Origin of the sequence: Chitinimonas lacunae (genome assembly GCF_042650885.1) — a bacterium.
Lineage (GTDB): Bacteria > Pseudomonadota > Gammaproteobacteria > Burkholderiales > Chitinimonadaceae > Chitinimonas_A > Chitinimonas_A lacunae.
Genome location: NZ_JBHSBU010000001.1, coordinates 2987501 through 3102843 on the forward strand (window position 1 = coordinate 2987501; position 115343 = coordinate 3102843).

Below are 115343 nucleotides of genomic sequence, written 5' to 3' on the forward strand. Positions count from 1 at the left end.
CGTCAACACTTCCCCACACACTTTTTCGCACGAATTACATAAGTCTTTGATTTTCATGGGCAGTGGAATTGTAAATTCTTCAGCGCTCCTGCCTCGCAACGACCCCTACTGCATTGTGCTACTCACTTTCTTCTATCCCCGCAGCGCGTGCCGCCTTGATCAGTCGATCAAGTTGACCCGATAGCGCTTCGATTTCGGCCAGAGACAGACCAAGCATCGCGACCAAGGTGGGCGGGATGGAGCGTGCCTTGTTCCGCAGCTCGCTTCCGGCCTCGCTCAATTTCACCCGGACTTCCCGTTCGTTGTCAGCCCGGCGCTCGCGCGTCACCAGTCCGCTTTGTTCCAGTCGTTTCAGCAGGGGGGTCAGGGTACCCGAGTCGAGCGCCAAGCGTTCGCCGATGGCCTTGACCGTCAGATCATCGCCTTCCCATAGGACCAGCATGACCAGGTATTGCGGATAGGTCAGACCCAGGTCGGCCAGCAGCGGCTGATAGCAGCGGGTGAAGGCACGGGACGCGGTATAGAGGCGGAAACAGAGCTGACGATCCAACGTCAGCCAATCGACATCATTTGGAGGGACTGGGTTCATGGCGATAGATCTAATAGAAAAGCAAAAGGCGGCCCGCAGGCCGCCCGATTCTACGTCAGCGCCGATACTCAAGCGATGTTGAGTTCGACATCGATATTGCCTCGCGTAGCGTGGGAGTACGGGCAGATGTCGCGGTGAGCCGTCTCGGCCAGTTCCTGGGCCTGGGCACGTTCGAGTTCCGGCAGGGACACGGTTAGTGCAACTGTCAGGCCAAAGCCGCCGGCGGCACGCGGGCCGACGCCGACCCGGGCGGTGACGCTGGCCTGTTTGACCGCAATGCCGCGCGAACGGGCGACGAAGCGGATGGCCGATTCGAAGCAGGCGGCGTAGCCCGCAGCAAACAGTTGTTCGGGGTTGGTGGCTGCACCGCCCGGACCGCCCAGAGCCTTGGGCAGAGCCAGTTTGAGGTCGAGGATACCGTCGTCGCTGCGGATATGGCCTTCACGACCGCCTTCGGCGGTGGCTTGAGCGGTGTACAGAACCTGAGTGGTCATGATGGTTTTCTCGTTGATTACCGCATTGTGCGGCGATAGAGGAATACTAGCTCGCATTTTAATTGCACACAATCTTTTTGATAAAAATTTTATGGCGCAATCACAGAACCTCCACCTCCACCTCCACCTCCACCTCCACCTCCACCTCCAGAAACGATCAAACCAGTCCAACCGTGTTGAGTAGAGATGAGCAGACCAGGCGAGCCTTTTTATAGACGGGGTTGAAAGCAACTCCACAGCATCCGTACTGCCCCGACCGTCCCCGCCTTCCGACCGACGCTTTTCTCTCCTGCCGCTGAAAAAGGAAAAGGGCCGCGATGGCCCTTTTCCTTTCTATATATATGGTCTGTCGATGGGACCACTGGTTTTGCAGACTTATTGGTTTTCTGCCTGCTCACCCGGCTTGATGCGGCGGTTGGAGCCTTCGACCATCTTGAACTCGAACAAGCGGCATTCGAGGGCGCCGTTGAACAGGACGGTGCGTTTGCTGGCGGAGAGGCGGATCAGCTTGGCCATCCGCAGATCGCCGGTGAGGAAGTAAGCGCGCCAGCCTTTGAAGCTGCGTTTGAGGGCGTCGCCCAGTTGTGGGTAGAAGGCCGCGAGTTGTTCCTGCTCATCGAGGCGGATGCCGTAGGGCGGATTGCTGACGATGACGCCTTCGGGTGCCGGAGCGGAGCGAGACAGGAAGTCGGTCCGTTCCAGCGTGACGCAATCGGCAAGGCCAAAGCGGTCGAGGTTGGCGTAGGTGGCGTCGAGCATGGCCTGGTCGTAGTCGCTGCCGAAGATGGCGAGCGGACGGGGTGGCTGGCAGCGGGCGTGAGCCTCGTCGCACAGTTTGGCCCAGGCATCGGCAGAGAAATTGCGCAGACCTTCGAACGCGAAGCTGCGGTCGAGGCCCGGCGCCATATCGAGCGCCATCATGGCGGCTTCGACCAGAAAGGTACCGCTGCCGCACATTGGATCGAGCAGGGGTTGCTCGGGCGTCCAGCCAGCCAGTTGCAGGATGCCGGCGGCGAGGTTCTCGCGTAGCGGTGCCGCGCCGGTCGCCACCCGATAGCCGCGCTTGAACAGGGCTTCGCCGCTGGTATCGAGATAGAGGCTGGCTTCGCGTTCGGTCAGATAGACATGGATGCGCAGATCAGGGTCAGCGGTATCGACACTGGGGCGCTCGCCCAGTTTGGCGCGGAAGCGGTCGCAAACGGCGTCCTTCACTTTGAGCGCGGCGAAATCGAGACTGCGTAGCGGCGAGCCTTGGGCGGTCATCACCACCTTGATGGTGCGCGAGACATCGAACAGTTCGGGCCAATCGAAGCCCCGAGCCAACTGATAGAGGTCTTCCTCGTTGCGGTAGGGCTTGACCGCCAGGCGCCACAGGATGCGGCTGGCCAGGCGCGAATGCAGATTGGCCCGCATCAGCAGCAGCCAGTCGCCGGCGAAGGACACGCCGCCGTCGGTAGGTTTGACTTCGGCGGCGCCCAGGCCGTTCAGCTCCTGGGCCAGCAGGGCTTCGAGTCCGCGCGGACAGGGGGCGAAATAGTGGAAACGTTGCTTCATCGTTGCTCCTTGCCCGGCCGGAATCGACCAGGAAAATTATTTGCCAAAGCACTGCAATGCACAGTGCGGCAAATAGATGATTTAGAAATTTTCTTTCAAAATCGCTTGAATAAGACCACAAGCCAGCCCGCAACCGAGCCGCCACTCAGTGTCCGACCCGAGGCCACAAGCCAGCTTCTCAATGCTGAGGCGGATCGATGCCGGAGCATTTCCAGCCGATTTGGCGTCAGCGTGTCCGGCCCTGCGCTAGCGCACCACCTCGGTACGTCGGCGCGTCTGGGTAATCAGCGGCGCCCAGCGCTCGCCCGGTCGTTTCTTATAAGTGCACAGCGTCAGCTCGCTGGGCGCGAAAGCGTTGATATTGTGGGTCAGCGGCATCGTCACCAGATACTGGGCCTGAGTGGCCTTGAGGAAGGCGCCGACCTTATCGATATTGAGCACGTCCAGATGGGCAAACGGCTCATCGATAAATACAAAGCCCGACGGGTTGGCCTCGTCCATCATCAGACCGATCAGCAGGATCAGCGACTTCATCACCTGCTGGCCGCCCGAGGCTTCGCCATCGTTGAGGCCCATCATGCCTTTCTGATCGAAATCGAAACGCACGGTCAGGCCAGCCTGCGCCAGCACCGCATCATCGTTATCGAGATGAGGCGGCTCCACCTCGACAGCGATGCCGGCGACTTCACCCAGACGGCGGACGTTATGGGCATAGCCACGAATGGTCGCCCGCAGCTTATTTATATAGGCGCCGCGTGCGTCGTCGGTCAGACCATGGGCACGCTCGACTTCCCGGGCGCGGCTGGCCGTCTCGCCATGGAGCGCATCGAAATCGCGCAGCAGCTTATCGCGCAGCTCGAGCACTGCCGGGTCGGTTTCCCAATCGCCGTGTTCGAGCCGTTCCTGCTGGCGTTGCCATTCGCGCCGCACGGCAGCTTCGCTGTCCCACTCGGCCTTGAGGCTGGCAAGCGTTGCCCGGTCAAGCGCGGGCAGATCGGCGCGCAGGCGGCGGATGGTATCGATCTGGCGCTGCCAGTCGTGCCGGCGCGCCTCGACCTGGGCGTCAAATTCCTTTAATTGGGCCAGCACCTGATCGCGTCCGATCTCGCCGCGCTGGCGTGCCAGCTTGGCCTCGACCGCCCGCTCACGTGCCGCTTCGAGGGCCGCCTGGGCGTCGGCCAGCTCGCGGCCGAGCTGCTGCGCCTCACGGCGCAATTCGGGCAAGGCCGCTTCGGCGGCGGCGAATTCATCCTGGCGCGCCGCGAGCTGCTGAAGCGCGTCCTGTCCCTGCAACTGCAATTGCAGCGCCGCAATCTGCCGCCCCAGCTCCACCGCTTCGGCCTCCTGGTCGAGAATCTGCTGGTTCAGATCGCGCAACTGACGACCGACCTCATCGAGCCGGGCACGGCGGGCCGCTTCGCCGAAACGGTGGTCGTCGGCCTCGACGCCGATATGACGCGCCCCGCGCCGCTCTCTATAGAAGCCATCACGGGTAATCCAATCGCCGTCAATTCTGGCGCCGGCCTCGACCGATTTGGCGCGCTGGACCTGATTGAGCTGGCGCACCAGCCAGCCCGGCGCGTCGGCCAGCAGGGAGACGATTTCGAGAATCGACCCGGGCGTCGCCACCGGCGCCGCTTCGCGCTCAGTCACGATGAAATGGCGGTACCGCAACTGCTGGCCGATTTTCCAGGCCGCTTCACGATCGGATTCGCGGTCCAGCAGCACCAGATGGCGATAAGGCGCGAGCAGCGCTTCGACGGCTGCCTGCCAGCTGTCGTCGCGCACTTCGACAATCTCGGTCAAGAGCTTATGGGCGATCCCGGCCTCATCGAGCGCTGCCCGCATCTGCCGCACAAACGGTTCGGCCGGCTGGCGGCCGGTCTGTAACGCCGCCTGGAGTTCGGACAGACGCTGCCGTTCTTCCCGCGCCAGCCGGATACGCGCCTGCCGCTCGCCGTGTTCGGCGCGCAGCAGGCCGAGCCGATCGGCCGCCTCGACCGCGTCGGCACCGGCCTCGGCTTCGGCCAGTGCCTGGAGGCGGCTGCGTTGCTGCAAGACCTTCTCGGCATCGCGGGTCTGGTCGCCCACGGCGCGGAAGGATTCGAACAATCGCTTATAGGCGGCATCGCAGGCCAACTCGGCCGCCCGTGCCGCGTCCAGGGTATCGGCCGCACCACGCCAGTCGCCATCAAAACCCGCCAGCTCACGCCGTTTGGCCCACTGGGCGCGACGGGCGCCACGCCAGGATTCGCGCAGGGTCAGCAATTGCGACTCGGCATCAGCGAGCCGGATCGCCGGCAGCACTTCGCACTCCAGCCGCGCCGTCTCGGCTTGCAGCGTCTGCCATGCCTCGTAACGGTTGGCCCGACCGCGCATCTGCTCGACCTTGTTGCCCAGACCGTCGAGCTGACGTTCCAGCTCGGCCAGCTCATTCTCGGCTTCCTTCTGTTCGGCGCGCGCTTCCTGGTAGTTGTCGAGCACCTGCTTATCGCCAAATACCTGGAAAACCAGATCGAGCAGGGCCTTGGGACTGTATTCGCACAGCTTGTCGGTATCGCCCTGCTCCAGCGCCAGCACTTCGGCGATGGCGCGGGTCAGACCAGCCTGCTCCAGCGCCAGTTTGTACTCGTTGACGCCGAGCCATTTGAGCTGCGACTCGCGCGCCGGATCGAGTTCGACCTCGCCGTCGGCGATGGCGTATTGGCGGGTCCAGTCGCCACCCTGGCGGCGGATGCGGCAGAACAGGGTGACGCGCGGACTGGTCAGCGGAAAGAAGGGATAGGGAAACAGCCCGCTGCCTTCGCGGCGCGGATTATCGACCACACCGCGCAGCCAGGCGGTGGCCTCGGTGCTGTTGCGCACATAGCGCTTATAGTCGCGCCGGCCCGAACAGCGCAGCGCCAGCAAGGTACGCAGCGCATCGAGCAGCGTGGTCTTGCCCGAGCCGTTGGGGCCGACAATCGTGACGATCTGGGCATCGAGCGGGATTTCGATATTGCGCCAGAAATCCCAATGCAGCATTTGCAGCTTGCGCAGCTGGAACATCAGTCGGCCTCCCCGAGCAGATCGCTGCGCCGTTGCAGCACTTCAGCCAGTGCGCCCTCGACGATCCGTGGTGCCAGCCGCGAATAGTCGAAGATCAGGTCAAGCAGCGGACCTTCGCAGATCACCCGGTTGCGTCGCACGATAAAGCCGAGTCGGGCCAACTGGCCCAGATTGATGGTCATCTTGGCCTTGCCGCCCAGCTTGTCGCGGAAGTCGGCAAACAAGGCATCCTCGGGCACGCCGACCGACACCTCATCACCATGCGGCAAAGGTTTCTCGGCGCCGAACATATCGGCCTGGCCGGCGGCGTCCTTGTCGGTGCGCGCAATCTGGCGTTCGCGCTTGGGCAGGATGATCAGCGCCCACAGCACCACCAGCAGCGCCACCGCATCACGCGGCAGTCCCATATTGTTGGACAGCCAGGCGTCGCCCGTGCCGAACACAAAGGCTTCGGCTTCATGCTGCAAGGCCACGGCAACATATTCGGCGTAGGGGTGTTCGAGCAGGACGAGTCCGACGCCCGCCAGACGCAGGTCGAGCGCACGACGGAAATCCTCGTCGATCAGGGCACGCCGCACCAGCGGGTCGGCGCGTTCGATAAAACGGTGCGCAATCAGACGGGCGCACAGGATGGACAGGGCATTTTCCATTTATCGGGTGTTTCCCTCGACACGGCCCCGGCTGATCGAGGCGACTTCGGGATGGTCGAGCAGGTCAACGGCAGCTTCGATTCGCAGCGACAGCGGGAGTTTGACGATCTCGGCCACCACGCTGGCCTCGGCCGCAGCTTCGGCGTCGCCCAGCAGCGACAGCAGGGACAGCCGATAGGCCGTTTCCGGATAGCTTGCCGCCAGCACGGCCTGATGCAGCGGCACGGGACCGGACAGCGCCGTCAGCTCTTCAAACAGTCGCTCGGCCTGATACAGCCGCTCGGCTTCGGGCGCCGCCACCTCGGGCGCGCGGTCGATCTGCGGCAAGGCTGCCTCGGCCGGCGGCGGCCGGTCGCGCTCGAGCAGCTCGTGTTCGGCGATATCGAGCAGCTCCGCGCCGGTGGCAAACGCCGGCTGCGGCAGGAAATGGAGCATCCCGGCCGCCAGCCCGGCCAATTGCTTTTGCGGCACGGCACGCAGCCATTCGCCGATATCGCTCGAGGTCAGACCCGACTGGCCCAGATGGACCCGCTGCGCCTGCAATTGATTGAGTCGGCGCTGGAAACTGCCGGTCAGCCGCAATACCCGCGACTGGGCCAGGGCGATTGCCTGGGCCTGATCGAGGGCGCGGCGGTCGAGTTCGGGGTCGTCGAGCAGCCTGTGCATCACCTCGGTGCCCTGCTCGACCCAGCGCCAGACTGCTTCGAGCCGGGCCTGGGCCTTGCGGATCTGGTGTTCGGACTGCGATTCCAGCGCATCGGCAAAATAGCGGTACAGCTCATTGAGCCGGCCCAGCAGATGCTGCAAGGCTTCATGCGATACCCGGCCCAATTGCTGCTGCCCGGCGACCTGAGCGGTCAGATAGCCCAGCTCCGCGTCGGCCTCGCTGAAATTCAGCAAGGCGGCCAATGCCGCCAGCGCCACCCGGCCAGGTTCGGACAGCCGATAGCCGCCGTCTTCGCCTTCCCAGCACAACAGGCCGTTTTCGCGCAGACGCTTGAGGACCGTGTCGAGCTTCACCGGGTTGAGATAGACGAAATGGGCTTGCAGCGCCTGCGGGGTCCAGAACGGCACCTCGCCATGGCGACCGATCTCGCGCAGCACCAGCAGACGCGCCAACACTTCCTCATCGCCGCCCCGGAACAGGGTGATAAAGGCATCGAGCAGCGTGCGGGCACGCAGCAGTTCGGTCAACGGCGGCAGATCGGCGGGATTGAAGCCTGGAGAAAAGAAATCTGCAAAATTATCGCTAGATGTAGTCACTTTTATATTAAAAACATCTAATTTTGCGACAGATAGCCGTTTACTTGGCGCGACGCAGATAAGGCGGTACCCGGGCTTCGAGCAGCTTGATCAGCGCCGGGTCCATCAAGGGGTATTTGTCAGGAATATCGAGGCAGATCAGCGGCGTCTTGCCCAGGGCCGTGCCAAAGCGTCTTTGCAAACGCTCGCGCTGCGACTTTTCCATCACGAAGATCAGTTCGGCCCAGCGCACCAGTTCCTCATCGAGCGCCACCTCGGCGTCGTTGGCCAGACCCGCCGAGGCGGTCTCGACACCTGGAAAGGTGGCGAATACCGTCTCGGCCGTCGGACTGCGCCAGCGGTTGCGACCGCAGACGAAAAGCACGCGCATTCAGGACTTGGTCGGATCGTAGGGTTCGTAGGCGGCGGCTTCGACCGGCTCGGTCGATTCGCTGCGTGGCCGCACGGCGTCGAGGTAGTCCATGATGGCCCAGCACAATTGCTGGCAGCCTTCGCCGGTCAGGCCAGAGATTTCAAAGATACGCGGCAGGGTCGGATCAAACGGGGCATAGGGGTCGATTTCCACCCGAGGCCAGCCAAAGGCGTCGAGGAAGGCATCGATCCGGGCACGGCGCTCGGTCTCGTCGAGCATATCGAGCTTGTTGAGCACCAGCCAACGCGGCTTGTGATACAGCTCCTCGTCGTATTTGCGCAGTTCTTCGACGATGGCCTGGGCTTCGCGCACCGGATCGGCTTCCTCGCTGAACGGGGCCAGATCGACCACATGGAGCAGCAGGCCGGTACGGCTCAGATGCTTGAGGAAGCGGTGGCCGAGCCCGGCCCCCTCGGCAGCGCCCTCGATCAGCCCGGGAATATCGGCGATCACGAAGCTGCGGTTATGGTCGATCCGTACCACGCCCAGATTGGGGTGCAAGGTGGTGAACGGATAATCGGCCACCTTGGGACGGGCGGCCGAGACCGCGCGGATAAAAGTCGATTTGCCGGCATTGGGCATGCCGAGCAGGCCGACATCGGCGAGTACGCGCAGTTCGAGCTTGAGCTCGCGGTATTCGCCATCCTCGCCATAGGTGAACTTGCGCGGTGCACGGTTGGTCGAGGTCTTGAAATGGATATTGCCAAGGCCGCCTTTGCCGCCCTTGGCCAACAGCACCTTCTGACCGTCGTGGGCCAGATCGGCGATCTGCTCGCCGCTGTTGAGATCGGTGATCACGGTGCCGACCGGCATGCGCAGCACGATATCGTCGGCGCCCTTGCCGTAGCAGTCGGCGCCCCGGCCGTTCTCGCCGTGCTTGGCGCGGTACTGCTTGACGAAACGGTAATCGACCAGGGTATTGATATCCTTGTCGGCCACCGCCCAGATACTGCCGCCACGGCCGCCATCGCCACCGTCGGGGCCGCCGCGCGGCACGAACTTCTCGCGGCGCATACTGGCGGAACCGTTGCCGCCCTTGCCGCCCATCACTTCGATACGGGCTTCGTCGATGAATTTCATAGCTTGGATAAGGTCTCGAATCGGCGCGTCCGCCTTACGGACGCGGAACAACCGGCATAGCCGGTCAGATTGGGTGCCGGATCGAAGCTGAGGGACCAAAGCCCGACGCGCAAGGCACGGGAGATCGACACGGCAACGGCAACAAAAAAAGCCCTATCGCTGGATAGGGCTTTCGATTCTAAGCGAAAACCGACAGGTTTAGGCTTCGGCTTCCGCGCCGGTGTAGGGCAGAACCGTCACGGTCTTGCGCTGTTGAGCGCCCTTGACCGAGAACTGGACATAGCCGTCAACCTTGGCGAACAGGGTATGGTCCTTACCCATGCCGACGTTGTCGCCAGCGTGAAACACGGTGCCGCGCTGACGAATGATGATCGAACCAGCGGGAATCAGTTCACCGCCGTAGACCTTGGTACCGAGACGTTTCGAGTGGGAGTCGCGACCGTTGCGGGAACTACCACCAGCTTTTTTGTGTGCCATGTTGCGACTCCTTGCTTACTTGACGATGGCGTCGATGCGAATTTCGGTGAAATTCTGGCGGTGGCCTTGACGCTTCTGGTAGTGCTTGCGGCGACGCATCTTGAAGATACGGACCTTTTCGCCACGACCGTGCGCCACAACCGTGGCCTTGATCGAAGCGCCGGCGACCAGAGGGGCGCCGATCTGGACCGCTTCACCGTCAACCACCATCAGTACCTGATCCAGTACGATTTGGCTGTCGATGTCGGCGGCAATCTGTTCTACTTTCAATTTTTCGCCGACGGCAACTTTGTATTGCTTGCCACCGGTTTTTACGACCGCGTACATGACTATGCTCCTGAAGTGAATTCGGTCTGCTCCCGCCAAGACGGGAAAACCAAAACCCCCGCCTATTGCGGGGAGCGCGACAATATACGCAAGTGGCTGAATTAGGTCAAGTTTTTAGCGCGGGGCGTGGTCGAGGCCCCGATCCGGTATAATCCGCGCGCGCCCGCTCGGCGGGACACCCCATCCACGCATCGACGCCTTGCGCGTCCCCAGGAGAAAAACCCATGTTCCGTCGCATCGTGATTGGCCTGTCGCTCGTCGCTTGCTGTGCCCTGCCCGTCCAGGCGGCCGAGCTGCCGGCCGACAAGAAAGCTGCCATCAAAGAACTGCTCGATACCATGAACCTCAAGGCCATGGTGCCGCAGATGGTGATGATGGTGCAGATGCAGATGGGCCAGATGCTGCCTGCCGTGATGATGCAGCGCATCGATGCCGACAAGAAGCTGTCGGCCGAGGAAAAAGCCAAGCGCAAGGCCAAGCTCCAGGCCGATCTGCCCAAGATGGGCGCCGAGCTGCGCGAAGAGATGGGCAAGATCGATCTGGGCGGCATTATCGAAGACAGTATCTATACCATTTACGGCAAGCATTTCGAGGCCAAGGAAATCCGCGACGTCACCGCCTTCTACCGTTCGCCCACTGGTCAGAAGATGCTCAAGCTGACCCCGCAGATCACGGCCGAATCGATGCAGCTCACCAGCGAAAAGATCATGCCCAAGCTGCTCGAACGCGCCGACGCCGTGGCTGAACGCCTCAACGCCAAAAAATAATCCACTTTCCGCGCCTGTCCGCCCCAAGGAGTCGATGTGAGTATCGAGTTCGTCAAATCCGTCATCGCCGCCGATATGCAGGCGGTCGACCAACTGATCCGCGAGCGGCTGTATTCCGAAGTCGCCCTGGTACGGCAGGTGGCGGAATATATCGTCTCATCGGGCGGCAAGCGGCTGCGGCCGGTGCTGGTGCTGCTGTCGGCCGGCGCGCTGGGTTATCAGGGCCGCCATCATCACGAGCTGGCAGCGGTGGTCGAATTCATTCATACCGCCACCTTGCTGCACGACGATGTGGTGGACGAATCGTCGCTGCGGCGCGGCCGCGATACCGCCAATGCCCTGTTTGGCAACGCGGCCTCGGTGCTGGTCGGCGATTTCCTCTATTCGCGGGCCTTCCAGATGATGGTGGGCTGCGACGACATGCGGGTGATGCGGGTACTGGCCGACGCCACCAATGTGATCGCCGAGGGCGAGGTGCTTCAGCTGATGAATATCGGCGATGCCGACCTCGATGAAGCGGGCTATCTCAAGGTGATCCGCTACAAGACCGCCAAGCTGTTTGAAGCCGCCGCCCGCCTGGGCGCGCTGCTGGCCGGCAGCGACAGCGCCACCGAAGCGGCCATGGCCCGCTTCGGCATGCATCTGGGCACCGCTTTCCAGATCGTTGACGATGTACTCGATTACTCGGGCGACAGCGGCGAGATCGGCAAGAATCTCGGCGACGACCTGGCCGAAGGCAAATGCACGCTGCCACTGATCTATACCATGCGCGACGGCTCGCCCGAGGCGGCTGCCACCGTGCGCCATGCGGTGGTCAACGGCCGCCGCGATGCGTTTGAAACGGTACTCGAGGCGGTACGCGGCAGCGGTGCGCTCGATGCGGCGCTCAAGGCCGCCCGGGCCGAAGCCCGACTGGCCGAGTCGGCCTTGCTCGAATTGGGCCTGCCGCCGTCCGATCCGCAACGGGCGCTGTTGGCGCTGGCGCATTTTGCGGTCGAGCGCAGCAGCTGATAGACCGGTTTTAAATTTTTCCGGCAAAAGACTTTACGAATCGCAATTCACTCTCTATAATGCGGTCTTTCTTCGGGGTGTAGCTTAGCCTGGTAGAGCGCTACGTTCGGGACGTAGAGGCCGGTGGTTCGAATCCACTCACCCCGACCAGATTTAAAAGCCAGATCATGCAATTGCTGATCTGGCTTTTTGCTATTCCAACGCGCTCCTGCCGCTACATTCTGCCCCACCATTCGAGCCCATTGCTCGGACACCTCAACAGCTCATTCCTGTCGTTAGCACCCTCAGGATTTGCACTGTCGTCTTGCTACCCACCGCGACATCCTCACCTTCCCGCCCACCGGGCTGCCACGGCCACATCGAGCCAAAGAAACTCTTTTATTTATTTTTCTATAAGAGTGGCTACCTATCTTGCAGTCTACATACATAAATATTTAATAAACAAGGGAGGCCGGCCCTGGCAGCCAAGGTGCTCCTTATTGACGTTTCCGATTCAAATAAGGTCAGCAAAAATATCGCTCGGCTTTATCGGACAGCTTGTTGTGTCTTTGGCCAGACAGATCGAGCAGCGCTTATTCACTCGCCAATATCTCGCCGGCAGGTCCGACTATTGGTCGGTTTAATTAGCCAGCACTGCGGACAAAGCAATAAAGGCATTATGTGAAAATTCACCTCATGCCTCTGGGCTAATTAATTGAGGGGGGAGAAAGAGACGGTCCGGCGGAAAAGAGATGGCAGCTATCTCGATGATTGATATGGAGATTTCAGGAGAAAAGCGGGGGATGAATAAGCCAGGTGGAACAAATCGCCGAGGCCGATTGCTATCGATAGCAGCAATTTCAATAGGCAAAAAAAATCCCGCCGGCTCGCGCCAATAGCGGGAAGAGGAGGAGGAAATGTTTCGTACTCAACAACAGTACGATTAACGTGATACTAGCGTCAAATATTCAGTCCCGCAAGACAAATGTACTTAATCTCGAGATAGTCCTCGATACCGTGGCGGGAGCCTTCCCGACCCAGTCCCGATTGCTTGACGCCACCAAATGGCGCGACCTCGGTCGAGATCAGACCGGAATTCACCCCGACCATCCCGTATTCGAGTGCTTCGGCCACCCGGAAGGCCCGGCCCAGGTCACGGCTGAAGAAATAGGCCGCCAGACCATATTCGGTATCGTTGGCCTGTTCGATCACTTCCTGTTCGCTGTCGAAACGGAACAGCGGCGCCAGCGGACCGAAGGTTTCCTCGCGGGCCACCTTCATTTCGCAGGTGACGCCGGTCACGATGGTCGGCTCGAAGAAGCTGTGGCCCAGGGCATGGCGCCGGCCGCCGGCGATCACCTGACCGCCCTTGGCCACGGCGTCGGCGATATGTTCCTCGACCTTTTCCACCGCCTTCATATCGATCATCGGACCTTGCGTGACGCCTGGCTCCAGGCCGTTGCCGATCTTGAGCTTGGCGACTGCGGTAGCGAGCTTGTCGGCAAAGGCGTCGTAGACGCCCGACTGGACGTAGATCCGGTTGGCGCAGACGCAGGTCTGCCCGGCATTGCGATACTTCGACACGATGGCGCCTTCGACCGCAGCATCGAGATCGGCGTCGTCGAACACGATAAACGGCGCATTGCCGCCAAGTTCGAGCGATACCTTCTTGATGTCCTTGGCACAGGCGGCCATCAGCTCACGGCCAATCTCGGTCGAACCGGTGAACGACAGCTTGCGCACGATGGGGTTGGCACACAGCTCGGCGCCGATTTCCTTGGCCGAGCCGGTCACGACGCTGAATACCCCGGCCGGCACTCCGGCACGGGCGGCCAGTTCGGCCAAGGCCAGTGCCGACAGCGGCGTCTGGCTGGCGGGCTTGAGCACCATCGGACAGCCGGCGGCCAGGGCCGGGCCGACCTTGCGGGTGATCATGGCATTGGGGAAATTCCACGGCGTCACCGCCGCCGCCACCCCGATCGGCTGTCGGATCGCCAACAGCCGCCGATCAGGCCAGGGCGAGGGAATCGTCTCGCCATAGATGCGCTTGCCTTCTTCGGCAAACCACTCGAAGAACGACGCACCGTAAACCACTTCACCGCGCGACTCGGCCAGCGGCTTGCCTTGCTCGGCCGTCAGCAGCACGGCCAGATCGTCCTGGTTTTCCAGGATCAGTTCGTACCACTTGCGCAGCACCGTCGCCCGTTCCTTGGCGGTCTTGGCGCGCCAGGCCGGCCAGGCACGCTCGGCGGCTTCGATGGCACGACGGGTCTCGGCCTCACCCATCCGCGGCACCCGGGCCAGGGTCTCGCCCGTGGCCGGATTCGTCACCTCGAAGGTCGCGCCGGAATCGGCGGCCACCCACTGTCCATCGATATAACACTGCTGCTTGAGCAGACTCGGGTCTTTCAGGTTCAGCATCACATCCTCCTCGGTACCAGATTGATGGCACGCCGCAGCCGGCATGACCACGACGGCACGACGCCGGGCTTCACCGACCCGGCGCCGCACTATAGACAATGAAGCGGGCTCAGGCCTTGAGTGCCGCTTCGAGAATTCCGAGCGCCTCGTCGAACACCAGGTCTTCCACGGTGAGCGGCGCCAGGAAACGGATCACATTGGCGTGTACGCCGCAGGTCAGCAGAATCAGCCCGCGCTTGAGCGCCTCGACCTGGACCTTCTTGGCGAAATCGGCATCGGGCTCCTTGCTGCCGGGCCGGTTGAACTCGACCGCCACCATAAAGCCCAGACCCCGTACATCGGCGATCTGCGGCACGGCACCCTTGAGCGATTCGAGCTTTTCCTTCAGCGCGGCACCCAGACGGTTGGCACGCTCATTGAGCTGTTCCGCTTCGAGCACATCGAGCACCGCCAGCGCCGCCGTCACCGCCAGCGGGTTGCCGGCGTAGGTGCCGCCCAGGCCGCCCGGTGCCGGTGCATCCATCAGCTCGGCCCGGCCGGTGACGGCCGACAGCGGGAAACCACCGGCCAGGCTCTTGGCCATGGTCATCAGATCGGGCACCACGCCGTAGTGCTCCATCGCAAAGGTCTTGCCGGTACGGGCAAAGCCGGTCTGGATCTCGTCGGCGATCAGCAGGATGCCGTGCTCGTCGCAGATCCGCCGCAGCGCCTGGACGAACTCGGGCGGGGCCACATAGAAACCGCCTTCGCCCTGGACCGGCTCGAAGATGATGGCCGCGACGCGCTTGGGGTCGATATCGGCCTTGAACAAATAATTGAGCGCCTTGAGCGAATCCTCGACCGTGATGCCATGGAACGGCACCGGGAACGGGGCGTGATAGATATCGCTCGGGAAGGGACCGAAGCCGAGCTTGTAGGGGGCGACCTTGCCGGTCAGCGCCATGCCCATCAGCGTGCGGCCATGGAAGGCGCCCGAGAAAGCGATGACGCCCGGGCGGCCGGTGGCCGCGCGGGCGATCTTGACGGCGTTTTCGACGGCTTCGGCACCGGTCGAGAAAAAGGCGGTCTTCTTGGCGTGATCGCCCGGGGTCAGCCGGTTGAGCCGTTCGGCCAGGGCCACATAGGACTCGTAGGGCACCACCTGATAGCAGGTATGGGAGAAATCATTGAGCTGGGCCTTGACCGCCGCCGTGATCTGCGGATGGCTATGGCCGGTATTGAGCACCGCGATGCCGGCAGCAAAGTCGATGAAGCGGCGGCCTTCGATATCCCATAGCTCAGCGTTCTTGGCACTTTTGATAAAGAAGTCGGCGAGCACGCCGACGCCGCGCGGGGTGGCCGCGAGACGGCGGGCATGGAGTTCGGCATTGTGCGACATGGTATGTCCTTCCGTGGAGGCGAAGCGGGCGCAAACCCGGTCAATCGGGGAAATCCGGCCGATTAAAACACAGGCGTTGAGAAAATTCACCACTCCTGTCTAATTTATTAATCGATGCCGCAATGCAACATAACCGATTGATTGCAAAGGCCGATAAGCTCCTGCAGCGACCCGACTGGCTGTCAAGAATCCTCGACAGGCCGGCATGGCCTTCCCCCACAGCATGCTATAGACAATAAATATTTATTTATTGTTAAAAACAGCCTCAGATCTTGCATTTATTTTGCAAATTATTTTAATTTTACTTGGCTCTGCCGCTGACGCAGGTCTGTTTGCATCAGCGTTGCCCAGTCTGAGCGCGGGTGACAAGCCTGCGCTTTGCGGTCCGGCCATGCTGACGGCAGAGGGTCCGGCAATGCGCCACAAGTCGGCGTCAGTGGGTCCGGGCCCGAAGGCCAGAGGTGGGGGTCCGACGAGTCTGAACATGGGTTCCGATTCAAGCGGAAAGGCGCTAACGGAGCGTATAGACATGGGCAGGTTTGATCAGCCAGGTCAGCCGCGCCTGCATCGCCCGGTCGAGATAGACCGAACCGTCGGCCGTCACCAGCATCGCCGCCACGCCAAACCGCTCGGCCATCGCCCGGGCACCGTTCAGGCCGCCGATAAACAGCGGCTTGGTCGCCACATCGGAGACGGTTCCGGCGCGCGGTCCCTTGGGGGCGAGCACCGTGGCGGCCTGGATGCCCGGTGCCGGCCGGCCGTTGCGCGGGTCGATCAGATGGTGGTAGCGGCGGCCGTCGAGTTCGAAATAACGCTGATAGTCGCCCGACGTGCCGATGGCCTCGCCGTCATTGAGGCTCAGGCTGGCGATGGCCCCGGCGGCGCGAGGATGCTGCAGGCCGACCCGCCAGGGCTGGTCGCCCTTGCGGCCCATGGCCAGGACATTGCCGCCGATATTGATCAGGGCGTTGTCGATCCGGTGCCGCCGCAGATAGCTGGCCGCCCGATCGAGCGCCCAGCCCTTGGCAAAGCCGCCCAGGTCGAGCTTCACGGCCGGGTTGCGGCTCGATACGGCGGTCTCGCCCACGTCCAGGTCGGCCAGCCGTGGCTGTGCCGCCACTTCGGCCGCCAGCGCCACCGGATCGGGCAGTCGCGCCACGAACTGATCGTCGTGAAAGCCCCATAGCCGCACCACTTCGCCGATGGCAGGCGAGAACAGTCCATCCGACAGCGCTTCATAGGCGCGCGCCTCGACCAGCAATTCGCGCAGTTCCAGATCGATGGCCGCCGGACTGCTGGCGGCGAAGGCCCGGTTGAGCCGGGTCAGTTCAGACGGCTGCCAGGGATGGAGTTTGCGTTGCAGTCGGTCGAAATCGGCCAGCACCGCCTCGATATGGGGAGCGGCCACCGCTTCGGCCGGACCCCAGACGGAGATCTCGACCCGGGTGCCGAATACATGGCTCTCACGCCGGGTCAGCTCGGGACCGCCGCAGCCGGTCAGCCACAGCAGGCACAGCGCCAGCAGCAGACGGGCCATGTCAGACTGGCTCCAGTTGAGCCGCTACCAGCTGGCCCAGCCGGCTGACGGCGGCACTGACCTGCTCGCTCCACGGCAGGCCGCAGTTGATCCGGACAAAGCCGCGGTAGCGGCCAAGGCAGGAGAACATCGAGCCCGGCATGATCGCAATGCCCTCGGCCAATGCCTGTTCGGCCAGCTGGTCGCCGTCGGCACCGGCTGGCAATTCCACCCACAGCAGCAAGCCGCCCTCGGGTCGCGTCACCCGAGGTGCCCGGCGGGAAAGCCGCTTCAATCGCATCGGCCATCCGGCCGACCTGACGGCGGAAACGGTCGCGCAGCCGGCGCAGATGGGCTTCGTAGTCGCCGCTGGCCAGATAGTCGGCCAATACGGCCTGCGGCAGCAGCGGCGTGGCGATATTGCGCTGGCTCTTGAGCCGCAGCGCCGCTTCGCGCTCGGGACGCGCCTGTAGCAGCCAGCCGATCCGCAATCCAGGCGCCAGGGTCTTGGAAAAGCTCGAACAGGTGACCACCCGATTGCTGTCGTCCCAGGCCTTGAGCGGCACCGGCCGCAGTTGGGCATGCGACAGCTCGGCGTAGACATCGTCTTCGATCAACAGAAAATCCCGCTCGGCCGCCAGCCGCACCAGGGCTGCCTTGCGCTCGGACGGCATCATGGCCCCGGTCGGATTGCTGAAGTTGGGGTTGAGCACCACACAGCGCACCGCGCCCGGGCGGCGGGTGGCTTCGGCCAGTGCCTCGATGGAAATCCCCTCGCGCGGGTCGGAAGGCACTTCGAGCACCATCAGGCCCAGTCCTTCGAGGGTTTGCAGAAAACCGTAATAGGCAGGCGACTCGACGGCCACCGTGTCACCGGGCTGGGTCAGCGAGCCCAGTGCCAGTTGCAGCGCTTCAGTGGCGCCATGGGTGATGATGAAATCGTCGGCGCCGACATTGCAGCCCAGACGCTGGTAGCGCTCGGCCAGCCAGAAGCGCAGCGCAGCCACGCCGACGGCATCGTGGGTATATTCGCCCAGCAGTTCGGGATGCCGGCGCAGCACCCGGGCATAGGCACGCTTGAGGGCCTGGGCCGGATACAGTTCGGGGCTGGGATAGGCGGCGCCAAGCGGCACCAGATCGGGGCGGTCGACGCAGGCGAGGGTGCGCAGCGTCTGGGCGGTGACGGCGATCCGGCCCGGCGCCTGGCGCTGCGGCCGCGGGGTGCGGCCGCAGACAAAGAAACCCGATTTGGAGCGGCCGTCGATCAGGCCATCGCTTTCCAGTTCGCGGTAGGCCAACACGGCCGTATTGGTGCTGACGCCATGGGCCCGGGCAAAGGCTCGCAGCGAGGGCAGCTTCTCGCCGGCCTGCCAGGTGCCGGCATCGATGCTGGCACGCAGTTGCTCGGAAAGCTGTAGATAAGTCCAGGGACGCTCCTGTCGCATGGCGGCCTCGGCGCGGAACAAGAATGGTGGTTCCTTATATCGTCGTGATCTGTACCCGTCAAACTTGTCTCGATCTGTATCTTTATTTGCCAGGACGGGGCGAACATAATGCCCCGCAACAGAACCGCCAAGGCGGTAGCCGCAAAGGACGAGACAGTTCTTGCGCACACGAAAAAAGAGGAGGAGGTCCTCGCGCCTGACGCCGTATCGGTCGGGCCGGTCGGTTCCGCCGGGCTTCGCATCGCGACCGGCAGCATTCCGACCTTCGTCATTCGCCTTGCGGACGACGACATGCCGCAGTGTCCATCACTGCGGCATTTGCATTGGGGCCGGCCATCAGGGCCGGCCCTGCCGTTACGGTGCCGGGTCTAGCGCTGTCGATTCACTTTCCCACGCACCCATGGTCGTCCGGCGACCCGGAGGAGCCATGTTCGATTCCCTGCCAGCCCAGCAATCCGACCTCGATGCGGTGGCCAACTGGGAGCAGGTCTACCGCAGCAATCTCAAACCCTCGCTCTGGGGCAGCACCGCCGTGCCGTTCATGCGCCATATTGCGCGCCGCTACTGCCGGCCCGACAGCCAGGTGCTGGTCCTGCCGTGCGGCGAAGGCCGCAATACCCTGCCGCTGCTGGAATACTGCGACGAACTGGTCGCCGCCGATGCCTCACCGAGCGCGCTGCGTATCGCCAGCGCCAGACTTGGCGCCAGCCAGCAGCGCAACTGGCGCACCGTGCTGTGCGAAGCGGGCGAGAGCGGCTTTGCGGCCGATCAGTTCGATCTGACGCTGTGCTGGGATCTGCTGGGCCATCTGCGCGACCCGGCCCGGGTGGTGAGCGAGCTGCTGCGCGTCACCCGGCCCGGCGGTCTGGTGATCGGCAGCCTGATCTCCACCGAATGCTCGACCCGTGGCCTTGATATGGATGCCACCGACGATGGCGCTTTTCTCTACGATGGCCGCTATTACTTCCGTTTCTACGACCGTGCCGCCGCCCATGCCCTGCTGGTCCGCAGCGGGGCCGAGCTGCTCGAACTCGATCGGGTGGCCTGGGTCGATCCGCCACACGATGGCTACCGGCCCTATCCGCATCTTCATGTGAGCTGGTCGTTCATCCTGCGCAAGCCAGGCCGCCGCTGAGTCCTGTTCGATGTGCGCCGTCGGTCGCTCCCGCCCTGTTTTCGGCACTGGCGTGCTATACCGGTCCTTAACCGCTAGCCGCTTATTCCTATTTTCTCTGCCCCGTGCCTGCCCCGCCCTTGTCGCGGTTGCGGGCTTATGCCGTGTGGCAGACCGGGACAGCGGACCGACCGCCGGCGCGCCCTGGTTTTCCTCTATCTAGAAAGCAGACCATGTACCTGCCTGCCGAACTCGATCTCCGTACCACCGCCCATCTGCCGAGCAAAGTCCATCCGTTTGGCATCGGCTACACCATGCATGGCTGGGATTACGGCCGGCTTGAGGTGGAGGCAGCCATCAACGCCGGCCGCATGCTCAACCCGGCGGCCGAGCTGGCTTCCAATGTCTGTGCCCTCAATTGCTTCTTCTGCTACACCGAAGACCCGGCCAACCAGGACGGCCTCAAGCAGAAGCTGTCGGGCGAGATGAACCTGCAACGCAAGCTCGAGCTGATCGATGAATTCGCCGCGCTGGGCGCGCGCTCAGTCAATATCGTGGGCGCGGGCGAGCCGCTGATCGATCCGGATTTCTGGCGCTGGACCAGCCATATCGCCGAGTCCGGCATGGTGCCGCTGGTCTATACCGAGGGCACGGCCGCCGGCAACTACCGCAAGGGGCTGCATAACCCCGAAGTGGCACAGCGGCTCTATGAACTGGGCGCCACCGTGGTGCTCAAGGTCAACAGCCTCGCCGACCACGACTACCAGAACCGCATCGTGATGAGCGGCGACCGCGCCCGCAAGAAGCCGCTCAGGCTCGACTATTTCGCCCTGCGCCAGCAGGCGCTCGCCACCTTGATCGCTACCGGTTTCACCCGCCACGACCCGACCCGGCTCGGTTTCGATACCATCGTCTGTCGCGAGAACTACGCCGAGATCCTCGACATTCATCGCTACGCCCGCGACAACAATATCTTCGTGCTGTTCGTCAATTATCTGCCGTCGGGCCGCAGCACCACCCCGCTACAGAACGCCATCAGCCGCGACGAGGAATACGCGCTGTTCCAGGCCATCGCCGAATACGATGCGCGCCAGCATCAACTGGTGCACGACGCCCATTATCCCTACGCCGGCGGCGTACCGTGCACCATCCGGGGTACCGGGGTGCTGGTACGTATCCAGGGCAGCGTATGGGATTGCCCCGGCATGTCGGAACATCTGGGCGAACTGAGCCAGGCGCCGCTGGCCCAGCTCTACGGCGACTGGATCAGGCGCCGCCAGACCTTCGACGGCGGCTGTCCGCCGCGCGATATGGCAATGGGGGCTTATCACAAGGTCCAGGTGATCCGCCGCATCGAACGCAGCGGCCGGCAGGAGCCGGTGCTGCTCTGAGGGGCCGGAGTGGCCAGACAGTAAAATAGAAAATATTACGCAAACCAAGTACAAGATCTGTAGCGGTGATTTTCGATAAATGAATATTTTTTTGCATACCCTGCTTCTCCCCTTCGAAAACGCTGCGGACACACCCCCTTGTGCCGCCCAGGCTGGACGCTGAACCGGCACGCTTGGCCCAGCCACTGCCGATACCGCACAATGCGCCCATGCTAGGAAAACGTTCGACCACCGCCCACGCCGCATGAGCTTCGACCCGCTTACGCTGCCGCTCGACGGCGTCAATCTGATCGAGGCCAGCGCCGGCACCGGCAAGACCTGGACCATCGCCGCGCTGTATGCCCGGCTGGTGCTGGAACAGAAGCTGGCGCCCGACGCCATTCTGGTCGTCACCTATACCCGCGCGGCCACCGCCGAGCTGCGTGGCCGCATCCGCGCCCGGCTGGCCGAGATTGCCCATGCGCTGGCCGACCCCGACCCAACCCTGAGTGCCCATGACGACTTCTGCCGCGACCTGGTCCGCGGCTATCCCGAAGCCGAGCGGCCGGCCCTGGCGCTGCGGCTCAAAGCTGCGGTATCGGGCTTCGATCTGGCGGCGGTCTATACCATCCACGGCTTCTGCCAGCGCGCCCTGTCCGAACAGGCGCTGGCGGCCGGCCTCGAACTGGGGCGGGCCTTTATCGCCGACGAGACCGAGCTGCTCCAGGCCGCCGTAGACGCCGCCTGGCGGCGCGAGACCGATACGGCGGACGACGACTGGGCAGCGTTTCTGGTGGCGGCCGACCAGTCGCCCGACCGCTGGCAGCAGGAATTGCGGCCGCATCTGAGCAAGCCCTATCTGCGCATCGAAGCCCCGAGCGCACCCGATACCGCCGCCACCACGGCCGAGCTGGCCCGGCGCCGGGCAGCGCTGCTGGCGCGCTGGGACAGCGAAGCACCGGACCTGGGCCGGCTGCTCCATGCGCATCCCAAGCTCAACAAGAAGCAGTATTCCCCCCCCCAGATCGATCAAGCCCTGCAAGGCTGGGCCGACTGGCTGCGACACGGCGGCATCCCCGACACAGCGGGCCTCAAGCTGCTGGCCAAGCTCACCCCGGCCAATCTCGACAAATACACCAACAAGGGCGGCGAGCCGCCCCGCCATCCGCTGCTCGACGGCTGCGCCGAGCTGCTCGAACTCGCCAGCGGGCTCGAAGCGGCCTATCAGGACCGTCTGGCAGCACGCAAGGCGGCCTTGCTGCGCGAAGTCGAGGCGGAACTGGCGCGGCTCAAGCACGAGCATTCGGCGATGGGTTTCAACGATCTGCTGGTCGAATTGGCGCGCGCGCTCGACAGTCCGGCCGGTCCGGGCCTGGCCGAGGCGATCCGCCTGCGTTATCGGGCGGCGCTGATCGATGAGTTCCAGGACACCGACCCGCTGCAATTCCGCATCTTCGACCGCCTGTTCGGCCCCGAAGCGGGCGATGACCGGCCGCTGTTTCTGGTGGGCGACCCGAAACAGGCGATCTATATGTTTCGCGGTGCCGATCTCAATGCCTATCTGACCGCCAGACGCCAGGCCACACGTCAGTACACCCTGGCCGTCAACCGGCGCAGCCGGCCGCCGCTGGTGCAGGCTATCGAGGCTCTGTTCAGCCGCGCCAGCTCGCCGTTTCTGCTCGAAGAACTCGACTACCCGAGTGTCGCTGCGCTCGACGACAAACCGCCACTGACCGAGGACGGTGAGGAGCGGCCGGCACTGAGCTGGCAATGGCTGGGTGACGCCGCACTCAATAAGGAAAACGCCCGCGAGCAGGCCGTCACGGTCTGCGCCGATACCATCGTCGCCCTGCTTGAGCGGGCGCGGGCCGGCCGGGTGAAGCTCGGGGAGCGGCCGCTCAACGAAGGGGATATTGCGGTGCTGGCCGACAAGCATGACCGGCTGCTGGCCGTGCAGCGCGCCCTGGCCGAGCGCGGCGTGGCCAGCGTGCGGGTCAGCCGGCAGAGCGTATTCGATAGTGAAGAGGCGATAGAGCTGCTCCAGGTGCTGGCCGCCATCGCCGAGCCGGGCGACGCCAGCGCCCGGGCCGCGCTGGCCACCCTGCTGATGGGCGGTGACGCCGCCCAGCTCGATCTGCTGTGCCACGACGAAAACGCCTGGGAGCGTCAGATCGGCCGTTTCCGGCGCTGGTACCAGCTCTGGCTCAACCGTGGTCCGCTCACCGCCTTGACCGCCTGGTTGCACGAAGCGGGTGTCCCGACCCGTCTATTGCAACTGCGCGATGGCGAACGGCGGCTGACCAATCTGCTGCATCTGTTTGAACTGATCGAAGTCGAGCATCGCGCCCGTCCGGGCTTTACCCCGCTGATCGCCTGGTTCCGCGCCGAACTCACGCTGTCGGGCAGCGAAAGCGACAGCGAAGGCAATGCCCGCCTGATGCGGCTGGAAAGCGATGCGGCCCGGGTGCGGCTGGTGACGGTGCACGCGGCCAAGGGACTGGAATATCCGGTGGTGTTCTGTCCGTTTCTGTGGGACAGCAGTCAGTCGCGCAAGACCGCTGCCGCGCTCTGTCACGAGGACGGCGAAGCGGTGCTCGACTTCGGTTCCAGCCGGCTGGCCGAGCGGCGCGATGCGGCGGAACGGGAAATCCTGGCCGAAAAATTGCGCCTGCTCTATGTGGCGCTGACCCGGCCCAAATCGGCCTGTTTCCTGACCTGGGGCGAAGTCAACGGCATCGAGGACACGGCACTGGCCTGGCTGTTGGCCGGTGGCGAGCAACGGGCACGCGATCGCAAGGAAAAGGAGGATGGCAGCCGTCGCAAGGCCGAGCTGACTGCGCTCGTCGCCGCCTCCAACGGCACCATGGCCCTCGAAGCCCCGCCGCCGCCGGGCCGCCTGAGCCGGCGCGAGGTCGATGCCACGGCCCGGCCGCAACTGCGCCATATCCGCCGCCGACTCAGCTGGCGCTGGAAGATGGCCAGCTTCTCCTCGCTGACGGCCGGCCGCCATGACGAGCGGCCCGACCACGATATCGCCGTGACGCTGCACGAGATACCCAGAGAGCCCGATCGACCGTTCTCGGTCGAGGAATTCCCGGCCGGTGCCCGGGCCGGGGTCGCGCTGCATACCTTGTTCGAGCGCTGCGATTTCGCCGCCGGCCATGCCGAGCTGGTCGAGCTGGCTCATGAGGTGCTGCCCGCCAACGGTTTCTCCCCCGACTGGGCCCGCGCCGCCGCCGTCCTGGTCGAACGGACCCTCAAGGCACCGCTGACGCCCGACGGCGCGCGGCTATGCGATCTGACGCCACGGCAGCGACTGGTTGAACTCGAATTCACCTACTGTCTCGCTCCACTGGCCTGGAGCCGGCTGGCCGATCTGCTGAGCAGCCATGGCCTGCCGGCCTCGTTCGTCACTGCCGCCCGTGCGCTCGACGCCGAGGTCGGCGGCGGTTTTCTCAAGGGCTATATCGACCTGACCTGCGAGCTGGACGGGCGCTATTACATCCTCGACTACAAATCGAACCGGCTGGGTTTTGGCGCGGCCGACTACGAGCCGTCGCGGCTCGAAGCCGTGATGGCCAGCGAACACTACTATCTGCAAGCCCTGCTCTATTGCGTGGCGCTTCATCGCTTTCTGCGCTGGCGCCGCCCCGGCTACGAATTCGAGCGCCATTTCGGCGGGGCGATCTATCTGTTTCTGCGCGGCATCGATCCGGCCCAGCCGGGCCGGGGCGTCTGGTCCTACCGACCCGACGCCGCCTTGCTCGAAGGCTTGCAGACCCTGTTTTGTGGAGACGGCGCATGAGCCGTCCTGCCTGGCTGCCGCAGACCCGCCCGCTGACCCGCCAATTGATCGGCTGGCTGGCCAGTTGTCGTCCCTGCGCCGAGACCAGTCTCGCGGCAGCGGCACTGGCGCTGGAAGCGAGCCTCGATGGTCATGTCTGTCTGCGGCTCGACCAATACGCCGGCCGACGTGTCCTCGGTCTGACGCTGCCGCCGCTGGCGACCTGGCGGGCAGACCTGCTCGCGGACGGCGTCTGCCGTGGCGTGGGGACCGACGAAGATGCCTATACCCCACTGGTCCTCGATGGCGACCGGCTCTATCTGACCCGACTGTGGTGGGATGAGACCCGGCTGGTGCGCGAACTGCGCGAGCGGGCCGGTCCCAGCAACATCGCCCCGCAGAAACTCAAACCGGTGCTCGACCGGCTGTTTCCGGGCCGGCCCGACCATGACGGCCAGCGCGTGGCGGCGGCCACTGCGCTGCTTAACCGGATAGCGGTGATCTCGGGCGGCCCCGGCACCGGCAAGACCAGCACGGTGGCCCGGGTGCTGGCCGCCCTGCTCGAACTCGAACCCGACAGCCGGATCGGCCTCGCCGCTCCCACCGGCAAGGCCGCCGCCCGGATGGTCGAGGCGCTGCGCGGCGCCCGCGCCGGGCTGGCGCTCGATCTGGTGACGGCCGCCGCCATGCCCGACAGCGCCACCACCTTGCACCGGCTGCTCGGTTTCCGGCCCGATTCGGCCACGCCGCGCCATCATCGCGAACAGCCGCTGGCGCTCGACGCGCTGGTGGTCGACGAAGCCTCGATGGTCGATCTGGCCATGTTCGCCCATCTGCTCGACGCCTTACCGAGCAAGTCCCGCCTAATCCTGCTGGGCGACCGCGACCAGCTCGCCTCGGTCGAGCCCGGCGCCGTGTTCGCCGAACTGAGCGAACTGGCCGGCCACAGCCCAACCGGTGCCCGCCGGCTCAGCCGGGTATGCACCATCGAGACCGGACCAGCCGCCTGCTCCCCGCTGTCCGACGGCGTGGCGCTGCTGCGCGACAGCTACCGTTTCCATGCCGACAGCGGCGTCGGCGCCCTGGCGCGCCATGCCAACAGCGGCGACGCGGCCGCGGCGCTCGCGCTGCTGCAAGGCGGTCATCCCGATCTGGCCTTGCAGGCCGGCGATGCGGCCAGTTGGTGGCATGCGCTGCTGGCCCGGCTGCGGCCGGCGTTCGAGACCTATCGCGCTGCGGTTGCCACCACCGATCCGGCCAGCGCCTTTGCCGCCTTCCAGCGTTTGCGGGTCTTGTGTGCGCTGCGTGACGGGCCGACCGGCGTGGCGGCGATCAACCGGCTGTTTGCCGCCCGGCTGATGGGCCACGATGGCCGGCGGCCGCACTACCCGGGCGAGGCGCTGATCATCCGCCGCAACGATCCAACCCTGGGGCTATGGAATGGTGATATCGGCCTGACACTGGCCGACGGTGAAGGCGGGCTGCGGGTCTGGTTCGAGCGCGACGGCGGCTTCCGTGCGCTGTCGCCCTATCGCCTGCCGCAATACGAGCCGGCCTATGCGATGACGGTGCATCAGTCGCAGGGCTCGGAATTCGACGAGGTACTGCTGATCCTGCCCGATGAGGACAGCCCGGTCCTGACCCGCAGCCTGATCTACACCGCGATCACCCGTGCCCGCCGGCGCGCCGAGATCTGGGGCCGGCCTGACGTGCTGGCGCGTGGCATCGAGCGCGGCACCCGTCGGGTCTCGGGACTGGGTGAGCGGCTGAGTTTTGACCCGGCCACCTATTCATCAAATTAAATGCAAATGCCGCCCAATACATGGGGCGGCATTTAAATGAAATATAAAATAAAGCGTTTTCAGACAGCCTGATCAGCCAGCAGTGCGAAAACGCCGTTTGGTCAGGGCGTAGGCGTCGCGCAGCTTGAGGTACTTCATGCTGGCAGGTTCGAGCGCCCGTACCCGTTCCAGGTAGTGGTTGGCCAGATGCATATACTCGTCGTGCCAGCCCTTGCGGGTGACGTAGGCCAGCAAGGCGTTGACCGCGTTGAGCATCACCTGGACGTTGGACGGCATCTCGTCGACGGCATGGATGAACAGCTCGACCGCGCCTTCCAGATCGCCGGCCTGGGCTTTGCGCACCGCCTGGTTGTTGACCTCCACGATGGCACGGGCGTTGTCTTCGATCAGTTGCTGGCCCAGATCCGACAGGCCGACGTTATCGTAGACCGCCGCCACCCGTTCGAGCACGGCCGGGTCCTCGTGGTGGTTCTTCAGTACCTTCTGCACCAGCTCGCCACCTTCTGCCTCGTCGCCGACCCGGAAACAGGCTTCGGCCAGTTCCAGCACATATTGATCGGGGAAGCTCGCGCCCGCGCTCTGGAAAGACTGCTTGGCCTTGCCGAGCAGTTGCTGCGCCCGCTCGTTGTTGCCTTGCTTGATGGCGATCTGGCACTCCATCAGATTGGCCAGCATCTCGGCCTTCTGGTCGGCACGGAACTCACGTCTGACCTCGGCGGCGGTCTTGGCGGCTTCCATCACCTCACCTGAGCCGAGCAGTGCCTTGCTCAGGCTCATATAGTCGCCGGCGTCGCGCCAGAACGAGTATTTGGCAATCTGGATGGTCTGCATGAAGGCCTGCTTGGCGGTGTCGAAGTCGCCATTCTTCATCGCCACTTCGCCCAGCTTCTTCTGCCGCTGCACGATGGCCGGTGACAACTCGACCGCGCGCGACAGCACGCCCTGGGCATCCTGGTAGTGATGTTCGGCCTGGTGGATCTTGGCCAGCCAGTCGTAGGCTTCCATGATGCGGTCGTTCTCGGCCAGCAGGCTTTCGAAGATCCGCTTCGATTCGGGGTATTCCTTCAGATGGAACAGCGCCTTGGCCAGGCCCATGCGCGCCCAGGGAATATCGCGCGCGGCCAGCACCGCTTCGAAGGTCTGCCGTGCCAGCGCATAGTCGCCGATCATCAGGGCGATGCGGCCCTTCATGCGCAGAAAGTCGACCACGAACGGGTCTTTCTGCTCGATGCGGTCGTTGCACTCGGCCAGGGCCTTGAAGTAGTCCTGGTTCAGCATGGCGGCGTCGAGCACTTCGAACGACGACTTCTTGCGATAGATGCGGTCGAGCCGCTGTTTGAGCTCTTCGCCGGTGAAGGGCTTGAGGAGATAGTCGTCCGGCGCCATTTCGGCGGCCGAGATTACCATGCGCGAGCGGCGCTCGCCGGTGACGATCATGAAGATGGCCGAGGGTTTGACCAGGTTGTGCAGACGGATTTCTTCGAGCAGATGCAGGCCGTCGTAGCCACGGCCCAGGTCGAAGTCACACAGGATGATGTCGTAATTGCTGCGTTTGATCATGCCCACCGCTTCGGTGGCTCGATGGGCATACTCGATTTTGGTGACGCCGAACGAAGACAGCGTGTTGTTCATGGCCGCCCGCATCTCTTGCAGGGCGTCGATAATCAGAAAACGTTTCTTGCTGTAGTCGACTTCGACCATCGGACCGAGAAAGGTGCGCGACATGCCATCAGGATTGTCTTCTCCTACGGCACGGGAGGCACGCGCAGCGAATAACGCCGAATTGCCGGCCAGTTCTGCCATTTCCCTACTCCCGCTGTACCGGTTTTCCACCGTGGCGTCGTTGCCGGCACAGATGTGTTGCGGTGCCCTGCCAGATCGCAAAAAATTAAATCGCCACAGTACGAATGCACCATCAATTCAACAGTGTAAGTCGCGACTGCGCCAAAGCAAGCCATTTCACCCCTTGTACGCCGAAGTTCACCTGGACATTGACGTTATTGCCGTGGCCATCGAACGCCACCACCACGCCACCGCCGAATTTGGGGTGTTCGACCTGCTGACCGATTCGCAAGCCATGTTCCTGTTCGGCGTTGGAACGCAAAGTTGAGGCCGGCTTGGCCGCAGGCGCGTAGCCACGGTTGAGCCACTTGAGCAGCGCCGCTGGAATCTCGTCGAGAAAGCGCGAGGCAACCGACAGCCGGGTCTGGCCGTGCAGCATGCGGCTCTGCGCCAGGCTCAGATAGAGCCGGCGCCGCGCCCGGGTCAGCGCCACATAGGCGAGCCGGCGCTCCTCTTCCAGCCCCTTGGGGTCGTCGCGGCTGTTGTCGTGCGGAAATAGCCCTTCTTCCAACCCGGTCAGGAAGACCGCATGGAATTCGAGCCCCTTGGCCGCATGGACTGTCATCAGCTGCAAGGCATCCTCGCCGGGCCGGGCCTCGTGCTCACCGGCTTCGAGGCTCGCATGGGCCAGGAAAGCCGTCAGATCGTCCTGGTTCTCCTGCACGAAGGTGGCCGCTGCCGAGATCAGCTGATCGAGGTTCTCCAGCCGCTCCTGCCCTTCCTTCTCGGCCCGGTAATGGTCGAGCAGACCGGCGCGTTCCAGCACCAGCAGGACCTTTTCCGGCAGACGCAGCCCCTCGGCTTCGTGGCGCATCGACTCGATCAGCTGGATAAAGCGCCCCACCGCCGCCGCGCTACGGCCCGCTCCACCCGAACAGGCCGCCAGCCACAGGCTGGTGCCGGTCCCGCGCGCCGTCTCCTGCAACAGCTCCAAGGTACGGTTGCCGATGCCGCGCGCCGGAAAATTGATCACCCGCAATAGCGCATTGTCGTCCTCGGGATTGGCCAGCAGACGCAGATAGGCAAGCGCATGCTTGATTTCCTGCCGCTCGAAAAAGCGCAGGCCGCCATAGACGCGGTAAGGGATGGCCGCCTGGAACAGGGCGTGTTCGAGCACGCGCGACTGGGCGTTGGAGCGGTACAGCACGGCAATATCGGCCAGGCTCTGGCCATCGCGCCGCATCTGCTTGACCTCGTCGACCACAAAACCCGCCTCTTCGAAGTCCGACGCCGCCTCATAGACCCGCAGCGGTTCGCCGGGCGGGGCCTCGGTCCAGAGATTCTTGCCGAGCCGGCTGCGGTTATGCGCAATCAGCGCGTTGGCGGCATCGAGAATATTGCCGTGCGAGCGGTAGTTCTGTTCCAGCCGGATCACCGTCTCCACCCGGAAGTCGCGCTGGAAGTCATGCATATTGCCGACATTGGCACCGCGGAAGGCATAGATCGACTGATCGTCGTCACCCACGGCAAACACCGCCGCGCTCTGGCCCTCGGCTGCCGCCGAGCCTTCGGGTTCCTTGCCCGCCAGCAGCTTGAGCCATTGGTATTGCAGCCGGTTGGTGTCCTGGAACTCGTCGATCAGGATATGGCGGAAACGCGCCTGATAATGGCCACGCAGCGCCGCGTTGTCGCGCAGCAGCTCATAGCTGCGCAGCAGCAGCTCGGCGAAATCGACCACCCCTTCGCGGCGGCACTGCCGTTCGTACTCCTCGTAGAGCTGGCGCTGCATCCGGCTGTAATCGTCGTGCGCGGCCACGGCGTCGGGCCGCAGTCCTTCTTCCTTGTTGCCATTGATGTAATAGGTCAGTTCGCGCGGCGGGTATTTCTCGTCGTCGACATTGAGCGCCTTGAGCAGCCGCTTGACCGCGGCCTGCTGGTCGGCCGAATCCATGATCTGGAACGCCTCGGGCAGGCCGGCATCGCGCCAGTGCAGGCGCAGAAAGCGGTTGCACAGGCCATGGAAGGTACCGATCCACAAGGTGCGTGCATTGATCGGCAGCTGGGCGCTGAGCCGGGTCAGCATTTCCTTGGCCGCCTTATTGGTAAAGGTGACGGCCAGCACTCCATGCGGCCCGATCTGACCGGTGGACAGCAACCAGGCGATCCGGGTGGTCAGCACCCGGGTCTTGCCGGACCCGGCCCCCGCCAGAATCAGCGCCGACACAGGCGGCAAGGTGACGGCAGCAAGTTGCTCAGGATTGAGACCTTCTAGCAGCGTGGCGGACATGGCGGGCTCGGCGGGGCAAAATGGGCATTTTAACAAGGTCCCCGCTGCTGCCGGAGCACCAGGACACGCAAATGGTGCGTAAGAGCGCGAGTCCGGGTGGAAAACCGCTGATAGCCATTCCGCCGACCGCTTTATGACAATATAATTTCCAGCTCAGCACCACGTTGATAACTGTGGATACCTATTGCATGCCCATTGACTTACGATGCGTCAACGACTTATGAATGCTGCTATACCGACGATCACCAGGCTGCCACCGCCAGCCACCAGCGACGATAAACATGGCTTCAGCCTGATTGAGCTGTTCTTTATCGTGTTGATGTTTCTGATTGCCACTGTGGGGCAGGATCGGATCGAAAACTATCTGTCCCGCCAGTACGGCGTACCGGTCAGCATGATGCAGAGCGATCTGCGCCAACTGATCCAGCTCAAAGCCAGTCTGTTTCTCTGTGCCCTGCTGGTCCTGGCCCGGCCGGTGCGTCAGCAGCTCTATAAGCTAACCCAGCTATGGAGCCGTCGTGCCCTGATACAGTCGGCGCTGATCATGCTGATCCTGTACCTTTTGAGTAGCCATATCCTGCCCCTCAATCTGGGCTTTGCCTACCAGCATGTCTCCATCGATCCATTCAACCAGCCCACCAACTGGCTCTACCGTCGGCTCCTGAACCCCACGCTGGCCTACTACCTACATCTCGATGGCATGCTGTTCCCGATCTATACGGCGGGGCTAAGCTGGCTATCGATCGCTCTGGTGATCAGCACACTGGATCGCCTATTGCCGGGCAAGATTAGCTTTCTGGAAAAGCTCGCGCTCGCCACTTGTGCGTTTGTGATCTATCAGTTCCAGATTCCTGGCTATCCGGACACCCTGGTCCTCTTGCTTGGGCTGATGTTATGGCAGGGTGACCTAAGTGCCAGGGCACAGCGCTTGCTCATCGTATTGCTGCTACTGACCCATGAGGCCCTCGGGCTAGTGGTGGTGCTGTCGCTGCTGCCACGCCTGCAAAAACCCGTTTGGATCATAACCATTCTGGCTGCCTATGGCGCCTGTATGGCCTTGAATTTCGGCTTCGACATCGAGGCGCTGCTGCGTAAACAATCGGTACTGCGCGACCCGACCAACCTCTATCCGCTCGAGGCGTTCAAATCGTCTCAGCAACATCCCGAACGCTTGCTGGCGGCTCTGTTGATCGCCTACAAACTGGCGTGGGTGAGCATAGGTCGTGGCGCCATGCTGGCGTGGCAGGCCGGACAGAAACAGGATGTATGGCTTATCGTGGCGCCTATCGCTCTGGCGGGAGCCCAGATGATTATCGCTAGCGATATCAGCCGGCTGGGCGGGATGGGCTTTATCGGGGTACTGCTGAGTTATGCCTGGTTCGCCTCACGCACCTCACCCTCGATAAGACGCTGGTGGGCCCTTGGTCAACTGGCCATCCCCTCGTTCTATATCGCTTCTGATGTGGGGATGGTTCATTTCCCCGGGCTGTATGGTCGAATGATCGTGCTGTTTACCGGTGGACAGTCACTGATTTAGTGCGTCAAACAGTTGAAACCGTGGGGAAATCCGGCGCGACTTGGCTTCGGGGCTTCGTTATAATTCGTTTCTTGCCTAATAGCGGTTCCCCATGAACGTATTCTACGAAGAAGACGGCGGCTTCAAGGTCGGCGCCATCATGAGCGAGTCTGAAGCCTCGCTCCAGGTCGAAGCGGCGAGCGGCAAACGCTCCAAGATCAAGGCGGCTGCCGTGCTGCTGCGCTTTGACAAGATCGGCCTCAACGATTTCCTGCCGCAGGCGCAGACCGTGGCCGACGGCCTCGACCTCGATTTCCTGTGGGAATGCAGCGGCGGCGAGGAATTCGGCTTTATGGACCTCGCCCGTGAATACTACGGCGCTGCGCCAAGCCCGACCGAGGCGGCTGCGATGGCGATCCGCCTCCATTCGGCGCCGATGTATTTCTATCGCAAGGGCAAAGGCCGCTACAAGGCTGCTCCCGAAGACAATCTCAAGGCCGCCAAGGCCGGCCAGGAACGCAAACAGCGCGAAACCGCCCAGATCGAACAATGGTCGCAGGCCCTGCTTGCCGGCGAACTGCCCGAGCCGATCCGTGCCCAGCAGCGCATGCTGCTGCACCGTCCCGACAAGAACACCATCGAATGGAAAGCCGTCGCCCTGGCGGCCGAAAACGCCCAGTTGTCGCCGCTGCGTCTCCTGGCCCGCTGCGGCGCCATTCCCGATATCGAAGCCTATTTCCTCGATGGCTTCCTGACCGAATATTTCCCCAAGGGCACCGGTTTCCCGGCCATCGAACTGCCGCCGCCACCGAGCGGCCTGCTCAATGCAGACGTGGTCGCCTTCTCGATCGACGACTCGGCCACCACCGAGATCGACGACGCCTTCTCGGTGGTCCGGCTCGACAACGGCAATTGGCGCGTCGGCGTGCATATCGCCGCCCCGACCCTGGGCGTGGAAGCCGGCTCGGCGCTTGAGCAGGTGGTGCTGCAAAGGCTCTCCACCGTCTATATGCCGGGCAACAAGATCACCATGCTGCCCGACGCCGTGGTCGAAGCCTTTACCCTCGCCGAGGGCCGCGACTGCGCGGCCTTGAGCCTCTACCTCGAAGTCAGCCCTGAATTCGAACCGCTGGGCCATCACAGCCGGGTGGAGCGAGTGCATATCGGCGCCAATCTGCGCCATGACGCGATCGAGCCGTTCTTCAACGAACAATCGGTCAAGGAACCTGAATCCGGTCCCGACTATCCCTACAAGCAGGAACTGCTGCTGCTATGGCGCCTTGCCAACCGGCTCGAGGAAAAACGCGGCAAGGCCGACCCGAACCGGGTCGAGCGGCTCGACTACAGCTTCCGCATCGACACTGATGCCACGGGCCAGCGCCACGTGGCGATCGAGCCGCGCCGGCGTGGCAGTCCGATGGACAAGCTGGTGGCCGAGCTGATGATCTATGTCAACAGCGAGTGGGGCAAACTGCTGGCCGAGCAGGGGGTGGCAGCGATCTATCGTGCCCAGAACGCCGGCCGGGTCCGGATGACCACCCAGCCGGCTCCGCACGTCGGACTCGGAGTCGCCCAATACGCCTGGGCCAGTTCGCCCCTGCGCCGCGCCGTCGACTTTATCAACCAGCAGCAGCTGGTGGCCCTGCTCGACGCCGAAACACCGCGCTATGCCCGCAACGATCCGATGCTGTTTGCGGCGATGCGCGATTTCGACCAGACCTACAACGCCTACGCCGATTTCCAGGCCAAGATGGAACGTTACTGGTGCCTGCGCTGGCTTGAGCAGGAAAACATCAGCGAACCGACCGCCACCGTGCTCAAGGAAAACCTGGTGCGGTTCGACGGTCTGCCGCTGGTGGCCCGGATCGCCGGTCTGCCCGAGCTGCCGCGTGGCACCCCGGTGCGGTTGCAGCGGGTCGGCATCGACTACCTCGACCTGGCGCTCGAGTGCCGCCTGCTGTCGGCCGGCGAGCCGGTGGCGCTGCTGCCTGACGAAGAGGAAGAACTGAGCGCCAACGAAGAGGCAGAAGCCGCCGCCGAGGCCGCTGAAACCGAACTCGCCTCGGCCGCGACCGATACGCCGCCTGAGGCTGCCTGATCCGAAACGGGCGGGCTGCGGCTCGCCTGTTTCTTCTGGTCATTTATATGACTAAAACGCGCAAGACATGTAGCGCGATATAAAGAAAAATAAAAATAACCAACACCCGCGTTGTCCATGCTTCACCTTACGGGTTATGTACCATGCAAGCCAGCCGTCTCGATAGTTTCCTCCCTGTGCGTTTTCGCAATGGCACGGTGATCAAGCAGTTCTCCAAGCCTTGCGTGCACTGCGGTGCCATGCTGCACGCCCGCCATATGCATGGCGTGGCCCGGCTGATCGACGACCGGCTGGCGCTGGCGGCCACGGCCGACTGCCCCGAATGCCATCGCCGCTTTGGCGTCGCCTGCGTGATCGACCACGATAAGCGGGTGCGGCGGGTCACCGTACCGGCCTGGCTGTTCAGCGGCTATCTGCGCCTGTTGCCGGAACAACCGGGGGAGAAGGCGGCGCGCGATATGGCGCTACAGACCGTCCGTGAGGAAAGCCCGCCGACGCCAGCACCAGCCGTCGACTATCCACGCGCCGACACCTATGTCGGCCGTTACCGCGATCTGCCGATCCCGGCCTATATCGTGGTGGACGGTCGTCAGGTGCCGTTCGATCGGGTCGAGCCGCAGGGTCGGATCGGCCAGGGGGAATTCCTGCTCGACGGCTGCTTCGTCTATAAGCCGGCGCCTTAGACGCGCCTTTCCACGCTCCACCACGAGGACACAACATGCCCCAACGCACCGCTCTGTTCGACGCCCACCTCGCCGCCGGCGGCAAGATGGTCGATTTCGCCGGCTGGGAAATGCCGATCAACTACGGCTCGCAGATCAAGGAACACGAAGCCGTGCGCGGCGATGCCGGAATGTTCGATGTCTCCCATATGACTGCCGTCGATATCAGCGGCAGTGATGCCACCACCTTCATGCGTCGGCTGATCGCCAACGATGTGGCCAAGCTGGGTTTCGAAGGCAAGGCGCTCTACTCAGGCATGCTGAACCATGAGGGTGGGGTGGTGGATGATCTGATCGTCTACCGCACCCAGTGGGGCTATCGGGTGGTGATCAACGCCGGCACCACCGACAAGGATCTGGCCTGGATGGGCCGTCAGGCCGAAGGTTTCTCGGTCAGCCTGACGCCCCGGCGCGATCTGGGCATCGTGGCGGTACAGGGTCCGAATGCCCTGATGCGTGTCAAGTCGGCCAAGCCTGAAGCGGCTGCGCTGATCGAGTCGCTCCAGCCCTTCGTCGGCCAGCCGCTGGGCGACTGGTTTATCGCCCGCACCGGCTATACCGGCGAAGATGGGCTGGAAATCATGGTGCCGGTCGGCGAAATCACCGGCTTCTGGAATGCCCTGCTCGCCGCCGGGGTGGTGCCGGCCGGTCTTGGCGCACGCGATACGCTGCGGCTGGAAGCGGGAATGAACCTGTACGGCAACGAGATGGACGACAGCGTGTCGCCGCTCAAGGCCGGCATGGGCTGGACCGTGGCCTGGGAGCCGGCCGAGCGCGACTTCATCGGCCGTGAAGCGATCGCGGCGGAAAAGGCAGCGGGCCTGAGCCAGAAACAGGTCGGCCTGGTGTTCGAAGGCAAGGGTGTACTGCGTTCGCATATGCGCGTGGTCACTCCGTCCGGCGACGGCGAAATCACCTCGGGCACCTTCTCGCCCACACTGAAGATCTCGATCGCCATGGCCCGGGTGCCGGCAGCGGTCAAGGTCGGCGATACGATCGAAGTCGATGTACGCGGCAAGCTCGAACCGGCACGGGTGGTGAAGATGCCGTTTGTGCGCAATGGCAAGAAGGTGTACGAGTAAGTCTTCCAAAGGTCCGCGAGTCAATGGCAGGACAGACTCGCGGATCCTTGCCGGCCACCGCACTTTCTCTGCCTGGCCGCCAACAAACCCTTCCCTCGTTTCTCGTGACCGTCAGCCTGTCCTACGCTATCGACAGCCACTGCCGGTAACATCGGACCTCGTTTGCCTCAATCTGGTCAACCAGCCCAGCACGGATTGCCAGCCCGTATCCCGCTTATGACCAGCCCTTGTACGGTTCACTCGGCGCGCTCGAGATCGGCTTGGCAACGATACGCACCGAATGTCGCCGCTTCGATGCCTGGTTACAGCGACTCTAAGCATTGTCTAACTGAGCATCGACGGCTCCCTCACGCAGAAAAAATGAGCGAAAACAGGAGATTCCTGCGCTGGCCCACCTGTTTTTCCGGGGGATCTAGCGAAAACGCTAGATTTTCCCGACGCTCGACGGCTGCCGCCCCAGCACCCGCTGAAGACGCGGTGTATAGTTGGACACGGCGCCCCTGCCGCGCCTTTCCCAACCACCTACCCCGCCTGCCATGCAAGCCAACGATATCGCTGCCTACCTACAGCAGAACCCGCAATTCTTCGAAGACTACGCCGACCTGATCGCCGAGATTTTCATTCCGCATCCGCACGGTGGACGGGCGATTCCGCTGGCCGAGCGGCAGATTCTGACGCTGCGCGAGAAGAACAAGCTGCTTGAGACCAAGCTGGCCGAGCTGCTGCAATTCGGCGAGGAAAACGACCAGATCGGCGACAAGGTCCACAAGCTGTCGCTGGCGCTGCTGCAAGCGCGTGATCTGGCCGCTGTGCTGGGCACCTTGCAATACCATTTGCAGGAACATTTCCGCATTCCCCAGCTGGCGGTCCGGCTGTGGGGTGGCGAGCGCGACGAGACGCTGACGGAATTCAGCCCGGTCAGCCCCGATGTGCCGACCCTCGCCAACAGCCTGCCCACGCCTTACTGCGGCCCGTATGTCACCGATGAGGTGCTGTCCTGGTTTGGCGATGCCGCAGGTCATGCCAAATCGTTTGCCCAGGTGGCGCTACGGGTCGACCGGCCGTTCGGGCTGATGGTGCTGGCCTCACCCGATCCGCAGCGCTTCTATCCCGAAATGGGCACGCTGTATCTGGCCCGTATCGGCGAACTGGCCTCGGCGGCGCTGGCCCGTTGTCTCGATTGATCCGGCCATGACCCCCTACCAGCGACTCGAACGCTTTCTCGACGGCGAACACGGCAAAAGCCGCGCCACCCGCGATGCCTACCTGGCCGATGCCCGTCTGCTGCTTGAACTGGCCGCCGGCCGGCCGCTCGACAGCCTGACCAGCGAAGATATCCGCGGCTTTGTGCGCAATCTGCGCAGCCGTGGCCAGGAACCGCGTTCGATCGCGCGTCGCCTGTCGGCCTGGCGTGGCTGGTTCCGGTTGCTACAGCGTGAGATGGGCTATCCGACCAATCCGGCCCAGGGCGTTCGGGCGCCCAAGATGGCCAAGAAGCTGCCGCGCCCGCTTGGCACCGATGAAACCGCCGGTTTTCTCGATGCCCTGCCCGAAGACGAACCGCTGGGCCTGCGCGACAAGGCGATGTTCGAGCTGGCCTATTCCTCGGGTCTGCGCGTGTCAGAATTGGTCGGGGTCGATATGACCGATTTCGAAGAGAACGGCAGCATGCTGCGGGTACGCGGCAAAGGCGACCGTGAACGCCGCGTGCCGGTCGGCGTGCGGGCGCGCCAAGCCGTTGCCGCCTGGTGCGCCCAGCGCCAGACCCTGGTCGACCGCGACCAGCAGGCGCTGTTCGTCAGCCGACGCGGCCGGCGCATCGGCGTCGGAGCCGTACAGAAGCGGCTGGCTGACTGGGCCATCAAGCTCGGCATCCATGATCGCCTCCATCCGCACCGACTGCGTCATGCCTGTGCCAGCCATTTCCTCCAGTCAAGCGGCGATCTGCGCGCTACCCAGGAGTTGCTGGGCCATCAGAGCCTTGCCAGCACCCAGGTCTATACCCATCTCGACTTTCAGCATCTGGCCCGGGTCTACGACGCCACGCATCCGCGAGCCAAAGAGAAGAAAGAGGAGCAGTAGACGGAAAGAATATATAATTAAAATTTTCTGCAAAATCACTGCAAGCAAAGTTGGCAAATATGTTTGATTTATAAAAAATCATCCCTAATACCAACTATCAGACCCTCTCTCCGCGTCCACGCTGCTTGCCACAGTCATGGCAACGGATACCCAGCATCCAGCGTCACCACTCCCCTCGCAAGCCAGCACCTCAACGCACCCAGTCCGCGTGACACTCTGCGCCTATCCCTCTAGATCGGTGTCACCAGCAACGTTGGTTGATCGGTCTGGATCTGACGCGCTGTGTTCGGCCCCTCTGACCCCAGGTTTTCCGGAACTGCACCAGCAGCCAATTCGGCGTCGCGTGTCCAGACCTCAAAGCGCAGGCATACAGCGCTCCACCAGGTCTGGCGCCGCCGATTTCAATGGAAATGCCCTAAGGACACAGCAGCGCTTGCTGTCTCCTCAGCCAGCACGGCGGAAGGTCAGGTTGATCCGGCAGTCACCGGTCAATGGATGCCTGCCGGGCTTGAGCGGCAGCACGCCGTGGTAGCGCAGCCTGGCCGGGCCGCCCCATACCACGACGTCACCATGCTGCAGCGGCAACCGGGCAGTCTGCTCGTCGCGGCGGTTGCCACCGAACAGGAACACGGCCGGCAGCCCCAGCGATACCGAGACGATGGGCTGGCTGAAATCGCGTTCGTCGCGGTCCTGGTGCAGGGACAGCCGGGTGCCGGCGCGGTAGCAGTTGATCAGGCAGGCGTCGGGGGCAAAGTCGGGATAGCCCGCCGCCACTGCCGCAGCCCGGGCCAGCCTGTCGAACACGGCCGGCAGCGGCGGCCAGGGCTGGCCGCTGTGCGGGTCGAGCCGGTCATAGCGGTAGCCGCGCCGGTCGGCCACCCAGCCGTAGTCGCCGCAATTGCTCATCGCCACCGACATACGCAAGCCGCCCGGGATTTCCATATGGCGCCAGGGCGCGGCGGCTGTGATCGATTCGATGGCGGCCACCAGCACCGGGGCATCGACGAGCGCAAAGCCGCGCAACAGCCAGGCGCCTGGCGCCAGCAATTCGGCGCCGTCGCTCTCGGCAAACAGATCGAGCGTCATGACTGGGCCTCACGTTCCAACAGCGCACGCTTGCGCTCCACCCCCCAGCGGTAGCCCGACAGGCTGCCGTCCTGGCGCAGCACGCGGTGGCAGGGGATGGCCACCGCCAAGGCATTGGCGGCGCAAGCCTGGGCCACGGCCCGTACCGCCCTAGGTGCGCCGATACGCTCGGCGATCTCGCTGTAGCTGGCCGTTTCGCCCGGTGGAATCTTGCATAGCGCCTGCCATACCCGTTGCTGGAAGGCCGTCCCACGGACATCGAGCGGCAGCGCAAGCCCCAGTGCCGGCGCTTCGACAAAGCCCACCACCTGGGCCACCAGCTGTTCGAACGCCGCATCGCCACCAAGCAGTTCAGCGTGCGGAAAGCGGTCTTGCAGATCGCGCAGCAGCCGGTCCGGATCGTCACCCAGCAAGATCGCACACAGCCCTCGTTCACTCTGCGCGACCAGGATGGCTCCGAGCGAGCATTGGCCGACGGCGAAGCGGATCGCCACCTGCACGCCGCCTGCCCGGTAGGTGGTGGGCTTCATGCCTAATACCTGGTCGGTTGCCGCATAGAAACGGGCGTTGGACTGATAGCCGGCGTCGAACGCGGCGGCGGTCACGCTGCTGGCCTCGCCCAACCGTTCACGCAACCTTGCCGCGCGCTGGGCAGCGGCGTACTGGCGCGGGGTGAGGCCAGTGTTGGCCTTGAACAGACGGTGGAAGTGATAGCGGCTGAGGCCAGCCTGCTGGGCCAGGGTATCGAGACTGGGCATCTCCTCGGCCGTCTCGATCAAACGACAGGCCGCCGTCACCACCGCCGCGTGCTGCGCCGTCAGCGGGGGCTGGTCGGGACGGCAGCGCTTGCAAGGTCGGAAGCCGGCACGCTCGGCCTCTTCGCGACTGCCATGGAAAGTGACATGGCCCGGACGGGCCTGACGGGCCGGGCAGGATGGCCGGCAATACACCCCCGTGGTAGCGACCGAGTAATAGAACAGGCCATCGCAGGCAGCATCGCGTGCCTTGACCGCCGCCCAGCGCGGATCACGCTCGGTGGCGGCGGCCTGGATGGCATATTTGCTGGCGGCATTCATCGTGACTTCCCTTCTTACTGGCGATGAAACGCACTCTATCGACGGCGTGAACAGCCCGCACTCCGCTGCTTGCTTTCAAATTCGACCGTGTGAACACCTGAGTTGGTCTATCAATCGATCGGGCAGCCCACTGCCCGACAAACGGCCAAGCGCTTGCTAGACTGAACCGATTTTCCCGCCACAAGAGGAGACAATATGAGCTGGCCCACCCATCAAGTAAGCAATCAATCGCCCCCGCTGGTCGATTACAACCTGTTCGACACCGATCCGGCCCTGCGCGAGGGACTGAGCCGCGAAGGCGCTGCCTGGGCCGCCCCGGCGTTGGCGACGCTGGGCGCCGAACTGGGCCGGGCCGATCGGCTCGATCTCGGGCGACTGGCCAATCATTATCCGCCTGAATTGCGCGCCTTCGACCAGAAGGGTTTCCGGATCGATCAGGTGGAATTCCACCCGGCCTGGCATGCCTTGATGCAGGGTATCGTTGAAAACGGTTTTCACAGCAGCCCCTGGGCCGAACCCCGGCCAGGTGCCCATGTGGCGCGCGCAGCCGGCTATCTGATGCAGGCCCAGGTCGAATCGGGGTCGCTGTGTCCGACCACCATGACCTACGGCTCGATTCCGGCGCTGGCCAAACATCCGCAACTGGCGCGCGACTGGCTTTCCATTTTGTATTCGCGCCATTACGACCCGCGCGATCTGCCGCTCCAGCGCAAGCATGGCGGGCTGATCGGGATGGGCATGACCGAAAAACAGGGCGGTTCCGATGTGCGCAGCAATGCCACGGTGGCGGTCGCCGACGGCGAAGGCTGGCGTCTGACCGGCCATAAATGGTTTTTCTCGGCGCCGCAGTGCGATGCCCACCTTGTGCTGGCCCAGACCGAGGCCGGGCTCTCCTGCTTCGTCGTGCCGCGCTGGCAGCCCGATGACAGCCGTAATCCCGTGCTGATCCAGCGGCTCAAGGACAAGGTCGGCAACCGCTCCAACGCCTCCAGCGAAGTCGAGTTCGCAGGCGCCTGGGGCTGGCTGCTGGGCGAGGCAGGACGCGGCGTTGCCACCATTATCGAGATGGCCACCTATACCCGGCTCGACTGCGTGCTCGGCAGCACCGGCCTGATGCGCCAAGCGCTGGCGCAGGCCGTCCATCACTGCCGCCACCGGCGCGCTTTCGGTGCCCTGCTGATCGAGCAGCCGCTGATGCGCAGCCTGCTCGCCGATCTGGCGCTCGAAGTCGAAGCCTCGATCGCGCTGGCGTTGCGGATGGGGCGGGCTTTCGACAAGCAGGACGACCCCGGCTCCCAGGTCTATCGCCGCGTGGTCACGCCGGTCGCCAAATATTGGGTATGTAAACGGGCCATCACCTTCGCGGCCGAAGCGATGGAAGTGCTGGGCGGCAATGGTTATGTCGAGGATGGCGCTCTGGGCCGACTCTACCGCGAGGCGCCGGTCAATTCGATCTGGGAAGGGTCGGGCAATGTGATGTGTCTCGATCTGATGCGGGCGCTGGCAAAGGAGCCGGAGGCGGTGGATATCCTGGCTGCCGAGCTGGAGCGGCCGCGCGGCCGCCAGGCCGAATACGACCGCCATCTGACCACGCTGCTGACGGCCCTGCGCCGCCCCGACCCGGCCACGGCACGCTGGCTGACCGAGCAACTGGCGCTGGCGCTCCAGGCGGGCCTGCTGATCGAACATGCGCCCGAACCGATCGCTGTGGCTTTCTGCCGCGCCCGCCTTGCCACGCCCGGCTTGCAGTTCGGCGCCCTGGCCGAGCCCGCTGCGGTCGATCTGCTGCTTAACCGGGTGCTGGCAGGGTTCTGAGTAGGCGGAAAGGGTTTCCACCTTGCCCTATGCCAGGATCAGCTCCACCCGCTCGCCGATCGCCTCGAAGCCGAGGCGGCGGTAAAGCGCGTTACTGGTGGGATTGGCCAGATCGGCATCGAGATGGATCTGGCTGACCCCCTGACTTTGCAGATGGCGGCATAGCGCTGCCATCAGCGCCTCGGCATAGCCGCGCCGGCGCCGCTCGGGTGGCGTATAGACGGTGCCGATCCGGGCACAGTCGCCTATCGCGGTGGCCGACGCGACCGCCACGGGCTGGCCGCCCGCTTCCCATATCCAATAGAACGGCTGTGCCCTGGCCAGACGGTCGGCCACATCGGCAGGCAGCCGGGTAGGATCGTCAGCCAGACGGCAATCGTTGATGAAACCCGTTATCCAGCGGCACAGCAGCGCATGATCGGCTGCCGTGCCGGGGCGCATCTGTCCGGGGCCACCCGGCACCTGTGGCGGCCGCTGGAGAACGTATTGGATCAAGGTAAAGCGGCTGCGAAACGGGCGCTTCAGCGCTGCCGCAAAGCCCTGGGCTGCCGATGCCTCAGCGAGCACGCCGCTTGGCACCACGGCCGATTCGCGCAAGGCCGCCGCCAGCGGCGTCAGCGCCTCGACGGGCCACGGCTGGGACAGCAGCACTGTCCGATAAGGCAGTGGTGAATGGATGATGGCGACACCGGCTGGTACCTGGCTCTGATACAGCACCGCAAGCCAGCTTGCCCGAATTGATAAGTTCGCCTCATTCATTCGCTCGATGGCCAGATAGAGCGAGTTATTGGCGGTATGACGTGGCAGCAGCCATTTCAGGCTGGCTGCGCGAAAAGCCGCGAGGTCCTTGAAACAGACAATCTGATAAGTCATTTTGATCGGCCAATAGCTCAGCAATATCAAAACAAAAAGGAAGCCTTAGAGCTTCCTTTTTATTTTTTGCCTACTAGGGTAATCCCTAGTCGACGGGGAATTATCTCAAAGATGGCGTTTTAGATACGCAGATCTTCGAGTTGGCCGCCTTTGGCCAGGTAATCATTGACCCACTGCGGTTTGCGACCACGACCGGTCCAGGTCTGGTTGGCATCAGCCGGGTTCTTGAATTGCGCAGCAACTGGGCCACGCTTGCCGCCGGCACGTTTGCCGCTTTCGGCGCCACCAACCAGTTCGCCCAAGCTAAAACCGCGTTCGGCGGCCAGCTTTTGCAGATCGGACAGCGTGCGTTGACGCTCTTCGACCTTACGATGACTAATCTCGCGATCGAGATCCTTTTGCAATTGATAAAGCTGAGGCAACGTCAGGCCGGACAAATCAACCATTTTAATTACTCCCGGAAGTGCAAAATAGTAGGTTTTTCGATTATGCGGCGAATCATCTGATAATTCAAGTCCGGCTTTTTCGTAACAAAAACAAAACGCCGCATTAAGCGGCGTTTTATCGGTGTGGTGAAGGCTAATCAGATCAGGCTGCACGCACTATTTCGCCACGTTGCATCTCGGCATTCAGTGCATCGTAAGCCCGCTTCAAGTGGCTTTCCAGTTCGCCTAATTGATGCTTGATTGCCGCATCGATCTCATCGAGTTCGTGGATGCGATCTTCCAGCGTATCGGTGGCCTTATGGATACGTTTGACGCTTTCCAGACGACGCCGCAACTGCATTTGATGCTCGCGCACCTGGGTTTCCATCGGTGCCATCACCGCCTTGAGCCAGTTTTCCACATCGCGATTGGCGACTTCATAAACATAGACGACGCGGCTGGCGATGGTTTCGAAAAATTTCCGGGTAAGCTTGCTTTGCGAGGTGGTCAGAATCGCGCCCAGGGTATTGAAATGCTCCTGGAAGCTCTTTTCCAGCCGGGCGATTTCCTTGTGGTACTTCAAGGTGGAAAACGGCGGCGGCGTTACCGTGCCCAGACCGTGCTCCTCGCTGAATTTCTTGTACATCCCTGCCATCATTGCCTGGATTTCAGCGATCTGTTCGGCCGAACGCGAGATATTGGCATTCACGTCCTTGAAGAAACGCTGCATGGCGGCGGTCAATCCCGACGAGAAAGTCGAGCTTTCCATTTCCATACGGATCTTGGTGATCTTGTTCTTCAGTCCATCCATGCCCAGATAGGAAAACAGCACATTGGTCTGCTGGGAAAAAACACTGCGCAGCGCCTGGAAACGCTGCATACCGCGTTCGAAATGGGCTTTTTCCTCCTGGATCTTGTCCAGCATATGTTCGATCACATCGCGGTTCTTGCCGCGCAGTGCGCTCAATTCCTGCAACTGCTCGGCCACCCCGTCACGCCGGGCGGCAAGAATACCGCGCGTGGCCAATACCAGATCTTCGATTTCGGTCTGGGTATTGTCACGAACGATTTCCTGTTTCGACGGAATCAGTTCCTCGGACAAAGCACGTTCGAGATGGATCAGGCGGGTACGGGCAAGCAGCGGCTCATCGTCGTTGATCTTGGCCACCAGACCTTTTTGCGCCGACACCGGAAATACCTGACCCGGTTTGATCCCCAGCAATTGAGCGCTGGTTGCCACCTGCTTGTCGATTTCGGCGTTGATATCGGTTTCGGTTTTGAGGCTGTCCCACAGACCGTCGATCTTGTTCAACACCACAATCCGGCCACGCTGACCACCCTGAGCCTTATTGATATGGTTGCGCCAGACGTCGATATCGGTCTTGGTGACCCCGGTGTCGGCCGCCAGGATAAACAGGATGGCATGGGCATTGGGCAGCAGGTTCAACGTCAGTTCGGGTTCGGTACCGATGGCGTTAAGACCCGGCGTATCGAGAATCACCAGCCCCTGTTTCAGCAAGGGATGGGGGAAATTGATAATGGCATGGCGCCAGCAGGGAATTTCGATCGTGCCATCCTTGGCCGCCAGCCGGTGATCGGGATCCTGCTCGTCATAGAGGCCGTATTTCTTTGCTTCCTCGACACTGACGCGGCGGGTCTGGCCGACCTGCTGGAAGGCCGTCAGCATTGCCTCGCCCGATTCAACGTCGAGCGGGATGGTGGTCCATTCCTCGGGGTAGCGTTTGTATTCGGACGTGGTGGTATCGGTGGAGCGCGTCTCGATCGGCAGCAGCTGGATGGCGTTGGGGCGATCGGGATCGTATTGGAGTTCGGTCGGACACATGGTGGTCCGGCCAGCCGACGAGGGCAGGATGCGCTGCTTATACTCGGCGAAGAAGATGGCATTGATCAGTTCGGACTTGCCGCGCGAGAACTCGGCCACGAAGGCAATATTGAGCTTGTCGTCGCGCAGCTTGTCGAGCAGGTGCTGGATGCGCATATTGGTCTGCGCATCGTTGAGATCCTGCTCCGACAACCAGCGCTGTAGGTCGCCGATCTGCCGGATCAAATTGCCCCGCCACTGGCTGTACGCCTCGAAATCAGCCACCAGATTATCGTGTGCCATGCCGAATTCCCTTTCGCCGGCGCAGGGCCGGGCAGGATACAAATTAATAAGCAATCGACGTTAATTTATCACACTGGCATAGCCATACAAGCACGGCTATCGGCGATTGGGGTCCGCTCTTCCGTTTCATACCCATCAGGCTGTGACCCGCCCCGGTCCCCTGGAACGGCAGACCTAGATCATTGATTTGTCAAAACGGAAGAATTTTTTATTATTCTAATATATATGGCCACTAGTCTTGCAAGCGTTTGTCATCTTATTTTCTAGACAACTGCGGCTGGCAATAGGGGCACCAATAGGTGGAACGTTGTCCCAAGCGAGTCTGGCTGATTGCTTGACCACAACGGTGACAAGGCAGTCCAGCCCGGTCGTAAACGAAATAATGCTGCTGGAAATAACCGGGCTGACCGCTTGAATCGACAAAATCGCGCAGTGTGCTGCCACCGGCGGCAATCGATTCGGTGAGGGTGAGGCGGATGGCGTCAGCCAGTTGCCCGCATTCGGCACGGCTCAACTCCCCCGCCTCGCGCTGCGGTGCAATACCGCAGCGGAACAGGGCTTCGTTGGCGTAAATATTTCCCACCCCGACCACCACCCGGGCGTCCATGATGGCTAGCTTGATAGCCGTACGTCGGCCGGCCAGCGCCTGTTCCAGATAAGCGCCGTCAAAGCCTGCCTCGAGTGGCTCAGGACCGAGGTCTCGCAACAAAGGATGCAGTTCGGCGGGGCCGGGCTGCCACAGGATGGCACCGAAACGGCGCGGATCACGGTAGCGCAGCAAGGCGCTGTCGCTCAGCAGCAGATCGACATGCTCATGCTTTACGGCTGGCGGCGCCTCATGCAGAAAACGCAGGCTGCCCGACATGCCAAGGTGCAGGATCAAATGACCAGTGCCGAGGTCAAACAGCAGATATTTGGCCCGTCGGCCCACCGCCTCGACCGTGCGTCCCGCCACCAGTGCCGCGAGATCGGGCGGTACCGGCCAGCGCAGGCGAGACTCGCGCACCGTGGCGCCGGCAAGGCTTTTGCCAAGCAGGGAAGGCGCGATGCCACGCCGCGTGGTTTCGACTTCGGGAAGTTCTGGCATCGTCTCGGACGGCCGGCTTGTACAGAAAGGAGCGCGGACTATACCATGTCTTCAGGAACATTCTTTTTTACCCCCCTTATCATGCCGATCGCTCCGTTTCGCCGCGCCATGCTGACCTTGTCAGTACTGGCTGCCCTGGCCGGTTGTGCCACCGTGCCGGCGGCACCGGCGGCAAAGCCCTCTGCCCCTGCCCCCGCAGCCCAAGCGGCGCCGCAGCCGGAGGAAGCGGTCGAAGAAACCGCCGATTCCGCACCGGCCCCCACTGCCGAGGCAGAACCCGCCAACAACTATCCCAAACAGCCGCTGACGCCAGAGTTGCTCTACAAGATTCTGGTCGGCGACCTGGCCCACCAGCGCGGCCAAGGTGGCCTGGCCGTCCAGGCCTGGCTCGAAGTCGCCAAGCAGAGCGGCGACCCGCGCGCCGCTCGACGGGCCATGGAAGTGGCCTATGGCGCCGGTCAGATGGAACTGGCCATCGAAGCCGCCAAGCTCTGGCGCGATACCGACCAGGCCGCCGGCCTGTTGCCGCGTCAGACCATGCTGACCCTGCTGCTGCGCGCCAAACGCACCGACGAGGCCGTGGCCGAATTGCTGGCCGTGCTCAACGCCAAGCCCGATGACACCCCGTCGCTGCTGCTCCAGCTTCATACCCTGTGGAACAACCATGTCGATGCCAAGGAAGCGCTGCGGCTGACCCAATTGGTGGCAGGCCATTACCCGCAGCACCCCGAGTCGCAGCTCGCCATTGCCCTGAGCGCCCAGAGTGCCGGCCAGAACGAGGTGGCCCTGGCCGCCGTCGACCGGGCACTGGCGATGAAGCCCGACTGGGAATCGGCCATCGTCTACCGTGCCCGTCTGCTCGACAGCAAAACCGGCACCGCCGCACTCGATTATCTTCGGGCAACCAGCAAGAGCCAGCCCGGCTTGAAGGAAGTCCGCACCGCCCTGGCGCGCGAACTGGTCGAAGCCAAGCAATACATCGAAGCACGCGATGTTTTCGCGGCGCTGGGCCGCACTGATCCGACCGAGATCGAATACGCCGTGGGCGAAGCGCTTGCCGCGATGCAGGGCCGCGACTACCCCGGTGCCGAGCGGGCCTTTCAGCGTGCCCTGACCCTCAATCCCAAGCAGCCGGCCGTCCTGCACTACTACCTCGGCATCGCCGCCGAGGAACAGTGGCGGATGGAAGACGCCATCAAGTATTACGCCCAGGTCGAAGACGGCGAATACGCGGCCCAGGCCAATACCCGGCTGGCCCGCGCCTATGCCAAGCTCGGCCGGCGCGATGAGGCGTTCGCCACCAGTGCCCAGTTGCCGGTCCATACCGAGGCCGACCAGATCGCCAAGGTCCAGGTCGAAGCCCAGGTCTTCCGCGAACTGCGCGAGCTCGACCGGGCGCGCGCCACGCTGGACGAAGGGCTTACCCGTTTTGCCGACAACCCCGAGCTGCTGTACGACCGTTCGCTGATCCTTGAGATGCAAGGTCGGATCGAAGAAGCCGAGCGTGATCTGCGCCGCTATATCGAGCGCAATCCCGACAATGCGCTGGGCCTCAATGCGCTGGGCTATACCCTGGCCAACCGCACCCAACGCTTTGACGAGGCGGAGAAGCTGATCCGTCAGGCGCTTGAGCGCGAGCCGGAGAATCCGGTCATCCTCGACAGCATGGGCTGGCTGGAATTCCGCCGTGGCAATATCAATGAAGCGATCAAATGGCTGGGTCGCGCCTTTGCCGCGATGCCGGACCCCGAGATCGCCGCCCACTACGGCGAGGCGCTATGGCACGCCAACCGGCGCAGCGAAGCGCGCAAGATCTGGGCAGCCGGCAGCAAGCTCGACCCGCGCCATGAGGTATTGGCCGAAACCATGCAGCGGCTGACCAAGCAGTGAGTCCGCGCCATTCCCTGCTCGTCGCGGCCGCCGCCTTATGGCTGGCGGCCTGCGCCACCTTGGAGCGTCCCGCTCCCCCTCCACCGTCCGCCTTGCCCGAACGTTATGCCGTCTCGGGCCGGATCGCCGTCAAAGCCCAGGGCAAAGGCTACAGCGCCCACTTTGGCTGGCGCCATGACAGCACCCGCGATACGGTCGATGTGCGCAACCCCTTAGGACAGGTGGTGGCCCGGCTGGAACTCGGGCCGGACGGGGCAAGGTGGACCGATGCCGATGGCTTGGTGCGCGACGCCGACGATATCGAAAGCCTGACCGAACGCGAACTGGGCTGGCGTCTGCCGGCACGGGGTCTGCGTTTCTGGCTGTTGGGCCTGGCCGACCCGGAGCGGCCGTCGCAATGGGGCGAAGACAACGGCAACCGCCTGCTTGAACAGGACGGCTGGCGCATCAGTTTCCCACCGGCCAATAGCGCCGCGCCCAACCGACTCACCCTGGCCCGTCCCGATCTCGAAGTGCGCATCGCCCTCTACGACTGGCAGCTCGATTCCCTTCCCTGAATAGCGTATGGATTTCCAAGACTTCTTCGCGCCAGCCAAGATCAATCTGTTTCTTCATGTCACCGGCCGCCGCGCCGATGGCTACCATCTGCTACAGACGGCATTCCGCCTGCTCGACTATGGCGACACCGTCTCGATTGCGGTCACCGATGATGGCGAGATCAGCCTGGAAACCCCGCTGCCCGGTGTGCCGGCCGAACAGGATCTGACGGTCAGGGCTGCACGACTGCTACAGCATCACAGCCATAGTCAGCAGGGCTGCCGGCTGCGGCTGACCAAGCGTCTGCCGCTCGGCGGCGGCCTCGGTGGTGGCAGTTCGGATGCCGCGACCGTGCTGATGGCACTCAATCATCTATGGCGGCTTGGTCTGTCGCGGGTCCAATTGCAGCAACTGGGCTTGCAGCTCGGCGCCGACGTCCCTTTCTTTATTTTTGGCCGCGACGCCTTTGCCGAAGGCATAGGCGAGCAATTACAGGCACTTACGCTCGCACCGAAATGGTATGTGGTGCTGATTCCGCCCGTGAATGTGCCTACGATCGAAATTTTTCGCGATGAACGCTTGACACGTGATTCGGTGCCGATAATAATGGCGGCCTTTCCGACAGCAACCAAACGCAACGACTTGCAAGCGGTTGCATGTAGGAAATACCCGATCATCGCCGAATACCTCGACTGGTTAAATCAGTACGGCAAAGCGATGATGACCGGATCGGGCGCCTGTGTATTCGCTGCATTCGATACCCAGGCCGAAGCAGAGAGAGTTATTTCCGAGCTTCCTCCCGATTGGCGTGGTTTCTCAGCGCCAAGTTTGATGCAGCACCGTTTATCGAATTTGTTCGACTGATTCAGTCGGACGAGTTCTAGGGGAGTCGCCAAGTTGGTTAAGGCATCGGATTTTGATTCCGACATTCGAGGGTTCGAATCCTTCCTCCCCTGCCAAATCTCCAGGGCCGCTTTCTATGCCGCCCGTAGCTAAGAAGCAAAAAAAGAAAGCGTGTAATCCCGATTACACGCTTTCTTTTTTTATCAGGGATCAAAACATGGCTTTTGACAGCTTGATGGTCTTCACCGGCAACGCCAACCCCCAACTGGCCGAAGCCGTCGTCAAAAATCTCGATATTTCCCTAGGCCGTGCCAGTGTCGGCCGCTTCAGTGACGGCGAAGTCACCGTCGAGTTGCTCGAAAACGTCCGCGGTCGCGATGTCTTCGTCTTGCAATCGACCTGTGTTCCCACCAACGACAATCTGATGGAAGTGCTGCTGATGGTCGACGCGCTCAAACGCGCCTCGGCTGGCCGCATCACCGCCGCCCTGCCCTATTTCGGCTATGCCCGCCAGGACCGTCGACCGCGTTCGGCCCGGGTGCCGATCTCGGCCAAGGTGGTCGCCAATATGCTGACTGCCGCCGGCGTCGACCGTCTGCTGACGGTCGATCTGCATGCCGACCAGATCCAGGGCTTCTTCGACAACCCGGTGGACAATATCTACGCCACCCCGGTCCTGCTCGACGATGTCCGCACCAAGAACTACGAAGACCTGATGGTGGTCTCGCCTGACGTGGGCGGCGTGCTGCGTGCCCGCGCCATGGCCAAGCAGCTCAATACCGAGCTGGCCATCATCGACAAGCGCCGTCCCAAGGCCAATGTGGCCGAAGTGATGCATATCATCGGCGATGTATCGGGCCGCACCTGCCTGATCATGGACGATATGGTCGATACCGCCAACACGCTGTGCAAGGCCGCCGCGGCGCTCAAGGCCAACGGTGCCAAGCGCGTGCTGGCCTACGCTACCCACCCGGTGCTGTCGGGTGCGGCCGTTGAACGTATCCAGCAAAGCGATCTCGACGAGCTGGTCGTCACCGACACCATTCCGCTCAGCGAAGCTGCCCGCCGTTGCGAGCGCATCCGCATGGTCAGCATCGCCCCGCTGCTGGCGGAAACCCTGCGCCGCATCAACAACGAGGAATCGGTCTCCTCGCTGTTCGTCGATTAAGCGCTGGCTGAGGTTTCAATAAGCCGTTAGAATACAAGGCTTTTGCGGCGCGACCCCGGTCGCGCCGCATTGTCGTCGGTCGCCTGGTCGCGGGCGATCTCAACCCTTAGGAGCAACCCCATGTCGCACGAAATCACTGCCGTCAACCGCGTCGAACAGGGCACCGGAGCGAGCCGCCGCCTGCGTCGCGCCGGCAAAGTCCCGGGCATCGTCTATGGCGCCGGCAAGGCCCCGCAAGCGATCGAACTGGACCATAACAACCTGTACCACGCCCTGCAAAACGAATCGTTCCACGCTTCGATCCTGAAGCTGTCGATCGATGGCGCCGCTGAGCAAGTGCTGCTGCGTGACACCCAGTACCACCCCTGGAAGCAGCAAGTTCTGCATATCGACTTCCAGCGCGTCAACCCGAACGAAAAGATCCATATCAAGGTGCCGCTGCACTTCATCAACGCCGAAATCGCCCCGGGCGTTAAGCTCTCCGGCGGTACCGTGTCGCACATCACGACCGAAGTTGAAGTGAGCTGCCTGCCGGCCCAACTGCCGGAATTCATCGAGGTCGATCTGAAAGACCTCAACGCCGGCCAGTCGCTGCACCTGTCCGATCTGGCCGCTCCGGCCGGTGTCGAGTTCGTGGCCCTGAAGGCTGGCGAAAACGTCACCCTGGCCAGCGTGATCGGTGCCAAGGGTGGCAAGAGCGACGAGTAATCGCCTCTGCCTCATCCTGAAACGGCTCGCCTCGGCGGGCCGTTTTCGTTACGCTCGACGCTTGTCCATGCCGTCTTTTCCCCGTCATGTCTGAACCGCAACGCCCCATCCGCCTGATCGTCGGCCTTGGCAATCCCGGCCCGGAATACGCCGATACCCGCCACAACGCCGGCTTTATGTGGATCGACTCGCTGGCCCATGATCTGGGCGTCTCGCTGAAGGTCGAGAGCAAATTCTTCGGCCTGGCCGCGCGTGCCCAGCTCGACGGCCACGAGTTCTGGCTGCTCGAGCCGCAGACCTATATGAATGTCTCGGGCAAGTCGGTGGCGGCGCTGGCGCGCTTCTACAAGATCCTGCCCGACGAAGTCCTGGTCGTGCACGACGAACTCGACCTCCTGCCCGGCGAGGCCAAGCTCAAGCAAGGTGGTGGCCACGCTGGCCATAACGGTCTCAAAGATATCCAGGCCATGCTGGGCACGCCCAACTACTGGCGCCTGCGCCTTGGGGTCGGTCATCCGCGCACCCTCGGGCTTAACCAGCCGGTGGCCGATTTCGTGCTGCACCGGCCACGGCAGGACGAGGAAAAGCTGCTGTTCGACAGCATCGACCGCTCGCTCGCTGCCCTCAAATGGCTGCTGCGCGGCGATTTCCCGCGCGCCACCATGGCGGTCAATACCAAGCCCAAGCCGCCCAAGGCTGCGGCCAAGGCGCCGGAATGAACGCCGAGCGCGTGCTGCTGCATGGACTGGGCCGCAGCGGCTGGTCGATGCTGTGGCTGGCGCGCTGGCTGGCCCGCGCCGGCTATGAAACCCAGGCGCCCAGTTATCCGTCGCGCCGCCTGGGCATCGCCGCCCTGGGTGACCACTGGCTGGGACCACGACTCGACACCCTGTGCCAGGACCAGAGTCGGCCGCTCCATATCGTCACCCATTCGCTGGGCGGACTGGTGGCATGACGGGCCCTGGCCACGCCGCGGCTGCCGCCGGGCAGCCGTCTGGTGATGCTGGGTCCGCCCAATCAAGGCAGCGAAGTCAGCGATCTGGTCGGCCGCTGGCCCGTGCTGGGCTGGCTGGTCAGGCCGTCGCTGGCCGAGCTGGGTACCGGCCCTGACGCGATGGCACGGCAGCAGGCGCCCATCGACGCCGAAATCGGTATCATCGCCGCCACGCGCAGTATCGATCCCTGTTCGGCCATCTGTTAGATGGACCGCACGACGGCAAAGTGGCCGTGGCCCGGACCCGCCTGGCCGAGTCGCATGATTTCGCCACTGTGGCCAGCAACCATACTTTTGTGATGAATCATCCGGAAACCTGCCGGCTGATCCTGAATTTCCTGCGAAGCGGCCGCTTCGCCGAGCACTAGAAAGGAATCTCCATGAGCCTCAAATGCGGCATCGTCGGCTTGCCCAACGTCGGCAAGTCCACCCTGTTCAATGCGCTGACCAAGGCTGGCATCGCGGCCGAAAATTACCCTTTCTGCACCATCGAGCCTAATGTCGGTATCGTCGAGGTGCCCGATGCGCGCCTGGCCGAGCTGGCCCGGATCGTCAACCCGCAGCGGATCCAGCCCGCCATCGTCGAATTCGTCGATATCGCCGGCCTGGTGGCCGGTGCGAGCAAGGGCGAGGGTCTGGGCAACCAGTTCCTGGCCAATATCCGCGAGACCGACGCCATCGTGAACGTGGTGCGCTGCTTTGATGACCCCAATGTGGTCCACGTTGCCGGTCAGGTCGATCCGATCGCCGATATCGAAGTGATCGTCACCGAACTCGCGCTCGCTGACCTCGGTGCGGTGGAAAAAGCGATCCAGCGCGAAGGCAAGAAAGCCAAGTCGGGCGACAAGGATGCGCAAAAGCTGGTGGCACTGTGCGAGAAGCTGCTGCCGCACCTGAACCAGGGTCAGCCGGCCCGCACCATGAAGTTCTCCGACGACGAGCTGGTGATGCTGAAGCCGCTGTGCCTGCTGACCATCAAGCCCGCCATGTACGTCGGCAACGTGCTCGAAGACGGTTTCGAGAACAACCCGCACCTGGAGCGCCTCAAGGAACACGCCGCTCGCGAAGGCGCCCCGGTGGTCGCACTGTGCGCCAAGATCGAAGCCGAACTGGCCGACCTCGACGACGACGACAAGGCCGCCTTCCTGGCCGACCTCGGCCTCGAAGAGCCGGGTCTCAACCGGCTGATCCGTGCCGGCTACAAGCTGCTGGGTCTGCAAACCTACTTCACGGCCGGCGTGAAGGAAGTCCGCGCTTGGACCATTCACGTGGGCGACACCGCCCCGCAGGCCGCCGGCGTGATCCACACCGACTTCGAACGCGGCTTTATCCGCGCCCAGACCATCGCCTTCGACGACTTCATCGCCTACAAGGGCGAACAAGGCGCCAAGGAAGCCGGCAAGATGCGTTCCGAAGGTAAGGAATATGTGGTGAAGGATGGCGACGTGATGAACTTCCTGTTCAACGTCTAAATATCTCCGCCAGCAGTCAGGATTCCTCCTGACCAGTAGCCACAACAGAAACCCGGCCTGTGCCGGGTTTCTGCATTGGCGCTTGCAGTTTCGCAGCGTAAATCGTTACTTCAGCCTCTCGGCACCCCTCTGTCCCACTCACCATCCCATCCCGCATAATCCTCTCCCACCCAGCGCCGGACAGCCCATCGGCGTCGTCTCCCTCAATCAAAGATTGGTGACCCATGGCTCTACCGTCCGCCAGCTCCAGGCTCCTGCTGCCGCTCAGCGGCATTCTGATTGTGCTGCTCGTGCTGTCGGGCTGGCAGCCTTATGACCGGCTGACTTGGCTGCTGGAAGTGTTTCCGGTGCTGATTGCGCTGCCCCTCCTATGGTTTACCCGGCATAGTTTTCCGCTGACTTCGCTGCTCTATCTATGCATCTTCCTGCACGCCTCGGTGTTGATACTGGGCGGGGCCTATACCTATGCCCGGGTGCCGCTGGGCTTTTGGATGGCGGATTGGTTCGAGTTGAGCCGCAATCCGTATGACAAGATCGGACATTTTGCCCAGGGGTTCATTCCGGTGCTGGTGGCGCGGGAAATCCTGCTGCGGGGCCGCTATGTGCAGGGGCGCAGGATGTTGGTGTTTCTGCTGCTGTGCATCGTGCTGGCGATCAGTGCGACCTATGAGTTGATCGAGTGGGGGGCCGCCGTCGCACTCGGGCAAGGGGCCGATGAATTTCTCGGCACGCAGGGCGACCCCTGGGATACCCAATCCGATATGGGCTTTGCCCTGCTCGGCGCTGCGATTTCCCTGCTGACACTGTCGCGCTGGCACGACCGCCAGCTTGCCCGCCTCACGACCGCTGCGGTCCCGTCCTCAGCATCGGCACCCTAGACTTCCTCCCGCCTCAACCCGACAGGACAATTCGGGACAACACCTATCTGCCGCAATGCCACATTCCAAGCGGCATTCAAACAGGAGAAGGACCGATTGGGACATTCTTTTACTCAGTGCCGCATAGCAGCATGAGCCTTGAGTAAAACCCTGAGCGACACGCGCAAGTGCCAGGCAATCGTTCGCTCCTCGCTATGACCGGACTTAAAAGCGTCCAAACCATTCGGTTACGCTTATGAACGCCTCAATTCAACCCACGCCCCGGTTCTTCAAAGAAAACCTACTGGCGCCGAACGTAATATTCACGCTGTCTCAATAAGGCAAAAAAGGGATGGACACCAATATGTCCATCCCTTTTCCTATTTGGCATTGCGGATAGCGGATTTCCGATCGAGGTTATTATTCCGACGTCTTTTGATTCAGCGTCGAGTGGAACCATTCCGTATCCGTCACTTTGCCAGCCCAGCCGGGAATTTCCCCTGGAGAGCCGATCCGGCGGCTCCCTTGCCCCGGCTTGGGCGACCCTGCTTCAGTGTGAATCGGTCGATTTCACGCCGGCATCTTTGGTTGCTTGTACAAAGTCCTTGATCTCCTTGTTTTCGCTGGCGATCGGCGCGTCTTGAGCCGCTGGGGCCGCCGGAACGGCCGGTGCAGCCGTTTGTGGCGGGGTTGGCTTCTCCACCGGATCATCGCCCGCCACCACAGTTTTGCCCGCTGCAACCGCCACCGCTATCCCGGCCAGTACCACGGCCAGCATCATCATATTGAGCTGGGACTGCTTGGCTCCGCATTTGGGACAGACGACCGCTTTTTTACTGATGTGGCCGCCGCATTCTTTGCATTTTATTAACATCTCCATCCTCCCCGCTATTAAGCACTGCTTATCGGAAAAAGCGTTTCGATTCTAGCAGGATCGTCCCGACAAAAGTCTTCTGCTTTTTTCCTTACTTGTTGACCAGATGTCTTATTTATTCTTTCGACATATAACCCGGAATACATTATTCGACCGACCGGAACGACGAAAGAGAATTAATCGTCACAGCAGCGCGCTATCGACCGATGGTCATTTCCATGGCGTTTTTTTTATCTTTTCCAGCAGGAAGCGCCAAGCTCGCGCTTTCTCGGGATGTCCGGAGCCGGGTCCGAACACCAAGGGAACCTCATTGACGGCTCGGATCGACGAGGACAGGACAGTTCAGGCCAATGCCGATCTGTCCGTATGCCTCGGCTGGTGCAGCAGCACCCGGGCTAAGCCGGGACAGATCGGGCCATTACGGCTCCCACGGGGCATGGGCAAAGCGCTGCACCAGAAAATCGAGCAAGGCGCGCACCGCTGGCGACAGATGGCGTCGTGAGGGATAGAGCGCATACACCGTCATCTGCGGCAATCGCCAGTCGGTCAGCACGGCGTGCAGACGGCCGGCAGCGATCAGCGGATTGGCCAGATAGGTCGGCTGGATGGCGATCCCGGCGCCCGCCAGCACTGCTTGCAGCAGCACCGTGGCCTCATTGGCGGTAAAGCGGGTGGGCACGGCGACCGTCTGCCACAGGCCATCGCGGCACAGTCGCCATTCGCTGCGGCCGAAATTGGCGTAGCCAAGGCAGCGGTGGAGGCTCAGCTCAGCCGGCTCATGCGGTGTGCCATGGCTGGCCAGATAGGCCGGGGCAGCCACCAGTACCGACTCACAGACGGCAAGCGGACGGCCGATCAGGGCCGGGTCCGGCCCGGCGCTGATGCGCACCGCCAGATCGACCCGCTCGGCCACCAGATCGACGGCACGGTCGCTCAGGTCCAGATCGATGCGCAGCTGCGGATGGAGGGCGAGGAAGTCCCCCACCGCCGCCGCCAGATGGCCGTAACCGAAGGACATGCTGCAAGTCAGCCTGAGCTGGCCGCGCAGCATGCCGTCAGCCGGGACGATCTCGGCCTCGGTCTCCTCGATCAGGCCGAGAATCTGCTGACAGCGCCGCAGACACTGTTCGCCGGCATCGGTAAGGCCAACCCGTCGGGTAGTCCGCTGCAACAGCCGCGCCCCGAGCCACTGTTCCAGCTCGGCCACATAGCGCGTCACCATCGCCCGCGACATCTCCAGCCGCTCGGCGGCGGCACTGAAGCCGCCGTGCTGTACCACTTCGACAAATACCCGCATGGCGGTAAATCGGTCCATTTGCTCGATCCAGGCAACAAATATGGCCAGTTTAGCGGCTATATCCGGCCGGATCAGGCAACTATAGTGGCGCCCATCACCACCCAAACAGGACCGCCATCATGTTCCGCACCCTAGTACTCGCCTCCACCCTGACCCTGGCCGCCGCCCAGGCCGCGCCGCTGCAACTCAAGGTGTACAACGCCGACGTCAACAGCTTCCATGCCACCTCGACCCTGATCAGCGGACCGAGCGAAGCGGTAGTGGTCGATGCCGGCTTCACCCGGGCTGATGCCTACCGGATCGCCGCCAATGTGCTCGACAGCGGCAAGACGCTCAAGGCCATCGTGGTCAGCAATGCCGACCCCGATTACTACTTTGGCGTCGAAGTGCTGAAGTCGCTGTTCCCGCAAGCCGAAGTGCTGGCCCCGCCGGCCGTGCTGGACAAGATTCGCGCCAAGCTGCCGGCCAAGGTGGCGTTCTGGGGACCGAAGATGGGCGCCAATGCCCCGGTCAGGCCGGTGCTGCCGCAGCCGCTGCCAGGCAACAGCCTGACCGTGGACGGCGAGAGGCTCGAAGTGCGCGGCACCAGCGGTGAACTGGCACATCGGCCGTATATCTGGGTGCCCTCGCTCAAGGCCATCGTCGGCAATGTGGCGGTCTATGGCGATCTGCATGTGTGGACCGCCGACACCCAGAAACCGAGCGAGCGGGCAGCCTGGCTCGCCCAGCTCGACGAGATGAGCGCGCTCAAGCCGGCCATCGTGGTGCCGGGCCATATGCAGGCCGGCACGCCGCTCGATGGCAGCAGCATCGGCTTTACCCGCGACTATCTGCACCGCTTCGAGCGCAGCGTCACGGAACAGCGCCACAGCGCCGGCCTGATTGCCGTGATGAAGGCCGCCTATCCGCAAGCGGGTCTGGAGCTGGCGCTCGATATCGGCGCCAAGGTGGCGACCGGCGAGATGAAGTGGTAAGTCGTGAGACACCGGGCGGGTATCGGACCAGCCCGGTTTTTGCGTCCTGGTTTTTCTGTCTAATATCAAGCAGCGCCCTGTGCCGCACCGCAATACCGCCCACCAGAAGTGCGGCCGCCGGACCGGTAGACAGGCCCTGCTTGCTTAGCCGCCGGAGGAAAACCATGGCCAACTGGAGCACCCTCGTCCCCGAACTGGTCGTGTTCGACTTCGACGCCTCGCTGCGTTTCTACCGCGACGTGATCGGCTTCACCGTGCGCTACCGGCGCGAAGCGCCACGGTTTGCCTATCTTGAGCTCGATGCGGCCGAATTGATGCTGCACGAGTACCACGGCTCGCCGATCTACGGCGAGCTCGAACCCGGTCAGGTCGGCCGGGGTTTCCATCTACAGATCGAGGTCGATTCGATCATGCCGCTCCTGGCCCGCTGCGCCGCCCACGGTATCGCGCTGCGGCGCGAGCCCAGCGATGCCTGGTATCGCGGTGAAGGCGTCGAATACGGCAATCGCGAATTCTTCGTTGCCGACCCCGATGGCTTTCTGCTGCGTTTCTTCGAAGATCTGGGTGAGCGGCCGGTCAGCCAGCCCTGAGAGCGCTGGTGACGCAGCGGGAGTACAATGGGCGGCTTCGCCGTATGCTACGGCGCCCTTTTCCCGTATCGAACGAGGACAACCGCGATGAGCAGAATGGTTCACTGCGTCAAGCTCGGCCGCGAAGCCGAGGCGCTCGATTTCCCGCCCATGCCCGGCGAAATCGGCAAACGCATCTTCGAAAAAGTCTCGAAGGAGGCCTGGCAGGGCTGGATCAAGCACCAGACCATGCTGATCAACGAAAACCGTCTCAACCTGGCCGACAGCCGCGCCCGCCAATATCTGCAACAGCAGATGGAGAATTACTTCTTCGGCAGCGGTGCCGATATGCCGCAAGGCTATGTGCCGCCTGCGGCCTGAGTCCAGCCTGAAGCCGCCTTCCGGCGGCTTTTTTCATGGCAGCGTCAGCGCTTGGCCAGAGCGTCTCGGACAAAATATTCCTTTTTATTTATCTAGCCGCCGTGTGGCGCACCGTATTTTCATAAAAATTTAATTTTCTCTGCTGACCCTACTGGCGGCACGATCGAGCTGGCCTTTGGCGCCAATTAGCGCTAAGTTGGCATCCTATCCATCGTTCCACCCCGCGCCCCATGACTGCCGGTAATCCCGCTGCGCCGACCGAACTATTCCTTAATCGCGAGCTTGGCCTGCTCGAATTCAATCGCCGGGTCCTGGCTCAGGCTGAAGACAGCGATAATCCGCTGCTTGAGCGGCTCAAATTCCTCTGTATCGTTTCGTCCAATCTCGATGAGTTTTTCGAGGTGCGGGTAGCCTGGGTCAAAGAGAATATCCGCATGAATAACGCCCGACCGGCCCCCGATGGGCTGTCGGCGCAATCGGCTTTCCAGCGCATTGCCCACGACACCCACCAGATCGTCGAGCGTCAATACAAGATTCTGCGTGAAGTGGTGCTGCCGGCGCTGGAGCAGGAAGGCATCGTCTTTTTGCGCCGCACGATCTGGAACGAGGCCCAGCGTGCCTGGGTGCGCGATTATTTCTTCCGTGAATTGATGCCGGTGCTCACGCCGATCGGTCTCGATTCAGCCCATCCGTTTCCGCGCCTGCTCAATAAAAGCCTGAATTTTGCCATCGAACTCGAAGGCCGCGATGCCTTCGGGCGCGAATCGGGAATTGCCATCGTGCAGGCGCCGCGTATCTTCCCGCGCTTTATCCGGCTGCCTGACGAGATTTCCGGTCATCCCTACGGTTTTGTGTTTCTGTCGTCGATTCTGCATGCCCATGTGGACGAGCTGTTTCCCGGCATGACTATGAAGGGCTGTTATCAATTCCGGGTGACGCGTGATTCCGACCTGTCGGTCGACGATGAAGACGTCAAGGATTTGCGCGCCGCGCTGCAGGGCGAATTGTCGGAGCGCCAATTCGGCGATGCGGTACGGCTGGAAGTGGCCGATAACTGTCCGCGCCATATCTCGGATTTCCTGCTCGAACAATTCGGCATGGAAAGCGACGACCTCTACCGGGTCGACGGTCCGGTCAATCTGGTGCGGCTGATGAATGTGCCCGATCAGGTCGATCGGCCCGATCTGAAATTCGCCCCGTTCATGCCCGGTACGCCCAAGGAGCTGCGCAAGCATTCCGATATGTTCGCGGCAATTCGCCATGGCGATATCGTGCTCCATCACCCGTTCCAGAGCTTTACCCCGGTGATCGACCTGTTGCAGCAGGCAGCGCGCGACCCGCATGTGGTGGCGGTCAAGATGACGGTCTATCGCACCAGCTCCGACTCGGCGCTGATGGAGGCCTTGATCGAGGCAGCCCGCGCCGGCAAGGAAGTCACGGCGGTGGTCGAGCTGATGGCCCGTTTCGACGAGGAGGCCAATATCAACTGGGCCGCCAAGCTGGAGCGGGTCGGCGCCCATGTGGTGTACGGGGTGTATGGCTACAAGACCCACGCCAAGATGCTGCTGATCGTGCGGCGCGAGGAAGGCCGGCTCAAGCGTTACTGCCATCTGGGCACGGGCAACTACCATCCGCGTACCGCCAAGCTGTATACCGACTTCGGCCTGTTTTCCTGCAACGAGGAAAAATGCGCCGATGTGAACAATATCTTCATGCAGCTCACCGGCATGGGGAATCCGGGTCAGCTCAAGCATCTGTGGCAGTCGCCCTTCACCATGCACAGCTCGATGGTGGCGGCGATCCAGCGCGAAGCGGCGATCGCCCGCGCCGGCCGGCGCGCGGTGATCATCGCCAAGATGAATTCGCTGCTCGAGCCCGTCATCATCCAGACGCTCTACGACGCCTCCAACGCCGGCGTCACCATCCATCTGATCGTGCGCGGCGTCTGCACGCTGCGGCCGGGGATTCCGGGGCTGTCGGAGAATATCCGGGTCCGCTCGATCATCGGCCGCTTCCTTGAGCACACCCGGGTGTTCTACTTCTTCAATGACGGCGCCGAAGACCTCTATCTCGGCTCGGCCGACTGGATGGGCCGCAATTTCTTCCGCCGGGTCGAGGTGGCCTTCCCGATCTTCGACCGCAATACCAAGCGCCGCATTATCCGCGAAGGCCTGCGCCCCTATCTGGTTGACAATGCCCAGGCCTGGGAAATGCAACCCGACGGCCGCTACAAGCGCAAACAGTCACGCAACGGCAAACCACGCCATGCCCAGGCCATGTTGTTGTCGGAGTTGGCGGCCAAGGAACGAGATTAGTCCTGTTTTAATATAAAACGGATAAATCTCTCTATGTGCCTTGCACATGATTTTCATATTATTTTCCATTAATAGACTATTCCCAGTGGCTCCCCTTCTGCGGCACGGCGCTTGCCGGCCGCATGGCAGGGCCGGGGGCGGCCGCTGACGAGGAGACGGAAATGGATCTGATCTTGTGGCGCCATGCCGAAGCCGAGGATGGCGCCGACGATATGGCACGGGCCCTGACCGGACGGGGCCGCAAGCAGGCGGCCGCGATGGCCGGCTGGCTCAGGTCGCATCTGCCGCCGGGCTATCGGGTCGTGGCCAGCGAAGCCGTGCGTGCCCGCCAGACCGCCGAAGCGCTCGACCCGGACCATCGGGTCGATCCGCGCCTCAATCCCGATCTCGGCGTGACCTCCTACCTCGACGCGATAGGCTGGCCCGATCAGCTGCCCGAAGTGCTGCTGATCGTCGCCCACCAACCGACGCTGGGCCAGCTCGCCGCCCGTCTATTGGGCGGACAGAACCAGGAATGGAGCGTGCGCAAGGGGGCGATCTGGTGGTTCCAGGGTCGCCAACGCGGCGGGCAGGCGCAGATGGTGTTACGCACCGTCCTGGCGCCGGAGCAGATCGATTGAGAAAGACAGCCGCCGGCAACGCAAGAGACGGTGCGCCTGATTGAGATCGTCCGCGCTGACTGCAGCGATGCCACCGCGGACAAGCAGACAGCCTGGCCTTCAACACAGCGTCCAATCACTCTGTCGGACCGGAGGGGAGAGGCCGGAGCCCCTCACCCATCCTGGCGTTGACCAGCGGATCCGAGCAGGAAGTCGCCACGGTACCTCACCCCGGCTGGCGGCTGAGGCACCGTCCGGCTTCACTCGCCTGGACACCTAGTCAAGGCAAATGATCAGCGCACCGTTACCGTCTGGTTCAGCAGCGGCGGCAGCGAGCCGACCGGGAAGCCGCTGAGATCGGCACCGGCCTTCATCAGCAGGCCGTAGAAGGTGAACTGGCCCTTGATGCCGGTCAGATCGAGTCCCTTGAAGACCTCGACCCGGTTCTGGGCGCGACCCAGGCTGGTACGGAACGGTCCCGGCTGGGCGCTGAAGGCCGGGAAGCCGCCGAAGGTACGCAGGAACATGAAGCTGTTGTCGGGCAGCAGCATACCGACCCACAGATCGACCGAGCTGGCATTGGCGCGGGCCAGTTCGTCCCAGTTGAGCGCGAACGCCAGATCGAAGCGGTCGCTGCCGCCGACATAGGTCGATTTCAGACCATCGAAGCACAGAGCCTGGCTGCAAGCGCTCGGCGTGGTGCTGTCGTTGTCGGCGAGGTTGACGCTCACGCTGCTGGTCTTGCCAAGCACGGCACCCTTGGCTTCGCTCAGCTCGACGAACAGGCGCTCGCTGTTTTCCACCGACTTGTCATCGATCAGTTTGAGTTCCACCGTCTTGGCCGTGCTCTCGCCATCCTTCCACTCGAGCTGGCTGTCGATGGCCATGTAGTCCTCGCCGGCGCGGGCGCTGTCATCACGGCTCTTGACCCGCACGCTGGCCACGCCCGTGCTGCCGCCCACCCGCTCCACCGTCAGTCGCAGCGTGCCGTCGCCTTCCTTGGCGTCAAGGCTGCCGATCGAGAAGCTCAGATTGCCGTTGGCGACCACCTTGTCGTCGTCAGCGATGGTCACGGTGCTGCGCACCCGCTCGCCCAGCTTGGCGCCGCTGGCGTCGAACAGTTCGACCTGGAAGGTTTCGCTGGACTCGACCGTCTTGTCGTCCTTGATCGCCACTTCGATGGCCTTGGGCGCTTCGTCGCCGTCGGCCCAGTTGAGGGTGCCGCTTGCTTCGCTGTAATCCTCACCGGCCTTGGCGCTGCCGGCCAGCAGCCGCCACTTGACCGACGCCGCGCCGCTCTTGCCGCCGCTGCGACCGACCTGAAGCGTGACCTTGGCGCCGTCCTCGCGCACGCTGGCCTGCTCGGCCAGGAAAGCGAGGCTGGCGCTGCTGCCGCCGTCGGCGCTCGGCATGAAGGCCGCCACATAGGGAGCGGTATTGGTCAGGGACAGCGAGTTGTTGGCGCCGTTCTTCTCGTCCTTCTCGCTGATGCCGCAGACCTTGTCCTTGCAGGTCTGGTTCGGATTGGAGAAGCGACCGATGCGCGGGCGCAGATAGCTCATGATGGTGCCAAACTCGCCCGAGATGCCGTAGCCGTAGGAATAGCTGAAGGCGCCCTGGGCACCGGCGTTGGCGCGGTCATGGGCGCTGCCCATGTTGTGGCCGAGTTCATGGGTGAAGGTGTAGGTACTGCAAGAGGAGCCATTGTCGTTGCCGACATTGACCACCGAAAAGCCGGAACCGGCGTAGCGCGAGATCGGCTTGCCGCCGCTGCCGCCGACCCAGGCCACGCCGCAGCTGCCCACGCCGCTCTTGTAGCCGCGCACCATGGTCACCAGATCGGCGCCGTATTGCTTGCGCCAACCGGCCACGTCCTTGAAGACGCCCTCGCCATTGGTCAGCTGACCCAGCACGGCATTGTTGCTGCCGCCGCTCTCGCCGTCGGCCAGCTCGACCTTGCGGCTGTGCACCAGACGCAGCTTGATCGGGACCTGGCTGTCGCGATAGGCCTGGTTGGACATGGCCACCAGACTGTTGAGGAAGGTCTCGACGCCGTCCTTGCTGTAGGCGCTGGCCAAGCCCGGCGAGTACAGCACCATCAGATCGATTTCGTGTTCGGTGGCGGCAAAGCGCTGTCCGGTCGGCTGCATCGGTTCACTCAGCAGATGCTCATGCGGCACCAGATCATCCTGGTGGTAGCCCGGCGACTGCACGATGCCGGCGGCCTTGAGATCGACCAGCATCGGGCCGGCAGCACCGACCTGGCTCTCGACCTGGAAGTCGCCCTCAGGCGTCAGCAACTGGCCGAAGGCACCACCGCGGCCGACGGTGATCAGCACCCGGTATTCGGAACCGAAGGCCGGCAGATGGCCGATCCAGGTCCGGTCGCCGTTGGGATGGAGTTCGGCACGCTCGTAGACTGCCGTCACCGGGGCCCGGCCGGGCAGTTCGATACGGAATTCGGTGCCGAACGGCTGGTTGAAGGCGCTGCCGGCATCAAAGCGCAGGGCGTGGATCCCGGGCCGGTCGGCGGCAAACGCCTGACGGTCCACCTGCCATAGATCGACCTGGGCCAGCGCAGGCGCCGACAGGGCGCAGGCCAGGGCCAGAACGAAGGGCTTGCGGACGAATGGAAGCAAATCTCGCTGTTTCATGCTGTAAGTCCCCTTTGCGACAGGTGCGATGCACCATGTCCATGTCGTTACGTCGTTGTCGATTTCTTTTTTCGCCTCATACCATCAGCATGGCTGACTGGGCGGAGCGAGCGGTGGCAACAAGCGTGCCATGAAGTGAACGACGGTCATTACAAGCTGAGCAATTGCTTTAATGATCAGCCAGATACGGGTTTACCACAATGCCATCGGTCGCCGGCCGACCCAGGGCGGCCAAGCCGAAAATTGTCACATTTGTTCAATTAATGGCAAATGGATAATTGGGGATTTGCTATCAATACCACTGTCAAGATAGGAAGGTTTTCTATTTTCTCCATGAGTGCCAGCTGGTCTGGCACACTTTCGTCCTGAATTTTTCTCATGGTGTCGGCATCGCCAGGCCAGACCAGGCATCGCTGCCGCGCAGCGGCTACACGGCAGCTAGGCGAGACGATGGGCTAGGCTATAAGCTATAACCACATGATCCTTTCCACTGAGCTGTTATGGATATCCAACCCTATGCCCTGTGGCTGATCGCAGCGCTGGCACTGGCCGGGGTCGAGATGCTGATCGGCACCTTCTACCTATTGGTGTGGGGCATCGGCTGCGCGGCCGCCGGCGTGGCGGCCTACTTCGGGGCCGATCTGCCGCTCCAGCTCGTGCTGGGCTCGGCCATCGGCCTGGCCGGTACCTTCTGGCTGCGCCGCCACCCGCTCACCCGCCGCCCGCGCGGTGAGGCCGATTCACTGGAAATCGGCCAGCCGGTCACGGTCGAGCATTGGCAATCGGCCCAGCGCGCCCGGGTCCGCTACCGTGGCGCCGGCTGGGATGCCGAACTCACCGGCGAGACCGATGTCCAGCCACAGCAGCTCTATATCGTTGGTCAGCGCGGCAATGTGCTGCTGGTCGCTCCCCATCCCCCCACCCCACACACCTGATCCAGGAGAATCGACCCATGCCGTATATCGCCATCGCGCTCGGTATCGTGGTGCTGATCTTTATTGCCAAGACCTTCCGGGTCGTTCCGCAGCAACACGCCTACGTTATCGAACGGCTGGGCCGCTATCACGGCACGCTCAATCCCGGCCTCAATATCGTGATTCCATTCATCGACCGGCTGGCCTATCGGCACGATCTGCGGGAAATCCCGCTCGATGTGCCAAGCCAGATCTGTATCACTAAGGACAATACCCAGCTCCAGGTCGACGGCATCCTGTATTTCCAGATCACCGATGCCAAACTGGCCTCCTACGGTTCGAGCAACTATGTGATGGCAATCACCCAGCTGGCCCAGACCACGCTGCGCTCGGTGATCGGCCGGATGGAACTCGACCGCACCTTCGAGGAACGTGACGAGATCAACCGCACCGTGGTGTCGGCGCTCGATGAAGCGGCGTCGAGCTGGGGGGTCAAGGTGCTGCGCTACGAGATCAAGGATCTGACCCCGCCCAAGGAGATCCTGCATGCCATGCAGCAGCAGATCACCGCCGAGCGGGAAAAACGCGCGCTGATTGCCGCCTCGGAAGGCCGCAAACAGGAACAGATCAATATCGCTACCGGCGAGCGTGAATCCTCGATCAAACGTTCGGAGGGCGAGAAACAGGCGGCGATCAACGAGTCCGAGGGCGCCAAGCAGGCCGCCATCAACAATGCCGAAGGCGAGGCCGAGGCGATCCGGCTGGTGGCGCGGGCCACGGCCGAGGCCGTGCATATGGTGGCGCAGACCGTGCGCCAGCAAGGTGGCCTCGAAGCTGCCAACCTCAAGCTCGCCGAGCAATATATCGCCGCCTTCGCCGAGCTGGCCAAGAAGGGCAACACCATGATTCTGCCGACCAATGCCGCCGATGTGGCCGGCATGGTCGCCACAGCCATGCAGGCGGTCAGACAGCAGCCGCCTTCACATTGACCCCGCCAGGAGTCCGACTATGTCCGAGCCGAAGTACCGCCTTATCACCCGCAGCGATTTCGACGGCCTGGTATGCGCCGTGCTGCTGCGCGAACTCGATCTGATCGGGGATATCCTGTTCGTGCATCCGAAGGACATGCAGGACGGCAAGGTGCCGGTCAGCGACCGCGATATCAGTACCAATCTGCCTTATGTGCCAGGCATCCATCTGGCCTTCGACCACCATCACTCCGAGACGCTGCGCAGCGAGGGCCAGCCGGCCAACCATATCATCATGCCCGACGCGCCCTCGGCTGCCCGGGTGGTCTATGACCATTACGGCGGCCGCAGCACTTTTCCGCGCATCAGCGATGAATTGATGGAAGCCGTCGACAAGGCCGACTCGGCCGATTTCACCAGCGACGAAATCCTCAGCCCCGAAGGCTGGGTGCTGCTCAACTTCCTGATGGACGCCCGCACCGGGCTTGGCCGCTTCCGCGAATTCCGGGTCAGCAACTACCAGCTGATGATGGATCTGATTCAATACTGCCGCGACCACGGCATCGAGGAAATCCTGGCGCTTGACGATGTGCGCGAGCGGGTCGAGCTGTACTTCGACCATGAGCCGCACGCCAAGGAGCAGATCCTGCGCTGCACCAAGGTCTACGGCAATCTGGCGGTGCTCGATCTGCGCAATGAAGATACGATCTACGCCACCAACCGCTTTATGATCTATGCGCTGTTCCCCGAGGTGAATATCTCGATCCACCTGCTGTGGGGCCGTGAACGGCTCAACACGGTATTTGCCACCGGCAAATCGATTCTCGACCGCTCCAGCCGTACCGATGTGGGTGCGCTGATGCTGCAATACGGCGGCGGCGGCCACCAGGCAGCCGGCACTTGCCAGATTGCCAACGACCAGGCGGAAGCCGTGTTGCAGCAACTGATCACCAAAATCAACGCCGATGGCTGAAGTCCGCCCCAGCTCCCTGCTCCGTCTGCTGCTGGCCCTGGGCTGCGCCGCCCTGGCCACCGCAGCCGAGCGGATCGCCGTCTGTGCCGAGGACGATTTCTATCCCTACTCGGCCCTGCGCGGCGATAAGCCGGTCGGGATGACGGTCGATCTGGTGCGAGCGGCCTTTCGCCGTGCCGATATCGAGGTCGAATTCCAACCGAGCGCCTATAACCGCTGCCTGACCCTGGTCAAGCGCGGCCAGACCGTGGCCACCTTCGATACCGCCCGCACCAGCGAGCGTGAGCAGGACTATCTGTGGCCCAGCGAACCACTGACCACGGTCAGCGTGCAGATCTGGGGCCGTGCCGGCATGAACTACGGTCGGATCGGCTATCAGGAGCTGCACGGTCGCAGCGTGGGCGTGGTGACGGGCTATGAGTATCCGCCGCAGCTCTGGCAGGAAAAGGAAATCAGCAAGGTCGAAAGCCGCAGCGAGCTGGTCAATCTGAAGAATGTGGCCATCGGCCGGCTCGACTTCACCCCGGTCGATGCCAAGGTGGCCGCCGCGCTGATGGCCGCCAACGGCTTGCAGGACAAGCTCGAAAGCTACGGCACGCTGACCGAGTTCGACCTCTATATGGTGTTCTCGCGCCGCCACCCCGATGCCACCCGGCTGATGGAACGGTTCGAGACCGGCTTCAAGCGATTGCGCGAGAGCGGCGAATACCGCCGGATCCACGACGCCTGGCCACCCAAGCGACGCTGAGTCATTCATCAAATAAAATGCAAAAGCCATGGTAGACACCATGGCTTTTTGATTTTAAAGATACTGTAATTTGCCTATTTGTCTTGGGGACAGTAATCGGCGAAGCGGCGGGTGCGTTCGTGGGTATCGGGATGGGTGGAGAACCAGGCCGGAATATCGCTCTGGTCGGACTCGGGCTTGGCGCCGCTTTCCTGGCTGTCGCCGCTGCTCTCCCGGCGCGGCCTGTCGGGCCGGTTCTTGCCCGAGCCTTCGTGTTCCCGGTCGTCTTCCCTATCGCGCCGCTTCATTTCGGCTTCGATCCGGTGCATCACGGTGGAGAAGGCGCACGGCGATACCGACTGTTCCGGTAGACGGCGCAGGGCGAAATCGTCGGCCTCGCGTTCGAAATCGCGGCTATAGCGTAGATCGGCCAGCATGACCGGCAGCGCGGCCATGGTGGTGCCGACCGAGGTGGCATCGCCCAGCACCACGCTGACCGCCACCGCCAGCCCGCTTGAGCGCAGCAGGCCCCGCACGCCGTGGCGCAGCTCCACATGACCGATCTCGTGCGCCAGTACCGCCAGCAGCTCGTCGTCGCTGCTGGCCAGTTCGACCAACTGATCGGTCATCACCACCGTGCCACCAGGCAGGGCAAAGGCATTGGGGCCGATATCCTCGGCGTTGCGGAATTCGAGCCGGTATTGGTAATCGGGATTGCCGCCCTTGGCCAGGGCGGCAAAGCGCTGGCGCAGGGCTTCCTGGCGGGCGCGCGGCAGTTTGCTGTCCGCAAGACCATAGCGGTCGAGCATGGCCAGCGTCTCGCTGGCGAGCTTCTGCTCGGCCGCGACCGGCACTATCTCGGCTCCCCGGTCAGCCAGCCAGGGCAAGCCCCACTGGTAGGCGGCGAATACCGTACCGACCAGCAAGGGCACCGCCAGCACCGCGAGCTTCCAACTGCGCTCAAGCCGACCGGCCAGGTCATGGCGATGACCGAGCTGGCGCGCCAGCAACGCCGCGTTGTTGACCTCGAGCGCCCCGCCGTCGGGCAGGTCGAAGCGCCAGGGCATCGCGCCGATCGGCGCTGTGCTGCGTACCTGCCCGGCCGAATAGCTGACGGCCACCTCCGGCCCGTCGAGCCGTAGCGAGCCTTGCTCGCACCGGACCTCGACGGTTTTTGCCCCGGCCGAGCGGCCGTCGAAATAGCGACCCTGCCAGACGTTCATATGCCGATATCCACCTGGAACATATCGGCGATCTCTTCCCCGATGGCATTGGTCTGCTGCTGCTCGCCGGCCACAAACATCGACAGGTCGAACGGTGCCAGCACATCGGTGGTCTCGGCCATATAACGGGCCAGACGCACCCGGGCCCACGGATAAGCCAGACCGAGCGAGAACACGATGGCCAGGGTATTGAGGGCGTAGAGCTTGAACAGCGGCATCACCCGCATATTGCTCTTGAAGCGGACCTCACCGAGCCGGCTGTTGTCGAGCACCAGCTTATTGAGCCAGGCACGCAGCATCTGGCCCGACACCACATAGACCAGCAGGAAGGCACCGTAGCCGACCACGCCTGCGGTAATCGCCAGACCACCGCTCAAGGTCTTGCTCCAGTCGCTGTCGCCCGACAGAAACAGCGCGCCGATCAAGCCCATCACGATCGCCCCCAGCACCATCAGCGCGATCACCATGCCGGTGATGCCGACCAGCAGATACAGATAGGCCACATACCAGTCACCCACCACCGAGCGCATCTGGAAACGGGTGGCACCAAAGCGCGAATGATCGACCACGAAGCGCCGCACCTCGTGCTGCACATAGGGCGTGGCCAGACCCATGCTCAGCAGCGACAGGATGGGCATCAGCAGAAAATACAGATAGCCCTGGCCGACGCTGCCATCGAAACCGAAGCGGATATTGCGGTAACTCACCATGCGCAGCCGGAAACGCAGCGAACGGATCACCAGATAGGGCGCCACCAGCATCACCAGCAGCAGCAGGCCGAAGGCGATGCCGGGGTGGCTGTTGGACAGCAGCGAAACAGGCACGAACATCCCGAAAGCGATGGCCCGGCCGATCAGGATCGAGATAGGAGTGGCGTGATAATCGAAGCGGGCGCCGGCCAGCTCGGTCGAGCCGTGGAAGTAGCGCATGGTGCGCACCTTGGCCCAGGCGGAATAAATGCCGAGGGTGAGCACCGACAGCAGCAGATTGACGATCCAGATCTTGAAGTATTCGCCGGCCTGGCCATGGAAGCGCAGCGAGACCGGTTCGAAGCGGCCCATCGCCAACGAGGGCAAGCGGGCCGGGATAATGCCTTGATAAGGCGCAGTTGCGTGCATAGACCCCCCTGGTAAGCGACGCATATGGATTCATGCCGATGTCGTTGACCGACGCCAAACCAGCACGATAGGGGGACGCCACGTTTTCGGCAAGCCACCTATAATCGTTCGTTTTGACAAACGGATAGACGATGGACTGGGTTCTCTGGCTACAAGCGGTATTGATGGGCTTGGTCGAAGGATTAACGGAATTCCTGCCAATTTCCAGTACCGGCCATCTGATTCTTACAGGAAGCCTGCTGGGCTTTCTCAGCCGTGAGAAGCGTGATGTATTCGAGATTTTCATCCAGCTCGGGGCGATCCTGGCGGTGCTCTGGTTCTACCGGGCCAAGTTTATCGATGTGACGCTGCGCGCCGGCAGCAGCCCCGAGGCACGGCGCTTTCTGGGCAATCTGCTGCTGGCTTTCCTGCCGATCGCCATCGTGGGCTTGCTGTTCAACCGGCAGATCAAGGCCGTGCTGTTCCATCCGGTACCGGTGGCGACGGCGTTTATCGTGGGGGGCCTGATCATCCTGTGGGCCGAGCGGCGGGTGCATGCGGCCCGGATCGTGCGGGTCGACGATCTGCGCTGGACCGATGCGCTCAAGATCGGCTTGGTGCAATGTCTGGGACTGCTGCCCGGCACATCGCGCTCGGGGGCGACCATCATCGGCAGCCTGTTCTTTGGCCTGTCGCGCCAGACCGCGACCGAGTTCTCGTTTTTCCTGGCCATCCCGACCCTGGGCTCGGCCTCGCTCTACAGCCTGTGGAAGGCGCGCGATCTGCTGTCCTGGGACGACGCCTATATCTTCGCCATCGGTTGCGCGGCGGCCTTTGTCTCGGCGCTGCTGACCATCAAGGTGCTGCTGCGCTTCGTCGCCAGCCACAGCTTCGAGGTATTCGCCTGGTACCGGATCGGCTTTGGCATTCTGGTGCTGATCACCGCCTATTCGGGCTGGGTCGACTGGTCACACTGAAAAAAGATATAAAAATATCGCCATCGACCATTGACAGCTCAAGCCACCTTCTCCATAATTTGCATCTCTCTGACGCGGGATGGAGCAGTTGGCAGCTCGTCGGGCTCATAACCCGAAGGTCGCAGGTTCGAGTCCTGCTCCCGCAACCAGCGAATTCATGCAAAAAGCCCAGTTCAATCGAACTGGGCTTTTTGCATTGGTCCGCTCGCGCTAACCATCGTCCCCCTTCACCTCAAGCAGTAGCCGATCAGCAGGCCACCTCGCCATCGAGCATGGCCTACCGCGCTTCACTTCTCTCCAGGCTGACCCTTATCGTCCAACAGCCAGCCAAACACCCAGCTGGCGGCTAGCGCTCCCAACAACTGCGCCACCACAAAACCCGGCACATCAATCGGTCGAATGCCAGCGAAGGTATCCGATGCCGCCCGCGCCAACGTCACGGCAGGGTTGGCAAACGAGGTCGATGCAGTAAACCAGTAGGCGCTGACGATATAGAGCGCGACGGCAAAGGGCACAAACTTGGGCTGATTCCTTGCGCAGCCGAAGATCACGGCCAGCAGCCCGAAGGTGGCAACCCACTCGCTCCACCATTGGGCCGGTCCGCTGCGTAGATGCTGCGAAGCGAAAAACAGCGCTTCGCCGAACATCATGTGGGCAGCCGCCACCCCACAGAAGGCGCCGACGATCTGGACCGTGATATAGAGCGCCGCTTCCCTGGCCGACAATTCCCGCCGCCATGTCAGTGCCAGCGTGACGGCCGGGTTGAAGTGGGCGCCCGAAATCCCGCCGAACGTCAGAATCAGCGCGACCAGCCCGGCACCCGTAGCAATTGCATTGGCCAGCAGGGCAATCGCCACATTGCCTGCGGCGAGCCGCTCGGCCATGATCCCTGAACCCACCACGATCGCCAGCAGAAACGCCGTACCCAGCCATTCCGCCAACAGGCGGCGTTGCAAACTCGGCTTCATTGCCCACCCAATCTGCGCAATTCGGTCAGCAGCGCCTGATGGTCGAGCTTCTCGATCGGGAGGCTGGTGAATAGGCGCAGTCGCGTCGCAATCAACTGCGCGGTATGGGCAAAGGCTGCCAGCTTGGCTTCATCGTCCCCTTCGGTCGCCGACGGGTCGGCAAAGCCCCAGTGCGCCGTCATCGGATGTCCCGGCCAGACCGGGCACACCTCCCCGGCTGCGCTGTCGCATACGGTAAAGATGAAATCCATCGGGGGCACCTCAACAGCGGCGAACTCGTCCCAGCTTTTACTGCGCAGGCTGCCCGTGTCGCATCCCAGCCTGTCCAGTGTCCGCAGCGCATACGGATTGACCCGGCCGGACGGGAAACTGCCCGCGCTGTAGGCCTTGAAACGGCCGGCTCCCATCTGATTCAGCAATCCCTCGGCCAGGATGCTGCGGGCCGAGTTATGCGTGCACAGAAAGAGCACGTTATAGGTTTTTTCGCTCATGGGAGCCTCCATCAAGGTCAGATTCAGCAGCAGCGCTGCGGACGGCTGGCCGACTGTTCGGTCGGGTTGCAGCAACCGCTCTTCATTTCGGTTTGGCCGCTATAGGTCGGTATCTCGCCGACCGTATGAAAAGCCTCCCACAGAATGCCTTGCGGGTCGGCCACCCACTGCTTGTCCGACTGGGCATAGCAGCAATTGGCCCCTTCCTCGGGCATGGTGACGAGACCTGCCGAGATGGCGCGTTGGGCCAGTTCCGTCAGTTCGGCATTGCTGTCGACCTGAATGCCCAGATGGCTGAGGCCGGTGGTCTCGGAGCGGGTCGAGATGGCAAAGTTGACCAGCGGATCGTCGAGCATCCATTTGGCGTAGTCGTCCTTGTGGACAGTCGGCTCGGCCGCGAACAGGCCGCGATAGAAACGGACGCTTTCTTCCAGATTCTTGACGGCAACATGCACATGCAGGCGTTTCATTTCAATTCCTTCCATATTTACCTGCAATCACTGTCGCAGGCAGGTGGTGGGACGGCGCAGTTCGAGCCTGCGCAGCAGTTCTCGGTCAGAAAGGCGAGCAGACTGCTGATTGCCGCGTAATTGGCCGAGTAGAAGACAAAGCGCCCTTCCTGACGCGATTGCACCAGCCCCGCGTGACTGAGTTCCTTGAGGTGGAACGACAGGGTCGCGGCAGGAATGCCCATATGCTCGCCGATCTTGCCGGCGGCCAGGCCGTCCGGGCCCTGTTCGACCAGCAGACGGAACACCGCCAGACGGGATTCCTGCGCCAGGGCAGTCAGAAGAGAGACAGCAGCTTTGTTATCCATGATTCCACCATAATGGAAATATCGAAAGGTTGTCGAGAAATTTCTACAGTTATCGAAGTATAAGGCGACGGATGGTAAGCTCGCAGCCTCCACGCCGCAGGAACCCACCATGTCCCTACTGATCCGTCCCATGCTGCCCAGCGACTGGGCCGAAGTCCGCCGTATCTATCTCGAAGGGATCGCCAGCGGCAATGCCACCTTCCAGACCGAAGCGCCCAGTTGGGAGAGTTGGGATGCCAATCATCTGCCGGTCTGCCGTTTCGTCGCAGAAGCTGACGGCGTGATGCTGGGCTGGGCCGTGCTGGCCGCCATATCGAGCCGACCGGTCTATGGCGGCGTGGCCGAAGTCAGCGTCTATGTCGGTCAGGCGGCCCGCCGGCAAGGCGTCGGTAGCGCCTTGATGGCCCACTTGGTCGATAGCGCAGAGCAACAGGGATTCTGGACTTTGCAGGCCGGCATCTTCCCCGAGAACCACGGCAGCCTCGCACTGCATCGCCGAGCCGGTTTCCGGGAAGTCGGGCGGCGCGAGAAGATGGGGCAGCTGGCCGGGGTGTGGCGTGATGTGGTGCTGGTGGAGCGACGCAGCAAGATAAATGGCTAGGACAGAAAAGGCGTTGATGCAGACTCTAAGTCTGCATGTCTTTTTATATTTAATTCAACTCTGTAATATCAATGTTACTTGCAGATATTTGGCATAAATATTTATTTAGAGTAAATACCGCAATCTTGTCGTGACAAATCCCCCGACCCGGCGCCGGCGTTTCTTATCTTGTGCACAGCAAAAGCCCAGTTTTTCCGACTGGGCTTTTGTTTGGATTTTCTTGCACGATCAGTCAATCAGACCGTAAAGGCCGGGGAATTTGTAGGCAAACCGTGCAGTCATCACAGATAATGCGCTGCAACATGGCATTATCCAGTTGGAGACCATGCATTAGGCATCCATTTTCCTCTATCACCCCACAGGATATGACGTTATCCTATGTCGATCCATCTGTGTACGTTGGGGTTGGAGGAACCTCGCCGGGTGCCTGATTCCAGATCCATTTCCTTATCTTCAGGCAAATCGAGACCGGCTTGACGCTGGCGATAGCAACACTATTGATTCAACAGAAAAATCAAAGGGCTTCGTATGATAGAGGATATTCGTTACCTGATCGTTTTTGCCAAAGTGGCTGAGGTGGGTTCTTTCTCCCGCGCCGCCGAAGCGCTGGAATTGTCGAACGCCACCATCAGCATGCATCTGGCAAAGCTGGAAAAGAATCTGGGCGTTGCGCTGCTTTATCGCAATACCCGCAAACTTTCCCTGACCCACGACGGGCTCAATCTGCTCGAGACCGCCAAGTCAATGCTGGAACTGTACGAGAAGGGGATCATCGAGTTCAAACAGCGCTCCATCTCCACCACCAATAATCTCAGGATCTCGATTCCGGCGGTATTCATCAACAGTGCCGCGTTCATGACCCAGATCGGGAATTTCATCAAGCACCATCCCGGTATCAACCTCGATATTCTGTGCAGCGACAACCGCAACGACATCATCAGTGAAAGCATCGATGTGGCGTTCCGGATTGGCGATCTGCCCGACAGTTCGCTCAAGGCCAAACACGTCTTCGAATTCTCCCGCACTGTGGTAGGCAGCCGGGAATTGCTCGACCAATATCCCTTGATCAAACATCCACGTGATTTGTCGGCCATTCCATGGATTGGATTGACCATGCGTCCCAATTACCGTCTGTTTACTCATGTCAATGGCGACCAATATGAAGTGAAATATGTGCCGCAGATCCGTCTTGACAATGTCGAGGCCGTTTATCAATTGGCCAAACAAGGGATAGGACTGGCCGCACCGCCGGAATTCCTGACCCCCGACGATATTGCACGCGGCACCATCGAAAAGGTGCTGCCGGAATGGTCATTGAGCCCGATGAAGGTGTATGCCGTCTGGCCGCCCAATATATCCCCCAGCAGCATCGCCTATACCCTGATCAATTCGATCTACGACGCTCTGGACTGATCACGGCACATGGCGGATCAGCTGCATATAGACCAGGTACAGCGCCGAAGCGATCAGCATCCCGCCCATGGTCATATTGAACAGACGGATGCGCAGATTGCTGCTCAGCACCACCGACACCCGATCACCCAGCACGGCCCAGGCGGCCAGCGACAGATAGCAGATCAGGAAATAGACGGTGATAAAGGCAATCAGCGTGGTGTGGGTCTTGGGATCGGAAAACAGCGCAGCGCCCGAGGCACAGGCGATCCACGCCTTGGGGTTGAGCCATTGCAGCAGAAAACCCTGCATAAAGGTGGGAACGCTGCGCTTTTCCAGCGTGATTTCGGGCGAGGCCGTGGCGATCTTATAGCCGACGTAGATGATAAAGGCCGAGCCGATCAATTCGAGTATCTGCATCACTGCCGGATAGCTGCTGACGAATTGCAGCAGCGAGAAACCGACAAAGATCAGCAACAGGGTAAAACCGATGGTGGCCCCCGAAACGAAGGGGATGGTGCGGCGGAAACCATAATTGGCGCCCGAGGAAACGATCACCATATTGACCGGTCCGGGGGAAATGGACATGGTCAGTGAAAATACGCACATGGCGAGCAGCAGCGAAAGCATGATTTTCTCCTTGAATTTTTATCGCGGCATTTTTTATTGAACAGCCAGACAGGGTTCGAGCAGCTCGTCCAGTGACCGGAAATGGTCGTTTATTTTTGGACGCTCGACCGGTGCTGACTGATTGGCCGGATTGGTCGATCGCCCCAATCCGAGAAAACCGGTAATCACCGTGTCGGCATCGAAACCCAATCCTTCACGCACTGCCGGATTGTAGGCCCATTCGCCGGTCTTCCAGAAACAATGAAAACCCAGCGACTCGGCTGCGACAATCATATTTTGAATCGAGGCGCCTGCGGAAAGAATCTGTTCGATTTCCGGCACCGCGCCGCTGCGATTGATTTTCAGCAGGCAGATCACGATATGCGGAGCAAAATTGAGCTTGCGTTCCAATTGCTCGATATACGCCTGACGCACGATTTCCGAATCAAACGGCTTGGCGGCCAACAGCACTTCCTTCAAGGCGGCCTTATGCTGGCCATGGCACACCACGAATTGCCACGGTCGCAGCCGTTTATGGTCGGGCGCAGTCAGGGCGCAGCGGAAAATTGCCTCGAGGGTCGCCCCATCGATTTCCCCTTCGATCACTTTCTGCGACCGCCGGGCCAGTATCGTTTCAATCGTCTTCATCTTTTCCCCCCGTTCAGTCAGCTCAATAAGAAACAATCACATGGGCATCGCTCGCCAATTGCGACGAGCAAGACAGCACATAGCCACCATCGATGATGTGTTTGTCGGGTTGCAGCTCGCCGCTGGCCAGCTCGACCCGGCATGAGCCGCACAGCCCGCGCCAGCAGGAACTGCGGATCGGCAGGTTCATCGCCTCGATATTTTCCAGCAGCGAACGGTCGGTCTCGGCGACGCCCAGATGATCGACGCCGTTGAAAGTGACGCGCAGCGCCACGGTTTGGGGTTCAGGCTTCAATTCGTTCATGTTCTTGGCTCAGTTGCACTTGGAAACAGGCGACATGGCGCTGTGGCGCCCGCTGCATCGCCGGTCGCTGCTGCCGGCACTGCTCGGCGGCCTGCGGGCAACGCGGCAGGAAACCACAGCCCAGGCCACTGCCGCCGCCCATGGTCAGCTCACCCTTGATCACCTGACGCTGGCCGCATTGCCGGCTGCCCAGGGCACTGGCCACCAGGGCCTGGGTATACGGGTGGCCTGGCGTATCGATCACCGACGCGACCGAGCCGTACTCGACCAGGCGGCCGGCATACAGCACGGCCACCTCGTCGGCGATATGGCGCACCACGGCCAGATCGTGCGAGATGAACAGATAGGTCAGGCCAAGCCGCTGTTGCAGCTCCAGCAACAGATTGAGGATTTGCGCCTGGATCGACACATCGAGCGCCGACAGGGGCTCGTCGAGCACCAGGATTTCCGGCTCGGCCGCCAAGGCGCGAGCAATGCAGACCCGCTGCCGCTGACCGCCGCTGAGTGCATTGGGAAAGACATCGAGATACTGGGCACCGAGGCCGACCTGTTCCATCTGGCGCAGGGCAATCTTTCGCAGCGTGTCGCGGTCGTAGTGGCCCAGATTGGCCAGGGCGGCGGTAATGATCTGCCAGACGCGCTTGCGCGGATTGATCGAGGCATAGGGGTCCTGGAACACCATCTGCACCCGGCGGTAGTAGTCCACCGGCGTGATGGTGGCGATATCGACCTCCTGGCCGTCCCGATCCATCCGGATCGCGCCGCCGCTTGGGGTATCGAGCTTCATCAGCAGCCGGGCCAGCGTGCTTTTGCCGCTGCCCGACTCGCCGACCAGGGCCAGAATCCGGCCACGCAGCAATGGCAGCGATACATCGTCGAGCGCTTGGATGCGCTCGCGCGACAGCAGGGATTTGCGGACCATGAACGACTTGGACAGACCGTCGATCCGGGCAATAGGGGTAGTCATGGCGATGGTCTCAGAGATGGCAGCGGACCCAGCTGTCGGCCGTGCGCCGGGCAACCGGCGGCCGGTCCTGGCACTGGGCTTCGGCACGGTCGCAGCGCGAGGCGAAGCGGCAGCCTTCGATTGCCAGCTCGATCGGCGGCACCATGCCGCGGATCGTGACCAGCGGCGTCTTGGGCCGCGCCCCAACCCGGCCGGGCAGCGACTGCAATAAGGCTCGGGTATAGGGATGGGACGGCGTCTGCGTCACCTGCCCGATCGGGCCGGTCTCGACGATCTCGCCCGAGTACATCACCTGGATACGGTCGGCGTACTGCTGCACCACGCCGATATCGTGCGAGACCAGAATCACCGACATCCCGTTGTCACGGCGCAGCCGGTCGAGCAGATCGAGAATCTGCGCCTGGATGGTGACGTCGAGCGCCGTGGTCGGCTCGTCGGCGATCAGCAGCGCCGGCCGGCTTGCCAGGGCCATCGCGATCATCGCCCGCTGCGCCATGCCGCCCGACAGCTCATGTGGATAGCTCTTGAGACGCAGGGCAGCGGCGCCTATCCCCACCTGTTCGAGCAGCTCGATCGCCCGCGCTTCGCGCTGCCGCCGGCCAAGTGCCGGGTCGGCCTTGCGTACCGACTCGATCAACTGGGTGCCGATGGTCAGCGAGGGATTGAGCGCGCTCATCGGGTTCTGGAAGATCATCGCCACTTTGCTGCCGCGCACCGTGGGCCAGTCGCGCCGGCCCACAGCCAGCAGATCCTGACCGCACAGCGCAAAGCGATCTGCCGTGACCTGAGCCCCCGGCGGCAACAAGCCCAGCACCGCCAGATTGGTGATGCTCTTGCCACAGCCCGATTCACCGACCACGCCAAGAATCTCGCCCGGTGCCACCTGGAAGCTCACACCCCGCACCACCGGGCGCAGTTCACGACCGAACGGGAAACGGATGGTCAGATTGTCAACGTCGAGTATCATCGGCCGCCCCTCGCTTTCGGATCGAGCAAGTCCTGCAAGGCATCGCCCAGCAGATTGAAACCCAGCACAGTCAACATGATGCAGCCGCCGGGCAGGATCACCAGATACGGCGCCGACTCGATAAACGGGCGGGCATCGGCCAGCATCATGCCCCACTCGGCCACCGGCGCGCGGGCACCCAGACCAAGGAAACCGAGTGCTGCAATCTCCAGAATCGCGTCGCTGAAACCGAGCGATGCCTGGACGATCACCGGACTCCAGCAATTGGGTAGCACTTCCGACCACAGGATCTTGAAGCGCGAGGCACCGCAGGAACGGGCAGCCAGCACGTACTGCTTCTTCATTTCGAGCGCCGCGACCGAACGCACGATGCGGATAAAGCGTGGAATGGCCACCAGCGTGACCGCCAGCACCGCGTTGAACAGGCCCGGTCCCAATACCGCCACGATCACGATGGCCAGCAGTATGCTGGGCAGGGTCATGATGGCGTCGGTCAGCCGCATGATCGCCGCGTCGATCCAGCCGCCATACACCCCGGCCAGCAGGCCCAGCGTCGTTCCGATCAGGACCGATACCGAGACCACCGCCAGGCCGACGCTGAGCGAACTGCGCGCGCCGTAGACCAGTCGGGCCAACATATCGCGGCCCAGATCATCGGTGCCAAGCAGCGGACCGGTTCCGCCGGTCCACTGCGGCGGCAGCAGCCGCTCGCTGCCCAGGCCATACGGATCGAGACTGAACAGTTGTGGCCCCAGATAGCCCAGCGCCAGCAGCAACAGCACACAGCCCAGGCCGAACCAGCCCGATCTGCTGAGCGGTGGCCAGGAAGGTCTTTGCAGAAACTTGACCATATCAGGCTCGCATTCTCGGATTGGCGGCGCGGTAGAGCAGGTCCACGGCCGCATTGATCAGCACCACCAACAGCCCGATCATCAGCACGCTGCCCTGGATCACCGGGTAGTCGCGGGCATAGACGCTGGTCACGATATAGCTGCCGATACCGGGCCAGCCGAAGATGCTCTCGGTCAGGATGGCGCCGGCCACGGCGGCGCTGACAAAGAACAGTCCACCCACCGTGATGATCGGCAGCAGGGCATTGCGCAGCGCATGGAGCCAGATCACCCGCGACTCGGCCAGCCCCTTGGCACGGGCGGTACGGATATAGTCCTCCGACAGCACATCGACCATGCTGGCCCGGGTCATGCGGGCAAACACCGCGATCGGCACCGCTGCCATGGTCAGTGCCGGCAGCACCAGGTGGTGCAAGGCACTGATAAAGGCTTCGAGACCATATTCGCGCCGCACGGCCGGAAGCAGGGTGTCCACCATCATAAAGCCGGTGACCGGGGCCACCTCGTACAGGATGTCGAGCCGGCCCGACACCGGGGTCAGCCCCAGTGCCAGTGAGAAAGTCAGGATCAGCAGCAATCCGAGCCAGAAGATCGGCATCGAGTAGCCGGCCAGCGAACCGGCCGTTACCAGATAGTCGAACACCCCGTTACGGTTGATCGCCGCCAGCACCCCGACCGGAATTCCCACCAGCAGTGCCAGCAGAATCGCCGCCACGCCAAGCTCGATACTGGCCGGCCAGCGCGCCAGCAACTCGGTGCCGACCGGCCGGCCCGTGACGATCGAATTGCCCAGATCGCCCTGGCTCGCCCGGCTGACGAAACCGGCGTACTGGGCAGCCAGCGGCTGATCGAGTCCCAGGCGGCTCACGGCCTGGCGGTACTGCTGCGGATCGGCACCACGTTCACCGATCATCAGCAGCACCGGATCGCCCGGCGCCGCCCTGACCACGAAAAAGGCGATCAGGGTGATGCCCAACAGGGTGCAGAGCAGTCCGCCCAGTTTGGTCAAGCTATCCATGGCAAGGCGGCTCTCAGCGGTCTTTCAGACCCAGGGCGGAGAAGTAATCCATATCGAACGGATTCATCTTGTAACCCACCACCCGCGAACTCAGCGCCCGGAACACCTTCGAATGGGCGATCGGCACGATGGGCACATCCTCGCTCAGCACGGCCAGTGCCTTGCGGTACATCTCGGTCCGTGCCGCCAGATCGTCGGTGGTGCGGGCCTTGCTGATCAGGGCATTGAAATCACCCTTGCAGTAGCGCGAGTTGTTCGAGCCGCGCGTCACCGAATCACAGCTCAGCAGGGTGTAGAGGAAGTTGTCCGGGTCGCCGTTATCGCCAGTCCAGCCAAGCTGCACCATTTCATGCTCGCCGCGCTTGACCTTGTCGAGGTAGGTGCCCCAGTCGTAGCTGGTCAGCTCGACCTTGATCCCGACCTTGGCCAGATCGGCCTGCATCATCTCGCCCATCTTGCGGCCATTGGGGTTGTAGGGACGACTGACCGGCAGGGTCCACAAGGTGGTGCGGAAACCATCCTTGAAGCCCGCCTGTGCCAGCAGTGCCTTGGCCTTGGCCGGGTCGTAGGAATAGGTGCGCACCTGGTCGTTGTAGGCCCACATGGTGGACGGATAGGGATTGATCGCCTGACGCGCATTGCCCAGATAGATCGCGTCGATATAGGACTGCTTGTTGAGCGCATGGGCGATGGCGCGCCGCACCAGCGGGTTGTTGAACGGCGGCTTTTCCACGTTCATCGCCAGATAACCGATGTTCATGCCATCCTGCTCGGCCAGCACCAGCCGCTGGTCCTGCTTGATCAGCGGCAGATCGGCCGGCGCGGGCGACACGGCGATCTGGCATTCGCCCTTGCGCAGCTTTTGCAGCCGGACGCTCGCATCCGGCGTGATGGCAAACACCAGGTTCTGCACCTGCGGCTTGCCGCGCCAGTGCTGCGGGTGGGCAACATAGCGGATGGTGCTGTCTTGCTGATAGCTCTTGAAGGCATAGGGGCCGGTGCCGATCGCCTGCATATCGATATCCGCCGCACGGCCGGCCTGTTGCAGCTGGGCACCGTACTCGGCCGACAGGATCGACATGAACGGCATGGCCAGATTGGCCAGGAACGGCGCTTCGGGCTTGTTGAGCACGATGCGGATCTTGTAGTCGTCAACGCGGCTGATCGAGACGATCAGCTTGTCCATCCCCATGCCCTGGAAGTACTGGTAGTTGCCGCCGCCAACCATATGGAAGGGATGGTCGGTCTTGAGCTGACGGTTGAACGAGAACAGCACATCGTCGGCGTTGAAGTCGCGGCTCGGCTTGAAGAAGGCCGTGCTATGGAACTTCACGCCACGGCGCAGGGTGAATTCATAGGTCTTCTGATCAGGCGACACCGTCCAGCTCTCGGCCAGTGCCGGCACCACCTTGGTCGTACCGGGCTGGAAATCCACCAGGCGGTCGTAGATGGTGGTAGTGGTCGCATTGCGCGCCGTACCCGACAGGATACGTTGCGGATTGAGCGACTCCGGATTGCCTTCGGAGCAATAGACCAGGGTATTGCCATCGGCCTGGGCCGCGGCCATGCAGGACAGGGTGGCCGCTACGCACAGCAGCCGTTCGAATCGACGAGCAGACATCACTAAACCTTCTAATTCTTCTATATGGGAGCGGAAAGTGCCGGCGGCCGCGCCGCCGGCCAATGCAGTCAGAGCAGGATCAGGACCAGAAGCCGAGGCTGCCGTCCTTCTTCAGACCGATGAACGAGGTCTGGGAAATCCGGTAGCCATCGGTATTGCCGAGAATCTCGTGGAAGTTCTGCGTATTGAACATGATCAGATCACCGACCTTGGGCGTGACCCGGATATGCTCCGGACCTTCGAGCACTTCGTAGGGGAAGTAGTACTGGCCCGGCACCTTCATGCTGTCGTTCTCGGCCGTATGGATGGTGTCGTAAATCACCAGCTCGCCGCCGCTGTTGAGCATGCTGTAGTAGATATTCCAGGTCATCTGACGGCTGATCTCGGTCACTGCCCACGGCTGGCGGATATGGCTCGGCGCATGGTCGGCATGCAGACGGCCATGACCACGGAAGCTGCGGAAGGCCCCGGCGAAGTAACTGCCGAAACCGGGCTCTTCGAACAGACCAGCAGTGCGCTTGGCCTGGCTTGCCACCGCATTCATCACCATATCGACCGGGTTGATGTCGAGGCCACGGTAGATGCTGTCGATGACTTCCTTGGCCTGGTCGATCTTGTCGAAATAGATCGACTTGTCGTCATGGGCCCACTGGTTGTGGCAGACGCCGACATGGTGGACCGGGATATCCTTCAGATGGCTGTAGTTCTCGAAGCTCATCGCCCGCAGCCGCTCGGCCACCAGTTCGCAGGTCTCGGGCGGCAGGAAGTTCTCCACGATGATCCCGGGGATCTTGAACTCCAGCAGCAGGTTCAGGTTCTCTTCGGTCAGTTCGCACAGTTCCTGGCGAATCCAGTTCTTAGCCATATCTACAACCTCCTCGTATTCAACTTTGATGTTTTTGCGCGGTGGCCATCGGGCGGCCAGCCGCGCCAAAGACTCGGACGCACTAGCTCGATGTGCCGTCCGAATACGCTGCCGTCTCGCGTTTCTCGCCCATCACCGCAAACGCCACCACCGACAGGAACAGGGCCATCAACAGGCCGACCAACTGCACAAAATCATTGCCTAGGTAATCGAGCAGCATGCCCACCCCGGCCGCCAGCAGACTGGCCAGGAAACAACCGATGGCGAACGAGATGCCGAATACCGAACCCAGTTGCCCCTTGGGGGCATACGCCACCGTGCCGCCGTAACCCATCATCCAGACAAACTCGAACAGCACGATCATCAAGGTGAAGGCCACCGCGCTGACGATCGGGTCGGCAGTCCATACCGACGCCAGGTAGAACGCCGCCGCCAGCAGTGACAGCGCAGCCACCAGCACCCGGGTATGCACAAAGGCGCGCTCGAACAGCCGGTACTTCTTGCAGAAGAAGGAGAACGACGACGAGCCGGCGATGATGGCCAGGCTGGCCAACACATAGGAGGCCGATACTGCAGCCGCGCCAAGACCGAGCTTCTGCACCGGGAAAATCGGTTGCAGCACACTGTACGAGCCCTGGAAGAAGGTGGCCGTCAGCGGCATCAGCATGGCGCACACCAGCAGGCGGCGGTCACCGGCCAGGGCATCGCGGTATTCGGCGATCCGGCTGGCCAGCGATTTGCGCGGCGCCGTGCTCTGGTAGTCGACCTGCTCGACGCAGCGGGTGAAGTACACCAGCGCCGCCGACAGCACGAAGGTCAGCGCATCGATCAGCACCACCAGGCGGATATCGACCCGGCTCGCCAGAAAGATGCCGACGATGGCCGCCAGACCGATGCCGAAGTGGTAGCCCGTTTGCAGGAACGAGGCGTAATGGGTGACCTTTTCCTTGGGAAACAGCGCCCGGGCCGCCACGGTCTTATTGATCCGGTTGACATGGTCGACCAGCCCGCGCACCAGCAACAGCAGCACCACCGGCAGGTAATGCTCGCCCACGACCAGGAACAGGATGGGCAGCGTCAGCACGGCCGACACCAGATCCAGCACATACCAGCGCACGCGCGGGTTCATCCCGTGTTCCCAGTCGCTGCGATACAGCACCACCAGCAGCGCAGGCAGCCATTGCAGAGAGATAAACAGGGACGTCATCAAACCCGACCCGGTCTTCGCGTAGATGGCCATGGCCAGGACGATATGCAGCAGGACCGACCCCGCCGAAGACACGGTAAAGGCCGTGGTACTGAGCAGCAGGTTGATCCGACCCCTGTTGATCTCGAACATGGCGCGGCCCCTTATGCGATCACCGTATGCTCGGCCACGAAATCGATGGCACGGGCGGCGTTACGCTTGGCTTCCTGTTGGTCGGCGCCGGTACACATCACCTGCACGATCCAGCTGTAGTTGGAATTGAGATCCTTGATCTCATCGCCTTGCTCGTGGTGCAGCCACACCTCTTCAACGCCGGGATTGCGCTTGATCGCTTCGAGCGTGGGCAGATGGGTGATGGTGCCGACGGCATCGCTGACGAAACACTTCCAGGCTGCACCCTGCTTGATGCCGTAGAGCGGGCTGGTATCGGGCAGATTGCCCAGGCACAGTTCGATGCAGTCGCCAACGATGGAGCGGGCGGTGGACAGATCGAGCATCACCGAATGGCCGCTGCCACCCACCCGGGTATTGACCTCGACCAGATGCGGGCCGCTGTCGGTCAGAATGATTTCGGTATGGCTCGGGCCGAAGTGGTAGCCGATGGCATCGAGCGCCTGGCTGGCCTTGCGCACCACGGCTTCGCGATGTTCGTTCAGCAGCGGGAAGGACGAACCCACTTCGATACTGTCCTTGATCACATCGCGGTCGGCCACACCGACCACCTGATGCTGACCCGGACCGGTGGTCAGCATTTCCACGCTGACCAGCTGGCCTTTCAGATAGTCTTCCACCACGAAGGCCGAGGAGATCCAGTCTTCGCTGATCCCGCTCAGGCTCGCCACGATGGCATCGACCTTGGAGGCGTCTTCGCACACCACGGCGCCGATGCTCGAATGGCCTTGCAGCGGCTTCAGGAAGCAGGGGTATTCGATCTGGTCACGCAAGGTGGCCAGCTCGCTGATATGTTCGATCCGGCGGCTCTTGACCGTATCGGCGCCGCGCTCGAGCAGCACCTGACGGAAGCGGTGCTTGTCCTGGGCAATCTCGATCGCTTCGAGATTGGCGCCACGCAGGCCGAATGCCTTGCACAGCCGGGCGGCGACCTTGGTACGGATCTCGGCAAACGTCAGCAGCGCATCGATCGACTCCAGCTTTTCTTGCAGGGTCTGCCGCACTTCGTCGAAATCGTTGGAGTTCTTCACCTGGATCACCATATGGGCCAGGTCGAGCTTGTACAGGCACGAGGCCGGGAACCACTTGCGGAAGCGCTCGAAGCTATCCGTGACCAGCACTGCCCGATAGCCTTTCTCGGTGCAGTAGCGGATCGCATCGAGGCCGCTGAAGTTGGTTTCGATAAATACCACGGTCTTCATGTGTTTTTTTCTCCCGTCGCGCAGGCAGGCTCCGGCCTCCGCGACCGCCAAACGGCGGCCCGGAGACAACGGATCAAGACTGCTTAAGTGGATGGCAGGACGATCAGGCGCAGGCGCGCAGATCGGCTTCCAGATTGATCAGGCGAGCGCACTGGTCCCAGAAGCGGTGCCAGAAGTCGATGCCTTCGTCGAAGGAGCGCTTGAATTCTTCGCGCTGGGTGTCGGTCTGGCAGAAGCGCAGGAAGTTGGCGACCGAGTGGCGGATATGCTCGGTCTCGTCGGCGCGGTGGATCTTGAAGAACGGCGTCGCCGACAGCTTCTCGGCACAGCCTTCGGCGTAGCACAGACCGTCGAACAGGGTTTCGATATTCTCTTCCGCGATGATCTCGAAGCTCATCAGCAGACCCACGATGCCATACTGGCTCTGGGTGCTGACCAGGGTGCGGTCGAGAACACGCAGGATTTCCTTGATCGACGAACCGGTCGAGCCGGCCACCAGACCGATATCGATTTCTTCGATCGCTTCGAGGAACAGATTCGAGTGGATAAACGCCTTGTCGCGGCCGCCCAGCTCGTCGTAGGCGATCTGGATCAGGTGATGCTGCCGTTCCGGATCGTCGGTCAGGGCCACGGCCTTGGTCAGGAATACCGGCACAAAGCGGGTGAAGTCGTACCAGGCAGTCGCCATGGTTTCAGCGGCGATCTGCGAACGACGGGCCGCCACGGTGGCGTGGATATTGGTGAAGACGTTGCGCTTCTGCGCCTCGTCCATAAAGTGTTTGGTCCAGAAAACAACCTTCGGGTGGTCGTAATCGTATTCCATTTCCGGAATCAGATAACGCGGACCGCGCTTGGTTTGCCGTGCCGTACCCGACTGAACATTCAAGGTCATTTCTCCCATATTTGGCATCTCCATTTTAAGTGGCGGCCGTGCCATCGGCCTTATGAAACGGAATGGTTTAGTGGTTTACCGAAGCAGGCCCAGGCTGCCTGTCAGGCTGGTGACGAGCTTTTTTTCGCCAAACAGCGCCAGACCGAAATATTCAATTTCTTCTTCGGGTGATTCCTTGAGGACTTCCGCGTATTCCTCGTAGGATTTCGTGGTCCGGGTAGCACTAATCACATCCACTACCAGCAGATCGGGCTCGAATTCCTTGAGCTGACTGCGCATGCGTTTGAGCAGCGGGCCGTTCCCCTTCAGGATGGGAATCGGCATCGTGGTAATGCCCTGATGCATGAAACCGTTACTATCTGGCAGGTCACGACCGATCATTTCCGGACGCAGCTTGCCGATCGTTGCGGAAAGCACTGCCGCCGTGTTTGCAATGGCTCCCAAGGGCATGGTCTCGTCAACGATCAAGACACATTTGTTTTCCATTACAAGTCCTCCTACCTATTTGTTTGTTGTGCTTACTAGGGAGAGAAAATTCTATAGCGGCCCCCTGGCAGTGAGAATCGAGATTCCTTGAAAAGAATCTTTAAGTATTTGTGCGGCCTGGCTCGATCCTCACCCACCGTGTCGGGCTAGAAGCCGCTATCTGCCTGGGATACGGCGCAACAGCCCGGCCGGCGGCCACGGCTGGCCCGGCATTTCATTTTTGATATTTCGATTTTTTGGGGGATCGGAGAAATAGCCAGCCGAGGACTGGGATGGCAGCAGGACGGGAGCGGCAAAATCGAATGGCATATGTCACAGATGTCACATTTATCAAAAACAAAAGCCTAGACAGCCAGGGTGCAATCGACATTGCGCCGCCCCATCCTGCACCAGGCAGAGTTTCATCTCTATGCTTATTCCTGGCCATACTGAAGTGGCAATCAATAAGCCATAGTCGGGGCAATCTGCTCTGGCAGTCCAGCCCGATCAGATTAAAAACAGACGGCCAAGTCTGGACCAAGTGGAAAAATTGGGCAAATGTCCGCTCAAACAAAAACCCGCCTGTTTCTGAGTCGAAAAATAATATAAAGCCCAGTTCCGATCCGGCTCGATATTCCTATCGGCGGATTCCTCAGCAAAACCTCTAATAAAGCCCGATCAAACGCCAAGCCGACAATCTGCCCCAAAGAAAAAAGGGCGACTCATCGGAGTCGCCCTTTTCAATTGAATAAGCCGCTTGCTTCAGGTGCCGCTACGGGTATAGCTCGCCTTCATTGCTTCGTTCAACATGGCCAGGGTATCGGCGTAATGGGCCCGGGTTTCCTTGCTCAGACGCGGCTTGTTGAGGGCGGTCTGCAACCAGCCGCTCAGTTCGCGCGCATTGTCGCGTGCCAGGGCACGGGCATCGGCCGGGGTCTGCGACGACGGCCGGGTCATCAGATTGACCAGTTGCCGCACCTGCTCACGTTGCAGATTGCGCCGGCCCAGATCGGCCTCGCCGCCCGAACGGGCTTCCTGCCAGATTGCCGCTTGCAGCGTGTCGTACAGCTCGGACAGCCGGAATGCCTGACCACCGCGTTCGACCTTATTGCTGTGCTCCAGAATCCGCGTCGCCACCTGATCGTTATAGAGCCGGTCGAGCACGCCACGTTGCACGCCCAGCACCTGATCGTTGAGGTTCAACTCGGTCGGCTGACGGGCCGGGCCGAAGTATTCGAGCCGGTCGGGCGTCATCCGGCGCAGCAGGTCGGGCGACAGGCGGAAGCTGTCGGGCGCGAACAACTGACCGGTCAGCAGCTTCAGGGCCCGACGCTGGGTATCGGCCGGCACCGGGGTCAGCGGCAGCCGGCCCGAACCGGCGTGGTCACGCAGTTGGCGCACACCGCCGATGTACTTGAGGCCGACCGACGTGGCGCTGCGCACCTGACGCAGGCTTGACTCGAAGCTGTTGCGCAGCGCGGCGTAGGACTGGCCCGGCGCCAACTGACGCGATTCGAGCCGCTGCCACAGTTCGCGGCTCAAGCGGATACGGCGCTCGAAGTAGTTGAGCGGATCGCTGCCCAGGTCGAACACGCTCGCTTCCGGGTCGGCCCCTTCATACGCTTCTTCGTCGCTGGCAAAGGCCAGCACCGGGTCGGTCGAGCGGGCCAGGATCTTGGCCAGCTCGGCTTCTTCCTTCTCCGGTGTGATCGGCTTGTAGGCGTATTCGATTGCCCAGTAGTCGTAGGGGCCGAGCGTCTGCATGTTATAGGCGCCCTGCGATTCCCCCTTGAGTGCCAGATTGGTCGGCGAGTAATCCATCACCGAGCCGGCCACGCCGTGGTTATGGGTGAAATGGGTATTGGCCAGCTGCGCCGGGGTATAGACGGTCGAGGCACGGAAGTTATGGCGCAGACCCAGGGTATGGCCGACCTCGTGCATGATCACGTCGCGTACCACATCGCTGACGAATTTCTCGGCTTCGGGGCTGTCGGGGCGGATATCGCCGCGCGCTTCCAGCATATCGAGCGAGAAATGCATCTCGGAGGCCGCCAGATGGGCGTACTGGCAGTAGGCGTCGTGCCGGTTGCCCGTCATGGCACGCGGCAGGTCATCGACGAACTGGCGTCGTGAGCCACGGGTGAACACATCGGACATGCCGATATCGGCATCGAGAATCTCGCCGGTACGCGGGTCGACATGGCTCGGGCCGATGGCAAAGCCGACATCGGTGCCGACGAACCAACGGATCGAGGCCCGGTGGGCTTCGGCCGTGTCGAAATCGGCGTCGTCCTCCTGCTGTTTCACCACCACGGCGTTCTTGATGCCAATCTTCTCAAACGCCTGGTTCCAGGCCAGCACGCCTTCGCGCACCGATTGGCGGTATTTCACGGGAATATTCTTGTCCAGCCAGTAGACGATGGGCTGCTTGGCTTCGGACAGCGCGGCCGTCGGGTCTTTTTTCTCCAGGCGCCAGCGGTTGACCAGGTGGACGCGCGGCTTGAACGACAGGTCGTCGCTGTAATCCCAGCGCGTGCTGATGAAATGGCCGACCCGGTCATCGGCCACCCGGGCCGCCATCGGCTCGGGCAGGCGGGCAAAGCTGTAGTGATAACCGAGGAACAGGCTGCGCGGGTCTTCCAGCACCGAAGGCAGCACCGCCTGCGGCGAGCCCGACGAGGAAACCCCACTTGGCAGCGGCAGTTTCATCAGGTTGTAGTGGGCCGTTACCTGCAAGGCGCTGATATCGCCATCGGCGCGGGTCTTGCCGATCGAGCTTTGACGTGGATCGAAGCTGTAAGGCAGGCGGAAGGCCATTTCGAGCGCCGTGGCGCCCATCGGGATATCGGCCAGCAGCAACTGGTTGGCATCGATCAGGATGGCCTTGCGCTCGGGGTGGGCCTGGCTCACCACGGTGGTCGAACCCAACAGGCTGTCGGAGAAGCCTTCGGCGACAGCATGGGCGGCCGGGGTGCCGGGCTTGGCGGTATAGGTCTGGTTATGGGCGATCAGCTGGATACGGTCGCCGATACGCTTGAACGAGGCCACATAGGACGCGCCCATCTGACCACCGTAGATACCGCGCTCGCCAATGCCGCGCACGCGGTTGAAAGTGAAGAAGAACGGCTGATCGAGCCGATCGGCCGGAATCTCCAGCCATACCTTGTCGTTTTGCCGCCAGATCGGAAAGAGACCGTTTTGGCGCTGCGCATCGCGGATGACCTCGGAGAACGGCTTGAGATTGCTGTTGTCCCTGGCCGCCGACGGTACGTTGGGCATCGAGGCGACCGGAGCAGTGGCCACAGCAGCCGGGGCAGGTTTGCCTTCACCGGCAAAGGCATTGAGCGCCAGCAGGCCAAACAGCAGGGCGGCGCACGGACGCAGGGTAAAACGGGACATGCAGTTTCTCCTCAATCGATCGGCTGAAACCCGCCAGCACAGCAGTTTCCAGCGAACGAGTCTGACGCAGTGCCCAGTACGAGCAAGCAGGCTGCGACGAAATGAAGCAAATCACGATTAAACGGTACAGGGCGACGATAAGCCCCTGTTAATAGGGGGACAACTCGTAGAACTCCCAGTCCATCGGCCCCTACGCTCCGCCTAGGCACGGCTTCAGGTAGCTATCATTGGGAAATGGCTGGAAATTTGGCAAAGTAAATTTTTCATCAGTTTCCACCGATGCTTCAGCTGGCATGAATATAAATATTTGTGCAAAAGTACTACCACATCCGTTGCGGTTTCCAGAAAAAACGGTTGATTTTCGACAAGAGGCTCCGTTCATCTGCTTTTTCTTCTGACAGACGGTCGCCAACAAAACCGACTTCCGACTTCTCCTCCCACCACTCGTCAGCTCAGCCACAGCTTTCCCCTGCTAACAAAACCCGGCTCAGCCATATCCCACGCCGCCTCCAGGTCACGGCTGGCGCATTTCCCTTTCAATCGAAGTCAGCAGCAATGCTGCTGGCTCGACCTCCAGCTGACGCGCGGTATCCGGCCCCGCTGACGCCGAGTTTCACGAAACGGCGCGGGGCCGCTCATCGACGAGTCTTGGGCAAGCCCAGGCCGTGGGGGTTCGGCAGTTGGGGGCGGAAAAATCGGGTGGGGAGGTTGGGTGGGAGAGGAGGGAGAGGGAGACAGGCGGTTTGCTTTTTATTTTATATTATTGATTTTTTCCGCTATCTATCTTGCAGAAGATTTGCACATATATTTAATCAGTATTCTGTCCGCTTATACACCAGCCCACGATCCAGTCTGGAGGGCACACAGCGGACCGAGCCGCCTCTACCGCTCGTTAAACCAGCGTGCCACGGCTGCCCGCTGCGCTGCCGTCATATGCAGACCGCGCTTGGTACGGCGCCACAGCACATCGTCAGCGCTGGTAGCCCATTCCTGCGCCACCAGATAGTCGAGTTCGCACTGATACAGCCCCGCCCCATAGTGCTGGCCAAGATCGGCCGTCTCGCTGACACCGTCGAGCACCCGGTCGATCCGGCTGCCGAACTGGCGGGCCAGGCGGCCCAGCAGCGCGGGATCGAGCGCGGCGTAACGCTGACGCACCGTGGTCAGAAAAGCCTCGAAATCGGCTTCGGGCAGATCGCCGCCGGGCAGGGGCGGCGGCTTGGCTGCCAGCGGTTGCAAGGGCAGGAATGGCTGTAGTTCGAGCAAGGCCGCCAGTGCCAGTTGCCGATAGGTGGTGAGCTTGCCGCCGAACACCGACAGGACCGGCGCGCCGTCGCGATCGAGCCGCAGCACATAGTCGCGCGTGACGGCGGACGGGTCGTCGCTCTGATCGTCGTAAAGCGGCCGCACCCCGGCGTAGTGCCACACCACATCGCTCGGTTGCACCGGCCGGGCGAAATACTCGCTGACCAGCTCGCACAGATAGGCCACCTCATCCTGCTCGATCGCCGCCCGGCGCGGGTCGCCGTCGTAGGGCACATCGGTGGTGCCGATCAGGCTGTAGTCGTTTTCGTAGGGCAGCACGAAGACGATGCGGTTATCGGCGTGCTGAAGGATATAAGCCTGCTGCCCCTCATGCAGACGCGGCACCACGATATGGCTGCCCTTGACCAGCCGCACCGCATCGCGGGCGCCCAGTTGCAACCGCTGTTTCAGCAGTTGTTCGACCCAGGGGCCGGCGGCATTGACCAGCACCTTGGCACGTACCCGCCGGGCTTCGGTCGGACCGGCCAGCTCGGCCCACCAGCCGTCGGCGTCGCGCCAGGCGGTGTCAAGCCGGGTACGGGTCAGCACCTCCCCGCCCAGTTCACGCAATTGCAGCGCATTGGCCACCACCAGCCGGGCATCGTCCACCCAGCAGTCGGCATAGGAAAACCCCCGGCGGAACTGCGGCTGTAGCGGCTCGCCATACGGATGCCGGCGCAGATTCAAGCCATGCGAGCCCGGCAGACGGCGCCGGCCGCCCAGATGGTCATAGAAGAACAGACCGAGCCGGATCAGCCAGGTCGGCCGCAGACCCGGATGGTGCGGCAACACGAACGTCATCGGGCGCACCAGATGCGGCGCCATCTCCAGCAGCACTTCACGCTCGCCCAGCGCCTCGCGCACCAGCCGGAATTCATAGTGCTCCAGATAGCGCAGGCCGCCATGGATCAGCTTGGACGAGGCCGACGAGGTCGCCGCCGCCAGATCGTCCTGTTCCACCAGCAGCACCTTCTGCCCGGCCTGGGCCGCGTGGTTGGCGATGCCCACGCCGTTGATGCCGCCACCGACCACCAGCAAATCGTAAACGTCGTCCGTCATGGTTCCTCCGTGGCCGCAACTTAGCCGAGCCCAAGCAAGCGCTCAAGAGCGGCTGGTGTATGCTGCGCAACGCACGCAACAACAGGGGACGACAATGCCACAAGCGATTCTTGCCATCGATCAGGGAACGACCAGCAGCCGCGCCATGCTGTTCGACCGTGCCGGCCAGGTGCTGGCGCGGGCACAGCGCGAATTGACCCAGCACTATCCGCAGGATGGCTGGGTCGAGCACGACGCCGAACAGATCTGGCAGGACACGCTGACGGTCTGCCACGAAGCGCTGGCCCAATACGACGGCGATGTCGCCGCAGTCGGCGTCACCAACCAGCGCGAAACCACGGTGATCTGGGAACGGGCCAGCGGCCGGCCGATCCACCATGCCATCGTCTGGCAGGACCGCCGCACCGCCGACTGGTGTCGCGCCCGCCATAGCCATGACATCGAATCGTGGCTGTCGCAGAAAACCGGGCTATTGCTCGATCCTTACTTCTCTGCCACCAAGATCGCCTGGCTGCTCGAACATATCCCCGGGGCCCGGGCCGCCGCCCAACGGGGCGAACTGGCGTTCGGCACCATCGACAGCTGGCTGATCTGGCGCCTGACCGGCGGCCGGGTCCATGCCACCGACGCCACCAATGCCTCGCGCACCCTGCTCTACAACCTGAGCCGGAGCGACTGGGATAACGATCTGCTGGCCTTTTTCCAGATTCCGCGCGCCCTGCTGCCCGAGATCCGCGACTGTGCCGCCGACTATGGCACGACCGATCCGGCGCTGTTTGGCCGTGCCCTGCCGATCCGTGGCGTCGCTGGCGACCAGCAGGCGGCCACGGTCGGCCAGGCTTGCTTCAGCCCTGGGATGGTCAAGTCCACCTATGGCACCGGCTGCTTTATGGTGATGAACACCGGCGAGCAGATCGTCCACTCGAAAAACCGCCTGCTCGCCACGCTTGCCTACCGGCTCAATGGTCGCTCCACCTATGCGCTCGAAGGCAGCATCTTTATCGCCGGCGCGGCGGTGCAATGGCTGCGCGACGCAGTGAAGCTGATCGGCAGCGCAGCCGAATCCGAACAATGGGCCCGCGCTATCGACTCGACCCACGGCGTCTATCTGGTACCGGCCTTTACCGGACTCGGCGCACCGTATTGGGACCCGCGTGCCCGCGGCGCCATCATCGGGCTGACGCGCGATTCGGGCATCGGCGAAATCGTCCGCGCCGCACTCGAATCGGTCTGCTACCAGACCCGCGACCTGCTCGAAGCCATGCGGGCCGATGGGGCGCAACTGCCGGCGGCACTGCGTATCGACGGCGGGATGGCGGGCAACGACTGGGTAATGCAGTTCCTGGCCGACCTGCTGGCCACCCCGGTCGAGCGACCGTCTATCACCGAGACCACGGCACTCGGGGCCGCCTATCTGGCAGGGCTGGGCGCCGGGCTTTACCGCGATCTCGACGAGCTGGCCGGCCTGTGGACCCGCCAGCAGCGCTTTGAGCCGACCATGCCGGCCGAATCGCGCCAGATGCTTTATCGGGGGTGGTTGGAGGCGGTGGGAAGGGTACGCAGCAGATAAACATGCTTTTCGTCCATTTGCGTCTCCAATTCCGTAGATAAATGGACAGAAAAATTTCCATTGAGCCTCGAACCCTACCATTAAAAATACCCCGCCAAAGCGGGGTATGAGGAACCGGGGTAAGGGAGCCCCGGCTAAGGCAGCGCCACTGCCTGTCCGTTGCGGGAGATTGCCGTTCTAGCGACGGTCGTAGCGGTCATACCGGTCATAACCATGACCATGACGGTGATGCCGGTGATGCCGATGATGGTGGCGATGTCCGCGTCCGCGTTCTTCGATGTAGATCACGCGCGGCGGCGGCGGTTGGACATAGATGGGCCGGGGCGGCGGCTCGACGATCACTTGGGGCGAGCGGTCATCCACGTAGATCACCCGCTCGGTCGGCGCCAGATAGACGGTTTCGCGCACCACGGTACGGTCGCCCGAATGGTGATGGTGGCGGGAAGCTGCCGCCGCACCGATCGCGCCACCGACCGCACCACCGATAATGGCGCCGTCACGCCCATCGATCTGATGACCGATGGCCGCACCGAGTGCACCACCCAGGGCACCCCCGGCGACGGCCCGGCCCGAATCGCCGGCCTGGGCGAGCGGCGCGCCGGCCAACAGAGCTAGCAGCAGTAATTGCTTGACCATCGTCGTTCCTTTCCTGGTATCTCGGTTTGCGATGGGGCCAGTTTCGCGGCAAGGCACTGAATGCAAGCTGAACGTTGTACGGTAGTTTTGCCGGCCCACCGAGATTTCCTGGGTCAGCGCAAGCCGGTGGATATAATGCAGCGGTCATCGCCAACGAGCCCGCCGTGACTGACCTGACTTCCCAACAGATACTCGAACTCGCGCCCGACAGCGCTTCGGCCAAGGCCGGCGAAGGACTCGCCCGGCGCGATAAATGGCAAACCCTGGGTTATGACAGCGCCGCCGTCTGGGGCGAATGCCAAGGCAGCGGCAAAAACCCCTACCAGACCCAGGTCGCCCTCGATGGCCCGACCTTCCGCTGCTCCTGTCCTTCACGCAAATTTCCCTGCAAACATGGTCTCGCGCTGATGCTGCTGCATAGCCGCGACCGCAGCCATTTCGGCCAGGGCGAGCAGCCCGACTGGGTCAGCAGTTGGCTGGCCGGCCGCAGCCAGCGCGCCGAAGCGCGCCAGGCCAAGGCGCAGCAGCCGGTCGACCCGGCCGCGCAGCAAAAGCGCCAGCAGCAGCGCGAAGAGCGGGTCGAACGCGGTATCGAGGAATTCCGTGTCTGGCTCGACGACTTGGTCCGCACCGGCTTTGCCCAGGCGCGCAACCAGCGCTACGCCTACTGGGACGATGCCGCCGCCCGGCTGATCGACGCTCAGGCGCCGGGCCTGGCCGCCCTGGTGCGGGCGCTGCCCGAATCGTTCAGCCGACCCGACTGGCAAGCCGCGCTGCTGACGGCGCTCAGCCGGCTGCATCTGCTGCTCGAAGCCTACTCGCGTCTCGATCAACTACCCGAAGCGCTGCACCACGATATACGCCAGCAGATCGGCTGGCCGCTCGATGTGCAGGCGCTGAGCAGCCAGGACGGCGAGCGCGGTCATTGGCTGGTGCTGGGCAGCCGGATCGAGCAACAGGAAATCGTGCGCGAGCGCCGCACCTGGCTGCGTCATGCCGATGGCCGGCTGGCGCTGCTGCTCGATTTCGCCCCGCTGTCGCAGTCGCTCGCGCCAGGCTGGCCGCCCGGACAGTGGCTCGATGCCGAACTGGTCTTTGCGCCCAGCGCCGTACCGCTGCGTGCCGTGCTCAAACAGGCCAACAGCCTTTCTTCCCACTCTGCCCCCCTGCCTGACGGCGACGATGCCGCCACCATCCATGGCGATTTCGCCAGCCAGCGCAGCGCCCTGCCCTGGTTGCGGCGTCGCGCCTATTGCCTCGAAGCCACCCCGGTCGAGCAGGATGGCATCTGGTCGCTGCGTGACCGCCAGGGTCAGTTGCTGCCACTGGCTTTGCCGTGGAACCGCAATCCCTGGCATTTACTGGTGCGCAGCCGGGGCCGTCGCCTATGGATAAGCGGCGAATGGGACGGCGAAGCCTTCCGCCCGCTGTCCAGCCGCGAAGCGCAGGGCTGGTTCGGCCTCAGCGAGGATGAGGTATGAACGTCAATGATTACTGGCAACAACTGACCGTACAGGCCCTGGTCGGTGCCGGCCGTCAGCCCTTGCCGCCAGCGCCCGCTGAACTGGCGGAACTGCTCGGCGACCCCCAGCGTGCCGCCGAACGGGCGCTGCTCGACGCGGCCGTATTGAGCCGCGGCTATCTCGACGCCCTGAGCCAGCCACAGCGGCACCAAGGCGCCGAACCGGCCGGCGCGCCCGACGAGAACCTGCCTGAGGCCAGTGCAGCGGCCCAGTCGCTGCTGCAGCAGCTATTGCACCTCAAGCGGCGCGATCTGCTGGAGCAATGGATCGACCAGGCGACCCGGCGCGGCCTGCTGGCCGCAACCGACTCCCTGTCCAAATTGCTTGAGCTGGGCCGGCAGGACCGCTCGCTGCGACCGTTGCTGCTGCCCGTGCTCGGTCAGCACAGCCGCTGGCTGGCGCAATACCATCAGGCCGGAAGCTGGCTGAGCGAAGCGGCCGTGCCCGACTCGATCGATGTCGGCGACGAGACGCTGTGGCGTCAGGGCACCCCGCAGCAGCGGCTGGCCTGGCTGCAACAGGCCCGTCGGCACGATCCGGCCGCCGCCCGGGAAGCACTGGCTGCGGTGCTGACGCAGGAGCGGGCCGAGACCCGGGAAATCCTGCTGGGCGGCCTGGCGGTGGCACTGGGTCCCGACGACGAGACGTTGCTGGAGAAATCACTCGGCGACCGCTCGCGAGCCGTGCGGACGACCGTCGTGCAACTGCTGGCCCGGCTGCCCGATTCGGCCTGGCAGCGCCGAATGCTCGAGCGTGTCGGCCACTGGCTTCGCTACGACCCGGACACGCACCAATTGCTGGTCGAATTGCCCAGCGCCTGCCCGGCCGATCTGTGCCGCGATGGGGTCGAGGAGCTGGCGCCCAGCAGCAGCGGCGAACGGGCCTGGTGGCTGCAACAGGCGCTCAGCCTGCTCGCGCCTGCCGTGCTCTGCCGCCGGCTCGGGCTCGATCGCGCCAGTCTGTATCAGCTCGCCAGCGCCACCGAATGGCAGCAGACCCTGCAGATCGCCCTGGCCAATGCCGCCTTGCTCCATCAGGACGCCGAGATGGCCGAGTTGCTGCTGGCGCAGGATGAACACTGGGCCGAGCTGTTCGGGCTCCAGGACGCCGCCACGCAGTACGTCTATCTCCAGCGCGTGCTGAGCGCCACGCCGACCAGCCGGCGCGCCACGCTCAAGCATGTCCGGCCGGTGGTCTACGCCTACCGCCACGACTGGGACCGCCCGCTCAGCGAGCTGATGCTCGATGTGCTGCTCAATCTGACCAGCACGGATATCGAGCAGCAAGGTGGCCAGTACCGGCTCCTTGCCCTGTTCGAACATCTGTCGGCCCGGCTCGAACCGCACTGCGTCTTGGCGCGCGTTGCGGCGATGCCGCCCGAAACGCGCCAGTCGCTCGACCTTCTGCTCGAGCCGCTGCTCAGCAGCGCCAATCTGCGCAGCCAGTTTGCCGCCGCCTTTCCTGAACCCCTACTTGAGAGCCCACGATGACTGAGGTTTTGCGTCAACACGCCGAACAGCTCTATGCCGAAGAACTGGCCGAACTGGCCCGCCGCGACGAACGGCCACGGCCACCGAACTGGAAGCTGTCGCCCTGGGCCGTCGTGACCTATCTGCTGGGCGGCAGGCTCGACAACGGTTTCGAGATCAGCCCCAAATACATCGGCGAGCGCCGCCTGATGGAAATCGCCGTCGCCACGCTGGCCACCGATCGCGCCCTGCTGCTGTACGGCGTGCCCGGCACGGCCAAGAGCTGGGTCTCGGAACATCTGGCCGCCGCGATCGCCGGCGACTCCACCCTGCTGATCCAGGGCACGGCCGGCACCTCCGAAGAAGCGATGCGTTACGGCTGGAACTACGCCCGTCTGCTCGCCGAAGGCCCAAGCCCGGCCGCGCTGGTGGAAAGCCCGCTGATGCGCGGCATGCGCGAAGGCCGGCTGGTGCGGCTCGAAGAGCTGACCCGGGTGCCGGCCGATGTGCAGGACACGCTGATTACCGTGCTGTCGGAAAAGACCCTGCCGGTGCCTGAACTCAATATCGAAGTCCAGGCCGCCAAGGGCTTTAACCTGATCGCCACCGCCAACAACCGCGACAAAGGCGTCAACGAGCTGTCGAGCGCCTTGAAGCGCCGCTTCAATACCGTGGTGCTGCCGCTGCCGGACAGCCTGGAGAGCGAAGTCGAGATCGTGCAGCAACGGGTGGCCTCGCTTACCCGCACGCTCGAACTGCCGGCCGAGCCGCCGGCGCTCGAACAGATCCGCCGCGTGGTCACGGTATTCCGCGAACTGCGCAGCGGCGCCACCGCCGACGGCAAGACCCGGCTCAAGAGCCCGACCGGCACCCTGTCCACTGCCGAGGCGATTTCGGTGGTCGGCCATGGCCTGGCGCTGTCGGCCCATTTCGGCGACGGCAGCCTGACTGCCGCCGACCTGGCCGCCGGCCTGCTCGGCGCAGTGATCAAGGACCCGGTGCAGGACAAGGTGGTCTGGCAGGAATACCTCGAAACCGTGGTCAAGGAACGCGACGGCTGGAACGATGTATACCGCGCTTGCCGTGAAATCAGCTAAGTCCGCTGGCGGAGTTATATAGAAAATATCCTGCAAAATCATTGCAAGCATATTTGCTGGATATATAAAAAATATCTATTTATCTGCCAAATAACCATTGAGAGGCCAGCGTCCTTGCGGCGCTGCCTCCGGAATGTCCGCCATGTCCCATCGCGTTTTCGGCATCCGCCACCACGGCCCGGGCAGCGCCAAGCGTCTGGTGCAGGCGCTCGATGCCTACCAGCCCGATATCGTCCTGATCGAAGGACCGCCCGAAGGCGACAGCCTGATCGAGTGGGCGGCCCATCCGCAAATCAAGCCGCCGGTCGCGCTGCTGGTGTACGCCGAGGACTCGCCCGGCAATGCCTCGTTCTACCCCTTCGCCGAGTTCTCGCCCGAATGGCAGGCACTGCGCTATGCCGCCCGCCAGGCCGTACCGGCGCGCTTTATCGATCTGCCGGTGGCCATCCGTCTGGCCAGCCGGCTGGCCGAAGATGAAGAGGACAACCCGGCGACCCCGCTCGATGACGAAGTCTGCGCAGAAGGCGACGACGATGACACCGAGGCCGAGACGACGCCTGCGGGCGACCCGCTCGACGCCCTGGCCGCGCTGAGCGGCGATGTCGACGGCGAAGCCTGGTGGGACCGGCTGGTCGAGCGCAGCCATCATGGCGAAGACCTGTTCGAGGCCGTCGGCGAGGCGATGGCCGCCCTGCGCGAGCAGCACGGCTGGCTGCGACCCGATGAGGCACAGCGTGAGGCGGCGATGCGCCAGGGCATTCGTCAGGCCGACAAGGAAGGGTTCAGCCGGATCGCCGTGGTATGCGGCGCCTGGCATGCGCCGGCGCTGAGCGAGCTGCCGCCGGCCAGGCAGGATCAGGCACTGCTCAAGAATCTGAAGAAACTCAAGACCACGGCGACCTGGGTACCGTGGACCAATCAACGGCTCGGTTTCGCCAGCGGTTATGGCGCCGGGGTCGAATCGCCGGGCTGGTACCGCTTTCTGTTTCGCCATAACGCCGACGGCGCCGACTTCAGCGCGCGCTGGCTGACCCATGTGGCGCGGCTGCTGCGCAAGCAAGGTCTTGGCGCCTCCAGCGCCGAGGTGATCGACGCGGTGCGGCTGGCCGAGCAGTTGGCCCAGCTTGGCGGACGCAGCCGGCCCGGGCTGACCGAATTCCAGCAGGCGGCGCGCGCGGTGTTCTGTCTGGGCGACGATCTGCCGCTGCGGCTGGTGCAGGAGCAACTGATCGTCGGTCAGGCCATGGGCAAAGTACCCGACGATATGCCGGCAGCGCCGATTGCGCGCGATCTGGCCGAGCGGCACCGCAAACTGCGGCTCAAGCCCGAGGCCGCCCAGCGCGACCTCGAACTCGATCTGCGCCAGCACAACGATCTGGCGCGCAGCGAACTGCTGCACCAGTTACGGCTGATCGAGGTGCCGTGGGGCCAGTCGCCCCATAGCAGCGGTCGCGGCACTTTCCGCGAGCACTGGCGCTTGCAGTGGCAGCCGGAATTCCCGATTGCCCTGGTCGAAGCGGGCCGCTGGGGCTCGACGGTGCGTGACGCCGCCCGCGCCCGGCTGCTCGAACGCGCCGAGGCCGCCACGCTGGTCGAACTGACCGAACTGCTCGACCAGGCCTTGCTGGCCGGACTCGACGATTGCGTGGCGCCGCTGCTGCAGCGGGTCGATGCGGTGGCGGCGCAGCATGCCGATACCGAACATCTGCTGCGAGCGCTGCCAAGGCTGGTCAAGATCAGTCGCTACGGCACGGTGCGGCGTTTCGACCAGCAGGCGCTGGGCCATATCGTGGCCGATCTGACCACCCGCGCCTGCATCAGCCTGCCGCTGGCGGCCCAGGGACTCAACGACGATGGCGCCCGCGCCCTGCTGGTCGGCATCGACGCGGTCGACCATGCGCTGGCCACGCTCGATGACGCGGCGCTGCTCGATCTCTGGACCGACGCGCTGGGCCGCTTTGACCGCATCAACGATCTGCATGGCCTGCTCGGCGGCCGGGCGCTGCGTCTGCGGCTCGACCATGGCCGGCTTGACGGCGAAACGGCCGGCCGGGCACTGGGCTTTGCCCTGAGCGACCCGCAGCCCGAACGCGGCGCCGACTGGATCGAAGGCTTCGTGCGCGGCAGCGGGCTGGTGCTGGTCCACGATGACCGGCTGTGGGGCTTGATCGATGACTGGTTGCAGCAGTTGTCGCCCGAGGGGTTTGTGGCGGTATTGCCGCTGTTGCGGCGTGCCTTTGCCCAGTTCGAGGCGGGCGAGCGGCGCCAGCTCGGCGAACGCGCCCGGGCGCCGCGCCAGCGGCGTCAGGTGGCGATGACGCCGTCCGAACAGATCGACGTCGAGCGCGCCCGTGCCGCCCTGCCGCTGCTGGCCCGGATGCTGGGCCTGAAGGAGCTTTCGCAATGAACCGACTCGAATCCGCCGATCAGGAAAGACTGCGCCGCTGGCGCCTGGTGCTGGGCGGCCCGGCCGACGGCGAAGGCAGCGGCCGCTGCGAGCTCAATGGCGACGACCTGGCGATGGACCGGGCGCTCACGGCGCTGTACGACCAGACCCGCGCCGAAGCCCAACGCCGTGGCGGCCTTGGCAGTTCGGCGCCAGCGGTGTCGCGCTGGCTCGGCGATATCCGCAAGTATTTCCCCAGCAGCGTGGTCAAGGTGATGCAACAGGATGCGCTGGAAAAGCTCGATCTGCGCCGCATGCTGCTCGAACCCGAAATGATGGAGGCGGTGACGCCCGACGTGCATCTGGCCGCCACCCTGATCTCGCTGGCCGATGTGATGCCGGCCCAGGTCAAGGAAACCGCCCGGGTGGTGGTGGGCAAGGTGCTGGCCGAGCTGGAGCGTCGGCTGGCCGAGCCTCTGCGCAGTGCGATCACGGGCAGCCTCAACCGCGCCGTGCGCAACCAGCGGCCGCGCCATAGCGAGATCGACTGGAACCGCACCATCCGCGCCAATCTGAAGCACTATCAGCCGAACTACCGCACCGTGGTGCCTGAGCGGCTGATCGGCTACGGCCGCAAGCGTTCGAGCCTGCGCGATGTGGTGCTGTGTATCGACCAGTCGGGTTCGATGGCCAGTTCGGTGGTCTACGCCAGCGTGTTTGGCGCGGTGCTCGCCTCGCTCAAGTCGATCTCGACCAAGCTCGTGCTGTTCGATACCGCCATCGTCGACCTGAGCGACCAGCTCGACGACCCGGTCGATGTGCTGTTCGGCGTGCGGCTGGGTGGCGGCACCGATATCAATCTGGCGCTGGGCTACTGCCAGAGCCTGGTACGGCGCCCCGACGATACGGTGCTGATCCTGATTTCCGACCTGTACGAAGGTGGCAACGAAAGGGAAATGCTGCAACGCGCCGCCGCGCTGGTCCACAGCGGGGTCCAGGTCATCTCGCTGCTGGCACTCAGCGACGACGGCCGCCCGGCCTACGACCACAATATGGCGCGCCAGTACGCCAATCTGGGCATCCCCACCTTCGCCTGCACCCCCGACCTGTTTCCTGATCTGATGGCCGCTGCGCTACAGCGGCAGGATCTGGCGCAATGGGCCGGCGAGCATGAGATTGCGCTGGCAGCGCGGGCAGGATAGGAACAAAAGACAGGGAGCAACCAACGCTGCTCCCTGTTTCTTGCCAGTGGCTCCAGCAGGAACTGAGCAGGCTGACCATCTCGACGCAGTAGAAATGGAGGGGAGGATATGCCGTTCAAACAGGGTCAGCAGATCAAGCCACTTGTAAGGAGCGCCCTTCAGACATCCATAGTAGAAGTTGTAACCATCCATATAGATACGGATACGAAGCCCAATCGCTAGCTGCTGCTCTGCCATTTCTCCTCCTGCAAATGAAAAAACCGGCTTGCGCCGGCTTTTTCCCCCAGCACCCGGATGGTCAAGCCACACCGGAACGCTGGGTTAGTTGTGAGGCGGGATCATCCTGCAAAACGCCTCGATGTTCGATTTTCCGAACATTTCTGACCAAGGCAAGTGGCAAAGCCTAAGGGTCCACTGACGCGAAATCAGATCGGGCGCCTTGCGCTCCAGAGCAGGCGATCCACCTGCCGGTTACACTACCGGTTTTGCGGTCCTCTACTTTCCTATGGATGCCAACTCCCGCCCGATCAGCAGCGCCCAGACCGGTCCGCACGAGAAGCTGCTGGCGCTGGTCGAGCGTCATGCGCGTCATCCGTTCCAGCGTCCGATCGCCGACTACAACCGGGTGGCGTTCGAGCAGGCGATGGTGGCCTGGGGAGGGCGGCAGCCGCTGGTGCTCGATGCCGGCTGTGGTGTCGGCCGCTCCACCATCCGGCTGGCCCATCGGCATCGTGATTGTTTCGTGCTGGGCGTGGACCAGTCGGCCGACCGGCTGGGTCGGGGCAAGGATGACGAGGCGCCCGCCGACAACTACGCGCTGGTGCGGGCCGATCTGGTCGATTTCTGGCGGCTGCTGCGACAACACGGCGTCACCTTGGCCCATCACTATCTGCTCTATCCCAATCCCTGGCCCAAGATCGGCCAGTTGAGCCGGCGCTGGCAGGGTCATCCGGTGCTGCCCGAGCTGCTGGCGCTGGGAGGCCGGCTCGAGTGCCGCAGCAACTGGCGCCTCTATGTCGAGGAACTTGCCTTGGCGGTCGGCCATCTCACCGGCTGCGCGATGGCGGTCGAGCGCTGCGACGCCGGCGAGGCGCTGACGCCGTTCGAGCGCAAGTACCGCGATTCGGGCCAGACGCTGTGGCGCGGGGTCGCCGATCTAGCAAGCGCTCGGCGTGTTGATGCGGGAAAGCCACACTCCTGACAGCAGGGTCGGCCGGGCCGACCGTGCTAGAATTCAGCCCACCTTCTCTGGAAGCGAGATATTCGACGTGTCAACGCCTGTCCCACCCTCCCGACTGGTTATCGCCACCCGCGAGTCGCCGCTCGCACTGTGGCAGGCACGCCACATCGCTGCCCGGCTCGAAGCGCTCTATCCGGGCCTGCGCACCGAACTGCTTGGCATGACCACCCAGGGCGACCGCATCGTCGAAGTCACCCTCAATAAGATCGGCGGCAAGGGTCTGTTCGTCAAAGAACTCGAAAACGCCCTGGCCGATGGCCGCGCCGATCTGGCCGTCCACTCGATGAAAGACGTGCCGATGCGCCTGCCCGCAGGCTTTGCCATCGCCGCCATCACCGAACGCGACGATCCGCGCGACGCCTTTATCAGCAACGATTACCCCGATCTCGATTCCCTGCCCGACGGTGCCATCGTCGGCACCTCCAGCCTGCGCCGCGAAGCGCAGTTGCGGGCCGCCTACCCCCATCTCGAGGTGCGCCCGCTGCGTGGTCTGGTCGGCACACGGCTAGCGAAGCTCGATGCCGGCCAATACCAGGCTATTGTGTTGGCGGCAGCCGGTCTGCGCCGGCTTGGGCTGGCCGACCGTATCCGCCAGTACCTCAGCCCGGCGCAGAGCCTGCCGGCACCGGGTCAGGGCGCGCTCGGCATCGAGATCCGCGCCGATCGCAGCGATCTGGCTGCGCTGCTCGCGCCGCTCAATCATGCCGAAAGCGCTGATCGGGTCATTGCCGAACGGGCGATGAGCCTGCGGCTTGATGGCTCGTGCGAAACCCCGCTCGGCGCCTATGCCGAGGTGGTCGATAAGGACTTCCTGCGTCTGCGCGGCTTTGTCGCCAGTCGCGATGGCAGCCGGATGCTGGTGGCCGAAGCCAACGGCAGCCGCGCCGCCGCCGCCGGCCTTGGCCGTCAGGTGGCCGAGTTGCTGCTGACCGAAGGAGCACGGCCCTTGCTCCAACAACACGAACAACAAGCCCCACCGACCGAGTGACGTCCATGACCGCCCGCCCGCTCGCCGATCGCCGCATTCTTGTCACCCGCCCGGCCCAGCAGGCGGACCGGCTGGCCGCGTTATTGCGCGAAGCCGGCGCCCAGCCTTTGCTCGCGCCGATGATCACCATCGCCGACACCAGCAAGCCAGAAACGCTCGATGAGGTGCTGCGCCGGCTCGACGACTACGACCTTGCCGTGTTTGTCAGCCCGTCGGCGCTCGACCGGGTCATGGCACGCCGGCCGGCCTGGCCGGCCCGCCTGCCCGCGGCGGTGGTCGGTCCCACCTCGGCCGAACGGGCTCGGGAGCTCGGTATCGATGAAGTCATCGTTCCCAGCACCAGCTACGACAGCGAAGGATTGCTGGCCGAACCGGCACTGGCCGAGATGCACGGCCAGCGCGTGGTGCTGTTCCGTGGCAACGGTGGCCGCGAACTGCTGGCCGACACGCTCGCCGAGCGCGGCGCCAGCGTCGATATCGTCGAAGCCTACCGCCGCCTGCCGCCCACCCTGAGCCAGGCCGAGCTGCGCCATCTGCTCGAGGCCGGTTGCGATGCCGTGACGGTCAGCTCAAGCGAGGCGCTCGACAATCTGTTCAATCTGGCAGGCGAAGAACTGGCGCCTTTGCTGCGGCAGCAGTGTTTCCTGGTGTCGCACCCGCGCATCGGCGAAACCGCCCGCCGCCACGGTGTCACCCGCGTATTGCCCACCGCTGCCGGCGACGCCGGGCTGGTCGCCACCCTGATCGAGATCCTCGGCCATAACGGCTCGTCGATCGACTCCCGCTCCCCGGCCTCTGCGCCCGCTGCCGAATTCCAGGCTCATCCGGACGAACCACAGGCCGCGCGTGCCCCGCAGCGTATTCCCTCTCTCAGCGGAGACGAACCGGCAGCCGAGCCGGCTACTCGCGCCGTCCGTCCCGGCCGCAGCGTCGGCGGTCGGCGGATGCTGGCCTGGACGGCGCTGACTTCGCTATTGGCCGTCACCAGTGCCGTCGCGATCAGCGAATGGCGGCTTGATCAGTTGCGGCGCGAGCTGACCCAACAGCACCAGGCGCAGCAGACCGCTGCTGCCGAACGGGCCCAGCGCGATGCCGACCATCTGCGCCAGCTCGAAGGCCGCATCAACCAGGTCGAGCAGCGTGGCGGCGAAACGGGCGCCCGGATTGCCGCGCTGGAGAACCTCTACGGCTCGCTCGCCGGCGACCGTGACGCCACCTTGCTGTCCGATGCCGAACAGACTCTGTCGCTGGCCGCCCAGCAGCTCCAGCTCACCGGCAATGTCGGCGCGGCACTGACGGCGCTCTACCGGCTCGACGAGCGGCTGGCCGGCATCGACCAGCCACAATTTGCCGCGCTGCGCCGCGCCCTGGCACGCGATATCGAACAATTGCGCCGCCTGCCCTACGTCGATCTGGTCGGTCTGGCCACCAAGCTCGATACCCTGGCCGCCTCGGTCGACCGCTGGCCGCTGGTGGTCGATGCCCGCGCCACCGAACAGGCCGGCAGCGAGCCCAGCCAGGGCGGCAACTGGTTTACCCGCCTGATGCGCGAAGTGGGGGCAGCCCTGGGGGCATTTGTGGAAATCCGCCGGGTCGACCACCCCGACCCCGTGCTGTTGGCGCCCGAGCAAAGCCTTTATCTGCGCGAACACGTCAAATTGCGTCTGCTCAACGCCCGACTGGCGCTGCTCCAGCGTGACGAGCCGACCTATCGCCAGGATCTGGCCGCCGCCGAAGCCGTGATGCGCCAGCGCTTCGATACCCAGGCCAAACCGATGCAAGCGGCACTGAAGACCTTGCAGGAACTCAAGGCCGCCCCGGCCTCGCTGGAACTGCCAAGTCTGGCGGAAAGCGTGACCGCAGCGCGTGATGCGCGACTCAAAAGCGATCGAGGGGAAATGCCATGAGATGGCTGCTATGGCTGATGGGCCTGTTTGCCCTGGCAGTCGGCATCAGTCTGATTGCCCGGCTCGACACGGGCTATGCCCTGCTGTTCCTGCCGCCTTACCAGCTCTATCTGTCGCTCAACGCCTTTGTGCTGCTGTTTGTGTTTCTGGTGCTGGGCGGTTACGGACTGGCGCGGCTGTACGACTGGGTGGTGCAGATGCCACTGACGGTCAAACGCTTCCGTGCCGAGCGGCGGGCGTCGCAGGCACGGCGCTTCCGGCTCGAAGCGCTCACTGCCTGGCTCGAAGGCCGCTATCACCGGGCCGAGCGGGCCATCGCCCGGGCCCGTGAGGTCGAGGATGATGCCCCGACCCGTGCCGTCGATGCACTGATCGGCGCCCGTACCGCCCATCTGTACCGCGATTTCGTGCGGCGCGACCGCTATCTCGAAGAAGTCCGCCAGTCCAACGCCGGCCGCTCGCTGGCGCTGGCCATGGTCGAGGCCGAATGCCTCAACGAGCAGTACCGCCACCGCGAGGCACTCGAAGCGCTGCAACACGCGCTCGATATCTCGCCCAAGCTGACCGCCGCGCTCAAGCTCGAACTGCGTCTGCGCCAACAGGAACAGAACCCCGCCCGGGTGCTGGAACTGGCCGACCAGCTCGAAAAAGGCGATGGCATCGATCCGGTCCAGGCTGCCCGGATCCGGGTGCAGGCCCGCTTGCAGCAGCTGGCGATGGAACCGATGGAAAAGCGCGAGCTGGAACGCTGGTGGCAGGGGCTGTCCAATGCCGAGCGGCTGCATCCGCGTCTTGCCGCTGCCACGGCCCGCGAATTCGTGCGGCATCGCCAGGATGAAATGGCCGAACGGATTCTGGTCAATGCGCTGGAACACCAATGGGACAACGGCCCGGTCGAGGTCTTCGGCCAGATTGGACGGCTCGGCGGCAGCGAACACGGCGCGGTGCGCCGACTCGGTCGGGCCGAGCAGTGGCTGCAACATCGTCCCAACGATCATGTGCTGCTGCTGGCGCTGGGCCGCCTATGTTTCGACGCCCAGCTCTGGGGTAAGGCCCGCACTTATCTCGAAGCCAGTCTGGCCGTACAGGAAAGCCCGATTGCCCATGCTGAGCTGGGCCAACTGCTCGAACAACTGGGCGAGCACGACACCGCCAACGCCCATTACCGGCAAAGTCTGGGCCTTGCCCTCGATGCCCTGGAGCAACGTGGATGACCGTTAGCCTCGCCGCCCTGCATATTCTCGGTGCCATGGTGATGCTGGCCTGTCTGGTGGTCGAGCATCTGGCCCTCAGCGCCCCGCTCGACCAGCCGGCCCGCCGCCGTCTGGCACGGATCGACGCGATCTACGGCCTGACTGCCGCCATCCAGCTCGCCACCGGTATCGGTCGGCTGTTTGTGGAAAAAGGCACGGCCTACTATCTGGCCAACCCGGTGTTCCACGCCAAGATGGGACTGTTTGTGCTGGTCGGGCTGGCGTCGATCTATCCGACCGTGCGCATTCTGTCCTGGCGCCGACCGGAACGGGTGATTGCCCCGCTGGAGCTGCGCCGCGTCATCATGGTGGTGCGCTTCGAGCTGCTGGCGCTGTTGCTGCTGCCTTTCCTGGCCAGCGCCATGGCGCGCGGAGTGGGTATCTAGCGCAAGCGGCCTTCAGGGGCTGAGGCGCAATAAACGCCAATGCCCGCTTTCCAGCCTGTCCACAAGCCTCGCTGCCGATGCGGGCCAGCGGCCTGTCGCTCGGCCTCAGACCCGCTGACGCCGGCTTGTCCGGAAATCCGCCAGCTGCGCTGGCCGAGTCCGCAGAAGAAGTGAAAAAGAAAATTTTAGGAAAACTTCCTACAAGATCTGGCAAGGCAAATAAACATAAATAATCTTTATATAACCTACCCTGCCTCACCTTGAATACGGCGTCCGGCCAGGCTCGCCGCTTGACTCAAACCAGAGCCCATCAGCCGCCAAGCTGTCCGCCTCCTCTTCGACGCGAACAGCAAGCCGGGCGCCTTACGCCACGTTGCGGTCAGACGGGTGTGCGAGCTTTACCGCTGTTGCCACCGAGGATCGGAACCAGCCTCTCCCGCTGATCTCTAGCCCTTCCCCAGCGGCAGTTGTGCCCCAGTCTTCCGGATAGCAAGACGTCCCAGCCGGCTCGGGACACAGGTTCTTAGCCGAATCGGAATTTGTTCTGCCTGTCGTCCACCCGCGGCGCAGCGATCGCCGCTTCTATAGGAAACCCTATGTCCACCGTTTTGCTGGTAGTCGATATGCAACACGGCGCCTTCGATGGCGTCCGCTGTCCGACCATTGCCCATGCCGAGCGTCTGCTTGCCCGTCATGCCGAGCTGATCGCTGCCGCCCGTGCCGCCGCCATGCCGGTGGTGTTCGTGCAGCACTGCGACGACGAATCGGGCAGCCCGTTCGAGACCGATACGCCGCATGGCCTGATCCATCCGATGCTGGCGCCCAACCCCGGCGAGGCGATGGTGCGCAAACGCGAAAGCGACGCCTTCGACAACACCGAGCTGGCCGCCACGCTGACGCGGCTCGCGGCCGATACCCTGGTGATCTGTGGCCTACAGAGCGAATACTGCGTGACGGCCACCACCGAGGCGGCGCTCGAGCGCCAGTTCCGGGTGCTGCTGGTCGGTGACGGTCATGGCACCTGGCCTGGCGAGGAGCAGAGCGCCGACGCCATCTCGGCCGAGGTCAACCGGAAACTGGCCGCCCGGGGTGCGCAGGTCCGCAGTAGCAGTGAGCTGACCGCTTCCTGGCGTGAAGCGGCCGCTCAGGCGGTCTGAGTCGGATTTCGTGCCATCGGGCGTCCACGACGCCTTGACCCTCCAGGCGGCTGCCAGGCGGACACTCGGTGTCTGCGGAAAGCGCCGTCCACAGGGCAACCGCTGCGACGGACAGGCTTGCAGCCTTTGACGCGGTGTCCCGTGAAGATCGACCTACGCCACACCATGGAGAACGGCGCTGCCGGGCAATTGCCCGCAGCGCCGTTGTTGATTCAGCATCAATAATTGCTTTTTTATTAAAAAGCGCAACACATCTTGCAGATGTTTTGCGCATTATTTTAATAACCGATCTCAGGTCGTCGCCACCAGCTCCATATTCTCCAGCACATAGCTGCCCGGTGCCGCAGCGAGTTTTTTATAGAGCCGATTACCCTGGGTAGGCGGTGTCTGGAGCGGACCGCAGCGCTCGCGCAGCCAGGCGACCCAGCTTGGCCACCAGGAACCGGGCTGCTTGCTCTGAGCGGCCTGCCAGGCGTCGGTATCGTCGCCACGGCGGATCTCGCCCTGCCAGTAGCTGCGCTTGGAGGTGGGCGTCGGCGGATTGACCACCCCGACGATATGGCCCGAGGTGGACAGGGTGTAGAGCACCCGCGAGGAGACATAGTCGGCGATGCGGCAGGTCTGGCGCCATGGGGTGATATGGTCCTCCTCGGCCCCGACCATGAACAGCTCCTGGTCGATCAGCCGCAGATCGATGGCCTGACCGGCCATATGAAGGCTGTCTGGCACCACCATCCGATTGTTGAGGTAGAACTCGCGCAGATAGTAGCGATGCATGGCGCGCGGCATCCGGGTCATATCGGTGTTCCAGTACAGCACATCGAGCGCAGGTGGGGTTTCGCCATACAGATAGTTATTCACCACGTAATGCCAGATCAGGCTGTTGGCTCGCAGCATACGGAAGCTCGACGCCATCTCGTGGCCACCCAGATAGCCTTGCCGCTCCATGATGCGGTCGATGTAATCGAGGCCATCTTCGTCGATAAACACCTCGATATCGCCCGGCGCCTCGAAATCGACCAGGGTGGTCAGCAGCGTCCAGTGCGCCACCGGATTGCGCTGGGGATCGCGCCGCTTGAGCCAGGCCATATAGAGCGCCAGCAGCGTGCCACCGATGCAGTAACCCAGCGCATGCACCTGCTGCGCCTTGGAAATGCTGCGTGCCACCTCGACGATCTTGTCGGCGCCATCGACGATATAGTCGTCGAAGCGCAGATCGGCCTGATCGGCGCCCGGGTTCTTCCAGCTGGTGATGTAGACATCGAAGCCCTGTTCCACCAGATAGCGGACCAGGCTTTTCTGCGGGGTGAGGTCGAGGATGTAGTACTTGTTGATCCAGGGAGTGATCAGCACCAGCGGCGTGGCATGGACCTTGGGCGTGGTCGGGGCGTAGTGGATCACTTCGAGCAGATGGTTGCGATAGACCACCGACCCCGGCGTCAGCGCCAGATTGACCCCGACCTGGAATGGCGCCCGGTCGGTCATGGTCACTTCGCCGCGCGCCATATCGGCCGCCAGATTGTGCAAGCCACGCACCAGGGTCTCGCCACCGCTGTCCCAGGCTTTTTGCTGTGCCACCGGGTTCAGCGGCAGAAAATTGGTCGGCGCACAGAAATTGAGCGCATGCCGCAGCCAGAAGGCGCTCTTGCGCTGTTCGCGCTCCGACAGACCGGGTGAGCGGTACAGCATGTCCTGAATCCAGCGCGTATGCATCAGATAGGACTCCTTGAGATAGTCCCAGCCGGGATGATCGCGCCAGACCGGCTCGGCAAAGCGCTGGTCTTCGGGATTCGAGGGAAACACATCACGGTCGGGCAGACCGAGCCAGCGCCCGGCGCCGTGGGCCTGCAAGGCCACCAGGTCCAGGCCATAGCGGCCCCAGGCAAAAGCCAGTTGGTGCGGATGGGTCAACCAGGCCAGCGCGGCCTTCTGCCAGATGGCACCCAAACCCCAGGGATCGACCGATTGGCGCAGTTGATGTTTGAGCTTGGCGTAACGGGTTTCTTGCTGGTGCATCCAATCGGACTGGATGCGAGTCAGGGACGGCGACATAAGGGCCTCCACGGGACACTGTCTGAGGAACTTCCCTCAGGCTAGTACGCGCTGCGCTGCAACACAAAAACCCCGTGTCAGAAACCGGCGCCCGGCTGAGCCAGATAACTGGCCTCCTCGGCGGTCGATTCACGGCCAAGTAGATGATTGCGATGCGGAAAACGACCAAAGCGGGCGATCACCTCGCGATGGCGCAAGGCGTAGTCGAGATAGCCGGCACTTGCCGGCGACTCGGCGGCCAGACGCTCGAACAGGGCGACCGAGCGGTCCTGCTGTGCCAGGTCTTCCGCATGTTCAAACGGCAGATACATAAACACCCGCTCGATTGGCGTCAGCGCCCGGTCAAAGCCGGCATCGACTGCCTGCTGTGCCGCCGCCAAGGCCAGCGCGTCGCCGGCAAAGGCGCGGGCGCTGTCGCGGAACAGATTGCGCGGCATCTGATCGGTCAGCAGCAAATAGGCCAGCGTACCGGACGGCGTGCTCAGCCATTCCTTCAGTCCGCCCTGTAGCGCCGTCTCGACCAGCGCAGCGAAGCGCGCAGCCAGTTCGGCATCGAAAGCCGGATCTTTGCCAAACCAGCGCTGTGGCGACAGTCCGAACCAGAAATCGGTGAGTTCAGCGGGGGTGGCAGCGGCGATGTCCATGGGCAATCCTTACAGGATCATGCAGGGTTCAGCAGCGAACGTCAGCGAATACACAGCAGTGTTATGACAGTCGCACCAGTAACCGGCTTAGCGGTTACAATTCGCCTTTATAGGAAGGCAATACTATATATGACTCAGGCCAGCGCCAGCGGCTGTACCTCAGCCTGTCCCGGCGCCGGACCCAGTCCCAGCGCCTCACCATGGCGGGCGGCACAGGCAAGCCCCGCCTCGTAGCCAAGCTGATACAAGCGCCGCAGATTGTCGCGGTTCCAGTCGAGCGCCTCACGACACTGTTCTTCCGAGGCGACAAAGGGCACTTCGATCAGTTGCCGCAAACGCCGTCCATGGCGGTCGCGGTTATGGCGCAGATCGAACAGTTCGGTATCACGTTGGGCCGTGAACACCAGGGGCGCCACAATCGACAACACATAGGCGTCCCACAGATTGCGCGGTTCGCGCAACAACTTGGTGTGGCCCAATACGTCGAGCACGACGATATTGTCGATCGCCAGCCCATCGTCGAGCGCCGCCAGCACGCCCCGGTAATTGAGGCACTCAAAGGCAGCGCCTTCGTAGTACAGCTCGCCGTCGAGCCGATAGGGCGGATACAGAAAAGGATAGGACATGGCGGCGCGAAAGCGCCGCTCGTCGAGTTGGTGCTGGTCCCACAGCACCATCTGCCGCCGGGTCAGATTGAAGGCATGCAGATAGAATCGGGTGCGGCTCTCCCGCAGACGGTCGAAATCGACCACGTCGGCCACAAAGGGCACATGGGCGCACATGCCCTGGCTATGCCAGCCCAGATCGCTCGGGCACCAGCTCGATAGCGATAGCTGCAACCAATCGTTGCACAGATGCAACCACTCTTCGCCGTAGCCTGGCCACAAAGGCCAGCGCGGCGGCAAACAGGCGCGGAACTGCTCAGCCAGTGCGCCTGGCTTGTGGAATACCTTGTAATTGACCGGAAACAAGCGATAGATCGGATCGGCCACGCCGAAATCGACCGTCGCGGCCAGTGCTGACAGCGGGTCAGCACGACGAGGCGCCAGATAGAGCAATCCGATCAGCGCACCCGCCCCGGAGGCGGAAATCACATCGAACTCGACCCCGGCTGCCGCAAAAGCCGCCAGGGCACCCGCCATATAAGTCGAATTAGGAGCTCCGCCGCCAATCACCAGGGCGTTGCCGGAACCACGAGAGGAGCTGGAAAGCATGAAGACGTCAACGCTGCGCGCTATGCTGGCAAAGGGCGCGGATTATTGGCCATGCGGCCGAGCAATACAAGAAAACCAGCATAAACAGAACATTGAATCCCCCCCCGGCGCCACATCGCGGCGCCATGACCATTTTGAGGAGAAAGTCTTGCGGTCCCTGCCCTTCCGTCTCTCTGCGCTAGCGCTTGTCTGCGGCCAAGTCTGCGCCGCCGACCTGGTGGTCGGTAGCGTCAACCCCATGTCGGGCGTCATGGCCGATATGGGTAACGAACTGATGTGGGGGGCCCGTGCCGCCTTCGAAGCCGTCAACGCCCAAGGTGGCGTCAACGGCAACCGCCTGGTGCTGCTGGCCAAGGACGGCGGCTACCGTCCCGCCGAGGCCGCCGCCGTGGTGAAAAACCTGATCGAGCAGGATAAGCCCATCGCCCTGATCGCCATCGCCGGCACCTCGATCAACGAAGAAATCCTCAACCAGAAACTGCTCAACCACGCCCAGATTCCCCATGTCGGGCCGCTGTCGGGCGGAGCGGTGCTGCGCCGGCCGATCAACCCGTATCTGTACAACGTCCGCGCCAGCTATCGGGCCGAGGCAAGCCGGCTGGTCAAGCAGGCGCTGACCATGGGCGCCACCAAGATCGCTATGTTCTACCAGAACGACGATTTCGGTCTCGATGGCCTCAATTCGGTCGAAGCCGAGCTGAAAAAACACAATATGAAGGTGATCGCCACCGGCAGCTACGAGACCGGTGCCGACGACGTCCGCGCAGCAGTCAGCACCATTGCCAAGGCCGGACCCGACGCCGTCATCATGTTCTCGGCCGACAAGACCGCCGCCGCCTTTATGCGCGGCATGCGCCAGCACAACAGCACCGCCAACTTCTATGCCGCTTCGCTGGTCAACCATCGGATCCTGATCCAGCAAGCCGGCCTCAATAATGTGCAGAACCTGGTGATCTCCCAGGTGGTGCCCTCGCCCAACAATCTGAGCAAACCGATCGTCAAGGAATACCGCGACGCCTTGAAGCGCCATATTCCCGAAGCCAAACCGAGTTATTTTGGGCTGGAAAGCTATATCGCCGCCAAGGTGCTGATCGAAGGGCTGAAGCGGGCCGGTCCCTCGCCAACCCGCCAGTCGCTGCAAAAAGCCCTCGACGGCATCGGCCGCTACAACGCTGGCGGCTTTGAGCTGACCTTCGGCCCCAATGACCGCGAAGGGTCGGAATTCGTCGATATCGCCATCGTCGGCGCCGAC

Annotated in this window: 100 protein-coding genes and 3 tRNA genes (1 of these 103 cut by a window edge); 53 read left to right on the plus strand and 50 right to left on the minus strand. The window is 62.9% G+C overall.

Annotation, left to right across the window (positions count from 1 at the left end):
• Positions 1–118 precede the first annotated feature (118 nt).
• The 10 genes from ACFOW7_RS12825 to rplU all read right to left on the minus strand — a co-directional run bounded on the left by ACFOW7_RS12825 (position 119) and on the right by rplU (position 9894).
• The gene (locus ACFOW7_RS12825) at positions 119–589 is read right to left on the minus strand and encodes a MarR family winged helix-turn-helix transcriptional regulator (RefSeq protein ID WP_378164826.1); all 471 of its coding nucleotides are present in this window, start codon (positions 587–589) and stop codon (positions 119–121) included.
• 68 nt (positions 590–657) lie between these two features.
• Positions 658–1083 carry an organic hydroperoxide resistance protein gene (locus ACFOW7_RS12830; protein WP_378164828.1) on the minus strand — a complete coding sequence of 142 codons (426 nt, stop codon included), beginning with the start codon at positions 1081–1083 and terminating at the stop codon, positions 658–660.
• 375 nt (positions 1084–1458) lie between these two features.
• Positions 1459–2637, minus strand: coding sequence for a THUMP domain-containing class I SAM-dependent RNA methyltransferase (locus ACFOW7_RS12835; RefSeq protein WP_378164830.1), 1179 nt, complete (start codon positions 2635–2637; stop codon positions 1459–1461).
• A 246-nt stretch (positions 2638–2883) separates the two neighbouring features.
• Entirely contained in the window at positions 2884–5685 is a 2802-nt protein-coding gene (locus tag ACFOW7_RS12840) for an AAA family ATPase (RefSeq protein WP_378164832.1), read from the minus strand.
• Entirely contained in the window at positions 5685–6335 is a 651-nt protein-coding gene (locus tag ACFOW7_RS12845) for a hypothetical protein (RefSeq protein WP_378164834.1), read from the minus strand. The genes ACFOW7_RS12840 and ACFOW7_RS12845 overlap by 1 nt, the downstream gene beginning before the upstream one ends.
• Positions 6336–7529 carry a hypothetical protein gene (locus tag ACFOW7_RS12850; RefSeq protein WP_378164836.1) on the minus strand — a complete coding sequence of 398 codons (1194 nt, stop codon included), beginning with the start codon at positions 7527–7529 and terminating at the stop codon, positions 6336–6338.
• A 109-nt stretch (positions 7530–7638) separates the two neighbouring features.
• Positions 7639–7968 (minus strand): low molecular weight protein tyrosine phosphatase family protein, encoded by a 330-nt coding sequence (locus ACFOW7_RS12855; RefSeq protein WP_378164838.1) that lies wholly within the window; start codon positions 7966–7968, stop codon positions 7639–7641.
• A complete protein-coding gene (gene obgE, locus ACFOW7_RS12860) occupies positions 7969–9090 on the minus strand; it encodes a GTPase ObgE (protein WP_378164840.1) in 1122 nt (373 codons plus the stop codon).
• Positions 9091–9288: 198 nt separating this feature from the next.
• Positions 9289–9567 (minus strand): 50S ribosomal protein L27, encoded by a 279-nt coding sequence (gene rpmA, locus ACFOW7_RS12865; RefSeq protein WP_378164842.1) that lies wholly within the window; start codon positions 9565–9567, stop codon positions 9289–9291.
• A 15-nt stretch (positions 9568–9582) separates the two neighbouring features.
• On the minus strand, positions 9583–9894 hold the full coding sequence (gene rplU, locus ACFOW7_RS12870; RefSeq protein ID WP_378164845.1) for a 50S ribosomal protein L21: 312 nt from the start codon (positions 9892–9894) through the stop codon (positions 9583–9585).
• Positions 9895–10118: 224 nt separating this feature from the next.
• Between rplU and ACFOW7_RS12875 the strand changes: the two genes are divergently transcribed.
• The 3 genes from ACFOW7_RS12875 (at position 10119) to ACFOW7_RS12885 (ending at position 11822) form a co-directional block, all read left to right on the plus strand.
• Complete coding sequence (locus ACFOW7_RS12875) at positions 10119–10661, plus strand: DUF2059 domain-containing protein (protein WP_378164848.1); 543 nt, start codon at positions 10119–10121, stop codon at positions 10659–10661.
• A 36-nt stretch (positions 10662–10697) separates the two neighbouring features.
• Entirely contained in the window at positions 10698–11672 is a 975-nt protein-coding gene (locus tag ACFOW7_RS12880) for a polyprenyl synthetase family protein (RefSeq protein WP_378164850.1), read from the plus strand.
• Positions 11673–11745: 73 nt separating this feature from the next.
• Positions 11746–11822 (plus strand) — tRNA-Pro (locus ACFOW7_RS12885).
• Between the two features lie 789 nt (positions 11823–12611).
• On the opposite strand, the gene gabD is transcribed toward ACFOW7_RS12885, so the two are convergent.
• The 4 genes from gabD to ACFOW7_RS12905 all read right to left on the minus strand — a co-directional run bounded on the left by gabD (position 12612) and on the right by ACFOW7_RS12905 (position 18432).
• On the minus strand, positions 12612–14072 hold the full coding sequence (gene gabD / locus ACFOW7_RS12890) for an NADP-dependent succinate-semialdehyde dehydrogenase (protein ID WP_378164854.1): 1461 nt from the start codon (positions 14070–14072) through the stop codon (positions 12612–12614).
• Positions 14073–14181: 109 nt separating this feature from the next.
• Positions 14182–15450, minus strand: coding sequence for a 4-aminobutyrate--2-oxoglutarate transaminase (locus tag ACFOW7_RS12895; protein ID WP_378164856.1), 1269 nt, complete (start codon positions 15448–15450; stop codon positions 14182–14184).
• 511 nt (positions 15451–15961) lie between these two features.
• On the minus strand, positions 15962–16987 hold the full coding sequence (locus tag ACFOW7_RS12900) for an FAD:protein FMN transferase (RefSeq protein WP_378164858.1): 1026 nt from the start codon (positions 16985–16987) through the stop codon (positions 15962–15964).
• Entirely contained in the window at positions 16948–18432 is a 1485-nt protein-coding gene (locus tag ACFOW7_RS12905) for an aminotransferase-like domain-containing protein (RefSeq protein WP_378164860.1), read from the minus strand. Before ACFOW7_RS12905 ends, ACFOW7_RS12900 begins: the two co-directional genes overlap by 40 nt.
• 406 nt (positions 18433–18838) lie before the next feature.
• Here ACFOW7_RS12905 and ACFOW7_RS12910 point away from each other — a divergent pair, with 406 nt between their 5' ends.
• The 4 genes from ACFOW7_RS12910 to recD all read left to right on the plus strand — a co-directional run bounded on the left by ACFOW7_RS12910 (position 18839) and on the right by recD (position 26481).
• The gene (locus ACFOW7_RS12910) at positions 18839–19546 is read left to right on the plus strand and encodes a class I SAM-dependent methyltransferase (protein WP_378164862.1); all 708 of its coding nucleotides are present in this window, start codon (positions 18839–18841) and stop codon (positions 19544–19546) included.
• Positions 19547–19758: 212 nt separating this feature from the next.
• On the plus strand, positions 19759–20916 hold the full coding sequence (locus tag ACFOW7_RS12915) for a radical SAM protein (RefSeq protein ID WP_378164864.1): 1158 nt from the start codon (positions 19759–19761) through the stop codon (positions 20914–20916).
• A gap of 244 nt (positions 20917–21160) precedes the next feature.
• Positions 21161–24700: an exodeoxyribonuclease V subunit beta gene (gene recB, locus ACFOW7_RS12920; protein WP_378164866.1), complete on the plus strand. Its 3540-nt coding sequence runs from the start codon at positions 21161–21163 to the stop codon at positions 24698–24700.
• Complete coding sequence (recD, locus tag ACFOW7_RS12925; protein WP_378164868.1) at positions 24697–26481, plus strand: exodeoxyribonuclease V subunit alpha; 1785 nt, start codon at positions 24697–24699, stop codon at positions 26479–26481. The genes recB and recD overlap by 4 nt, the downstream gene beginning before the upstream one ends.
• Positions 26482–26553: 72 nt before the next feature.
• Here recD and ACFOW7_RS12930 read toward each other — a convergent pair whose 3' ends face one another.
• On the minus strand, positions 26554–28284 hold the full coding sequence (locus ACFOW7_RS12930) for a response regulator (protein WP_378164870.1): 1731 nt from the start codon (positions 28282–28284) through the stop codon (positions 26554–26556).
• A gap of 112 nt (positions 28285–28396) precedes the next feature.
• The gene (locus ACFOW7_RS12935) at positions 28397–30550 is read right to left on the minus strand and encodes a UvrD-helicase domain-containing protein (RefSeq protein ID WP_378164872.1); all 2154 of its coding nucleotides are present in this window, start codon (positions 30548–30550) and stop codon (positions 28397–28399) included.
• Between the two features lie 220 nt (positions 30551–30770).
• On the opposite strand from ACFOW7_RS12935, the gene ACFOW7_RS12940 reads away from it, so the two are divergent.
• The 7 genes from ACFOW7_RS12940 (at position 30771) to ACFOW7_RS12970 (ending at position 38050) form a co-directional block, all read left to right on the plus strand.
• Positions 30771–32087: a hypothetical protein gene (locus ACFOW7_RS12940; RefSeq protein WP_378164874.1), complete on the plus strand. Its 1317-nt coding sequence runs from the start codon at positions 30771–30773 to the stop codon at positions 32085–32087.
• A gap of 91 nt (positions 32088–32178) precedes the next feature.
• Entirely contained in the window at positions 32179–34164 is a 1986-nt protein-coding gene (locus ACFOW7_RS12945) for a ribonuclease catalytic domain-containing protein (RefSeq protein ID WP_378164876.1), read from the plus strand.
• A 143-nt stretch (positions 34165–34307) separates the two neighbouring features.
• The gene (locus ACFOW7_RS12950; RefSeq protein ID WP_378164878.1) at positions 34308–34847 is read left to right on the plus strand and encodes a hypothetical protein; all 540 of its coding nucleotides are present in this window, start codon (positions 34308–34310) and stop codon (positions 34845–34847) included.
• A gap of 35 nt (positions 34848–34882) precedes the next feature.
• Positions 34883–35968 carry a glycine cleavage system aminomethyltransferase GcvT gene (gene gcvT / locus ACFOW7_RS12955; protein ID WP_378164880.1) on the plus strand — a complete coding sequence of 362 codons (1086 nt, stop codon included), beginning with the start codon at positions 34883–34885 and terminating at the stop codon, positions 35966–35968.
• Between the two features lie 194 nt (positions 35969–36162).
• Complete coding sequence (locus tag ACFOW7_RS12960) at positions 36163–36285, plus strand: hypothetical protein (protein ID WP_378168033.1); 123 nt, start codon at positions 36163–36165, stop codon at positions 36283–36285.
• 219 nt (positions 36286–36504) lie between these two features.
• A complete protein-coding gene (locus tag ACFOW7_RS12965) occupies positions 36505–37152 on the plus strand; it encodes a DUF484 family protein (RefSeq protein WP_378164882.1) in 648 nt (215 codons plus the stop codon).
• A 7-nt stretch (positions 37153–37159) separates the two neighbouring features.
• A complete protein-coding gene (locus tag ACFOW7_RS12970) occupies positions 37160–38050 on the plus strand; it encodes a tyrosine recombinase XerC (RefSeq protein ID WP_378164884.1) in 891 nt (296 codons plus the stop codon).
• 444 nt (positions 38051–38494) lie between these two features.
• Here the strand turns inward: ACFOW7_RS12970 and alkB are convergent, their stop codons facing one another.
• Both alkB and ada read right to left on the minus strand, forming a co-directional pair.
• Complete coding sequence (gene alkB, locus ACFOW7_RS12975; protein WP_378164886.1) at positions 38495–39136, minus strand: DNA oxidative demethylase AlkB; 642 nt, start codon at positions 39134–39136, stop codon at positions 38495–38497.
• Entirely contained in the window at positions 39133–40212 is a 1080-nt protein-coding gene (gene ada, locus ACFOW7_RS12980; protein WP_378164889.1) for a bifunctional DNA-binding transcriptional regulator/O6-methylguanine-DNA methyltransferase Ada, read from the minus strand. The genes alkB and ada overlap by 4 nt, the downstream gene beginning before the upstream one ends.
• A 195-nt stretch (positions 40213–40407) precedes the next feature.
• On the opposite strand from ada, the gene ACFOW7_RS12985 reads away from it, so the two are divergent.
• Positions 40408–42027: an isovaleryl-CoA dehydrogenase gene (locus ACFOW7_RS12985; RefSeq protein WP_378164891.1), complete on the plus strand. Its 1620-nt coding sequence runs from the start codon at positions 40408–40410 to the stop codon at positions 42025–42027.
• A gap of 27 nt (positions 42028–42054) precedes the next feature.
• Here the strand turns inward: ACFOW7_RS12985 and ACFOW7_RS12990 are convergent, their stop codons facing one another.
• The 4 genes from ACFOW7_RS12990 to mutM form a co-directional block, all read right to left on the minus strand.
• The gene (locus ACFOW7_RS12990; RefSeq protein WP_378164893.1) at positions 42055–42900 is read right to left on the minus strand and encodes a GNAT family N-acetyltransferase; all 846 of its coding nucleotides are present in this window, start codon (positions 42898–42900) and stop codon (positions 42055–42057) included.
• Between the two features lie 119 nt (positions 42901–43019).
• On the minus strand, positions 43020–43499 hold the full coding sequence (locus ACFOW7_RS12995) for an H-NS histone family protein (RefSeq protein WP_378164895.1): 480 nt from the start codon (positions 43497–43499) through the stop codon (positions 43020–43022).
• A complete protein-coding gene (locus tag ACFOW7_RS13000) occupies positions 43489–45450 on the minus strand; it encodes a dynamin family protein (RefSeq protein WP_378164897.1) in 1962 nt (653 codons plus the stop codon). Before ACFOW7_RS13000 ends, ACFOW7_RS12995 begins: the two co-directional genes overlap by 11 nt.
• Positions 45451–45706: 256 nt before the next feature.
• Positions 45707–46537, minus strand: coding sequence for a bifunctional DNA-formamidopyrimidine glycosylase/DNA-(apurinic or apyrimidinic site) lyase (gene mutM / locus ACFOW7_RS13005; RefSeq protein ID WP_378164899.1), 831 nt, complete (start codon positions 46535–46537; stop codon positions 45707–45709).
• Positions 46538–46618: 81 nt separating this feature from the next.
• On the opposite strand from mutM, the gene ACFOW7_RS13010 reads away from it, so the two are divergent.
• The 12 genes from ACFOW7_RS13010 (at position 46619) to ACFOW7_RS13065 (ending at position 55027) form a co-directional block, all read left to right on the plus strand.
• The gene (locus tag ACFOW7_RS13010; protein WP_378164901.1) at positions 46619–48427 is read left to right on the plus strand and encodes a tetratricopeptide repeat protein; all 1809 of its coding nucleotides are present in this window, start codon (positions 46619–46621) and stop codon (positions 48425–48427) included.
• Positions 48424–48984 (plus strand): lipoprotein insertase outer membrane protein LolB, encoded by a 561-nt coding sequence (lolB, locus tag ACFOW7_RS13015; RefSeq protein WP_378164903.1) that lies wholly within the window; start codon positions 48424–48426, stop codon positions 48982–48984. The genes ACFOW7_RS13010 and lolB overlap by 4 nt, the downstream gene beginning before the upstream one ends.
• 7 nt (positions 48985–48991) lie before the next feature.
• Positions 48992–49828 (plus strand): 4-(cytidine 5'-diphospho)-2-C-methyl-D-erythritol kinase, encoded by an 837-nt coding sequence (gene ispE, locus ACFOW7_RS13020; RefSeq protein ID WP_378164905.1) that lies wholly within the window; start codon positions 48992–48994, stop codon positions 49826–49828.
• An 18-nt stretch (positions 49829–49846) separates the two neighbouring features.
• Positions 49847–49923 (plus strand) — tRNA-Gln (locus ACFOW7_RS13025).
• A 101-nt stretch (positions 49924–50024) separates the two neighbouring features.
• Positions 50025–50975: a ribose-phosphate pyrophosphokinase gene (locus ACFOW7_RS13030; protein WP_378164907.1), complete on the plus strand. Its 951-nt coding sequence runs from the start codon at positions 50025–50027 to the stop codon at positions 50973–50975.
• Positions 50976–51095: 120 nt separating this feature from the next.
• On the plus strand, positions 51096–51683 hold the full coding sequence (locus ACFOW7_RS13035) for a 50S ribosomal protein L25/general stress protein Ctc (RefSeq protein WP_378164909.1): 588 nt from the start codon (positions 51096–51098) through the stop codon (positions 51681–51683).
• Positions 51684–51769: 86 nt separating this feature from the next.
• On the plus strand, positions 51770–52402 hold the full coding sequence (pth, locus tag ACFOW7_RS13040) for an aminoacyl-tRNA hydrolase (RefSeq protein WP_378164911.1): 633 nt from the start codon (positions 51770–51772) through the stop codon (positions 52400–52402).
• Entirely contained in the window at positions 52399–52638 is a 240-nt protein-coding gene (locus ACFOW7_RS13045; protein ID WP_378164913.1) for an esterase/lipase family protein, read from the plus strand. Before pth ends, ACFOW7_RS13045 begins: the two co-directional genes overlap by 4 nt.
• A gap of 45 nt (positions 52639–52683) precedes the next feature.
• Positions 52684–52884, plus strand: a complete 201-nt coding sequence (locus ACFOW7_RS13050) for a hypothetical protein (protein WP_378164915.1) — start codon at positions 52684–52686, stop codon at positions 52882–52884.
• Between the two features lie 26 nt (positions 52885–52910).
• Complete coding sequence (locus ACFOW7_RS13055; protein WP_378164917.1) at positions 52911–53045, plus strand: hypothetical protein; 135 nt, start codon at positions 52911–52913, stop codon at positions 53043–53045.
• 12 nt (positions 53046–53057) lie between these two features.
• Entirely contained in the window at positions 53058–54149 is a 1092-nt protein-coding gene (gene ychF, locus ACFOW7_RS13060; RefSeq protein ID WP_378164919.1) for a redox-regulated ATPase YchF, read from the plus strand.
• Positions 54150–54373: 224 nt separating this feature from the next.
• Positions 54374–55027, plus strand: a complete 654-nt coding sequence (locus tag ACFOW7_RS13065; RefSeq protein WP_378164921.1) for a DUF2238 domain-containing protein — start codon at positions 54374–54376, stop codon at positions 55025–55027.
• Between the two features lie 529 nt (positions 55028–55556).
• Here ACFOW7_RS13065 and ACFOW7_RS13070 read toward each other — a convergent pair.
• Entirely contained in the window at positions 55557–55880 is a 324-nt protein-coding gene (locus ACFOW7_RS13070) for a hypothetical protein (RefSeq protein WP_378164923.1), read from the minus strand.
• Between the two features lie 418 nt (positions 55881–56298).
• Positions 56299–57195, minus strand: a complete 897-nt coding sequence (locus tag ACFOW7_RS13075) for a LysR family transcriptional regulator (protein WP_378164925.1) — start codon at positions 57193–57195, stop codon at positions 56299–56301.
• A 101-nt stretch (positions 57196–57296) separates the two neighbouring features.
• On the opposite strand from ACFOW7_RS13075, the gene ACFOW7_RS13080 reads away from it, so the two are divergent.
• From ACFOW7_RS13080 to ACFOW7_RS13100, 5 genes are all read left to right on the plus strand, one after another.
• Positions 57297–58151 (plus strand): MBL fold metallo-hydrolase, encoded by an 855-nt coding sequence (locus ACFOW7_RS13080; protein ID WP_378164927.1) that lies wholly within the window; start codon positions 57297–57299, stop codon positions 58149–58151.
• A gap of 164 nt (positions 58152–58315) precedes the next feature.
• Positions 58316–58741 carry a bleomycin resistance protein gene (locus tag ACFOW7_RS13085; RefSeq protein WP_378164929.1) on the plus strand — a complete coding sequence of 142 codons (426 nt, stop codon included), beginning with the start codon at positions 58316–58318 and terminating at the stop codon, positions 58739–58741.
• A gap of 87 nt (positions 58742–58828) precedes the next feature.
• On the plus strand, positions 58829–59101 hold the full coding sequence (locus tag ACFOW7_RS13090) for an oxidative damage protection protein (protein ID WP_378164931.1): 273 nt from the start codon (positions 58829–58831) through the stop codon (positions 59099–59101).
• Between the two features lie 230 nt (positions 59102–59331).
• Entirely contained in the window at positions 59332–61416 is a 2085-nt protein-coding gene (gene ppk1 / locus ACFOW7_RS13095) for a polyphosphate kinase 1 (RefSeq protein ID WP_378164933.1), read from the plus strand.
• A gap of 161 nt (positions 61417–61577) precedes the next feature.
• Entirely contained in the window at positions 61578–62036 is a 459-nt protein-coding gene (locus ACFOW7_RS13100) for a SixA phosphatase family protein (RefSeq protein ID WP_378164935.1), read from the plus strand.
• Between the two features lie 272 nt (positions 62037–62308).
• Here ACFOW7_RS13100 and ACFOW7_RS13105 read toward each other — a convergent pair whose 3' ends face one another.
• Positions 62309–64669, minus strand: coding sequence for a Calx-beta domain-containing protein (locus ACFOW7_RS13105; protein WP_378164937.1), 2361 nt, complete (start codon positions 64667–64669; stop codon positions 62309–62311).
• A gap of 500 nt (positions 64670–65169) precedes the next feature.
• Between ACFOW7_RS13105 and ACFOW7_RS13110 the strand changes: the two genes are divergently transcribed.
• Genes ACFOW7_RS13110 through ACFOW7_RS13125 form a run of 4 tightly spaced genes read left to right on the plus strand, consistent with a single transcriptional unit; the run spans position 65170 to position 68272 of the window.
• Positions 65170–65604: an NfeD family protein gene (locus ACFOW7_RS13110; RefSeq protein WP_378164939.1), complete on the plus strand. Its 435-nt coding sequence runs from the start codon at positions 65170–65172 to the stop codon at positions 65602–65604.
• A gap of 17 nt (positions 65605–65621) precedes the next feature.
• Positions 65622–66572, plus strand: coding sequence for an SPFH domain-containing protein (locus ACFOW7_RS13115; RefSeq protein ID WP_378164941.1), 951 nt, complete (start codon positions 65622–65624; stop codon positions 66570–66572).
• Positions 66573–66591: 19 nt separating this feature from the next.
• Entirely contained in the window at positions 66592–67524 is a 933-nt protein-coding gene (locus ACFOW7_RS13120) for an exopolyphosphatase (protein WP_378164943.1), read from the plus strand.
• The gene (locus tag ACFOW7_RS13125) at positions 67517–68272 is read left to right on the plus strand and encodes a substrate-binding periplasmic protein (RefSeq protein ID WP_378164945.1); all 756 of its coding nucleotides are present in this window, start codon (positions 67517–67519) and stop codon (positions 68270–68272) included. Before ACFOW7_RS13120 ends, ACFOW7_RS13125 begins: the two co-directional genes overlap by 8 nt.
• Positions 68273–68346: 74 nt before the next feature.
• Here the strand turns inward: ACFOW7_RS13125 and ACFOW7_RS13130 are convergent, their stop codons facing one another.
• Positions 68347–69474 carry a M48 family metallopeptidase gene (locus tag ACFOW7_RS13130; RefSeq protein ID WP_378164947.1) on the minus strand — a complete coding sequence of 376 codons (1128 nt, stop codon included), beginning with the start codon at positions 69472–69474 and terminating at the stop codon, positions 68347–68349.
• The gene (locus ACFOW7_RS13135) at positions 69471–70592 is read right to left on the minus strand and encodes a YjgN family protein (protein WP_378164951.1); all 1122 of its coding nucleotides are present in this window, start codon (positions 70590–70592) and stop codon (positions 69471–69473) included. The genes ACFOW7_RS13130 and ACFOW7_RS13135 overlap by 4 nt, the downstream gene beginning before the upstream one ends.
• A gap of 131 nt (positions 70593–70723) precedes the next feature.
• Between ACFOW7_RS13135 and ACFOW7_RS13140 the strand changes: the two genes are divergently transcribed.
• Together ACFOW7_RS13140 and ACFOW7_RS13145 are read left to right on the plus strand one after the other, a co-directional pair.
• Entirely contained in the window at positions 70724–71548 is an 825-nt protein-coding gene (locus ACFOW7_RS13140; RefSeq protein WP_378164953.1) for an undecaprenyl-diphosphate phosphatase, read from the plus strand.
• A 73-nt stretch (positions 71549–71621) separates the two neighbouring features.
• A tRNA-Met gene (locus ACFOW7_RS13145) sits at positions 71622–71697 on the plus strand.
• 138 nt (positions 71698–71835) lie between these two features.
• Here ACFOW7_RS13145 and ACFOW7_RS13150 read toward each other — a convergent pair.
• Genes ACFOW7_RS13150 through ACFOW7_RS13165 form a run of 4 tightly spaced genes read right to left on the minus strand, consistent with a single transcriptional unit; the run spans position 71836 to position 73824 of the window.
• Positions 71836–72516, minus strand: a complete 681-nt coding sequence (locus tag ACFOW7_RS13150; protein ID WP_378164956.1) for an MIP/aquaporin family protein — start codon at positions 72514–72516, stop codon at positions 71836–71838.
• Positions 72513–73007 (minus strand): arsenate reductase ArsC, encoded by a 495-nt coding sequence (locus ACFOW7_RS13155; RefSeq protein WP_378164959.1) that lies wholly within the window; start codon positions 73005–73007, stop codon positions 72513–72515. The genes ACFOW7_RS13150 and ACFOW7_RS13155 overlap by 4 nt, the downstream gene beginning before the upstream one ends.
• A gap of 23 nt (positions 73008–73030) precedes the next feature.
• Complete coding sequence (locus ACFOW7_RS13160; RefSeq protein WP_378164961.1) at positions 73031–73477, minus strand: ArsI/CadI family heavy metal resistance metalloenzyme; 447 nt, start codon at positions 73475–73477, stop codon at positions 73031–73033.
• A gap of 17 nt (positions 73478–73494) precedes the next feature.
• A complete protein-coding gene (locus ACFOW7_RS13165; RefSeq protein ID WP_378164963.1) occupies positions 73495–73824 on the minus strand; it encodes an ArsR/SmtB family transcription factor in 330 nt (109 codons plus the stop codon).
• A gap of 109 nt (positions 73825–73933) precedes the next feature.
• Between ACFOW7_RS13165 and ACFOW7_RS13170 the strand changes: the two genes are divergently transcribed.
• On the plus strand, positions 73934–74425 hold the full coding sequence (locus ACFOW7_RS13170; protein WP_378164965.1) for a GNAT family N-acetyltransferase: 492 nt from the start codon (positions 73934–73936) through the stop codon (positions 74423–74425).
• A gap of 528 nt (positions 74426–74953) precedes the next feature.
• Positions 74954–75838 (plus strand): LysR family transcriptional regulator, encoded by an 885-nt coding sequence (locus ACFOW7_RS13175; RefSeq protein ID WP_378164967.1) that lies wholly within the window; start codon positions 74954–74956, stop codon positions 75836–75838.
• On the opposite strand, the gene ACFOW7_RS13180 is transcribed toward ACFOW7_RS13175, so the two are convergent.
• The 15 genes from ACFOW7_RS13180 to glpD form a co-directional block, all read right to left on the minus strand.
• The gene (locus tag ACFOW7_RS13180) at positions 75839–76447 is read right to left on the minus strand and encodes a LysE family translocator (RefSeq protein WP_378164969.1); all 609 of its coding nucleotides are present in this window, start codon (positions 76445–76447) and stop codon (positions 75839–75841) included.
• Between the two features lie 33 nt (positions 76448–76480).
• The gene (locus ACFOW7_RS13185) at positions 76481–77074 is read right to left on the minus strand and encodes a nitroreductase family protein (RefSeq protein WP_378164970.1); all 594 of its coding nucleotides are present in this window, start codon (positions 77072–77074) and stop codon (positions 76481–76483) included.
• A gap of 22 nt (positions 77075–77096) precedes the next feature.
• Positions 77097–77378, minus strand: coding sequence for a 2Fe-2S iron-sulfur cluster-binding protein (locus ACFOW7_RS13190; protein ID WP_378164972.1), 282 nt, complete (start codon positions 77376–77378; stop codon positions 77097–77099).
• A complete protein-coding gene (locus ACFOW7_RS13195; protein WP_378164974.1) occupies positions 77359–78345 on the minus strand; it encodes an oligopeptide/dipeptide ABC transporter ATP-binding protein in 987 nt (328 codons plus the stop codon). Before ACFOW7_RS13195 ends, ACFOW7_RS13190 begins: the two co-directional genes overlap by 20 nt.
• Positions 78346–78355: 10 nt before the next feature.
• The gene (locus ACFOW7_RS13200) at positions 78356–79312 is read right to left on the minus strand and encodes an ABC transporter ATP-binding protein (protein WP_378164977.1); all 957 of its coding nucleotides are present in this window, start codon (positions 79310–79312) and stop codon (positions 78356–78358) included.
• Entirely contained in the window at positions 79309–80163 is an 855-nt protein-coding gene (locus ACFOW7_RS13205) for an ABC transporter permease (RefSeq protein WP_378164979.1), read from the minus strand. The genes ACFOW7_RS13200 and ACFOW7_RS13205 overlap by 4 nt, the downstream gene beginning before the upstream one ends.
• 1 nt (position 80164) lies before the next feature.
• Positions 80165–81181 (minus strand): ABC transporter permease, encoded by a 1017-nt coding sequence (locus tag ACFOW7_RS13210; protein WP_378164980.1) that lies wholly within the window; start codon positions 81179–81181, stop codon positions 80165–80167.
• Positions 81182–81194: 13 nt separating this feature from the next.
• Positions 81195–82802, minus strand: coding sequence for an ABC transporter substrate-binding protein (locus tag ACFOW7_RS13215; protein ID WP_378164982.1), 1608 nt, complete (start codon positions 82800–82802; stop codon positions 81195–81197).
• A 79-nt stretch (positions 82803–82881) separates the two neighbouring features.
• Complete coding sequence (locus tag ACFOW7_RS13220; RefSeq protein ID WP_378164984.1) at positions 82882–83667, minus strand: 2OG-Fe(II)-dependent halogenase WelO5 family protein; 786 nt, start codon at positions 83665–83667, stop codon at positions 82882–82884.
• An 82-nt stretch (positions 83668–83749) separates the two neighbouring features.
• On the minus strand, positions 83750–85006 hold the full coding sequence (locus ACFOW7_RS13225; RefSeq protein WP_378164986.1) for an MFS transporter: 1257 nt from the start codon (positions 85004–85006) through the stop codon (positions 83750–83752).
• An 11-nt stretch (positions 85007–85017) separates the two neighbouring features.
• Positions 85018–86247 carry an ATP-grasp domain-containing protein gene (locus tag ACFOW7_RS13230; RefSeq protein ID WP_378164988.1) on the minus strand — a complete coding sequence of 410 codons (1230 nt, stop codon included), beginning with the start codon at positions 86245–86247 and terminating at the stop codon, positions 85018–85020.
• A 103-nt stretch (positions 86248–86350) separates the two neighbouring features.
• Positions 86351–87139, minus strand: coding sequence for an iron-containing redox enzyme family protein (locus ACFOW7_RS13235; protein ID WP_378164990.1), 789 nt, complete (start codon positions 87137–87139; stop codon positions 86351–86353).
• Positions 87140–87214: 75 nt separating this feature from the next.
• Entirely contained in the window at positions 87215–87625 is a 411-nt protein-coding gene (locus ACFOW7_RS13240; protein ID WP_378164992.1) for a DUF2000 domain-containing protein, read from the minus strand.
• Between the two features lie 741 nt (positions 87626–88366).
• A complete protein-coding gene (locus tag ACFOW7_RS13245; protein ID WP_378164994.1) occupies positions 88367–91003 on the minus strand; it encodes a zinc-dependent metalloprotease in 2637 nt (878 codons plus the stop codon).
• An 882-nt stretch (positions 91004–91885) separates the two neighbouring features.
• Positions 91886–93367 carry a glycerol-3-phosphate dehydrogenase gene (gene glpD / locus ACFOW7_RS13250; RefSeq protein ID WP_378164996.1) on the minus strand — a complete coding sequence of 494 codons (1482 nt, stop codon included), beginning with the start codon at positions 93365–93367 and terminating at the stop codon, positions 91886–91888.
• Positions 93368–93461: 94 nt separating this feature from the next.
• Here glpD and glpK point away from each other — a divergent pair, with 94 nt between their 5' ends.
• Positions 93462–94937 (plus strand): glycerol kinase GlpK, encoded by a 1476-nt coding sequence (gene glpK / locus ACFOW7_RS13255; RefSeq protein ID WP_378164998.1) that lies wholly within the window; start codon positions 93462–93464, stop codon positions 94935–94937.
• A 177-nt stretch (positions 94938–95114) separates the two neighbouring features.
• Here the strand turns inward: glpK and ACFOW7_RS13260 are convergent, their stop codons facing one another.
• Positions 95115–95573 (minus strand): glycine zipper 2TM domain-containing protein, encoded by a 459-nt coding sequence (locus ACFOW7_RS13260; protein WP_378165000.1) that lies wholly within the window; start codon positions 95571–95573, stop codon positions 95115–95117.
• 164 nt (positions 95574–95737) lie between these two features.
• Here ACFOW7_RS13260 and ACFOW7_RS13265 point away from each other — a divergent pair, with 164 nt between their 5' ends.
• The 11 genes from ACFOW7_RS13265 to ACFOW7_RS13315 all read left to right on the plus strand — a co-directional run bounded on the left by ACFOW7_RS13265 (position 95738) and on the right by ACFOW7_RS13315 (position 110181).
• Positions 95738–97054, plus strand: coding sequence for an SWIM zinc finger family protein (locus tag ACFOW7_RS13265; protein WP_378165002.1), 1317 nt, complete (start codon positions 95738–95740; stop codon positions 97052–97054).
• The gene (locus tag ACFOW7_RS13270; protein WP_378165004.1) at positions 97051–98586 is read left to right on the plus strand and encodes a DUF5691 domain-containing protein; all 1536 of its coding nucleotides are present in this window, start codon (positions 97051–97053) and stop codon (positions 98584–98586) included. Before ACFOW7_RS13265 ends, ACFOW7_RS13270 begins: the two co-directional genes overlap by 4 nt.
• Positions 98583–99662 carry an ATP-binding protein gene (locus ACFOW7_RS13275; RefSeq protein WP_378165006.1) on the plus strand — a complete coding sequence of 360 codons (1080 nt, stop codon included), beginning with the start codon at positions 98583–98585 and terminating at the stop codon, positions 99660–99662. The genes ACFOW7_RS13270 and ACFOW7_RS13275 overlap by 4 nt, the downstream gene beginning before the upstream one ends.
• Positions 99663–99804: 142 nt before the next feature.
• Entirely contained in the window at positions 99805–102069 is a 2265-nt protein-coding gene (locus ACFOW7_RS13280) for a DUF5682 family protein (protein WP_378165008.1), read from the plus strand.
• On the plus strand, positions 102066–103250 hold the full coding sequence (locus ACFOW7_RS13285) for a VWA domain-containing protein (protein ID WP_378165010.1): 1185 nt from the start codon (positions 102066–102068) through the stop codon (positions 103248–103250). Before ACFOW7_RS13280 ends, ACFOW7_RS13285 begins: the two co-directional genes overlap by 4 nt.
• A 505-nt stretch (positions 103251–103755) precedes the next feature.
• The gene (gene trmB, locus ACFOW7_RS13290) at positions 103756–104451 is read left to right on the plus strand and encodes a tRNA (guanine(46)-N(7))-methyltransferase TrmB (protein ID WP_378165012.1); all 696 of its coding nucleotides are present in this window, start codon (positions 103756–103758) and stop codon (positions 104449–104451) included.
• Positions 104452–104518: 67 nt separating this feature from the next.
• Positions 104519–105478, plus strand: coding sequence for a hydroxymethylbilane synthase (hemC, locus tag ACFOW7_RS13295; RefSeq protein WP_378165014.1), 960 nt, complete (start codon positions 104519–104521; stop codon positions 105476–105478).
• 5 nt (positions 105479–105483) lie between these two features.
• Complete coding sequence (gene hemDX, locus ACFOW7_RS13300; protein WP_378165016.1) at positions 105484–107385, plus strand: fused uroporphyrinogen-III synthase HemD/membrane protein HemX; 1902 nt, start codon at positions 105484–105486, stop codon at positions 107383–107385.
• Positions 107382–108599 (plus strand): heme biosynthesis HemY N-terminal domain-containing protein, encoded by a 1218-nt coding sequence (locus ACFOW7_RS13305; RefSeq protein ID WP_378165018.1) that lies wholly within the window; start codon positions 107382–107384, stop codon positions 108597–108599. Before hemDX ends, ACFOW7_RS13305 begins: the two co-directional genes overlap by 4 nt.
• Complete coding sequence (locus ACFOW7_RS13310) at positions 108596–109024, plus strand: DUF2214 family protein (RefSeq protein ID WP_378165020.1); 429 nt, start codon at positions 108596–108598, stop codon at positions 109022–109024. The genes ACFOW7_RS13305 and ACFOW7_RS13310 overlap by 4 nt, the downstream gene beginning before the upstream one ends.
• Before the next feature lie 596 nt (positions 109025–109620).
• The gene (locus ACFOW7_RS13315; RefSeq protein ID WP_378165022.1) at positions 109621–110181 is read left to right on the plus strand and encodes an isochorismatase family protein; all 561 of its coding nucleotides are present in this window, start codon (positions 109621–109623) and stop codon (positions 110179–110181) included.
• A 291-nt stretch (positions 110182–110472) separates the two neighbouring features.
• Here the strand turns inward: ACFOW7_RS13315 and ACFOW7_RS13320 are convergent, their stop codons facing one another.
• The 3 genes from ACFOW7_RS13320 to ACFOW7_RS13330 form a co-directional block, all read right to left on the minus strand.
• Positions 110473–112233, minus strand: a complete 1761-nt coding sequence (locus tag ACFOW7_RS13320) for a PHA/PHB synthase family protein (protein WP_378165024.1) — start codon at positions 112231–112233, stop codon at positions 110473–110475.
• A gap of 77 nt (positions 112234–112310) precedes the next feature.
• Positions 112311–112877 carry a DUF924 family protein gene (locus ACFOW7_RS13325; protein WP_378165026.1) on the minus strand — a complete coding sequence of 189 codons (567 nt, stop codon included), beginning with the start codon at positions 112875–112877 and terminating at the stop codon, positions 112311–112313.
• Between the two features lie 134 nt (positions 112878–113011).
• The gene (locus tag ACFOW7_RS13330; RefSeq protein ID WP_378165028.1) at positions 113012–114091 is read right to left on the minus strand and encodes a patatin-like phospholipase family protein; all 1080 of its coding nucleotides are present in this window, start codon (positions 114089–114091) and stop codon (positions 113012–113014) included.
• A 148-nt stretch (positions 114092–114239) separates the two neighbouring features.
• Between ACFOW7_RS13330 and ACFOW7_RS13335 the strand changes: the two genes are divergently transcribed.
• Positions 114240–115343, plus strand: partial view of an ABC transporter substrate-binding protein gene (locus tag ACFOW7_RS13335; protein ID WP_378165030.1) — the 5' portion only. The gene runs 18 nt beyond the window's last position; only the first 1104 of its 1122 coding nucleotides appear in the window; it begins with the start codon at positions 114240–114242; its stop codon lies off the right edge, out of view.

Excerpts from the sequence above, each read along its gene's own strand:
- ACFOW7_RS12940 (WP_378164874.1), top strand. The coding sequence starts at position 30,771 with ATGAATGCTGCTATACCGACGATCACCAGGCTGCCACCGCCAGCCACC.
- ACFOW7_RS12935 (WP_378164872.1), bottom strand. The coding sequence starts at position 30,550 with ATGTCCGCCACGCTGCTAGAAGGTCTCAATCCTGAGCAACTTGCTGCC.
- ACFOW7_RS13260 (WP_378165000.1), bottom strand. The coding sequence starts at position 95,573 with ATGGTCAAGCAATTACTGCTGCTAGCTCTGTTGGCCGGCGCGCCGCTC.
- ACFOW7_RS13320 (WP_378165024.1), bottom strand. The coding sequence starts at position 112,233 with ATGTCGCCGTCCCTGACTCGCATCCAGTCCGATTGGATGCACCAGCAA.
- ACFOW7_RS12875 (WP_378164848.1), top strand. The coding sequence starts at position 10,119 with ATGTTCCGTCGCATCGTGATTGGCCTGTCGCTCGTCGCTTGCTGTGCC.
- ACFOW7_RS13185 (WP_378164970.1), bottom strand. The coding sequence starts at position 77,074 with ATGAAGACGATTGAAACGATACTGGCCCGGCGGTCGCAGAAAGTGATC.
- ACFOW7_RS13045 (WP_378164913.1), top strand. The coding sequence starts at position 52,399 with ATGAACGCCGAGCGCGTGCTGCTGCATGGACTGGGCCGCAGCGGCTGG.
- ACFOW7_RS12930 (WP_378164870.1), bottom strand. The coding sequence starts at position 28,284 with ATGGCAGAACTGGCCGGCAATTCGGCGTTATTCGCTGCGCGTGCCTCC.
- ACFOW7_RS13140 (WP_378164953.1), top strand. The coding sequence starts at position 70,724 with ATGGACTGGGTTCTCTGGCTACAAGCGGTATTGATGGGCTTGGTCGAA.
- ACFOW7_RS12910 (WP_378164862.1), top strand. The coding sequence starts at position 18,839 with ATGTTCGATTCCCTGCCAGCCCAGCAATCCGACCTCGATGCGGTGGCC.
- hemDX (WP_378165016.1), top strand. The coding sequence starts at position 105,484 with ATGACCGCCCGCCCGCTCGCCGATCGCCGCATTCTTGTCACCCGCCCG.
- ACFOW7_RS13085 (WP_378164929.1), top strand. The coding sequence starts at position 58,316 with ATGGCCAACTGGAGCACCCTCGTCCCCGAACTGGTCGTGTTCGACTTC.
- ppk1 (WP_378164933.1), top strand. The coding sequence starts at position 59,332 with ATGACTGCCGGTAATCCCGCTGCGCCGACCGAACTATTCCTTAATCGC.
- ACFOW7_RS13100 (WP_378164935.1), top strand. The coding sequence starts at position 61,578 with ATGGATCTGATCTTGTGGCGCCATGCCGAAGCCGAGGATGGCGCCGAC.
- ACFOW7_RS13030 (WP_378164907.1), top strand. The coding sequence starts at position 50,025 with ATGGCTTTTGACAGCTTGATGGTCTTCACCGGCAACGCCAACCCCCAA.
- ACFOW7_RS13195 (WP_378164974.1), bottom strand. The coding sequence starts at position 78,345 with ATGACTACCCCTATTGCCCGGATCGACGGTCTGTCCAAGTCGTTCATG.
- ACFOW7_RS13010 (WP_378164901.1), top strand. The coding sequence starts at position 46,619 with ATGCCGATCGCTCCGTTTCGCCGCGCCATGCTGACCTTGTCAGTACTG.
- ACFOW7_RS12830 (WP_378164828.1), bottom strand. The coding sequence starts at position 1,083 with ATGACCACTCAGGTTCTGTACACCGCTCAAGCCACCGCCGAAGGCGGT.
- obgE (WP_378164840.1), bottom strand. The coding sequence starts at position 9,090 with ATGAAATTCATCGACGAAGCCCGTATCGAAGTGATGGGCGGCAAGGGC.
- ACFOW7_RS13125 (WP_378164945.1), top strand. The coding sequence starts at position 67,517 with ATGGCTGAAGTCCGCCCCAGCTCCCTGCTCCGTCTGCTGCTGGCCCTG.
- ACFOW7_RS13200 (WP_378164977.1), bottom strand. The coding sequence starts at position 79,312 with ATGATACTCGACGTTGACAATCTGACCATCCGTTTCCCGTTCGGTCGT.
- ACFOW7_RS13075 (WP_378164925.1), bottom strand. The coding sequence starts at position 57,195 with ATGGACCGATTTACCGCCATGCGGGTATTTGTCGAAGTGGTACAGCAC.
- ACFOW7_RS13230 (WP_378164988.1), bottom strand. The coding sequence starts at position 86,247 with ATGAAGACCGTGGTATTTATCGAAACCAACTTCAGCGGCCTCGATGCG.
- ACFOW7_RS13305 (WP_378165018.1), top strand. The coding sequence starts at position 107,382 with ATGAGATGGCTGCTATGGCTGATGGGCCTGTTTGCCCTGGCAGTCGGC.
- ACFOW7_RS13240 (WP_378164992.1), bottom strand. The coding sequence starts at position 87,625 with ATGGAAAACAAATGTGTCTTGATCGTTGACGAGACCATGCCCTTGGGA.
- glpK (WP_378164998.1), top strand. The coding sequence starts at position 93,462 with ATGCCACAAGCGATTCTTGCCATCGATCAGGGAACGACCAGCAGCCGC.
- ACFOW7_RS13165 (WP_378164963.1), bottom strand. The coding sequence starts at position 73,824 with ATGGATAACAAAGCTGCTGTCTCTCTTCTGACTGCCCTGGCGCAGGAA.
- ACFOW7_RS12835 (WP_378164830.1), bottom strand. The coding sequence starts at position 2,637 with ATGAAGCAACGTTTCCACTATTTCGCCCCCTGTCCGCGCGGACTCGAA.
- ACFOW7_RS13000 (WP_378164897.1), bottom strand. The coding sequence starts at position 45,450 with ATGGCACACGATAATCTGGTGGCTGATTTCGAGGCGTACAGCCAGTGG.
- ACFOW7_RS13205 (WP_378164979.1), bottom strand. The coding sequence starts at position 80,163 with ATGGTCAAGTTTCTGCAAAGACCTTCCTGGCCACCGCTCAGCAGATCG.
- ACFOW7_RS12965 (WP_378164882.1), top strand. The coding sequence starts at position 36,505 with ATGCAAGCCAACGATATCGCTGCCTACCTACAGCAGAACCCGCAATTC.
- ACFOW7_RS13280 (WP_378165008.1), top strand. The coding sequence starts at position 99,805 with ATGTCCCATCGCGTTTTCGGCATCCGCCACCACGGCCCGGGCAGCGCC.
- glpD (WP_378164996.1), bottom strand. The coding sequence starts at position 93,367 with ATGACGGACGACGTTTACGATTTGCTGGTGGTCGGTGGCGGCATCAAC.
- ACFOW7_RS12985 (WP_378164891.1), top strand. The coding sequence starts at position 40,408 with ATGAGCTGGCCCACCCATCAAGTAAGCAATCAATCGCCCCCGCTGGTC.
- ACFOW7_RS13325 (WP_378165026.1), bottom strand. The coding sequence starts at position 112,877 with ATGGACATCGCCGCTGCCACCCCCGCTGAACTCACCGATTTCTGGTTC.
- ispE (WP_378164905.1), top strand. The coding sequence starts at position 48,992 with ATGGATTTCCAAGACTTCTTCGCGCCAGCCAAGATCAATCTGTTTCTT.
- ACFOW7_RS13050 (WP_378164915.1), top strand. The coding sequence starts at position 52,684 with ATGCTGGGTCCGCCCAATCAAGGCAGCGAAGTCAGCGATCTGGTCGGC.
- ACFOW7_RS13065 (WP_378164921.1), top strand. The coding sequence starts at position 54,374 with ATGGCTCTACCGTCCGCCAGCTCCAGGCTCCTGCTGCCGCTCAGCGGC.
- ACFOW7_RS12845 (WP_378164834.1), bottom strand. The coding sequence starts at position 6,335 with ATGGAAAATGCCCTGTCCATCCTGTGCGCCCGTCTGATTGCGCACCGT.
- trmB (WP_378165012.1), top strand. The coding sequence starts at position 103,756 with ATGGATGCCAACTCCCGCCCGATCAGCAGCGCCCAGACCGGTCCGCAC.
- ACFOW7_RS13105 (WP_378164937.1), bottom strand. The coding sequence starts at position 64,669 with ATGAAACAGCGAGATTTGCTTCCATTCGTCCGCAAGCCCTTCGTTCTG.
- ACFOW7_RS13190 (WP_378164972.1), bottom strand. The coding sequence starts at position 77,378 with ATGAACGAATTGAAGCCTGAACCCCAAACCGTGGCGCTGCGCGTCACT.
- ACFOW7_RS13160 (WP_378164961.1), bottom strand. The coding sequence starts at position 73,477 with ATGAAACGCCTGCATGTGCATGTTGCCGTCAAGAATCTGGAAGAAAGC.
- ACFOW7_RS13070 (WP_378164923.1), bottom strand. The coding sequence starts at position 55,880 with ATGTTAATAAAATGCAAAGAATGCGGCGGCCACATCAGTAAAAAAGCG.
- mutM (WP_378164899.1), bottom strand. The coding sequence starts at position 46,537 with ATGCCAGAACTTCCCGAAGTCGAAACCACGCGGCGTGGCATCGCGCCT.
- ACFOW7_RS13275 (WP_378165006.1), top strand. The coding sequence starts at position 98,583 with ATGACTGAGGTTTTGCGTCAACACGCCGAACAGCTCTATGCCGAAGAA.
- ACFOW7_RS13235 (WP_378164990.1), bottom strand. The coding sequence starts at position 87,139 with ATGACCTTGAATGTTCAGTCGGGTACGGCACGGCAAACCAAGCGCGGT.
- ACFOW7_RS13225 (WP_378164986.1), bottom strand. The coding sequence starts at position 85,006 with ATGTTCGAGATCAACAGGGGTCGGATCAACCTGCTGCTCAGTACCACG.
- ACFOW7_RS13155 (WP_378164959.1), bottom strand. The coding sequence starts at position 73,007 with ATGAGCGAAAAAACCTATAACGTGCTCTTTCTGTGCACGCATAACTCG.
- ACFOW7_RS13270 (WP_378165004.1), top strand. The coding sequence starts at position 97,051 with ATGAACGTCAATGATTACTGGCAACAACTGACCGTACAGGCCCTGGTC.
- gcvT (WP_378164880.1), top strand. The coding sequence starts at position 34,883 with ATGCCCCAACGCACCGCTCTGTTCGACGCCCACCTCGCCGCCGGCGGC.
- ACFOW7_RS13315 (WP_378165022.1), top strand. The coding sequence starts at position 109,621 with ATGTCCACCGTTTTGCTGGTAGTCGATATGCAACACGGCGCCTTCGAT.
- ACFOW7_RS13110 (WP_378164939.1), top strand. The coding sequence starts at position 65,170 with ATGGATATCCAACCCTATGCCCTGTGGCTGATCGCAGCGCTGGCACTG.
- ACFOW7_RS12990 (WP_378164893.1), bottom strand. The coding sequence starts at position 42,900 with ATGACTTATCAGATTGTCTGTTTCAAGGACCTCGCGGCTTTTCGCGCA.
- ACFOW7_RS13220 (WP_378164984.1), bottom strand. The coding sequence starts at position 83,667 with ATGGCTAAGAACTGGATTCGCCAGGAACTGTGCGAACTGACCGAAGAG.
- ACFOW7_RS13330 (WP_378165028.1), bottom strand. The coding sequence starts at position 114,091 with ATGCTTTCCAGCTCCTCTCGTGGTTCCGGCAACGCCCTGGTGATTGGC.
- ACFOW7_RS13215 (WP_378164982.1), bottom strand. The coding sequence starts at position 82,802 with ATGTCTGCTCGTCGATTCGAACGGCTGCTGTGCGTAGCGGCCACCCTG.
- ACFOW7_RS13080 (WP_378164927.1), top strand. The coding sequence starts at position 57,297 with ATGTTCCGCACCCTAGTACTCGCCTCCACCCTGACCCTGGCCGCCGCC.
- ACFOW7_RS12915 (WP_378164864.1), top strand. The coding sequence starts at position 19,759 with ATGTACCTGCCTGCCGAACTCGATCTCCGTACCACCGCCCATCTGCCG.
- rplU (WP_378164845.1), bottom strand. The coding sequence starts at position 9,894 with ATGTACGCGGTCGTAAAAACCGGTGGCAAGCAATACAAAGTTGCCGTC.
- ACFOW7_RS12825 (WP_378164826.1), bottom strand. The coding sequence starts at position 589 with ATGAACCCAGTCCCTCCAAATGATGTCGATTGGCTGACGTTGGATCGT.
- ACFOW7_RS13090 (WP_378164931.1), top strand. The coding sequence starts at position 58,829 with ATGAGCAGAATGGTTCACTGCGTCAAGCTCGGCCGCGAAGCCGAGGCG.
- ACFOW7_RS12855 (WP_378164838.1), bottom strand. The coding sequence starts at position 7,968 with ATGCGCGTGCTTTTCGTCTGCGGTCGCAACCGCTGGCGCAGTCCGACG.
- recD (WP_378164868.1), top strand. The coding sequence starts at position 24,697 with ATGAGCCGTCCTGCCTGGCTGCCGCAGACCCGCCCGCTGACCCGCCAA.
- ACFOW7_RS13175 (WP_378164967.1), top strand. The coding sequence starts at position 74,954 with ATGATAGAGGATATTCGTTACCTGATCGTTTTTGCCAAAGTGGCTGAG.
- ACFOW7_RS13210 (WP_378164980.1), bottom strand. The coding sequence starts at position 81,181 with ATGGATAGCTTGACCAAACTGGGCGGACTGCTCTGCACCCTGTTGGGC.
- ACFOW7_RS13035 (WP_378164909.1), top strand. The coding sequence starts at position 51,096 with ATGTCGCACGAAATCACTGCCGTCAACCGCGTCGAACAGGGCACCGGA.
- ACFOW7_RS12945 (WP_378164876.1), top strand. The coding sequence starts at position 32,179 with ATGAACGTATTCTACGAAGAAGACGGCGGCTTCAAGGTCGGCGCCATC.
- ACFOW7_RS13150 (WP_378164956.1), bottom strand. The coding sequence starts at position 72,516 with ATGAAGCCGAGTTTGCAACGCCGCCTGTTGGCGGAATGGCTGGGTACG.
- recB (WP_378164866.1), top strand. The coding sequence starts at position 21,161 with ATGAGCTTCGACCCGCTTACGCTGCCGCTCGACGGCGTCAATCTGATC.
- ACFOW7_RS12840 (WP_378164832.1), bottom strand. The coding sequence starts at position 5,685 with ATGTTCCAGCTGCGCAAGCTGCAAATGCTGCATTGGGATTTCTGGCGC.
- ACFOW7_RS12900 (WP_378164858.1), bottom strand. The coding sequence starts at position 16,987 with ATGGCCCGTCTGCTGCTGGCGCTGTGCCTGCTGTGGCTGACCGGCTGC.
- ACFOW7_RS12895 (WP_378164856.1), bottom strand. The coding sequence starts at position 15,450 with ATGTCGCACAATGCCGAACTCCATGCCCGCCGTCTCGCGGCCACCCCG.
- ACFOW7_RS13285 (WP_378165010.1), top strand. The coding sequence starts at position 102,066 with ATGAACCGACTCGAATCCGCCGATCAGGAAAGACTGCGCCGCTGGCGC.
- pth (WP_378164911.1), top strand. The coding sequence starts at position 51,770 with ATGTCTGAACCGCAACGCCCCATCCGCCTGATCGTCGGCCTTGGCAAT.
- alkB (WP_378164886.1), bottom strand. The coding sequence starts at position 39,136 with ATGACGCTCGATCTGTTTGCCGAGAGCGACGGCGCCGAATTGCTGGCG.
- ychF (WP_378164919.1), top strand. The coding sequence starts at position 53,058 with ATGAGCCTCAAATGCGGCATCGTCGGCTTGCCCAACGTCGGCAAGTCC.
- rpmA (WP_378164842.1), bottom strand. The coding sequence starts at position 9,567 with ATGGCACACAAAAAAGCTGGTGGTAGTTCCCGCAACGGTCGCGACTCC.
- ACFOW7_RS13130 (WP_378164947.1), bottom strand. The coding sequence starts at position 69,474 with ATGAACGTCTGGCAGGGTCGCTATTTCGACGGCCGCTCGGCCGGGGCA.
- ACFOW7_RS13310 (WP_378165020.1), top strand. The coding sequence starts at position 108,596 with ATGACCGTTAGCCTCGCCGCCCTGCATATTCTCGGTGCCATGGTGATG.
- gabD (WP_378164854.1), bottom strand. The coding sequence starts at position 14,072 with ATGCTGAACCTGAAAGACCCGAGTCTGCTCAAGCAGCAGTGTTATATC.
- ACFOW7_RS12970 (WP_378164884.1), top strand. The coding sequence starts at position 37,160 with ATGACCCCCTACCAGCGACTCGAACGCTTTCTCGACGGCGAACACGGC.
- ACFOW7_RS13115 (WP_378164941.1), top strand. The coding sequence starts at position 65,622 with ATGCCGTATATCGCCATCGCGCTCGGTATCGTGGTGCTGATCTTTATT.
- ACFOW7_RS13245 (WP_378164994.1), bottom strand. The coding sequence starts at position 91,003 with ATGTCCCGTTTTACCCTGCGTCCGTGCGCCGCCCTGCTGTTTGGCCTG.
- ACFOW7_RS13170 (WP_378164965.1), top strand. The coding sequence starts at position 73,934 with ATGTCCCTACTGATCCGTCCCATGCTGCCCAGCGACTGGGCCGAAGTC.
- ACFOW7_RS13180 (WP_378164969.1), bottom strand. The coding sequence starts at position 76,447 with ATGCTTTCGCTGCTGCTCGCCATGTGCGTATTTTCACTGACCATGTCC.
- ada (WP_378164889.1), bottom strand. The coding sequence starts at position 40,212 with ATGAATGCCGCCAGCAAATATGCCATCCAGGCCGCCGCCACCGAGCGT.
- ACFOW7_RS13135 (WP_378164951.1), bottom strand. The coding sequence starts at position 70,592 with ATGCACGCAACTGCGCCTTATCAAGGCATTATCCCGGCCCGCTTGCCC.
- ACFOW7_RS13120 (WP_378164943.1), top strand. The coding sequence starts at position 66,592 with ATGTCCGAGCCGAAGTACCGCCTTATCACCCGCAGCGATTTCGACGGC.
- ACFOW7_RS12950 (WP_378164878.1), top strand. The coding sequence starts at position 34,308 with ATGCAAGCCAGCCGTCTCGATAGTTTCCTCCCTGTGCGTTTTCGCAAT.